Source organism: Nocardia callitridis, from assembly GCF_039543305.1.
GTDB lineage: Bacteria > Actinomycetota > Actinomycetes > Mycobacteriales > Mycobacteriaceae > Nocardia > Nocardia callitridis.
Window position 1 is genome coordinate 57,672 of sequence record NZ_BAABJM010000005.1, and the last position, 115,343, is coordinate 173,014.

Sequence of the window (115,343 nt, forward strand, 5' to 3'; positions counted from 1 at the left end):
CGTCACCGAGCTCGAATCAGTGCGGGAAAGCCGATACATCACCTCGTAATGCGCACTCGCCGCTTCGGATTCGACCGCGCGGCGCTCGGCCAGCACCGCGTCGGTGACGTCGCGGGAGTAGTCCGGCCGCGCGGGCGCCGCCCCCGCGCTGACCGCGACCAGTCCGTCCAGCAGGACGACAAGCCCTCGCGCGCCCGCGTCGACAACCCCCGCCGCGCGCAGCACCCCGAGCTGAGTGGGGGTCGCGGCCAACGCCGCGGCGGCACTGTCGGCGGCGACCAGCGCCACGTCGGCGAGCGTCGCGTCCCGGCACCCGGCGGCGCCGGTCGACGCCGCCTCCAGCACCGTGAGGATGGTGCCCTCGATCGGCACGCTCAGTCCCTCGCGCACCAGGGCCGCGGCCCGCGCCAGCGCGACACGCAGGGTGCGGGCCGTCAGCGGCCCGGTGTGCACGGCGTCGGCGATCCCGCGCAAGACCTGGGACAGGATGATGCCGGAATTTCCGCGCGCCCCCGCCGTCGCGCCCCGTGCCATGGCGGCCGCGATCGCATGCGTCGACACCGCACCGCGCACCGCCGACGGCTCCGACCGGCGACCCAAGGACTGGGTGCCGGAATTGGTCGGCCGCTGCCACGCTGCCACGAAGGAGCGGGAAGACTCGAAAGGTACCGACGAACTCGAAGACTCAGCCGGCCCAGCAGCCTCCGATGGCTCGAAAACCACCTCGCCCACGACGGTCTCGTCGTCGGCCGCCGCCTCGACCACCGCCTGTGCCGACGCTACGGCGGCACGCATCGTCGCGAGCAGGTTCGTGCCGGTATCGGCGTCCGGGATCGGAAAGACGTTGAGCGCGTTGATCTCCTCGCGCCGCTCGGCGAGCTCGTCGAGGCACACCCGCCCCCAGCGCAGCAACGCGGTGCCCTCGATCGCCTCGAGCGCATCTCGAACTTCGGGCACCGCCACCTCACTCTCCCATTCGCCACCCGCCCACCGACGCCAGCCAGGTTAGCCGTCCGCCCCGACAACCAGTTCAGGCCGTCGCGGCTCCACACAGCCGAATACCTGGCGCCGCGCGCCGCCAGAACCGATCGTCCTGTCCTCCGCGCCGGGCGATACCGATGACACTCGAATAGCCCACTCACAGCCAACACCGAAATGAACGAAGCCACCGATCGGAAAGCCGATATCCTCGCCCGGCCCGGCATCCTGGACCCTCGCCGTGTTCGGCGACGCAAGTCAGCCGTGAATCTCGAGACAACACATTCGCGGCACCCACGCCAAGAACTCGTGCCGCAGCACCCCGGACCACCGTGACCATGCGGAGTGCCCCCATGTAGGCACTCGATTATGCCCGCGGTCATCCCTCCTGCGCGGAACCTCGAACGCGCCGATACTGCCGACTCCGGGGGCATCGCACGCGATCGCCCGTCGGGCCCGAGTTCGTCCAGCCACAATGCTGAGAACCGATATCTCGTACTTGCCGAGTCGCTCGGCCGTACAGGGGCATGCGCGCGGAGCGCAGGGTAGTGATTGTCCGACAACAGAGTCCCCGCCCTCGCCGCCGGGCCGTATACCCACGCCGACCGCCCGGTTCTCCCATCGCCAGGCTCGGTACCCTGAGCTGCCGAATCATCCCGGCAACAGCGGTCGCCCGGGACCGGTTTGGAAGAACCGTTGCCCGCCCGCTACCCTTGCAGGGTTGCCTCGCCCGGCCTCCCCTGGCCGGTGCTGACCGACGCGAGTCGGTAGGCACATGACACTTGTTCCGGATTGTCGCACCTGGTGCCACGGTCCCCATCACATGAAGGAGTTCGCGACTATGGCTGCCGTCTGCGACGTCTGCGCCAAGGGCCCCGGCTTCGGGAAGTCGGTCTCGCACTCGCACCGGCGTACCAACCGTCGCTGGAACCCGAACATTCAGACCGTTCGCGCGCAGGTCGCGCCGGGTAACACCCGTCGGATGAATGTGTGCACCTCCTGCCTGAAGGCGGGCAAGGTCGTTCGCGGCTGATTCAGCCGCTCACCGACAACGACGCATACCCCGGACCGCCCACACAGGCGGTCCGGGGTTTCGTTGTCCCTCAGGTGGGTCGACCGTGACCCCGCCGACCTGGCAGATCACGCCGCTGCGCGCCGAGCACAGCCTCGGCGTCGCCCGATGCCATATAGCGTGCTGGCGTGAGGCCTACCCCGGCATCGTGCCCGCGCACGTGCTCGCGGCCTTCGACCCGCATCGGGCCGCCCAGCGCTGGGAGCGCCTCGCCATGACCGACCCCGGCAACACCAGGATCGCGACCATCGACACCGAGGTGATCGGGTTCGCCGAGGTCGGTGTGCCGCGCGAGCGGCACACACGCCCGCCGCGCGAGCTCCGCGCGATCTACGTGCGAGCCAGCCGGTACGGCTCGGGACTCGCCGATGAGCTGCTGGACGCGGTCCTGTCCCCGACCACCCCGTGCGCACTGTGGGTGTTCGAGGAAAACCACCGTGCGCGCGCCTTCTATCGCAGGCACGGCTTCGTCCCCGACGGTCGACGTCGGGTCGAAAGCTTTACCACCGCAACCGAAATCCGCATGGTCCGACACCCTTGACCGCCGATTCCCACCGACCGCCGCCACGGTCCGCGACCGAAATCGACGCGCTATGGTGCTCAGCATGACCTCCACCGAAGCCGAGTACGTATCGATCGTCGACGGCGTTCTCCAGATCATCATCGCCACCGCCGCGAACGGCACGTCCATGGACTTCGGCGGCATCACCGCCGGTAAAGCCGCACTCGACGCGCTGGATTCCTCGGTCGGCGCGATCCTGCTGACCGGTTCCGGCGCCAATTTCTGTGCGGGCGGCAACGTGCGTGGTTTCGCGGCGGCCGAGAACCGGGGTGCGCACGTGCGTGGCCTGGCCGACGACCTGCACGAATTCGTCCGCGCGCTCGACGCGGCGGCGATCCCCGTCGTCGCCGGGGTGCACGGCTGGGCAGCGGGGGCGGGCATGAGCCTGGTCTGCGCCGCCGATATCGCACTCGGCGGAGCGAGCACCAAGCTGCGGCCCGCCTACCCGGGTATCGGACTGAGCCCCGACGGCGGCATGTCGTGGACGCTGCCGAGGATCGTCGGTGCGGGCCGGGCGCGGGAGATCCTGCTGACCGACGCCGTCGTCGACGCCGAAGAGGCGGTGCGCCTCGGCCTGCTCAGTCGACTGGTTGCCGACAACGACGTGCGCACCGAGGCACTGGAGCTGGCCCGCACACTGGCCGCTGGGCCGCGCTCCACCTACGCGAGCATCAAAGCCCTACTCGCCCAGTCGGATTCCGCCACCCTCAGCGATCAACTCGACCGGGAACGCGACGCCATCGCGGCGGCCGCCGACTCGGCGACAGGCCACGAGGGCGTCAACGCGTTCGTGGAGAAGCGGCGGCCGAACTACTCCTGAGGCCTACTTCCTGGTCGACAGCACGAATTTCGCGACCACCTCGGTGAACGCGTCGTTGTCGTCACCGGCCGCGGTGTGCGCGGCACCGCCGAGCTCGATGAGCTGAGCGTGCGGGACCAACGCCTGGAATTCGGCCGCGGCCTGCGCACTCACCACATCCGAATGGGTGCCGCGCACGAGCAGCACGGGAACGGTCATGGCGCGGGCCGCGTCCTCCAGCCGTTCCACCACCGCGGTAGGGTCCTCGGCTTCGAAGCGCCGGTCCAAAATGGCTGGGTCCCAATGCCAATACCACCGGCCGTCGCGCAGACGCAGGTTGCGGCGCAAGCCGTCGGGGTTCTTCGGACGCGGTCGGTGCGGCAGGTATTCGGCGACCGCGTCCGCCGCCTGCTCCAGCGTGTCGAACCCGTCGCGGTGTTGGCCGAGAAACTCGACCACCCGCGCGGTTCCCGCGGGTTCGGGCCTGGTCACGATGTCGACGAGCACCAGGGCGCTGATCGCCTCGCCTGCCGCCGCGGTGGCGAGTAGGCCGGTGAGCCCACCCATGCTCGCACCGACCACCACCGCGGGCGCACCGATCTGCTCCAGTACCAGCAGCAGATCGTGCACCATGGATTCGCGACGATAGTCACCGTCGGCGGCCCACTGACTGTCGCCATGACCGCGACAGTCGAGGGTGACCACCCGCATGCCCGCCGCGGCCAGCTTCGCCCCGGTCTGTTTCCACGAATGACGGGTCTGTCCGCCACCGTGCAGGAAGACCACGAGCGGGCCGTCGTCAGGACCGAACTGGTCGGCCGCCAGTTCGATCCCACCCGAACCGCGCAATGTCAGCGGTGTCGGCTCGAGCTTATTGTTCGCATCACTCACTATCCGAGGATCGCACAGCGTGGATTCACCGCTGTGCGGCCCCGCACGCGAGGCGACTCAGCAGAGGAAGTTGCCGTTGAACAGCAGGCAGGCGATCTTGGCGTTCACGGTCGCGGAGATGGTGGAGGAACCCGTCGAGGTGTACTCCTCCGCGACCTGGGAGGAGTTGTCGGTGGCGGGCTCCAACCGCAGCGGCGCCGCACCCGCGGCGGCCGCCCCACCGGCGACGACGGCGCAGAACGCCAAAGACAAAGTAGCGCCGCGCAATGCGCCGCGAGCGGTGGTGTGGTGCATGTAGATGCTCCTAACTCGATTCGATCTCGATATTCAACACAGACGCCACCTCATGGCAGGCGCCAGTCCACCGGCTCCGCGCCCAATTCATCGAGCAATTCGTTCACTCGGGAGAACGGACGAGAACCGAAGAATCCCCGTGAGGCCGACAGTGGAGACGGGTGCGCCGACTCGATGTAGGGGACTTCGGCCTCGGTCAACAACGGTTTCAAACTGCCGGCGTCGCGACCCCAGAGGATCGCCACCAACGGCTCATCGCGCGCGACCAACGCGCGAATAGCCTGCTCGGTCACCGCCTCCCAGCCTTTACCCCGATGTGAGGCGGGCTGGCCGGGCGAGACCGTGAGCACTCGGTTCAACATGAGCACACCCTGATCCGACCAGGGGCTCAGGTCACCACAGGACGGGGTCCCGTGGCCGAGATCCTTACTGTATTCGGCGAAGATATTACCGAGGCTGCGCGGAACAGGCGAAACATCCGGCGCCACCGAAAAACTCAACCCCATCGCGTGGCCGGGCGTCGGATACGGGTCCTGACCGACAACGAGCACCCGCACCTCGTGGAACGGACGTTGGAATGCCCGGAGGACATTCTCACCGGCGGGTAGGTAACCGCGACCCGAGCTGTTCTCGACACGGAGAAACTCGCCCATGGCGGTAATACGATCCGCGACCGGCTCCAATGCCTTCGCCCATCCCGGATCGATGATCTGCGACAGTGGTTTCGCGCCCATGACCGCACAATTTAGCGTGCGTCCTCCGCATTTGCCGAGTCTGCCCCGAGGAATGATTCCCAGCCACCACTGCCTCGGCGCGATACGCCGTCGACGGTGACCCCGTGACCGGCGAAGACTCGCCCGATCGGGGTCCATCCCCGCGCGATCGCGTCGGTGCTCGACCAGGTCCCGACAAAGGCGTGATCCTCGCCACCGGTCAGAATCCATTGCGTCGCATCGGCATCCAGCAGTGCGGCGATCGCGTCCAACGCCGGGTCACCCAACGCACCGGAATCCAGGTCGATCCCGACGCCCGACGCGTCGGCGATATGTCCGAGGTCGGCGAGTAGACCATCGGAGATATCCGTCATCGCGGTCAGCCGTGCCACACCGTGGGTTGCGGGCTCCTCGGCGCGCGTGTGCGGCGTGTCGAGCATCTGCGCGTAGGGCGGCTGCGGAACACGGTGGGCGGCAAGCACTTCAGCGAAATCGGCGGCCTCGGACCCTAGGTGGCCCGCGCCGAGCACGGCGAGTCCAGCGCCCGACCACCCGAGTCTGCCGAGCACCGCGACGGTGTCGCCTTCGCGTGCGCCGCTTCTGGTGATCGGCGGGCGTCCGCGCAGATCCCCGAACGCGGTCACCGAGATGATCAGCTCCTCGCCGCGCACCAGATCGCCACCCGCGAGACCACCACCGGCGCGCGCCGCCTCCTCCCACATTCCGTCGGCCAATCCGTCGACCACCGCGACCGGGGTATCCCCGGGCAGACCGAGTCCGACCACGAATGCCGTCGGCACCGCGCCCATCGCCACCACATCGGCCGCGTTCTGCGCGATCGCCTTACGCCCGATATCGCGCGGGCTCGACCAGTCCAACCGGAAGTGCCGATTCTGCACCAGCATGTCGGTGGTGACGACGAATCGTCCGTCCGGCGCGGCCACCACCGCGGCGTCGTCGCCAGGCCCCAGGAAGACCGACGACGGCTGCACTCGGTGGCGGTTGATCCGCTCGATCAGCGCGAACTCGCCGAGTTCGCGCACGGTTGTCTCGCTGATGACGAGTCCTTTCCGAGGTGTCGGCGGCGGGAATCGGCACGACGGTACCCTTTCGCCAGGCATCGGCGTGGTATCGGCCGGTCCGGTTCGACACCGTGACCACGCGTCGGGACGAGGAGAAAGGGTAGGCGCATGGCGGCGCAATCGTCGGATTCCGCACGGGAGGACAGCTCCGCCGATGCGCGGCCCGGTCCCGATCCCGAGCAGCGTGCCGATACCGCCGATAGCGCGGAGCCCACATCGACCGTTCCCGAGGACCGCCCCGAGACCGCCGACTCCGCACCGAATTCCGGTGCCACCGTTTCGAAGGACCGAGTCTCGAACAGCGAGGTCCCGAAGAGCAACGGCGAAGCCCCGAAGAGCAAGGACCCCGAACCAACCGCGGCACGCGCGCAGCACTCCCCCGCGCTCATCGCCACCGCCGTCGCACTGCCGGTCGCGCTGGTCGTCGCCGTGCTGATCATCGCGATCTTCGCCGGCAGGATGGAGGTCGAACGCGAACCACTCGCGCTGGGCCCTGTCCCCGCACCGAACGCGGACGGCCCGGCGTGCGCGGCCCTGCTCCCGGCCCTGCCGATCGACCTCGGCGAGCTCACCAAGTCCACAATCGTCGAGCCGGCGCCTCCCGCCACCAGGGCATGGCAGCCGAAGGAGGGTGGCGACGCGGTCGTCCTGCGCTGCGGCCTCGACCGCCCACTCGAATTCGATCGCGCCTCGCCGCTGCAACTCGTCGACGGCGTGCAGTGGTTCGAGCTCCGCGACGACACCGCGAAGGTCAGCACCTGGGTGGCCGTCGACCGAGCGACCTACGTCGCCGTCACCATCCCTGACGGTTCCGGCCCCACCCCGCTGCAAACCGTCTCCGACGCCCTCGCCGCCGCATTACCCGCACAGCCCATCGATCCTGGCCCGCTACCGAATTGACCTGTCTCCGAGCCGGGTAGCTTCGACAACGGCGTCGCCACACGACCGACCGCGCGGTGTGTCAGTGCGAAGCGGGCACGGATGCCAAGAACAACAAGCCGCTGATCGATGCGCTCAACAGTGGCCTGGACGCGGTGAACGCCGGATGCGTACCGGGCCGGCCGGACCGGGCGATCGATCCGATCGATACACAGACGATCACGGAAGGGCGCGGAACCCAGTCGGTGGAGCCGGGGCAGTTGGAGGCGGCACGCGCGTTCGGGTTCGGTTACCGCCAGGCGATGACCCTGGTCACCCCCACCGCCAAAGGCAAGCCAGGCGGCTCACCCCACGACGTGAACGCCGTCGACCTGCTGACAGCGTCACCCCGGGGCCAACCACGGATCGCGTGAATTCAGCTCACACGCCAACGAGACAGCGTCACCACACGACCGGCCAAGGCGACGTCATCACGCAGACGCGCCGCCGCTACTCGAAGCCAACTGGACAACGTCGCGAAAGTCCCACCCAGCGCTTCCGTCGGCGCACCACAACAGCGTCAGCGCAAGCCCGTGCCCTTCGCGATCGCCGTGTCGATGAGAGTGGAGACCAACGTTCGGTAATCCACCCCGGTGGCCTCCCACATCCGTGGGTACATCGAAATCGCGGTGAACCCCGGCATGGTGTTGATCTCGTTGATCACCGGGCCCTGCGCGGTGATGAAGAAATCCACCCGCGACAGCCCCTGGCAATCCAGCGCCTTGAACGCCGACACCGCGAGCTCGCGCACCTGATCGGAGACCTCGTCGTCGAGCTTGGCCGGCACATCGAACTCGCACACATCATCGAGGTACTTGGTCTCGAAGTCGTAGAAGTCCTGATTCTCGGCGGCAGGGCCGTGCTCGGGCATCTTGATCTCCGCGGCAAGGCTCGCCTCGACCCGACCGTCCGGGAATTCCAGCACGCCGCACTCGATCTCGCGGCCGACGATGGCCGATTCGATGACCACCTTCGGATCGTGCGCGCGCGCCACCGCGATCGCGTCCTCCAGCCGATCCCACCCCGTGACCTTGGTGATCCCGATCGAGGAACCACCGCGCGCGGGCTTGACGAACACCGGAAGCCCCAACCGGTCGCGATCGGCGGCGCTCAATGTCGCCGTGCCCGGTCGGAGCACGACCTGGGTGCCCACCGGGAGCCCCTCGGCCGCCAACAGCTTCTTCGTGAACTCCTTGTCCATGCCCGCCGCGCTGGCCAGCACGCCGGGACCGACGTAGGGAATCCCGGCCAGCTCCAACATGCCCTGCAGGGTTCCGTCCTCCCCGAACGCGCCGTGCAGGGTCGGGAAGACGACGTCGACCGCGCCGAGCGCGGCACCCGCGTCGTCCAATGCGACCAACGCACCGGAGCGACTCGGGTCGGTGGACAGGGCCAGCGCGGTTCCGCTGCCGTCGACGGCGGGCAGCGCCTGATCGCGCAGCCCGAGGGCGGCCACGTCGGAATTTCCGAGCACCCAACTGCCCTCGGTGGTGATTCCGATCGGCACCGCCTCGTACCGATTCGGATCGAGGTTTCGTAGCACGCTCCCGGCCGACACGCACGACACCGCGTGCTCGTTGCTGCGTCCGCCGAACACCACAGCCACTCTGATCCGGTTCGTCATGTCCGAAACCGTACCCGTAACGGTGCGGGCCCAACCTCGATATATCCGCGCGCCACGACAACGGCCATCGAGGACCCGGCGCGCGCGCCGAGACCCGGCTACTCGGGCTTGATCCGCCGACCCAGTAGGTTCCCGACCGCTTCTCGCACCGAAAGACCCTCGTGACAGACCTGGTGCACCGCGTTCGTCAACGGCATCTCCACGTCGTGGCGTACCGCCAGCGCACGCACCGATGTGCACGACTTCACACCCTCGGCGACCTGCCCATGGGTCGCTTGCTGAGCGACCTCCATCGAGCCGCCCGCACCGAGCACGTGCCCGAACGACCGGTTGCGCGAGAGCGACGAATTGCAGGTCGCCACGAGGTCGCCGACTCCGGCCAGCCCGGCCAGTGTCGCCGGTTCGGCGCCGACCGCGACACCGAGCCGAATGATCTCGGCCAGCCCCCTGGTGATCAGGCTGGCAATCGAGTTGTCGCCCAACCCCATTCCCGACGCGATGCCACAGGCCAACGCGATGACGTTCTTGCAGGCGCCACCGATCTCACAGCCGATCACGTCGGTGTTGGTATACGGACGGAAGTATCCGGTGGCGATGGCGTGCTGCAACGCGACGCCACGCTCGTTGTCCGCACAGGCGATAACGGTCGCGGTGGGTTGACACGTCGCGACCTCCCTGGCCAGATTCGGCCCGGACAGCACCGCGATGCGCTCCGGCGCCGCGCCGGTGACCTCGCCGATGACCTCGCTCATCCGCAGCAGCGTCCCCGTCTCGACGCCCTTGATCAGGCTCACCAGCGTCGCCTCCGGCGCGATGAGTCCCTTCCACGCCGTCAGGTTCGTGCGCAACGACTGCGACGGCACGGCGAGCACAACGATGTCGGCGCCCGCGAGCGCGACGGCGGGGTCGTGCGTTGCCGCGATCGGCGGCAGCGGAATATCCGACAGGTAATCCGGATTGCGATGGTGCGTAGACAACGACTCCGCCACCTCGGGACGTCGCGCCCACATCGTGACGTCGGTTCCCGCGTCCGCCAACACCTTTGCGAACGCGGTCCCCCACGAACCCGCGCCCAGTACTGCCGCCGTCGTCATCCACTCAATATGCCATGGAAGGATTGGACGCATGCGCCCGCACGCCGTGCATGCCGTGATCGCGGTCAAGAGCCTCGATCGGGCCAAGAGCCGACTGACCGATCGGCTGCGCCCGGACCACCGGGCGCGGTTGGTGCTGGCCATGTTGACCGACACCGTCACCGCGGCCACCGCCGTCGCGGCGATCGGCTCCGTCACCATCGTCACCCCTGATCCCTCGGTCGCCGAGGTGGCGCGCGCGCTCGGCGCCGGGGTCGAACCCGAGCCACCCGAACCGGGATCCGATGGGCTGAACACCGCGTTGAACGCGGTCGCGCTGCGCCTGCGCCAGGAGCACGGACCCACCGAATTACTGGCGCTGCAAGCGGATCTGCCCGCGGTCCGGCCGGAAGAACTCGCCGGCATGCTGTCGAGCGCACCGCCAGGGCTGCGTTCGGTGGTCGTCGATCACACCGGCACCGGCAGCGCCGCCTTGGTGGTGCGTGACCCGTACGCGGCGCTGGATCCTCGCTTCGGCCCCGGCTCGGCGCACAACCATGTGCGCGCGGGTGCGGTCACGCTGTCGGGCGAATGGCCGGGCCTTCGCCTCGACGTCGATACCGCCGAGGACCTCGATCTCGCGACGGCACTGGGCGTCGGCGAGGCGACCGGTGCACTCCTGCGCGCCATCGGCTGGCCGGGTCGTGTTCACGAGCACGTTCCGCACGTGTGCTAGCAGATCGCTCGGTCGAGGTGACTCGCGCATCAATCCCGATGACGGGCTGCACACCGCGCGGTCGGTAAGGGATGATCGGTGGTGTGAGCGAAACGGAAACCGTCAAACAACAGGTGCTGCCCACCCCGCTACCCGCGGCAGCACCGTTGTCGACCGAGTCGAATGCCCAGCGGTTGCCGAGTGATCGCTACCTCAATCGAGAACTGAGCTGGCTCGACTTCAACGCGCGGGTGCTGGCGTTGGCCGAGGACTCGTCGCTCCCGTTGCTGGAGCGCGCCAAGTTCCTCGCCATCTTCGCGTCGAATCTCGACGAGTTCTACATGGTGCGCGTCGCCGGCCTCAAGCGTCGCGCCGAGACCGGCCTGTTGGTGCGCTCGGCCGACGGTCGTTCACCCGGCGAGCAATTGGAGCTGATCGCGGCGCGGGCGCAGGAAATCGCCGTGCACCACGCGCAGGTCTTTCTCGATGACGTACTGCCCGCGCTCACCGACGAAGGCATCGCGATCATCGACTGGGCCGCGCTCGATCAGGACGAGCGCAGGCGACTATCGGACTACTTCCACGACCAGGTGTTCCCGGTGCTCACTCCGCTCGCGGTGGATCCGGCGCACCCGTTCCCCTACATCAGTGGCCTGAGTCTCAACCTCGCGGTGACGGTGAAGGATTCCGCTACCGGCGGTGAGCATTTCGCGCGCGTCAAGGTGCCCGACAATGTCGACCGATTCGTTCGCGTTCGGCGCACCGAGCCCGTCTCCCCGGTCGCCGCGTTCCTCCCGATGGAAGAGCTCATCGCCGCGCACCTCGATCTGCTGTTTCCCGGAATGGAAGTGGTGGAACAGCATTCGTTCCGCATCACCCGCAACGCCGACTTCGAAGTGGACGAGGACCGCGACGAGGACCTGCTGCAAGCACTGGAGCGCGAATTGGCGCGCCGGCGCTTCGGCTCGCCGGTGCGCCTCGAGGTCTCCGACGACATGACCGAACACATGCTCGAACTGTTGCTGCGTGAACTGGATGTCGACCCCGGCGACGTGGTCCAGGTGCCCGGCCTGCTCGACCTCTCCTGCCTGTGGCAGGTCTACGGCGTCGACCGACCCAACCTCAAGGACGCGCCCTACGTCCCGGCGACGCCGCCCGCGTTCGGCGAACGAGAAACGCCCCGAAACGTTTTCGCGGCGCTGCGCGAGGGTGATGTCCTCGTGCATCACCCCTACGACTCGTTCTCCACGAGCGTCCAGCGCTTCATCGAACAGGCCGCCGCCGACCCGCAGGTGCTGGCGATCAAGCAGACCCTCTACCGCACCTCCGGTGATTCACCGATCGTCAACGCGCTCATCGATGCCGCGGAAGCGGGCAAGCAGGTGGTCGCGCTGGTGGAGATCAAGGCGCGCTTCGACGAACAGGCCAACATCAAATGGGCACGCGCGCTGGAGCAGGCGGGCGTGCACGTGGTGTACGGGCTGATCGGCCTCAAGACCCACTGCAAGACCTGCCTGGTGGTGCGCCGCGAGGGTGCGACCATTCGCCGCTACTGCCACATCGGCACCGGGAACTACAACCCGAAGACCGCCCGCATCTACGAAGATGTCGGATTACTCACCGCCGCACCGGAGATCGGCGCCGACCTGACCGACCTGTTCAACTCGCTCACCGGTTACTCGCGAAAAGAGAACTACCGCAACCTTCTTGTCGCACCGCACGGTGTGCGCGCGGGAATCATCCAACGCATCCAGCGCGAAACCGAACTGGCGACCCAGGGCAAGAACGCGCGAATCCGGGTGAAGGCCAACGCGATCGTCGACGAGGAGATCATCGACGCCCTCTATCGCGCCTCGCAGGCCGGTGTGCCGGTGCAGATCGTCGTGCGCGGCATCTGCGGGCTGCGCCCCGGCGTGCCTGGCATGAGCGACAACATCGAGGTGCGCTCGATTCTCGGCCGCTACCTCGAACATTCGCGCGTCGTGCAATTCCAGGCGCAGGACGAATGCTGGATCGGCAGCGCCGACATGATGCATCGCAACCTCGACCGTCGCGTGGAAGTCATGGCGCAAGTGAAGGATCCGCGCCTGACCGAACAATTGGGCGCGGTCTTCGATTCGGCGCTCAACCCCACCACGCGCTGCTGGGTGCTGCGCTCCGACGGCGGGTGGCACGCTTCGCCGGAGTATGTGGCAGGCGACGGCGCGAAAGTACGCGACCATCAGGAGCACCTCATGCGGCTGCGTCGCCCGGATCAGCAGTGAGCGTCACCGGCTACGAAATGGAAGGTGACCCCTTCCGGCCGTTTCGAGACCCCCGTGTGACCGCCAATATTCACGCCGCCGGTGCGGTGCTGTGGCGGCGTGACCCACGATCGGGTGCACTCGAGATCGCCCTGGTGCACCGCCCCAAATATCAGGACTGGTCACTGCCCAAGGGCAAGCTGGACCCCGGCGAGACACCGGTATTGGCCGCCGTCCGTGAGGTGGCCGAGGAAACCGGGATCAGCTGCGTGCTCGGGCGTTACCTCGGCCACGTCACCTATCCCGTTCCCGGCCACCGCAAGCTCAAGCGCGTCGATTACTGGGCCGCACAGGCCGACGGCGGCGATTTCGTCGCCAATGACGAGGTAGATGTCCTGACTTGGCATCCACTGGATCAGGTGATGGATCAGCTGTCGTACCCGATGGACCGTCAAGTGGTCCGCGCCTTCACCCGCTTACCTCCCGACACCAGAACACTGCTGTTGGTGCGGCATGCCAAGGCCGGGCACCGAGACCGCTTCGACGGCCCCGACGAGCTGCGCCCACTCGACGACCACGGGCACGCGCGCGCGCAGGCGCTGCCGCCGAACCTGTTGGCGTTCGGCGCATCCGAGGTGCACGCTGCCGATCCGCTGCGCTGTGTGCAAACGGTGGCGCCACTGGCCGAGCGGCTCGGCGTCGAGGTGGAGCTGGAGCCGCTGCTTTCCGAAAGTGGTTACGCCGCATCGCCGAACGAGGCACGCGACCGAGCGCGCGCCCTGATCCCGGACAAGGGTGTGCCGGTTATCTGTAGTCAGGGCAAGGTAATTCCGGATCTGCTGGCCTGGTGGACCGAACGCGACGGAATCCCGTTGCCCTCTGCACGCAACCGCAAAGGCAGTGTGTGGGTGTTGTCGTTCGCCGACCGCGAATTGGTGGCCGTCGACCATCTGGATCGTTCGTTGTCCACGGCATTCGCGCGGACCTGACGTAGCGGCCGTCACTGTCTGACGCGATATTCCCCTGCACGGCCCGCCCCCTACCCTCTCCCACCTGTCTTCGAAGGTCAATACCTGAGCGGACACGAACACACGAAACGGCCCCGAGGGGTCCTCGGGGCCGTTCGCTGGAGTAACCGCGGACGATCGGTGTTCGAAGACGAACGCCGATCGTCCCGCGCGCCAACCACTCTGGCGCGGTGGTTCAGCGTCCGCGGCGAGCCGCGGTCTTCTTGGCGGCGGTCTTCTTGGCCGGAGCCTTCTTCGCCGCGGTCTTCTTGGCGGCGGCCGTCTTCTTGGCGGCGGCCGTTGCCTTCGTTGCCGACTTCTTGGCGGCTACCTTCTTGGCGGCACTGGCCCTGGTGGCGGGAGCCTTCTTCGCGGCCGTCTTCGTGGCAGTCGTCTTGCGCGCGGTCGACTTCGCAGGAGCCTTGGTGGCTGCCTTGCGTGCGGTCGTCTTCGCCGGACCCTTGGTCGCGGTCGATTTCTTGGCAGCAGTCTTACGCGCTGTCGTCTTCTTCGCTGCCTTCTTGGCAGCCACCGGCGCATTCACACCGCGCTTCACGGCAGGACCGCTGGAGGCAAGTTTCTGCTTGCCCGCGATCACGGCCTTGAATTGAGCGCCCGGACGGAACGCGGGCACCGACGTCGGCTTCACCTTGACGGTTTCGCCGGTGCGCGGGTTCCTGGCAACTCGAGCCGCACGCTTACGCTGTTCGAACACACCGAATCCGGTGATTGTGACGCTCTGACCCTTGTGCACAGCACGCACGATGGTGTCGACCACATGCTCGACTGCCGCGGTGGCCGTGCGCCTGTCTGTACCCAACTTTTCGGTCAGAACGTCGATCAGTTCCGCCTTGTTCATTGAATCCTCCGCAGACTAATGGCCCGTCGTCGGACCGACTAGGTACCACGGTAAACCCACAATGGGCAAGAGTCTATGTGCCACGCCAAAATTCATGTGGTTTAGCACACGCTCAGCTACCGCCCAGTGGGGCGCACAGCTATCACAAAGGGCCGATTACGTGCACTAAATGCGCGCTGGCAGCGTTGTGGGTTTCCATGCTGGCCTTGTGTTTTCGAACCGGTCGATCGCGTCACTACGGCGCAAGGTGAGCCCGATGTCGTCCAATCCTTCCAACAGACGCCACCTCGTATAGTCATCAATATCGAACGGCAACACAGCGGTTCCAGCCGTCACCGTGCGCGCCTGGAGGTCCACAACCAATTCGAGACCAGGCTGTTCCTCGAGCAACTTCCAGAGCATTTCGACATCGTTCTGTGACATCTGTGCGGCCACCAGACCACCCTTACCCGCATTGCCGCGGAAGATGTCTGCGAAGCGCGACGAGATGACGACTCGAAAGCCGTAGTCCGACAGCGCCCACACCGCGTGCTCACGCGAGGAACCAGTACCGAAATCAGGACCGGCCACCAGCACAGTTCCCCGCTTGTAGGGCTCGGTGTTGAGAATGAAGTCGGGATCGGATCGCCATGCCGCGAACAGTCCGTCCTCGAATCCCGTTCGTGTGACTCGCTTCAGATAGACGGCGGGGATGATCTGGTCGGTATCGACATTCGACCGGCGGAACGGTACGCCGATCCCCTTGTGCTCAGTGAAGGCTTCCATATCGAATCTCCTGTAGTTGATAGCTGAATCAGATTTTCGGTGCGCTCAGTCCAGATCGGTCGGCGCCGACAACCGGCCCCTGACCGCCGTCGCGGCCGCCACCAGCGGGGAAACCAGGTGTGTCCGGCCGCCTTTGCCCTGCCTGCCCTCGAAGTTCCTGTTCGAGGTCGACGCGCAGCGCTGGCCCGGATCGAGCTGATCCGGATTCATTCCCAAGCACATTGAGCAGCCCGCCTGGCGCCATTCGGCACCCGCCGCATCGAAAATCTCGCCGAGTCCTTCTTTTTCCGCCTCGGCACGTACCCGCATCGAGCCCGGTACAACCAGCATTCGCACACCGTCGGCCACCTTGCGACCCTTCAAAATATCGGCTACAGCACGCAAATCCTCGATCCGGCCGTTGGTGCACGAACCGACGAATACGGTATCGACGGCAACATCACGCAACGGCATACCCGGCGTCAAATCCATGTACCGCAATGCTTTCTCCGCCGAGTCCCGCGCCGACTCGTCCGCGATCTGCGCCGGGTCGGGGACCGAAGAGCCCAGCGGTGCACCCTGTCCAGGGTTCGTACCCCAGGTGACGAAGGGGGTGAGCGCGGAGGCGTCGATATGCACCTCGGCGTCGAAAACCGCGTCGTCATCGGTCTTCAGCTGCTCCCACGCGGCCACTGCGGCATCCCAGTCGGCTCCCTGCGGCGCGTGTGGGCGCCCGCGCAGGAATTCGTAGGTGGTCTCGTCGGGGGCGATCATCCCGGCCCGTGCGCCCGCCTCGATGGACATGTTGCATACGGTCATTCGCGCCTCCATCGACATCGCGCGAATCGCCTCTCCCCGGTACTCGAGCACATATCCCTGACCGCCGCCCGTGCCGATCTCGGCGATCACGGCCAAAATCAGATCCTTGCTCGTGACACCGGGCGGCAGCGCGCCGTCCACGGTGATCGCCATCGTCTTGAACGGGCGCAGCGAGAGTGTCTGCGTGGCAAGCACATGCTCGACCTCGGAAGTACCGATCCCCATCGCCAACGCGCCGAAAGCGCCGTGGGTCGAGGTATGGCTGTCGCCGCACACCACGGTCGTGCCCGGCTGCGTCAACCCGAGCTGCGGACCCACGACGTGCACGATTCCCTGATCGAGGTCGCCCATCGGATGCAGCCGCACACCGAATTCCGCGCAATTACGCCGCAGTGTTTCCACCTGGGTTCGCGAAATCGGGTCGGCGATCGGCAGATCGATATCGACGGTGGGGACATTGTGGTCCTCGGTCGCGATGGTGAGGTCCGGCCTTCGCACCGGCCGGCCCGCCACCCGCAGGCCGTCGAACGCCTGCGGACTCGTCACCTCGTGCACCAGATGCAGATCGATGTAGATCAGATCCGGTTCACGTGCGGTGCCGTCACCTTCGCCACGGACAACGACGTGCTGCTCCCAAACTTTCTCGGCCAGGGTACGAGGTTCGGCCATTGTCGATCACCTTTCGCAACGAAGCACCCGTCCCGAGTTCCGGGAGTCCGGACGCGGAGGCGGCTGCGTGATTTTGTGCCGATTCGGCGCAGTCGGATCGAGGCGAGGCACCGGGCAACGGGGGCCGGCGGCGGCGATGGGCTGACAACGCTGCCGCACGGGTCCGAGCCGAAGTGCCTCGGAGCCGGGTTCCACGGTGTCGGGTATTCGCCGAGCACCGCGGGCTTCCGGGTCATTGGTATCCCAGAATCCGAGACGCTAATATCGTTCTATGAGACAGCATAGCGGCATCGGCGTACTCGACAAAGCTGTGGCGGTGCTCTATGCCGTCGCCGAACACCCCTGCGGTCTCACCGAGCTCTGCACCAGGACCGGGCTGCCGAGGGCTACCGCGCATCGCCTCGCGGTCGGCCTCGAAGTACACCGACTGCTCGACCGGGATGCCAACGGACTGTGGCGACCGGGCCCCGCCCTCGCCGAACTGGCCACCGGCGCCAATGACCCGCTACTCGACGCGGCCTCGACCATCCTGCCGCGCCTGCGTGAGATCACCGGGGAGAGCGTGCAACTCTATCGGCTCGACGGCAACGCACGCCTCTGCGTCGCGGCCCTCGAGCCGCCCGTCGGTCTGCGCGATACCGTCCCCGTCGGCGCCCGGCTGCCGCTCACGGCGGGCTCGGCGGCGAAGGTTCTCGTCGCGTGGGCCGACCAGGCGCTCCAGGACGACATCCTCGCCGAGGCCGCCTACGGCGAACGTGTGCTCGTCGAGGTACGCAAGCGCGGCTGGGCGCAGAGCGCCGCCGAACGCGCGGCGGGCGTTGCCAGTGTCTCGGCGCCGGTTCGCGATGCGGCAGGCACCGTCGTCGCGGCCATCTCGGTGTCGGGTCCGATCGATCGGATGGGCCGCAGGCCAGGGGCGCGCTGGGCCGCCGATCTCGTCGCCGCGGCCGAGGCACTACACAAACGGCTGTAACAGGTTTCAGATCCGAGTCATTACAGTTGGCACATGGGCGTCAACCAACGGGCGAAAATCATCATGTCCGACTCCGAGATCACCGAATTCCTCGAGCGCAGCCGCGTCATCACCCTCGCGAGCAACGGGCCGCAGGGGGCCCCGCATCTGACCGCGATGTGGTACGGCCTGATCGACGGCGAGATCTGGTTCGAGACCAAGGCGAAGTCGCAGAAGGCGGTGAACCTGCGCCGCGACCCCCGCGTCACCTGCATGGTCGAGGCGGGCGAGACCTACGACCAGCTGCGCGGTGTTTCCGTCGAGGGTCACGCGGAGATCGTGGAGGATCCGGAGCGGCTGTTCGCGGTCGGCGTCAGTGTGTGGGAACGCTATACCGGCCCCTACAGCGAGGAGCTGCGCCCGATGGTCGAAGGCATGCTGCACAAACGCATCGCCATCCGCGTGGTACCCGACCGCGTGCGCAGCTGGGACCACCGCAAGCTCGACCTGCCGGCCATGCCGGTCGGCGGATCCACCGCACCCGCGGCGAGCTGATCGTTCACCACGCCGAATATCCACCTGACACCGCCAGGACGGGCGGCTAACGTCATCCCTCCGACACGATTCGGCTCGGGCACCGCCACGCGAGGACGCGGCGCGCGACCGGTGAGCAGCGAGGAGCAGGGATGACGCAACCCGAAGGTCCCGAAACTACCGAACAGGGCGCCGACGAGGTGAAGCGCAAGTTCCGCGAGGCACTGGAGCGCAAGAAACAACAAACCACCACCGCCCGCGACCACCTGGACGGCCGCTCCAAGGCCTCCGGCGCCCACAGCAGCAACACCCATAAACGCGAGTTCCGCCGCAAGAGCGGCTAACTACCCCTCCCACCCCGAACGACCTTGTGCGCCACCCAGGCCACAAGGTCGTTCGGCGTTTACCGCCCTACCCCAGCCCGCGAACAAGCACGGCCTGCGATTCGAGCAACTCCCGTGCTGGTTGCACGGTCAGACACACACAAAACACCGCGCCACCACCAACTCACCCCTGGCCGACCTCGCACCCCTCGGCGAGCGAAGCCACGCCGACGGGGGTCCGGGGGCGAAGCCCTCCGGGCGGGGCTTGGGGGTTGCACCCCCAAAAAAACACGCGAAACCAGAAACGGCTCATGCTCTCCATGAGCATGAGCCGTGCATCTGGTGTAGCCCCGACGGGATTCGAACCCGCGCTACCGCCTTGAGAGGGCGGCGTCCTAGGCCGCTAGACGACGGGGCCAGGACTGCTCTCCGGTGAAGGAAAGCACCTTGGTTGATCTTTCGATCAGGAGGCTCGGCCAGCTTAACCGGCCGGAGCTCGGCGACCAAATCGCCGGATGCTGTGCTGATTTCGGTCGCGAACCGAAATCGACAAGCTATCTCCGCTGGGCTACCAGGACTCGAACCTAGAACGGCTGAACCAGAATCAGCTGTGTTGCCAATTACACCATAGCCCACTGACCAGGCCCGATAGTCTCGCGTCTGGCTTGATGCGCCGACCGGCTCCTGAACGAGGAGAAGAGTACCAAACAGCTACCCGCTTACTACAAATCGCCTGGTAGAAGCCATGATTTTGGGCCTGGGACGGGGTATCTCGCAGCGGTCAGGAGGTCGCTGCGGCAGGCGGTGTCCAGTCCACCGCAGAGCGCAGCCGCGCCAGCGCGGTTTCGCGCCCGAGCAACTCCAGCGATTCGAACAGTGGCGGGCTGATGTGCGAGCCGGTGACCGCGACCCGCACCGGCGCGAATGCCTTGCGCGGTTTGAGCCCCAGATTCTCGATCAGCGCGGTTTTCAGCGCCTCCTCGATAGTGGGGGTGGTCCAGTGCGCGAGCGGCTCCAGCGCGGCGATGGCCGCCCCGAGAACCGCGGCGGCGTCGGATCCGAGATTCTTCGCTCCCGCGGCGGGGTCGATCGCGAACTGCTCGGCGGGCACGAACAAGAATCGCAAGAGATCCCAAGCGTCGGACAACACGACAATCCGCGTCTGGACGAGTTCGGCCGCCGTCGCGAACTTCTTCTCATCGATTTCGGCACCGATGTGGCCGTGTTCGGTCAGATGTTCGCGAAGCCGCGAGGTGAAATCTCCCGGCTCCAGCAATCGGATGTGTTCGGCATTGATAGCGTCTGCCTTCTTCTGGTCGAAACGCGCCGGATTCGAATTAACTTTCGATATGTCGAACGCGTCGACCATCTCCGCCATCGTGAACACATCGTGGTCGTCGGCGATACCCCATCCGAGTAACGCGAGGTAATTCAGCAAACCCTCAGGGATGAATCCGCGACCGCGGTGAGCGAACAGATCCGACTCCGGGTCACGTTTGGACAACTTCTTGTTTCCCGGGCCCATCACAAAGGGCAGATGACCGAACTCGGGCGTGAACTCCGCGACCCCGATCCTGCGTAATGCGGCGTACAGCGCGAGCTGACGCGGGGTCGAGGAGAGCACGTCCTCACCGCGCAGCACGTGGGTGATCCGCATCAACGCGTCGTCGACCGGGTTGACCAGCGTGTACAGCGGCTCGCCTGTCCCTCGGGTGAGCGCGAAATCGGGGACGACGCCCGCTTTGAAAACGGTCTCGCCGCGCACGAGGTCCTGCCAGGAGATGTCCTCGTCGGGCATCCTGAGCCGCAGCACCGAGGGCCTGCCCGCATCGCGGTAGGCCTGAATCTGCTCGGCGGTGAGGTCGCGGTCGTAGTTGTCGTAACCGAGCTTCGGGTCGCGCCCCTCGGCGCGATGGCGCGCCTCCACCTCTTCCGGCGTGGAGAAGGATTCGTAGGCTTCCCCGGCCGCCAGCAAACGCCGCGCCACGTCCAAATGCAAGTCCCGACGCAATGATTGGCGGTAGGGCTCGTAAGGACCCCCCACCTCCGGCCCCTCATCCCATGTGAGGCCGAGCCAGCGCAGCGCGTCCAGCAGCGCACGGTAGGAATCCTCGGAATCCCGTGCGGCATCGGTATCTTCGATGCGGAACACGAATTTCCCACCATGGTGCCTGGCGTAGGCCCAATTGAACAACGCCGTACGGATCAAGCCGACATGCGGCGTTCCGGTGGGCGACGGGCAAAATCGGACCCGTACTTCAGTCATGGCTCTCTTTCGATCAGCGTTTGGCGGCAACGGGATTGGCGAGGGTACCGATACCCTCGACGGTGACGGACACCTGCTGACCCGACTGTATCGGGCCGACCCCTTCCGGGGTGCCGGTGAGTATCACGTCGCCGGGCAGCAGCGTCATCACCGAGGTGATCCATTCGATGATGGCCGGAATGTCGTGCAGCAGAAGCGAAGTACGACTGCGCTGGCGGACCTCGCCGTCGACCTCGGTGGTGATCTCCAGATCCGAGGGATCCAAGGAGGTTTCGATCCACGGGCCGAGCGGGCAGAAGGTGTCATAGCCCTTGCCTCTGGTCCACTGGCCGTCGTGGCGCTGGTGGTCACGGGCGGTGACGTCGTTGGCGGCGGTGTAACCGAGCACCACATCGAACGCGCGGGCGGCGGGCACGTCTTTGCACGGGCGGCCGATCACCACCGCGAGCTCGCCCTCGTAGTCGACCTGAGAGGAACTGGGCGGCAAGACGACCGAGGCGTTCGGGCCGACGATCGAGGTATTGGGCTTGAGGAAGATCACCGGGTCGGCGGGGGCTTCGCCGCCCATCTCGGCCGCATGCGCGGCGTAGTTCTTCCCGATGCAGACCACCTTGCTCGCCAGAATCGGCGCGAGCAATCGCACGTCGGCTACCGGCCAACTGCGACCGGTGAACGTCGGTGTACCGAACGGGTGCTCCGCGATCTCCTTCGCAGTACTTTCGCTCCCCTCCCCTTCGATGCTGACGAACGCGACACCATCGGGACTGGCTACTCGACCTAGACGCATGTTTCGCAGTGTATCTACCCGGCGCCACCTGCTGCGACGCGCCCGACCATGCGGTCGGATACCGGCGTGGCGCGCACCCTGTGAGGAGTCGAACAGCTCGGCTCGGCGCGCACGGGTTCCACCGGGTGTACCGTGAGCGACGTTACTCAACTAGTGAGAACTGTATCCCATATTTTGAGATTTCGAGGTGAGGTCGGTGGCAACGGCAGCGGGGATGAACGACGTTCGGCGCTGGTCGATGCTCGGTCTCGGGGTTTTCGCGCAGGCTTCGAGCGCGGTCTTCCAATACGGCGTCTCGTTCCTGCTTCCGGCGCTCACCGATCGCGGAATGCACTTGGCGACAGCCGGTTTGCTTGTGACCATGCCCACCGTCGGGCTGATGTGCACATTGATCGCATGGGGATACGTGGTCGACCGAATCGGCGAACGCAAGGTGCTCGTCCTCGGTCCAGCGATCATGCTCGTGGCAGGCTGCGCGGCGGCACTCACCACCAACACCATCGCCCTCGGCGCCACGCTGCTGATCGGTGGCATCGGGGCGGCGAGCACCAACGGCGCGAGCGGACGCGTCATTATCGGCTGGTTCCCACCGCACCGCCGTGGACTGGCGATGGGTATCCGACAGACCGCGCAGCCGCTCGGCGTCGGCATCGGCGCGCTGGCAGTGCCCGCGGTCGCGGCGGGACATGGTGTGCCGGTGGCGATTCTGGTGCCCGCGCTGATGGCGGGCGTCGCCGCGCTCGGCTGCTACTTCGGCATCGTCGATCCGCCTCGACCGAAAAGCACGGAACCGGTCTTGCGGGCCAACCCGTATCGCGGCGCGAGCACGCTGTGGCGCATTCACGCCGTCTCGGTGTTGTTGGTGGTGCCTCAGGGCATGGTGTGGACCTTCGCGCTGTTGTGGCTGCACCGCGATGTCGGCTGGTCGGTGACGGCGGCCGGAACCCTGGTCACCGCAACCCAATTCCTCGGCGCGCTCGGCCGGATCGGTGCCGGCGCGTGGTCGGATCGAGTCGGCAGCAGGATGCGACCGCTGCGCACCGTCGCGATCGCGGCGGTGATCTCGATGGGCGCGCTGGCGTTCACCGCGTGGACACAGTGGTGGTGGGCCGCGATCCCGTTGCTGGTCCTCGCCTCGGTAATCACGGTGTCCGACAACGGATTGGCCTTCACCTCGGTCGCGGAGATAGCAGGCCCCTATTGGAGTGGCCGCGGTCTAGGCATTCAGAACACGGGCCAGAATCTGACCATGGCCGCCATCCCGCCCGTGTTCGGCGCCTTCATCACCGCAGCCGGTTTCCCCGCCGCTTATTTGGTGGCCGCCGTACTCGCGGCGGCGGCGATCCCCGTTGTTCCGGTCGCGGTGGAACAGACGCGTCAGCGCGGACCCGAGGCCGCGACGTAATGCACAGCAAGGCAACCCGTCTCACCGAATCGTCATCAGGGCCACCACTCGGCCGACCTGCCTTCCACACACTCACCCACCCCGTGGCGACCGCCAGACATTCGGTCTCGCGAGCCGATTGATCGACGAACAGCATTACTGCGCACAATTTTCGAGGAGCAGACCCATGAAACGGGCGCTGCCGGACGAGGATTCGAGCGTGGAGGGAACCGGTCGACGCCGGTCGAAGGCGCCGGGCGCACCTCGCGACGACGACAAGTGTCCGGTCGTTACCCCAGCTGCCGCACCGAATCTCCCGCTCGGTCCCAGATTCCCGAGCCACCACAGGTTTCCAAGAAACACCGCCCGTCGGCACCGCGAAGCTCGCGAACGCCGCCGCGTACGCGGCGGCGATTCGGCGGGCCCGAGTTCACCGAACTCGTCGGGTCGGTGCACAAGTCCCGCGACGTACAGATCGCTACCTCGGGCAGCCGTCTGATCGAGATGATCGACGGACCTGGTGTCCTGACACACGCCGACGCCGACCCGCCACCCCTCCACCTCGATGGCGCCGGGTTTCGAGCCGACATCGAAGTAACGAGTCGCTGTGTCGCCGAGCGACATCGTCACCTAGACCACCTCGGCACCTGCGGCCGAAACGGCCGACACGCCGATACCTCACCCTCCGGCCTCGGTCTGTTCCGGCGGTACCGACCACCGCGACCGTGTTCGCCGCACGGCACGCATCGATCAGTGGAACAAGGCGCGTGTCGTCGACAGCCACGGCCGCGACATTCATGCCATACCGGGTCAGCGACACCTCGGGGAAGACAACGGGATCACTTGCCGCGCACCGCACTGCGGCCACGTGGGCGGCGACGTCGGCCGGTAGATCACCGAGCGTTGCCGTCGGCTGCGCGACCGCGACCGAAGCGCGGGAAGTCCACCAACCGCCGAGCCTGTTACGAAACTCGAACCATCGCATCGATGCCGCCGCGGCGGCACACGCGCTCAGACAGCGGCGGCGATGCGGTCGCCGATTTCGACCGTGGACGCGGCACCCGTGCGCGCGGCGAGGTCCTTCTCGACCGCGGCTTCGACGCGGGCCGCCGCCTCGGTGTTGCCGAGGTGGTTGAGCAGCAGCGAGACCGAGAGGATCGCGGCAGTGGGGTCGGCCTTGGACTGGCCCGCGATGTCGGGGGCGCTGCCGTGCACCGGCTCGAACATGCTCGGGTTGGTGCCGGAGGCGTCGATATTGCCGCTGGCCGCCAGACCGATGCCACCGCTGACCGCGGCGGCGAGGTCGGTGATGATGTCACCGAACAGGTTGTCGGTGACGATCACGTCGAAACGACCGGGATCGTTCACCATGTGGATGGTGGCGGCATCGATGTGCTGGTAAGCCGTTGTCACGTCGGGGAATTCGGTGGCGACCTCGTTCACGGTGCGCTGCCACAGTGATCCCGCGAAGGTGAGCACATTGTTCTTGTGCACCAACGTGAGGTGCCCACGCCGCGCCTGTGCCTTCGCGAACGCGTAGCGCACCACACGCTCGATCCCGAAGCGGGTGTTCGTACTGACCTCGGTCGCGACCTCGTGCGGAGTATCGACACGGATCGCACCGCCGGTACCGGTGTAGGGCCCTTCGGTCCCTTCCCGTACCACGACGAAATCGATCTCGGGATCACCGGCCAGCGGGCTCGTGACGCCGGGAAACAGCTTGGAGGGCCGCAGATTCACGTGGTGGTCGAGTTCGAACCTGGTGCGCAGCAACAGCCCGCGCTCCAGCACGCCGCTCGGCACCGAGGGGTCACCGATCGCGCCGAGCAGGATGGCGTCGTGCTGCTTCAGCTCCGGAAGTACCGAATCCGGCAGCACCTGTCCGGTCACGTTGTAGCGCTTGGCGCCGAGGTCATAGGTCGTCTTGTCGACTCCGGGCACGACAGCGTCGAGCACCTTCAGCGCCTCGGTGATGACCTCGGGACCGATTCCGTCGCCGGGGATGACCGCAAGCCTCATGACAACACTGCTCCATTCGATATCGCGACCGAGGGAACGACCCACGGCGAGCTGGACGCGCCGACACCTGGCCACCGCGAAAGCGTCCGTGCCGACCGCCGGTGGCGTGCGCCTTGCGGTCGACAAGCATCGTCACGGTACTAGGCGGGCGCTCGCGGACGAGCACCGGGAGCCGCCACCACACGGGTGGCGGACCGCACCGGGGAAGGTCAGAACAGGTCGACGGCAACGACCTTGGCGGCACCGACGGCCTCCGCGATCGCGGTCTGCACGTCGGCGGGCACCTCGCGGTTGACCCGCAGGATGACCGTGGCGCCTTCCTTGTCGACGTCCTGGCTCAGCTGCGCCGCCAGAATGTCGACGCCCGCCTCGCCGAGCTTGGTACCGACCTTGCCGAGCGCACCCGGGCGGTCCTCGTAGTTCAACACGGCCAGGTTGAGCCCTTCGGCCCGCATGTCGTAATTGCGGCCGTTGATGTTGACGATCTTGTGCACCTGCTGCGGTTCGGTCAGTGTGCCGGCGACATTCAGGGTGCGTCCGTCACCGAACACCGCGCGCAGGTCGACGACGCTGCGGTGAGTGGGGCTCTCGGCCGCGGTGGTGACCTCGGTGGTGATGCCGCGGTCCTTGGCAAGGGCGGGCGCGTTGACGAAGGTCACCTGGTCTTCGACCAGCGCCGAGAACACACCGCGCAGCGCGGCCAGCTCGAGCACCGCGACATCCTGGGCGGCCAGCTCGCCGCGCACCTGTACCTCGACGCTCACCGGAAGTTCGTTGGACACCGCGCCGAGCAGTGCGCCCTGCTTACGCACGATGTCCAGCCACGGCGCGACGTCCTCGCCGACGGCGCCACCGGTGACGTTCACCGCGCCGGGCACGAATTCACCCGCGAGCGCGAGCAATACCGACTTGGCGACATCGGTGCCCGCGCGGTCCTGCGCTTCGGAGGTGGAAGCACCGAGGTGCGGGGTCACCACGACTTGCGGCAGCTCGAACAGCGGGCTGTCGGTGCAGGGCTCGGTCTCGTAGACGTCGAGTCCGGCGGCGCGCACGTGCCCCGACTTGATGGCCTCGGCCAGCGCGGACTCGTCGACGAGCCCGCCGCGCGCGGCGTTCACGATGATGACGCCGGGCTTGGTCTTGGCGATGGCTTCCTTGCCGATGATGCCCTTGGTCTCCGGCGTTTTCGGCAGGTGTACCGAGATGAGGTCGGCGCGCTCGAGCAGCTCGTCCAGGCTGAGCAGTTCGATACCGAGTTGCGCGGCGCGCGCGGGCGAGACGTAGGGGTCGTAGGCGACGATCTTGGTCTCGAAGGCGGCGAGGCGCGCGGCGAACAGCTGACCGATCCTGCCGAGTCCGACGACACCCACGGTCTTGTCGAAGATCTCGACACCGTTGAACTTGCTGCGCTGCCAGGTGTGCTCACGCAGGGTCGCGTCGGCGGCCGGGATCTGCCGCGCCGCGGCGAGCAGCAACGTGACGGCGTGCTCGGCGGCGGTGTGGATGTTGGAGGTCGGCGCGTTCACGACCAGCACGCCACGCTCGGTGGCCGCGGGCACATCGACATTGTCGAGGCCGACGCCGGCGCGCGCGACGATCTTCAGCTTCTTGCCCGCTTCGAGTACTTCGGCGTCGACGGTGGTCGCCGAGCGAACCAGGATCGCGTCTGCCTCGGGCACCGCGGCCAGCAGGGCGGGGCGATCGGGACCGTCGACCCAGCGAACCTCGACGGCGTCTCCGAGCGCGTCGACGGTCGACTTGGCGAGCTTGTCGGCGATCAGAACTACGGGACGGCCTGCTTGGCTCACTGTGGGTTACTCCTGGGAGAAGAGGGTCGGCATTACCGAGGGTCAGCTTAGTAGGCACGATTTCCGGCGACCCGACCCCCTGGCTGGCGGCTGTCGTCAGTACGGGCGGCGAACGGGATGGAGAAATTATGCAGACCGGTCTACTCTTGACCCATGGGCACCAAGGGTTCGCAGACACGCGCCAAGCTGCTCGATGCCACCCGCGCGCTCATCGAGAAGCGGGGTTACTACGGCGCGGGCCTGAACCAGATCATCGAAACCAGTGGCGCGCCACGGGGATCGCTGTACTACCACTTCCCCTCGGGTAAAGACCAGATCGTCGCGGAGGCCGTCGCGCAGGCCGGTGCCGAAATCGCGGCGGCACTCTCGGCCACCGAGGACGGCGACTCCCCTACCGCACCCACCGAAGGCCGAGGCTCCGCCGACTTGGCGACGGATCTGCTCACCGTCCTCGGTAATCGACTGGAGGCGACGGGATGGGCAGCGGGCTGCCCGGTCGCGCAGGTCACCCTCGATATCGCGGCGACCAGCGATCAGATCCAAGCGAAATGCGCCGCCGCCTACGAGTCCTGGGAGCGCGCGATCCGTGATCGGCTCGCAGCCGAACAACGACCGGACGCCGAGGACCTGGCGACGAGCCTGTTGGCCATGGTCGAGGGCGGTTTGCTGCTGGCACGCGCCAAACGCAGTCGCGCGCCGTTGGAGCAAGTCGGTCGCGTCATCCGCAGCATGCTCTGATCCCGGCGGTGAATCTTCGCGGCGTTTGTCCTCGTCCAAAAATATGTAGACCGATCTAGAAGGAGTGACATGTCAGGAAGCATCGTGATCGGCGCGGCCGGATTCATCGGCCGCGCCATCGTCGCCCACCTCCTGCGGCAGGATCACCGGGTAGTCGCCGCCGTCCGCCCCGGCACCGACCGAAGGTTGACCACCTGGCTGGACGCACACGACATCGACCGGCGCGGACTCACCGTTGTTTCCTGCGACGTCACCGCACCCGACCTCGGACTACCGGAGCGGCTCGACCACAGCGATATTCGCGACGTCTACAACTGCGCCGCGCGCTTCGCGTTCGGACTCGAACACCAGGACGCGTACGCCGTGAACGTCACCGGCGCCCTCCATGCGCTCGAATGGGCGGGAAGGCTGCGCGACCTACGCCGCGTCGTGCACATCAGCGGTTACCGCGTAACAGCCGACAGCGCGGCCGAAAAGCACTCCGACAGCGGCGCTTACGAGTCGACCAAGGTCGAATCCGACCAGCTGCTGCGGCAGCGCGCCGAGGCGAAGAACATCCCGTTGACGATCGCCAACCCGAGCAGCGTCGTCGGAACGGGGCAATACATCGGACTGGCGAAGGTCATCGAAGACCTCTGGCGCGGAAAGCTTCCCGCGATCCCCGGCGGAAACGACACCTTCGTTCCGGTCGTCGATCTCGACTACTTCGTGGGCTTTCTGATCGCCCTGCCGAAGCTGCCCGATACCGCAGGGCACTCCTACACTGTCCTCGACCAGCGAACTCCCATGCTACCCAGCCTGATTCGGCTTGTCGCCGACCATCTCGGGGTGCGCGCGCCGCGGGCCATGATCCCGGCCGGGGTACTCGCGCGATTGCCTCGGGCGGTGACCGGTGCCGACCCGGAGACCCTCACGTTCCTCACCGAGGATCGCTACGACACCACCGCCGCCGAAGACATCGCACGCCGCGCCGGGCTCACCATGCCCCCGGTGGAAGATGTCCTGCGTCGGTGGGTCGAGCACCTGGTTGCCAGCCGGTTCGGTGCGGTCGACGCCGATCCGAGCGCCGGATTCCTCGACGGCGCATGGGTTGGTGGCGATCGACGCACACCGAAATATGTGCTCGCGCACGGACTGCCGCTCGACAGCGAGGAATGGGCAGGCGTGCGTGGCAGCCTCGACGGGACGAGCATGGTCATCGACCTTCCCGGCCTCGGCCGATCCGCGCCCGATTCGATCGACGACGGGCTGGCCCGCGCGCTGCGGTCGGTGGAAACGCGGCCGGTACTCGTCGGTCATTCGCTCGGTTGCGCTCCGGTACTTCGTTACGCCGCGGCGCATCCGGATCGCGTGTCCGGGATCGTCCTCGTCGCGCCAGCCTTCCTCCAAGAACGCACGCGAATCCCGCTTCGTTCGCCACTGACAACCATTGCCCTGCGCAGGGTTTCGGCGCGGCGGCTCGCGCAGCTGCTCGCGGTCCCCGAGAGCGAGGGCGTAGCCAGCGCGGCGGCGAATCTGCGCAGACCCGGCGTGGCCGCACGCGCCGTCGGCGCCCACCGCACGGCGGGAGCAGCGTCCACTCGCCGTGAACTTCGCGAACTACTCGACCGGGTAGCAACGCCGGTCCACCTCGTGGTCGGCGCCGACGATCCACTCACGGTGGCCAGCGCACACCCGACCACGGTCATCGAGTCGGCGGGACACTTCGCGCCACTCACCCACCCCGATCAGATCGCGGCCGCGCTGACCGAGAACACGAAAAGCCGGTCCCGCGCATAAGCAGGACCGGCTCGAGTGGGGACGCCTTCAGTGAACTCAGCCGCCGAAAGATCCCGTCCACAGGGTGTTGAGCACTCCGTGCAGAGCGGCGCCGACGGTGCTGAACAGGGCGTCCGCAGCCGCACTACCGGTGTCGATGATAACGGGGATCATGGAATTACCTCTTCGTCGAAAGTTCGCTCCAGTTCTTACTGGCTGACACAAGAAACATCGACGCCCGGGCAGCGTGAGTTACGGGAATTCAGCAATTGTGATGCACGACACGTTTAACTCTAATTAGTGACTCAAGTCACATAGGACACGCGATCTACCTGCTCTTCTAGTCAACTGTCCAGATGGATTCGCATCTCTCCCACCGGCGCAAACCTGGGCTATCGAATTAGTTCCTGAGTAATTACTGAGCCGAAGCATGCGCGGTTCCAATACAAATAGGGGCACCGAAAACAATGGCGAGACCCCTTACCGAACGCCGGTCCCGTCGGAATATGAAAAGCACAATTCGGGCCCGCTGACAGGAACCCCGTGCTGCGCGGCGAACCGCCAGGCACATACCGCGGTCGCGCCAATCGACGCAGCCGCGCTCGCACGATCGACGACACACGAGCCCGAGACGAGAACGCGCGCCACCGGGCATCGAACCCAGTCACGTTGTCGCACCACTGAGATCACCGAGGCCATCTCGCCCCCGAGCCCACCCCACCATGCGGAGAGGCCCCACACCGTGTGGTGTGGGGCCTCTCCGGAAGTCTAGGTCGTGATCAGAGGACGCGGACGTCCTGGGCCTGCGGGCCCTTCTGACCCTGGCCGATCTCGAACTCCACGCGCTGGCCCTCGTCGAGCGACCGGAAACCCGAGCCGCTGACAGCCGAGTAATGCACGAAGACGTCGGGGCCTCCGCCGTCTTGCGCGATGAAGCCGAAGCCCTTCTCGCTGTTGAACCACTTCACAACACCCTGAGCCATTTCATACTTTCCTGTAGACGAGCCAGATTCTGGCAAATAGGAATGCCCTGGTCTCGGCATCAACGATGCCACGCCCACTCAGATTTGGCCACAAAGAACTCCCCGCACTGTGAGCAACCCAACCCCGGCCTCATATTATTACCCCCATCTCACACTGGCCCGACGCAGCACCCCCGTTACGCTCGCGGCCGGTTCGGGACCCACCTCAGCCCGACATCGAAACCGCCACCGCCGGAAGGTTATTCGCTTCAACGCCACCTGCCGTGACCAGGGGCCTCCGAGCAGGGTGGTGCGTATCGGGCAACACACGAGCGAGCCTGGCAAGCCGAGGTAAGACCGATGTCGCGCTGGCCGCACCGCCGTCGTGCGTGCCCGGCGACGCATTGGGGGACAACCCCTAATACCTCGGGCTGATATTTCCGTGAATCCGACGGCAACCGGTGTTCTTTCGGCGAAAGTGCGCGAAAGTGGAGGCATGTGGTCGCCGTCACCACGGTAGTCAGAACCACGACCACACTGCAACATTCATCCCGCCGTGACAGGCGCGGAGCGTCACCGCACGGGCAAGGGACGGTGAACGAGTCGTTCACCAGGAACGAAAGGATTCACGTTGTCTACCTCGCGCAAGTTCACCACATCGCGCCGGGCATTGGCCCGCGTCGCAGTCGCCGGTGCACTGGTCGCGGTTCCGTTGTCCGCGTTGGCCGTTCCCGCCTCCGCCGAAACCTCTCAGTCGCCGAGCGTCACCGAGGTCAGCCATCCCCGCTACGACAGGAACTGTGGCTTCGGCCCCTTCGACAACTGGCGCTGCGACAACGGACCGTTCGACCAATGGAACAATCGCGGACCGTTCGACCAGTGGAATCATCATCGTGGCTACGACCAGGGCGTGCCATGGTGGTGGCTGTTCCAGCAGAACCAGCCTCGGGGGCTGTTCGGCAGCAGCTGACACCTTCTACCAGCGCGAAGGCGCCCGCGGACTCGTGGTCCTCGGGCGCCTTCGCGTTGTCGAGACGACGTTACGCGGTCTCGGTGATCGGGCGATCGACCCAGCTCATCAGGCCGCGCAGCTTGGCGCCGGTGACCTCGATCGGGTGCTCGGCGTTCTGCTTGCGCAGGCCCTCGAGCTCCTTGTTGCCACCCTCGACGTTCGCGACGAGGCGCTTCACGAAGCTGCCGTCCTGGATGTCGCGCAGGATGTCCTGCATGCGCTTCTTGGTGTCGGCGTCGATGACCCGGGGGCCCGACACATACCCACCGAATTCGGCGGTGTCGGAGACCGAGTAGTTCATCCGCGCGATGCCACCCTCGTACATGAGGTCGACGATGAGCTTGAGCTCGTGCAGCACCTCGAAGTACGCCATCTCGGGGGCGTAGCCCGCCTCGACCATCACCTCGAAGCCGGTCTTGACCAGCTCTTCGGTGCCACCACAGAGCACAGCCTGCTCACCGAAGAGGTCGGTCTCGGTCTCTTCCTTGAAGGTGGTCTTGATGACACCGGCGCGCGCGCCACCGATGCCCTTGGCGTAGGACAGCGCCAGCGCCTGACCCTCGCCCTTCGGGTCCTGCTCGACCGCGATGAGCGCGGGCACACCCTTGCCGTCGACGAACTGACGACGCACCAGGTGGCCGGGGCCCTTCGGGGCGACCATCGCGACGGTGATGTTGGCCGCGGGCTTGATCAGGCCGAAGTGGATGTTGAGGCCGTGGCCGAAGAACAGCGCGTCGCCGTCCTTCAGGTTGGGCTCGATGTCGTTGGTGAAGATCGCCGCCTGCGCGGTGTCGGGCGCGAGCAGCATGATGACGTCGGCCCACTCCGAAACCTCGGCGGGGGTGCCGACGGCAAGACCGGCCTCTTCGGCCTTGGCCCGCGACTTGGAGCCTTCCTTGAGGCCGATGCGGACCTCGACGCCGGAGTCGCGCAGGCTCAACGAGTGCGCGTGGCCCTGGCTGCCGTAGCCGATGACAGCGACCTTGCGGCCCTGGATGATCGACAGGTCGGCATCATCGTCGTAGAACAGTTCGACTGCCACTGTTGGGTTCCCTTCGAATCGGATGGTCCCCGCGTACACGGGGATTCGGTGCGCATGTGTTGCGCACGTTGACAATTGGGCAGCACCGAGATCCACGGGTTCGTGACGACGTGGCGGCGCGTGCGGTGATCGACGAAAACCCCTGCGTACCAGGGTTTGCCGACCGCCGATCAGCGTCCACCCTAGCGGGTGGCCGTGATCGATTTCGGACCGCGGCCGACGGCGACGACACCGGACTGAACGATCTCCCGGATGCCGTAGGGCTCCATCATGCGCAGCAATGCGTCGAGCTTGGACCGGGTCCCGGTCGCCTCGACGGTGAGCGAATCCGGCGACACGTCGATCACCTTGGCGCGGAACAGATTCACCGACTCGATCACCTGCGTGCGCACACTGGCGTCGGCGCGCACCTTCACCAGGATCAACTCGCGGGCCACCGAACTGTCGGCGTCTTGCTCGACGATCTTGATGACGTTCACCAGCTTGTTGAGCTGCTTGGTGACCTGCTCGAGCGGCAGGTCCTCGACGGTGACGACGATGGTCATCCGCGAGATGTCCTGGATCTCGGTCCCGCCGACCGCGAGCGATTCGATATTGAATCCGCGACGGGAGAACAAGGCGGCGACCCGCGCCAGCACGCCCGGTTTGTCCTCGACCAGGACGCTGAGGGTGTGGGTCGTGCTCATCCTTCGTCCACCTTGTTCTCGTCGGGCTTGTCGGTCGCGGTCTGCTCGGCCGGCACCGCCTGGTCGTTGGTCAGTGCCGCGTGGATGACGGCGGGCTCGGCGACCTGCTCGTCCTCGTCGAACAGCGGGCGGATGCCGCGCGCGGCCATGATCTCGTCATTGCCGGTGCCCGCGGCGACCATCGGCCACACCTGGGCATCCTTACCCACGATGAAATCGATCACCACGGGACGGTCGGTGATCGACTGCGCCTCGCGGATCGCGGCCTCGACGTCCTCTTCCCGCTCGACCCGGATGCCGTGGCAGCCGAGCGCTTCGGCGAGCTTGACGAAATCGGGGATGCGCAGCGTGTGGGTGCCGAGGTCGGTGTTGGAGTAACGCTCCTGGTAGAACAGCGTCTGCCACTGTCGGACCATGCCGAGGTTGCCGTTGTTGATCAGCGCCACCTTGATCGGCACGTTCTCGACGGCGCAGGTGGCCAGTTCCTGGTTGGTCATCTGGAAGCAGCCGTCACCGTCGACCGCCCACACCTCTTTGTCGGGGACGCCCATCTTCGCGCCCATCGCGGCAGGCACGGCGTAACCCATCGTGCCGAGACCACCGGAGTTCAACCAGGTGCGCGGGTTCTCGTACTTGATGAACTGGGCGGCCCACATCTGGTGCTGCCCGACACCGGCGCAGTACACCGCGTCGGGTCCGGCGAGTCGACCGAGTGCGTCGATGACGAATTCCGGGGAGAGCGAACCGTCACTGGGCGCGGCCCAACCCAACGGGTAGCTGGTGCGGACGCCCTCGAGATATTTCCACCATTCGGTGAGGTCCAGTGGGCCCGACGACGCGGAAGGGTCGGCCTTCAGCGTTTCGATCAGCTCGGTGATCACCTCGCGGCAGTCGCCGACGATCGGCACATGCGCGTGTCGATTCTTGCCGATCTCCGCGGGGTCGATGTCGGCGTGGATCACCTTCGCGTCGGGTGCGAAGGAGTCGAGCTGACCGGTGACCCGGTCGTCGAATCGGGCGCCGAGGGTGATCAGCAGGTCCGACTTCTGTAGTGCCGCAACCGCGCCCACCGTGCCGTGCATGCCGGGCATACCCATGTTCAGCGGGTGACTGTCGGGGAAGGCGCCGCGGGCCATCAGCGTCGTGACCACCGGGATGCCGGTGAGTTCGGCCAGCTCGCGCAGCTCGGGCGAGGCATCGGCCTTGATCACACCACCACCGACATAGAGCACCGGGGCCTTGGCCTCGGCGATCATCCTGGCGGCCTCGCGCACCTGCTTGCCGTGCGGCTTGGTGACCGGGCGGTAGCCGGGCAGGCGCAGTTCCGGCGGCCAGCTGAAGGTGGTCTGAGCTTGCAGCACGTCCTTGGGGATATCGACGAGCACCGCGCCGGGCCGACCACTCGACGACAGATAGAAGGCCTCGGCCAGGATGCGTGGGATGTCGATGGCCTCGGTGATGAGGAAGTTGTGCTTGGTGACCGGCATGGTGATGCCGGAGATGTCGGCTTCCTGGAAGGCGTCGGTGCCGATCAGGCCGCGCGCGACCTGGCCGGTGATCGCGACGATCGGGACGGAATCCATCTGGGCGTCGGCGATCGGGGTGACGAGGTTCGTCGCGCCGGGGCCCGAGGTCGCCATGCAGACGCCGACCTTGCCGGTGGCCTGCGCGTAACCGGTGGCCGCGTGGCCCGCGCCCTGCTCGTGACGCACCAGCACGTGCCGCACCCTGGTCGAATCGAACAGCGGGTCGTACACCGGGAGAACCGCACCGCCGGGAATGCCGAATACGGTGTCGACGCCGAGCTCCTCGAGCGAACGGACTACCGACTGCGCGCCGGTGACCCGCTCGGGCGGGACCTGGCGGCGGTTGGCCGCCGAGCTCGTCGATGTTGGCTGTTGATTCGCCGAAGGCGCAGGCTTGCGGGCCGATGGCCCTGGCCGTGCGGTTGGTGCACTCACCGTCTTCGTTCCTAACTGCTTGTCGTTCCGACCCCGAATTGTTCCTGACATGCGGTGTCTTGCGATCTGCCGACTGAGCCGAGATCCGAGGGATTTGGGCGATTCCTCCGGATCATGGCCCGAACAACAAAAAACCCCCGACAGCCCATGGCTGATCGAGGGTGGCGCGTCGCAACGCGAGCTGACGTATTCGACTCAGGTAGTCAGGCTCAACGCTGGACGCGCCGGCCGATTACGAGCAACTCGTTTCGATTCACGCGCACGACGTTAAGCGGACGTGAACCGATGAGTCAAACAGATGACTCAGTGCGTCCCATTATGTGGGACAGTGCGGCTGCTAGGTTCCATTCACCAGGATGCGAGGATGGTGGTGTGTCATCACCGCATCAGTCCGTGCCACCGGCTAAATCGTCCCACACTCCCGACGCGGGAGCGGATACGGGTGGCAGCTCGAAGCCCACGGTGATCCGCATCCCCCGGTTGGCGTTTCTCGGCGTGTTCATCCTGCTGATGTGCGCGTTCTTCGCGTTCGTCGGTTGGCCGATCGCCCTGTGGTGGCTGCTGTTGATCCCGGTCGGCGTGGGGGTATGGGTGCAACGAACCCAGACCACGGTCTCCGCCGAAGGGCTCGATCTGCGGACGGTGCTCGGGAAGCGGCACCTGGATTGGTCGCAGCTGAAAGGGGTGCGCATCCCGAAGCGGGGGTACGTGCGCGCCGATCTCGTCGACGGCGGCGAGGTGAAGTTGCCCGCGGTGAGCTACGACCGGGTTCGCGAATTGGCGAACGCTTCGGGCGGGCGTATCCCCGACCCGTTCGCACAGCCTTCCGCGAGCTCGACGGCCAAGGCCACCGGATCGGAGAAGGCGGACGCGACGACAGCCGACGCGAACGATTCGGCCGAAGAGGCCGGGACCGGCGCGACGACCACACCGAACAGCGCGGGCACGGCAAACGGCACGAGCGGTACCGATACGACCGCAGCGTCTGCCGTCGATGCCGAGAAAACCGACCCGCCCGCACGCGACGAATAACCGGGCGCGAACACCTAACTCGCAGTAGGTACACCGGGAGACACGACGAATCCGTGCGCGACACCGACATCCGTGACGCGCGCCCGGTGCTGGCTCCGTACCGAACGCATCCCCGGCCCTGATCGACACCGCCGATGGACCGGCATCGTCATCCACACCCGGTCGTGCCAGTGCTCTCGCCGGTGCTGGGTCCCGACCTGATCAGCTTCGAAAACGCAAGTACCGCAGCAACGATCACGTCGTGTACTCGACCGGCGACCGGCGGCGCACGTGAAAATCGGAACAAACCGGGGCGGCGCGACGTTAGGCTCGTAGTGACGCGGGCACCGCACCCGGCGAATCCGCCGAGTCCTGTGCGCGCACCCGGACGGTCCGGCACCCCGGTGATCCGTCAGCGCCATCGGTGCTCTACGCCGACCTTGGGACGGCCGAGCACGGCGCGCCACTTCCGAACCGACGATCGGCACCGCCGAGACCGACCGCCTCGAGCGAGCCCCATCGAGCAGGCGCCAACCGAGCGCGCCGACCAGCACGCGAACCCACGACCGCGCGGGAGTAGCGTGAAAGTGCCGCGAGCACGCTCGCGCAGTCGCACGATTCAGCCCCGCGACCAGACCGAGGATCATTCAATGCCACCGCTTCGTTCCAGAACCACCACCGTCGGCCGCAATGCCGCGGGTGCCCGCGCGCTCTGGCGCGCCACCGGTATGACCGACTCCGACTTCGGTAAGCCGATCGTCGCCATCGCGAACTCCTACACCCAGTTCGTTCCCGGTCACGTGCATCTGAAGAACGTCGGCGAGATCGTGGCCGACGCGGTCCGCGCCGCGGGTGGCGTACCGCGCGAGTTCCACACGATCGCCGTGGACGACGGCATCGCGATGGGTCACGGCGGCATGCTGTACTCGCTGCCTTCGCGCGAGATCATCGCCGACTCGGTCGAATACATGGTGAACGCGCACACCGCCGACGCGCTGGTGTGCATCTCCAACTGCGACAAGATCACCCCCGGCATGCTCAATGCCGCCATGCGACTGAATGTTCCGACGGTGTTCGTCTCCGGTGGGCCGATGGAGGCCGGTAAGGCCGTGGTCGTCGCCGGTGTCGCGCAGGCACCGACCGACCTGATCACCGCGATCTCGGCCAGCGCCAACAGCAGCATCTCCGACGACGGTCTGAGCGAGGTCGAGCGTTCCGCCTGCCCGACCTGCGGCTCCTGTTCGGGCATGTTCACCGCGAACTCGATGAACTGCCTCACCGAGGCGCTCGGACTCGCCCTGCCCGGCAACGGTTCCACGCTGGCCACCCACGCCGCGCGCCACGCGCTGTTCGAGCGTGCGGGCACCGTGGTCGTCGACATCGCCAACAAGTGGTACCGCGAGGACGACGCGTCGGTGCTGCCGCGCAATGTGGCCAACGCCAACGCTTTCCGCAACGCCATGGCGCTGGACGTGGCGATGGGCGGGTCCACCAACACGGTGCTGCACACCCTCGCCGCCGCACAGGAGGGCGAGATCGACTTCGATCTGCACACCATCGAGCAGACCAGTCGCCGAGTGCCGACCCTGTCGAAGGTCGCACCGAACTCCGATTACCACATGGAAGACGTGCACCGCGCCGGCGGCATCCCCGCGATCCTCGGCGAACTGCACCGCGCCGGACTGCTGGAGACCGACGTGACGACCGTCCACTCGGCCTCGGTCGACGAGTGGATCGACACCTGGGACATCCGCTCCGGCAAGGCATCCGACGAGGCGATCGAACTGTTCCACGCCGCGCCGGGCGGAGTGCGCACCACCGAGCCGTTCTCCACCGAAAACCGTTGGTCCTCCTTGGATACCGACGCCGAGGGCGGCTGCATCCGCGATATCGAACACGCCTACACCAAGGAAGGCGGCCTCGTGGTGTTGCGCGGCAATATCGCCGTCGACGGTGCCGTGCTCAAGACCGCGGGCATCGATGAGGAGCTGTTCAGCTTCCAAGGTCCCGCCGTGGTGGTCGAGTCGCAGGAGGAGGCGGTCTCGGCGATCCTCGGCAAGAAGATCAAGCCCGGTGATGTGATCGTGATCCGCTACGAGGGCCCCGCGGGCGGCCCCGGCATGCAGGAGATGTTGCACCCCACCGCGTTCCTGAAGGGTGCAGGACTCGGCAAGAAGTGCGCGCTGATCACCGACGGCCGCTTCTCCGGCGGCACCTCGGGATTGTCCATCGGACACATCTCCCCCGAAGCGGCCAGTGGCGGCGTGATCGGCCTCGTCGAAAACGGCGACCAGATCCGCATCGATGTGAGTACCCGGGCTTTGGAGCTCCTGGTGGACGACGCCGTGCTCGCCGAACGCCGCGCGAAAATGGAAGCAACGGAACGCCCATGGCAGCCGGTGAACCGAGAACGCTCGGTCACCACCGCCCTGCGCGCCTACGCGGCGCTGGCGACCTCCGCCGACAAGGGTGCTGTCCGCTACGTGCCGTAACACACGAAAAAGCGGCGCCACGAAGACATTTCGTGGCGCCGCTTTCTTGTGCGAGGGTGCGCGAACGACGAGCCGACCGAAACCCACTTCGGAACCGGACCCTTCGCCCGCTCCGACGACGCCGAGCGGAGAGAACCGCTCCTTGGTCCGACTCGGTAGCCCGATCCGCAACGCTCGATCGAGACGTGCGCGGTCCGGCGCGCTGACGGCGGATCATGCGCTGACGGCACACCATTCGCCCCGCGACAACCGCCGACCGAGCCGCCGTCAGTCGAAGGGTTTGACGCCGACCAGTGGATTGCCGCCGTGGAGGAACCAGTACGCGGCGACCGCCGCCGCGATGGCCAGGAGTAGGACCACGAAGGAGCCGATGCCGGGGCGGGTCGCCCACTTGCGGTTGCGGTCGAAGGACCAGCGGCCGGGGCCGGTGAGAATGACCACCGCGGCGATGCCCGCGAGGACCGATTCCGATTCCACGGCGCTGTCACCGGCCTTGTATTGGAAGCCCGGGATCATGCCCTGCTTCCATGCCCACGCGTCCAGGATGACCGCGAGTACGGCGCCAGCGGCCAGCGGTGTTGCCAGGCCGAGGATCAGCAGCACGCCTCCACCGACCTCACCCGCGGTGACCAGCAGCGCGGACTGCGAGGGGTGATCCCAGCCGCCGCCGGCCATCATGTCGCGGGTCCCGTCGAGCCCGGGGCCGTGAAACCAGCCCGCGAGCTTCTGCAAGCCGTGGTACAGGAATGTCGCTCCGACGATCAGGCGCAGCAGGAAGAGGCCGAAATCCAGGGTGCCTCGGCGCTCGTCGCCGTTCCTGCGGCGCAACCTGCCGGTGTCGTTCGGCGGGTTGGCGGCGGGCGGGATGCTCGCGTAGGAGTAGGAGCCCTGCCCGCCCGAGGCGGCTTGAGCTGTGGTCGGAACATCGGGGCCGATGCCGAGTTCGTCGTCGGTCCGTGGCACGTCTTTCGCCTCCAAATCCACCCGGGGGAACTGCCCCGTCGGTGCATCATAAGGGCTGCCGACGCCGCGGCCGGTGGAAACCGGGGCCAGCTCCGCCGTGGCATCCGATCCTCGCGCCTGCCACGGCGTGGGATCGGTGTTGTCGTTCGACTTCTCGGTCACGGCCCATACTTTATGTCGCCGTGTGCACGTCTGCGGCGGCAATGACGGCGGCGTGTCAATCACCGGGAATACAGGGTTGTCGCGGTAGGTCGCGACGCGTCCGGACACGCGAGACCCGCGCGAGACCCCGCAGCGGCATGCTCGACAGTATTTCCGTAACGTCTGAGCTATGAGTTTGGTTGTCGTGGGCCGTATCGCGGTGAGTTCGGCACTCGCCTGCGCGCTGCTGTCGGGCTGCGCCCGGTTCGATGATTCGGCGTCGAGCCCCTTCACACCGGAACCCACGCTGCACGGCGCCGACATCGGCCCGTCCAAGCCGAACCAAGCGCCGCCTTCCACCACCAGGCCGAGTGGGCCGTGCATCGACCCCGATCCCGCCGTCGTCGCCACCTGCCTCGATACCACCGGCGGGTTGGTCACCATCGCCGACGGCGCACTGGTCGCCGAGCGCAAGACCGGACGCATCCTCAAGGTCGCCCCCGACCAGCCGCCCACGGAGATCGCGCAGATCGACGTGGACAGTTCTGGCGACGGCGGCCTCAGTGACCTTTCGCTCTCGCCCACCTATCAGGAGGACGGGCTGCTCTACGCCTACATCACCACCGGCAGCGACAATCGTGTGGTCAGGATCGCTCAGGGCGGCGCACCGAAGGACATCGTCACCGGAATCCCGAAGGGCGCCAACGGAAACCACGGTGCGATCGACTTCAGCGGCAAGGAGATGCTGGTACTCACCGGCGACGCGGGCGACCCGACCTCGGCCGCGGCGCCGTCGTCGCTGGCGGGCAAGTTGCTGCGCGTGAAGTCGCCGAGTTCGGGTGGTTCCGACACCGAGGTCGCCGCGTCCGGCATCGGCACCGCGGGCGACGTGTGCCGCGACAGCACCGACAGCATCTGGATCACCGACCGCACCCCCGCCGAGGACCGGTTGCAGCGACTCGGCGCGGACGGCGCATTGACCACCGCGTGGACCTGGCCCGATCGCCCCGGCGTCGGCGGATGCGCGGCCGCCGCCGACGGTGTAGCGGTGTCGCTGGCCCAGGGGCAGGCGCTGGCACTGGCGGCCACCGATCCGAACACCCACGCGGTCACCGCCCCACCCGCCCTGCTCGCGCAGAACAAGTACGGTCGGCTCGGCGGCGCGTCCCTCGGCGCCGACGGCAACATCTGGGTCAGCACCGTCAACAAAACCGACGGCCAACCCGGCCCCTTCGACGACCGCGTCGTCCGCATCCCACCGACCGGCGGCGAAGGCACCGGCCCGGACTGAACGGCCACGCGAGATCACCGGGACGCACCCGCGCGCCACACACCGCACCCGCGTCTCGGTGATCTCGAAGACCCGCACCGCGGCTGCCCGATAAAACCCCACCACCCCAACAAAACCCGACCAAACACTGATGGTCGGGGGCAGCGATGTCGTCGGCGAACTCTGCGCCGACCCTGACCGGGGGAGTGTGGCAAGCCGACGGCTCTCACACCAGGGCGTCGACCAGGACGGTTCAGGTCGATCTCGACCACGTCGCCGCGAGGACCTTCTCGGTCTGCGCCGGCAGGTATTGCGCGGGTTCACGTTCGAGCGCTCGAGGAACACGCCCTCGATAGTGATCTCCGCCGGGCGCCTGCCGGTCAGCCGAACACAAGCACCGCCAATCGCCACCGGGCAACTCGCGCCGTGCCTGGACAGGCGGACCACGCGCACGTCATGGCGTGGCGCACCGACCGGCCCCTGCGATCTTGGTCAGCCTTGAACGCAGGCCTCGAGGACCAACTCTCGAACGCGAGCGGCATCCGCCTGTCCTCGCGTAGCTTTCATCACGTCGCCGACGATCTTGCCCGCGGCCTGCACCTTGCCCGAGCGGATCTTCTCGGCGATGTCAGGGTTGGCGGCCAGTGCCTTGTCCACCTCGGTGCGCAAGGCGCCGTCGTCGCTGACCATGCCGAGGCCCTTGGCCTCGACGATCGCGCCCGGTTCGCCTTCACCCGCGAGCACGAAGTCGACGACCTGCTTGGCGACCTTGTTGTTCACCGTCTTCGCCTCGACGAGGGCGATCACCTCGGCGACCTGCGCCGGGGTGATCGGCAGGTCCGCCAACTCCACCTCGGTTTCCTTGGCCTTCTCGGTGAGGTAGGCGACCCACCACGACCGCGCCTCGTTGGCGGGGGCGCCGGCGTCGGCGGTGGCGATGATGAGGTCGAGCGCGCCCGCGTTCACCAGGTCACGCATCACCTCGTCGGAGATCCCCCAGTCGGCCTGGATGCGACCACGACGCAGCCACGGGTACTCCGGCACGGTGGCACGCAGCTGCTCCACCCATTCCGGCTCGGGCGCAACGGGTTCCAGGTCGGGCTCGGGGAAGTAGCGGTAATCCTCCGCGGTCTCCTTGATGCGTCCGGCGGAGGTGCTGCCGTCGGCCTCGTGGAAATGCCTGGTCTCCTGCACGATGGTGCCACCACCGGCGAGTACCGCGGCGTGGCGGCGCATCTCGTACCGGACCGCGACCTCGACGCTCCTGAGCGAGTTCACGTTCTTCGTTTCGGTGCGGGTGCCGAATTCCGTTGCGCCGACCGGCATCAGCGAGACGTTGGCATCGCAGCGCACCGAACCCTGCTCCATCTTCACATCGGAGACGCCGAGCGATTTCACCACTTCGCGCAGCGCCGTCACGTAGGCGCGCGCCACCTCGGGTGCGCGCTCCCCCGCACCGGTGATCGGCTTGGTGACGATCTCGATCAGCGGAACACCCGCGCGGTTGTAGTCGAGCAGCGAATGGCTCGCACCGTGGATGCGTCCGGTCGCGCCGCCGACGTGCAGGGACTTGCCGGTGTCCTCCTCCATGTGGGCGCGCTCGATCTCGACACGGAAGGTGCTGCCGTCATCCAGCGGCACGTCCAGGTAGCCGTTGGTGGCGATCGGCTCGTCGTACTGGCTGATCTGGTAGTTCTTCGGCTGATCGGGGTAGAAGTAGTTCTTGCGCGCGAACCGACCCCACGGCGTGATCGCACAGTTCAGGGCGAGCCCGATGCGGATGGCACCCTCGACGCCCTGCTTGTTCACCACCGGCAACGAGCCGGGCAGGCCCAGGCACACCGGGCACACCTGGGTGTTCGGCTCGGCGCCGAACTCGGTGGGGCAACCACAGAACATCTTGGTCGCCGTGGACAGTTCGACGTGCACCTCGAGTCCGAGCACCGGCTCGAACCGGGCGAGAACATCCGAATAATCCATCAGGTCGGCCGTGGGTGCGCTCATGTCGAACAGTTTAGGCAAACGGTGGCGCCGCCCTACTTCCGCATCCGCCGGTTCACCCGGCCTGCGACGAAGACAAATATCGCCGATGCCGCAGTCGACGCGTCGGTGCTGCCCGCATGGCCGCGCGGACAGCACCGCGGCGCGCACACGGCTACGGGTCTCTATGGGTCTACTTCCGCGTCCGCTGGTCGAGCCAGTCGGTGACGTAGGTCAGTACCTCCGGCGCCACGGTGGTCTCGATCCCCGCGTACTCGCTGGGGTTACCGGTCGGCGCGGGCTGCATGAGGTGGTTGAGGCCGGGGAACACGTGCACGGTGGCGTCGGGATCGGCGGCGAGATGCTCGCGCATCGGCTGTTCGCTCTGCGCGGCGGGCACCTGCAGGTCGTGACCGCCGTAGAACGCGAACACCGGGACACGCAGCGCCGAGAGCGCGGGCGCGGGGTCGTAGTTCACCAGGGCGGCGAGGATGGGGTTGATCCCCGCGGTGAGTTGTTCATCGGAGACGCGCTGATCCTCGGGCAGTTCCGCGTTCTGTCGGCGGACGAGATCCTGCGCACCTTCGATGTCGTTACGCTTCAAGACATCCACCAGTTCGGTGGTTTGGCGCACCCTGGTATCCACTTCCTCCGGCGGGGTGCCGGTCGCGGCGCCGATCAGTCGGTTCTGTTCGATCAACACCTCCGAGCCCGGCACGGCGGGACCCGCCATCAGGACGACGAACGCGACACCACTGTCGGGCCGCGCGGCCACCAGCGGTGCCAGGTACCCACCTTCGCTGTGCCCGAACAGTCCGATCCTGGTCGGGTCGATCTCGGAGCGACCGCGCAGGAAGCCGACACCGGCGGCCGCATCACCGGACAGGTCGGTGTAATTCGACTCCTCCAGGTCTCCCCCGGTGCCACCGACGCCGCGGTCGTCGGCGCGCAGCACGGCGTAGCCCGCGCGGGTGAGGGTGTCGGCGATCAGCAGGAAAGGCTTGTGCCCCACGATCTGTTCGTCGCGGTCCTGCGGGCCGCTGCCGGTGATCAACAGGACGGCGGGGAACGGGCCCGCACCTTCGGGCGCGGTCAGGGTGCCGGCGATGGTGATATCGCCACTGCGGTAGGTGACGTCCTCGGACTTGTACGGGAACGGCGGCTTCGGTTCCTGCGGGCGCGCGGGCTCTTCGACCTTGCCGCGTGCCAAGCGCAGCGGAAACGACTGGCCGCTCTGGGTGAAATCGCCGACGATGGTCTCGGTCTCGGCGTCGAAGCGTCCGCGGAATCGTGGGTCGCCGGGGATTGCGGCGATGGCGAACTCCACCGCCTCGGGATCGGTGCGCACCTCTTTCAAGGGCGCGCCCGAAAGCCCTTGCGCCGGTATGTCGATGGTGGCGCTGCTCGCGTCGGTGAAATTCACCCCCAGCGCCAAGGGGTGGTCGGGAATCTCGATCTGCCCGTGCCATTCACCGAGAGTCGGCGCGGACTGCTCCGTGTCGGAATCCGACGATCCCGACGAGCAACCCACCACCGTCGCCGCGACCGCAAACAGGACAAACGTAACCAAACGACCGGAGCGCATGCCTACACGGTACCGTCGCACGGCCGCGCCCTGTGGATCTACGCACCACTGGATCTACGCACCGCCACCTTGCGCACTCCACCGAATCAGGCGTCGCACCAACGCAAACCGGGTGAACCGGTCACCGAGTACGAGAGACGCCCAAAGCGACGTGATCCAATCACCCGGCAGCGGCAGGTGCGGCGATTCCCGCCGGCACCTTCCTGAACCTCGCGGCGGTGCTCACTTCCACCCTCGTCGAAGTCTTCGTCGATCCCGCCGAATCAGCGGCAATCCGCGCTCTCGCAGCGCACCCATGCTCTAGAGGATTCGGCCATGAGCACTGACCGATTGCCCGCGGCAATGCGGGGTTTCTCCATGCCATCAACAACCGTGACGCCGAAGGTGCCGGGCAGATATTTCACCGACGGCATCTCCTCGCACCCGCTCATGCCGCATCCGGCGATCGATCGAAGCCCGCCTTCCGGTCACTCGCCGCGCACGTACCGCATCGACGCCGCCACCGCATCCATGTCGATGTCCAGGCTCGGGTCGCGCTCCTGCGCTTCCCGCAGTTCGAGCATCGCGTCCTCGACGGTGCTGCGCCTGGCCAGCCGCACCAATTGTTGCCGAACATAGTCACACAGCGGCGAACCCACCGCGCGTGCCCTCGCACCGAAGGTGTCGAGCACATCCGCGGTCAGTTCATAGGTCTCGACCAGCGCCGCCACCTCCCGATCCCACTCCGGCCGCAGGTCGCGCCCCTGCTCCCGGAGGAAATCGACGATCGTGTCGTCTGCCGACCGATCGCGGGCAAGCTCGGCCAAGGCCTGACTCACATACCGCTCACGCGAGAGTCCGCGGGCACGGGCCCTGCGGTCGAGCACGGCGACCTGACCATCCGACAAATCCTGAGCGAGGGACTCGACCATGGACTCAGGGTAACGCGACCGGCGCGGCGCAGCCGAGGAACAACTCAGCCGAAGAACGCCTCTGCCTCGCGGTAACGCTCTTCGGGGACTCGTTTGAGCTGCTTGGTGGCCTCGGCGAGCGGAACAAGGCCGATCGAAGTGCCGTGCAAGGCAACCATTTGACCGAAATTCCCCGCGTGTACGGCCTCGGCGGCATGCAGGCCGAAACGAGTGGCCAACACCCGGTCATACGGTGTGGGGCTGCCACCACGCTGCACGTGACCGAGGACGGTGGTGCGGACCTCTTTGCCGATTCGGCGTTCGATCTCCGCACCGAGTTGCTGTGCGACACCGGTGAACCGTTCGTGGCCGAACTCGTCGATTCCGCCCTCGCGCAGGGCGAAGCCGGAATCGGGCAGTGGGTGCGAGCCCTCGGCGACGACACAGATGAAGTGCTTGTCGCCGCGCTGGAAGCGACGCTTGATCATCGCGCACACCTCACGCACGTCGAACGGCACCTCGGGTACCAGGGTCAGGTGCGCGCCGGCGGCGATACCGGCATTGACCGCGATCCACCCGGCGTGTCTGCCCATCACCTCGATCAGCATCACCCTTTGATGCGATTCCGCGGTGGTGTGCAGTCGATCGACGGCCTCGCTGGCAATACTCAACGCGGTGTCGTGGCCGAAAGTAGCGTCGGTGCAATCGATGTCGTTGTCGATGGTCTTCGGGACACCAACCACCGGCACGCCCTCGTCGGCCAGCCAGCTCGCCGCGGTGAGCGTGCCCTCGCCACCGATCGGGATCAGCGCCTCGATGCCGTTGTCGTCCAGGGTCTGCTCGATCCGGCCGAGCCCGGCACGCAGCACGTCGGGGTTGGTGCGTGCGGTGCCGAGGATGGTGCCACCCTTGGCGAGCAATCGATCGGTACGGTCGTCGTTCTGGATCTGGATCTTGCGATCCTCCAATAGGCCGCGCCAACCGTCCTCGAACCCGACGATCGCGTCACCGTAGCGCCCGTTCGCGGTACGTACGATCGCACGAATCACGGCATTCAGCCCAGGACAGTCGCCGCCTCCGGTCAAGACTCCGATGCGCATGACCGATATCTTGCCTTGTCGCCGCGCTCGTGGGACCCCGCCCCCGTGAAGCTTGGGTTACCTCGACCCGCGCGGTCAGGCCGGGCAGGACCCGCCGGTCAACTCGCCGATGTGCTCGGCCACCACGTCCGCGAGCTTGTCCAGCATGTTCATGCCGTCGGCGAAGGTTCCCGAATCCGGTTGCGCGGCCATGGCGATCGCGATCTGCCCGGTGTCGGTGGAGACGAGGCCGAATTGCCGAACCAGGTACTGGCCCTGCGCATCGGGACCCCACCCGCCTTTGAACTCCGCGCTGGTGAAAGTGCCAAGACCCCAGCGTTGACTGGAGATGATCTTGCTCATCAGCGTGATCACCTGCTCGGATTGCGGCAAGCACGGCAGCTGCGAGGCGAAGCGGACCTGATCGGCCAGCGCCCAGTCCGACTGTCCGAACGCCGAGGCGTCCGACCTGGTCGTCGTGTCGGGAACGGTGGTGGCGGTGTCGCCCCCTTCGCGCAACACCTGCTCCACCGCCTGCGCCGCTTCCTTGCCTGTGCCGAGCGACTGCCACAGCGTGTCGGCGGCGGAATTGTCCGAGGCGGTAATCGCCGAGGACGCCGCCGAGGTGTAGCTGCCGGGGCTGTTACGCGCCGCCGCGATCACCAACGGCACCTTCATCGTCGACCAGGCGGGCCCGGTCCTCCAGTCACCGAAGGTCGCGGCACGTTGGCCGCCGACCGGCATGATCGCCATGCCGAGGCCGCCGCGCACAGTGCCCTGCAATTCGACGACGCTCGCGGCGAGCGTCCCCGGAATCGTGACCAGCAGGCTCTCGCCCGTGTCGCCACCGGTGGCACCGCCGGTCACCGAACTCGCGGCCCCCGCTTCCTCGGGGTTCGCGTCGGCACCGGATCCACACCCGCACAACAGCAGGAGGACGGCGAATGTCGTTGCGCCCATGGCTTTCAGCGGGATGACGCCGCCGCTGCTTCGACCTGCGCCACGCGCAGCCTTGCCTGTTCGCACCTCGACCCTTACACCTCGGGAAACCGATCAGTAGACGTACACGATCGCGTTATCGCCTCCGTTGCAGGTAACAACCTGCTTCTCGGTCTCGCATTTCATCGTGTAGGTGCGACCGGTCACCGGACTGGTGGCGACGACGCTTCGCGGCGCGTCACGGGAGATGCTATCTGCCGTACCGACTTCCGCGTAACGCTTGCGTACCTCTTCGGCGAATTCGCAACTGGTGACCGAACTACCCGAAGCCACGTTGACGAAGGTGCCGGTGGTTTGCCCTCCGGATTCGGGCTCGCATTCCTTGGCGCCCGCCGGCAGGGTCGGTGGCTTCGACTTCGTCGTGGTCGCACCGGTCGGCGGGGCCGAGGAGGCTGGTCCCGGTGCCGCGGGTTCCTGCGGGGCGGGTTCCTCGGTGCCAGCGCCGGCGGTATTGCTCGACGTATCCAGCGAGCCGAACATCTGCCAACCGACTACACCGGCCACCGCGATCACCACCATGGTGAGTACCGCGACCAGCACGGGCAACACCACGGAATGGGTCTTGGCCGACGAATCGTCGGTGCCGCGGCGAGGAGCCGGGCCGTCGTCCTCGTCCTGGTCGTAGGCGATCGGATCGCGGTAATCGCCCACCGGAATGAATTCGGTGGGTGCGGCGGGGTCGTCGTCCGCGTAGTCGGCATACTCGTCGTCCAGGGCCGAATATGCCTGTGGGGTCGAGTATTCGGAGTAGGCCATCGGCGTCGCGTTCGACTCGCCCTCCGGTGGTGCACCGGGGGGCGAATGATCGGCGACGAAGGCCTCGGGGCCGGTGACGTAAGGACGGTTCGACTCTTCGTCGTGCTCGTCCACCGCCGAGTACGCCCGGACGCCGGGGTATTTCCTGGTCTTCGGTTCGTCGAACTCATCGAGCACCGGGGAGCCCGAGGCCGATCCGATCTGCGAGTAACCGCCCGCACGCGAGTAGGCGCGCTCCTCGCTGCGAACCCGTTCGTCGGCCTTCGGCAGGAATTCGGTGATTCCCCCGGTGCTCTCGGGTGCCGGCGCATAATCCGCGACACCCGAGTAATCCGAGACCTGCCGATAGGCGCGCTGCTCGGCCTCGGCCTCATCCGGTGAGAACCTTTGCACCCGTGGGTATTCCGTCGGGTCCGGGTAACCGTTCACCGACGATTCGCGCACCGAGGAATCCGGCGCTCCCGCGTCGAAATCCACTTCACTGGCGGCGCTTTCGGCAGCGTCGTCCGCCGCACCGACATAATCAGCACCCTCGGCGTATGCCGCGGCGGCGGGATAATCCGAGACCTGCCGGTAGGCGCGTTGTTCCGCCTCCGCCTCGTCCGGCGAAAAGCGCTGCACCCTGGGAGGTTGTTCGGGCTCCGGGTAGCGCGCGGGGGCCGAGTAATCCGAAACCTGACGGTAAGCCCGTTGCTCGACCTCGGCTTCCTCGACGGAAAAGCGCTGCACCCCGGAGTATTCCAGCGAATCCGCCGAGCGGTGAGTTGCTTCGGCTCGATGCTCCATCACCGAATCCACGTGCCCGGAGACAGGATTCGCCGCGTCGGCGGGGTCGAAATACGCTGTCGCGTCGGAATAGTCCGACACCTCACGGTATGCCTGCTGTTCGACTTCCGCTTCCTCCGGCGAAAACCTCGAAACCTGTGGATAGTGTGCCTTGTCCTGCGCCTGCTCGAACAGGTGCGCATCCGGAAAAGGCCGCATCGTCGGCATCGCGCCGGTCGACGGGTTCGCGGGCGGTACGGGTTTCGGGATCGCCGGCTGTTCGGCCGTCGGGGGGAACTGGAAATCGGTCAACCGGACCACGGTCGGCCCCGCGGGATTGACCACCGAATTCAGCGACGTCTCCCCCGGCGTCGGCGCGGCGACCACGCCGGGTGCCGTCGTCCGCTGCGCGGGGGCGCGCACCACCAAGGTCGGCTGCGCCGGAGGCTGCGGGGTCACGGCGCCGCCGATCGCGACCCGTGCGGCCTGCGCCAATTCGGTGGCACTCGCGTACCGATCCGCCGGGTTCTTCGCCATCCCCTTGGCGATCACCTCGTCCAGCGCGGGCGCCACCCCGTCGCGCTGCACACTCGGACGCGGCGGCGGATCGGAAAGATGCGACTTGATCAGCACATTCATGCTGGCGGCGGGAAAAGGCGTTGCCCCGGTGAGCGATTCGTGCAGGACACAGGCCAGCGAGTAGATGTCCGCGCGGCCGGTCACCGTCCCGGCGTCGAAGCGTTCCGGCGCCATATAGATGTAGGAGCCGACGGCCATCCCCACCATCGTCACCGCGCTGTCGCCCTCGGTGTGCGCGATACCGAAATCGGCGAGATAGGCGTAGTCGTCCTCGGTCACCAGGATATTGCCAGGCTTCACGTCGCGGTGGATCAATCCACCCGCGTGCGCGGCATCCAACGCCGACGCGACCTGCTCGATGATGCCAACGGCGCGTGTGGGACTCAACGCGCCATCACCGCGCAAAATGCCGCGCAGATCCGTCCCGCGCACCAGCTGCATGTCGATGAACAGCGCGCCGTCGATCACCCCCCAGTCATTGATCGGGATGACATGCGAGTTGGCCAGCCGAGCGGTCGCCTGCGATTCGCGCCGGAATCGCAGTTGGTATGTCGGGTCTTTCGCGAGTTGGGCGGCCAACAGTTTGACCGCGACCAGCCGATCCCTCCCGGTGTCATAGGCCTCGTAGACCTCGCCCATGCCACCTTTGCCCAGCAGGGCACGCAATTCGTACGGCCCGAATCGCGTTCCTGTCCTCGCTCCAGGTGTGTCCACCCCGTCATCCTCCACATCCCGAGCGGTAGGTCGCACATCGGCGCCTTCTCGCAGTTGCGCGAGGCGGAACCCGCCCGTCAAACCGACGATTCTCCTGGTGTCACCACGCCGTGGTCAAACGCAAAGACGATCGCGGCGGCTCGATCGCGCAGCCCGAGCTTACCGAAGATATGTCCGACATGACTTTTCACGGTGACCTCGGAGATACCCAGCTCGCGTGCGATCTCCGTGTTCACCCGCCCCCGCCCGATCAGCTCGAGCACCTCGTACTCCCGCGCGGTGAGCTCCGACAACAGCGCGTCGTCGCGCACGGGCACCGGATTCACCATCCGGTAGGCCGACAGCACGCGGCCGGTGACCGACGGGTCGAGCCAGGCGCCGCCGTCGGCGACCGTGCGCACCGCGCGGATCAAGTCCTCGGCCGGTGAATCCTTGAGGATGAAGCCCGCGGCACCGGCCCGCAGCGCACCGGAGAGCAACTGGTCGTCGTCGAAGGTAGTCAGTACCAACACCGGCGGCGCGGCGCGGCGCGTACGCACGACGCGGGTAGCTTCGATGCCACCGACCCTGCGCATCCGCAGATCCATCAGCACGACATCGGGTGTCGCGGACGCGAGTGCGGCGGGCACCTCGTCCCCGTCGGCACATTCGCTGACGACGAAACCGTCACGGCGCCGCAGGATTCGACGCAGCCCGCCGCGCACCAGTTCCTGGTCGTCGACGACCAGGACGCTGACCTCGTTGTGCGTGGTTGCCGTCACGTGCTCTCCTCGACGATCGGATCTGGTTGCGCCGCAATGGACAGCGCGGAGGGAGCGCGGCCCGGCGCGAGCGGGATACAGACTCGAACCGACCAACCGTCGGCGTACGGACCCACCGTCATCCGTCCGCCGAGCAGCTCCGCGCGCTGGCGCATCCCCGACATTCCCATCCCGGAGCCCCGGTGCTCGGACCGGCCCTCGGGCAGCGTGCTGTCGACCGTCAACAGCGCCGCCGCAGGGTCGACGCTCAACCGCACCTCGGCGCTCGCACCGGGGGCGTGCTTGACCACATTGGCCAAGGACTCCTGCCCTATCCGGTACAGCGCGAGCCCCACTGCGGGCGAGACCGCGGTGAGGTCGTCGGTACCGGTGTAGCGCACTCGCAGTCCCGCACGGACGAAGTCGTCGATCAGGTCGGGCAGGTCGTGCACGCTCGGCTCCGGCGCGCGCGTGCCTGGCCGCGCGTCCAACATGCCGACCGTGCGCCGGATATCGGCCATCGCCTGACGTCCGAGCCGCTCGGCGTCGGTGAGGGCCTCCACCGCCTCGTCCACGGCACGGTCGGTTTCCAACGCGTGCCGCGCGCCGGTGAGGTGCAGCAGCGTGATGCTCAGCGAGTGCGCGATCACATCGTGCACCTCGCGCGCGATCCTCCTGCGTTCCTCGTCGGCGGCCTGCGCGGCCCTGATCTCCTGGTAGTCGCGCTCCTGATACAGAAAGCGACGCTGATACTGCAACATCAGCCCGGCCATCCAGCCGAAGGCCACGCCCACCGAATAGACCAGCATGCCTTCGGACAGATGCCCGATCGAGTCGAAGACCACCAGCTCGAGCATCATCGCGCTGGTGACCGGAATGCTCACCCGCTTCGGCGCGATGGCCGCGATCTCACCGGCCGTGGCGACCAGGATGAACGGCGCGAAATCCCCGGTCACCGGCTGCGCGAGAAACAACGCTTCCGCGGCCATCGCGAATACGCCGAGCATCAGCGGCCGAGGAAGCACACCGAGGAACGCGTACAACGGGCCGAACGCGTAGGTCAGGATCACCGCGAGGATCGGGAGGGCGGTCGGGAAGTAGTTGTGCCGCTGGACCGAGGCGGCGATCGCCACCGCCAGCACCGCGAGGTCGACTGCGATGATCACCGACGGCGGATAGTCGAACGGCAACTGCTCGACATTGCGGCGGATCGCGGCTACCGGGTGGCTGACGAACTCAGCGGTGCGCTCCCGCGTTCGTCGTGCCGCGCCCCACGCCCATTCGATGACGGCCCGACCCCGCCGGCGCACTCGGTCCGGCCGCATCCGATCGGGCGCAGCTCGATCGGACACAGCTCGATCAGGCACGCTGGTCACACCCATTACGCCAGGTTAGTCGCCGGTCACACCCCTGTGCATCGTCCCGAGAGCGGTGCACCGCCTCCTACCGTGGGTGGAGGCGGTGGCGCGAAGCACCGTGACGCACTACAGCGGCACGGTGGTGAACCAACTCTTGAACTCCGCGGGGGTGATCCCGATCCGGTAGCTGTCGTCCTCGTCTATCCGAGCCGAGGCGAACAGCAGGTAGCTGGCACGCGCGGGTTCGTCAGCGAAGTCCGCGACCAGGTAGGCGTCCGGGTAGCTGCTCTTGTTCTCCTGCCACCGGTAGGTGGTGTGCGAGGTGGCGCCGTTGGTTTCGGTGCCCTTGGTGTTGGTGGGCAATGCGGCGGTGGCCGCCTGCGCCTCCTGCGGCGAATTGAACCCGACGACGAGGTAGTCCGGATTGTGGCCGGCCCCGCCGAAGCAGTCCCAGGCCGTGACCCAATTCGCGAACGTCGGCACCTCGTGCACGGAGGTCAGCTTCTTGTCCGTCTTGTTCTCCGACACCGACATGAAGCACGACTTGCCGTCGAAGCCGTCGCCACTGCCGTAGCCGTAGGACAGGTCCGCGGTCTGCGGAAGCAGCCGGGGGAACGCCTTGGTCAAGGTCTCGGGGTCGGACGGGTTCTGCACCGCCTGGGTCTCGGTTCCCTGTCCACCGCTCGAGTCGTCGCCGGTCAGCTTGACGATGGCGAAGACGCCACCGGCGATGACGAGGACCGCGACGAGGATCAGCGAGACGATCAGCGCCGTATTGGAGTTGCCTCGTCGCGGCGGTGGTGCGCCGTAGCCGGGCCCGAAATTCGACGGATAGCCCGGCTGTTGCGCGAACTGTTGCTGTGCGACGTGCTGATTGGGTTGGCCGTAGCCCGTCGACGGGTACGGCTGCCCCTGGGAGAACTGTTGCGGCTGCGCGGTATTGAACTGCTGCTGCGAATACTGCTGCTGCGGTGACGAGTACTGCGAGGGGGCGAACTGCTGCTGCGGTGTGAACTGCTGCTGCGGTGCCGGCGTGAACTGCTGCTGGGCGAACCCCGAATCAGGTGCGGTCCCGTACCCGCCGCCTGACAGCTGCGCCGCACCGGTCGATTGCGCGCCACCCTGCGTCGATCCCGGCGCGATCATCGTTGGCGCCGCCTGCGACGAGTATGCCGGGGGCGGCGGGGCAGGCGCGGTGAGCGCTTGCCGTGCGGCAGCGGCGAATTCGACACAGGAGGCGAAGCGGTCGTCGGGTCGCTTGGCCATCGCCTTCGCCAACACCGGGTCCATCGCGGGCGAGAGTCCCTGGCGGCGCGCCGACACCGACGGCGGCGGCAATTGCAGATGCCCGCGAATGATGTCCGACGGCGCGGGAGCGTCGAACGGGCCGACACCGGTCAACAACCAATACAGCGAGCAGGCCAGCGAGTACTGATCGGAGCGGTGATCGAGGTGCGCGCCGGTCATCTGCTCCGGCGAGGCATAGGCCAGGGTGGCGGTGAACATGCCGGTCTGCGTCAGATGCGTGGAATCCTCACGCAGCCTGGCGATTCCGAAGTCGGTGAGGAACACGCGCTCGCCGAGTCCGCCACCGGCACGCGCGAGCATGAAGTTGGCAGGCTTCACGTCGCGGTGCAGCACACCCATGCCGTGGGCGTAGTCCAATGCCGAGGCGACCCCCTCGATGATCTGCACCGCACGCTCGGTGGGCAGGCTCAACGGCTGCACCGCCGACGCGTCCTCACCCTCCACGAATTGCAGTGAGATCCACAGCTGGTCGTCTTCGGTGCCTCGGTCGTACACCGCGACGATGCTCGGGTGGTCCAGCTGTGCCGCGAGATCGGCTTCCCGCTCGAACCGCGCGCGAACCTCGTTGTCGGTGAACAAATCCCGGTTCAACAGCTTCAACGCCGTCTGCCGAGGCAACCTCGGGTGCCGAGCCAGATACACCGATCCCATGCCACCCTGACCGAGCAACCGTTCGATGGTGAATCCGGCGAACACCGCACCGTTGTTGAGCACTACTTCCCCTTCGGCGACCCATACCGCAGCGGGATCAATCGATCCGCACGATCCAATTCTTGATTCTCGGACCCTACCCGGTGGGTTCGACCACTTCGTTTCGAATAATCCGCCGCGATCGGCGAGACTGTAGGAGAGAGACCGTCCTCGCGGCACCCGCCAACGGTGGGCGAGCGGCCCCTCGCCCCGGCCGACCGGCCGGAAAGTGTGACGAGCTCTGAGTTTTTGCACCGCCGACGTACCCGCTATAGCGAGCATTTGGGCTGGTGGGGAGGACGCGGTTGTGTGGTCGACGCGAACACGTCGAAATGCTGGTTTCGTGCTGCGCGCGGTCACGATCCTCGGGTTACTTGCCGCGAGTTCCTGTGCGGCGCTGCCCGACGGCGACACCAACGCGGTGCCGCCCGCCGAGGTGGTGATCGACCCGGCCGGATCGATCCGACCACAGGTCGAAGTGGCACTGCCGGATTCGCTTGCCGTCGATTTCACCCAGTTGCAGCCGGAACTGCCCGGCCAGGTCGGCTTGGCCGTCATGCCGGTGTTCGGCGATCGGATGACGGTGTTCGGCGACTGGACCTCGGGCATCGCCTGGTCGACCATGAAGGTCCCGCTGACGATCGCCGCACTGCGCCACGACTCCGGCCCCGCCATGACCGAACTCGCCGAGTCCGCCATCACCGTCTCCGACAACTGGGCGGCCGAGGCACTGTGGGAATCCCTCGGTGACAGCCACGCGGCCGCGCACGCCGTGCAGGACGTGATCGACGAAGCGGGCAACGACGTTGTCGCGTCCGCGCCGCGCACCGAACTGGATTTCCGATCCTTCGGCGGCACCGAGTGGTCGTTGACCAACCAGTTGCGTTTCGCCTCGCGGCTGCCCTGCCTGCCCGATTCCGACCGGGTGCTGCCACTGATGTCCTCGATCACTCCCGATCAACGCTGGGGACTCGGGGTACTGCCAGGATCGGCGTTCAAGGGCGGCTGGGGCCCCGACGACGAGACCGGGATCTACACCGTTCGACAACTGGGCCTGGTGCCGACGGCGAGCGGCCTGCTCGCGGTCACCCTTGCCGCACAAGCGGATTCAGGGAGTTTCGACGATTCCACCGCCATCCTCACCCGGATGGCGGAGATGCTCGGCGGGCACCTGGATGAACTGCCGGGCGGAGGGTGTCCGCCCCCGGTGTTGCCGATAGCTCCCCCGGCGCCAGCGCCACCGCTGCCGCCGCTTGCGGCACCTCAGCCGGGAACAACCAGTCCCGACTCGTAGGCGAGGACCACCGCCTGCGCGCGATCACGCAGGTTCAGCTTCGCGAACACCTTGGACACATGGGTTTTCACGGTTTGCTCGGCGACGAACAACGATTCCGCGATCTCCGTGTTGGACATCCCTTTGGCGATCAGTTCCAAGACTTCGCGTTCGCGCGGAGTCAGCGCGTCGAGCGCGGGCGTCGGCTTGGCTCGTGACGCACCGCGGCGGCGCGTGACGTCCGCGATCAGTCGCCGAGTGACCGTCGGCGCGAGCAACGCCTGACCGTCGGCCACCACGCGCACCGCGCGCACCAACTCCTCGGCGGGCGCGTCCTTCAGCAGAAAACCGCTGGCGCCCAGGCTCAAAGCCTCGTACACGTAATCATCGATGTCGAAGGTGGTGAGCATCAGCACCCGCACCGGCGGATCGAACCCCGCGGCGAGAATGGCACGCGTGGCGTCGAGGCCGTTCATCTTCGGCATGCGCACGTCCATCAGCACCACATCCGGGCGCAGCCGCTTGGCCTCGGTCACCGCGGCCTGACCGTCCGCCGCGTCACCCACCACGCTGATATCGGTCTGTGCGGCGAGCAGCGCGCCGAATCCTTGGCGCACCATCGCCTGATCGTCGGCGATCAACACGGTTATCGACACCCGCTCACCTTAATGGCGTTCGCGCACGGGGGGATTGTCCGATCCCGTCGTCCTGCCGCAGGAGCGGGTACCCGCCGCCGGTATGACCGACCTCACCGGCGGGGCCCGGCACGCATCACAGGGACGGGCGCGCCTGCGTCCGCGCACGGCGTCAACTACCGTAGCGGCGATGACAAGGGCAAGCGATGCGGCACGTGTGCTGCCCTTCGTCGGCCGAAGCAGCCCGTCGGCGAGCTCCGATTCACCCACGATTGCTCGCGTCCGCGCAGGTCGATCAGTTGTCGACAGTCGAAGTGTCGGCGGTGGACGATTCGATGGGTGCGTAATCCTCGGCACCGGGTTTCGCGAACACCGACCCGACTGGCAACCACGCCTCGACTTCGAATCCACCGTCCGCACGTGGTCCCGCCTCGAGCGTTCCCGCGACCGCGAGCGCTCGCGCGCGCATTCCCGCGATGCCGTGACCGCCGTTGCCCACCGGCGCGGCGGCCGTCACCGCGGCGGTATTGCCGACCACGAGACGCACCTGCTCACCCACGGTGATTCGCACATCCACCGCGGTGTCCGGCGCGTGCCGCGACGCGTTCGACAGCGACTCCTGCACGATGCGGTACAGCGCGAGACCCGTCGTCTCCTGCACCGCCGTCAGCGGCCCCTCGATGGTCCAGGTAATCCGCACGCCCGCGCGTCGTGCGTTTTCGAACAGCTCGACCACGTCATCGGCCTTCGGTTGCGGCGCGTGGTCGGCTACCTGACCATCGCTGCGCAGCACCCCGAGCATCCCTCGGATCTCGTTGAGCGCGGAACGAGCGGTGGCGCCGATCGATTCGAACTCCGCGCGCGCCTCGGGGGTGACCCCTTCCACGCGGTAGGCGGCGGTCTGCGCCTGCACAACCACCAACGACATGTGGTGGGCGATCACATCGTGCAGATCGCGCGCGATCCGCGCCTTTTCCTCGAGAATGGCGCGGCGGGCTCGCTCGACTTCGGTTTCCTCCGCCTGGCGCTCGAGCTTGCGCCGCGACAACACCAGCCAGCGGATCAGCAGCGCGAACAGGACCATCGCGGCGAGGCCGATCGGCCAGCCCCACGCGGTGTCGGTGACGTTGTCACCTTTGCCTGGCATCGTCGTCGCGAACAGCAGCGCGGTGGCCGCCAGCGCGATGGCGGCAACCTGGCCGGGCGAATGCAGCGCGACCGCGAACAGCAGTGCGATCAGACACATCGCGTGCACGACCTGGAACGGCATATCGTTGCCCGGCTGATGGGGAATCGCCAGGGTGATCAGCAGCGCCGAACCCGCCGAGATCGCCCATCCCAACGCGGGGTTGATCCGCACGAGCAGCAGCGGGAACGCGGCGAGCGCCGCGATGAACGGCTGTGTCGCCGCGGGCACCACGTGCGTCAGATGCAGTGTCGGCCACGCGATCGAGTAGAGGATGAGCGCGACCGTCACCGTCGAGGCGTCGAACCAAGTCCGCGCGGACAACCGCCGGGCGCGACGGATACTGTGCTCCATCTCTACGACATTAGGAACTCTCGGCTCGACATGGCCTCATACCCACGGGTGATTTCCACTCCAGTACCCCGGTGCGACCGCGCCGTGCCGTTGCCCCGTCGGGGTGTGCGCACGAGGGCTCCGCAGCGTGAGGCCATGCGGTGAAGCGTCACCGTAGCGTCACCGACATGAGCGCTTCGACCGTGGTGTCCGCACCCAGTAGATCCCCCCATGCCGCCGCCGCGACACCTTCCGGGGCAACACTTTTCGGAGTTTCCGGCCACGTCGTCAGCGCCAAGATCCGCCGCTGCGCCGCGCAGACGGGCGTCGCGGTGACCACGATGGCGGCGACGATGCTGCTCGGACCGGCACCGCAGGCCAGCGCCGCCGACGCACCGGCGATCACCGCGCCCGAGAACGCGGCGGCAAGCATCGCGGTCACCGACCTCACCTCGGGCGGGCCGGGATCGGTGCGCGCCATGCCCGCCGATTTCGGCGCCACCTCGGGCTATCAGCCGGTCCTCGCCGACGGGATGGTGCTCAACCCCGGCGGTGACTGCTCCTCGCCCGTCACCTTGCCCACCGAATTCGATGCCGCGTGCAAAGCCCACGACCTGGGCTACGACCTGCTGCGTTACGCGCAGAAGCGCGGCGAGCCGCTGGGCCCGTGGGCCAGGCAGGCCATCGACGCCACCCTCGATCGGCATATGCACCAGGCCTGCGAAACCCGCGCCGACTCGTTCTCGCGCACTCGTTGCGAGGCCATGGCCGACATCGCCAACACCGCCGTCGACCTGAATTCGCGCCGCCAGGACTACGGCGCCCCGGTACGCGAGGAGTTCCTCGACAACGCCGATGCCGCCGCCACCAACGAATGGTGGCAGTTCGCCATGGTTGTTCCCGGCGTGCTCGGGCTCGGCGCGGTCTTCACCGTCCGCACGCGCCGCAGGCTCGCCGCGACCGCTGCGGCGCGTCGCGTCGATCCGGTGGACACGCTGGCGATTCCGTAACGCACGGGTGGCGCTGACAGTCGCCCCGCCCGGGTCACGGACTCCATCGCGGGCAATATTCGCGCCGCACCGGTCCTCGCCGACGCACCGGGTGAATAGATCACCCCGCATCTGGGTAACCGGTCCTCGCGGGAGCTAGCTGGCCGTTCCCGCACGAGCACTGTCGCAGGCCGGGTCACGAGAGCCATGTCCCTGAGATCTGTATTTCCCCCGGCAACCATGAGAAGCGTTGTGCGGGAACGAACATCCGAACGTGGCGGAGTGGTCACGATCCCACCCGGCGTGCCCGGCCGATCCCCCGCGCGGCATAATTCTCTTGTGGCACGAATCATGTTGTCGCGCAAAGATATCGCCGCGCGCTACCGAATGGCGTTGACACTGTTCGTGCAACGCACCCCGTGGCCGAGACTCGGAACCACGCTCGCCATCGGGATCGGCACACTCACCTCACTCGCCCCCGGGCTACTGCCGCGCACGGCCTCGGCCCAAGCCGTCCTCACCGGATTACTCGCCGCGTGTGCACTCGCCGTCGCGGGATTCGTCCGCTTCGTCTTCGCGCACCAAGACTTCGACAACCACCCCGCCTTCCGCCGCCTACGCCCACCGCTGACCTTGGCGACCGCCGTCTTGGTCTTGGCGGCGGCAATCCAGGCGGGTCAGTGGCAGAACCGCCTGCGCGTCGACATGGGCACCCCACCCATCGGCGCCGCCTACTGGACCCACTCCGCCTTCGGCGCCGCCGTGATCCTGGCCCTGCTCCTCGGCTCCGCCCGCTCGCTCGCCTGGCTGTTGCGCAGACTACGCACCGCGATTCGCCGCGCTACCACACCCTCGACGGCCTACCTTCGACCCGCGCTGCCGCCACAGCCGTAGCGCGAGTCAACACTTGCCCCTACGTAGAACTTGTTCTAGTTTCTCCGCATGTCCTTTGTCATCGACGCGAATGTCGAGATCGCCGCACCTGCGGAGCTGGTGTGGGAGGTGATCACCGATTTCGCACGGTACGGCGAGTGGAACAGCTTCGTGCCCGAGTGCTCGAGCAGCTTGCGCCCCGGCGATCCGATCGACATGCGGGTGCGCCTGGCCGGTGGGGTGCGCCGCCAACGCGAGTTCGTGCGCGCGCACGAGCCGGGCACCCGATTCAGCTACTCGATGAAGCCGGTACCGCTGGGCACGCTGCACAGCCTGCGCGAGCACACCGTCACCTCGATCGACGCCGGGCACGCCCGCTACACCTCACATTTCGAGATCGCGGGATGGTTGAACCCCGTGGTCTCAGCGCTACTGGGTTCGTCGCTGCGACGTGGCTTCGGCGCGATGACCGAGGACATCAAGCGACGCGCGGAAACCCTGCACGCGTCCTGATCCCTTCGCCCCGAAACGATTTCGCGCCGCCCACGAATGGACGGCGCGAAACCTCGTGCGGGAAAACGAATCAGGCGATCGGACCGCGCGCCGCCTCGTAGGCCGCGCCCACCCGGTAGAGCCGATCGTCGGCCATCGCGGGTGCCATGATCTGGAAGCCGACCGGCAGACCGTCGTCGGCGCTCAGCCCCGACGGCACCGACATCGCGGGGTGACCCGCCAGGTTGGTCGGCAGCGTGCACAGGTCCGACAGGTACATCGCCAGCGGGTCGTCGACCTTCTCGCCCAGCTTCCACGGGGTGAACGGACTCGTCGGCGACACGAGCACGTCGACCGTACGGTAAGCCTCGTCGAAGTCGCGGGAGATCAGGGTACGCACCTTGAGCGCCTGACCGTAGTACTCGTCGTAATAGCCAGCCGAGAGCGCGTAGGTGCCGATCATGATGCGGCGCTTGACCTCAGGGCCGAATCCGGCCGCACGCGTCGCCGACATCACCTGATCGGCGCTGTGCTTGCCGTCGTCGTCGACGCGCAGGCCGTAGCGCATCGCGTCGAAGCGCGCGAGGTTGGACGACACCTCGCTGGGCAGAATCAGATAATAGGCCGCCAGCGCGTGTTCGAAGTGCGGACACGACACCTCCACCACCTCCGCGCCGAGCTCCTTCAGCACCGCGACAGCGGCGTCGAAGGAGGCGAGCACACCGGGTTGGTAGCTGTCGGAATGCAATTCACGCACCACACCGACCCGCACACCGCGCAGGTCGCCACCGACGCCCGCGCGGGCCGCCGCAACCACCGAGGGCACCGGCGCCTCGCGCGAGGTGGAGTCGCGTGGGTCGTGACCGGCGATCACCTCGTGCAGCAACGCGGTGTCGAGCACCGTCCGACCACACGGACCGCCCTGGTCCAGCGACGACGCGCAGGCGACGAGGCCGTAGCGCGAGACCGTGCCGTAGGTGGGCTTGGTGCCGACGGTCGCCGTCACCGCGGCGGGCTGGCGGATCGAGCCGCCGGTGTCGGTGCCGATCGCGAGCGGGGCCTGGTTCGAGGCGAGCGCCGCCGCGGAACCGCCACCGGAACCGCCGGGAATCCTGCTGGTGTCCCACGGGTTTCGGGTGGGGCCGTAGGCCGAGTTCTCGGTGGAGGAGCCCATCGCGAACTCATCGAGGTTGGTCTTGCCGAGGATCGGGATGCCCGCCGCGCGCAAACGCGCGGTCAAGGTGGCGTCATACGGCGCGACCCACCCCTCCAACATCTTCGACCCGCAGGTCGTCGGCATGTCGGTGGTGGTGAAAACGTCCTTGAGCGCCAAGGGAACTCCGGCCAGCGGTGAGGCCGGCTGCTGACCGGATTCGAGCGCGGAATCCACCGCGGCGGCGGCTTCCAGCGCCTGATCGGCCGAAACATGCAGGAAGGCATGGTATTCGCCGTCGGCCTGCGCGATCCGATCCAGGTGCGCGCGGGTGACCTCCACCGAGGTCACCTCACGGGTGTGGATCTTGGTAGCGAGTTCGGCCGCCGTCAGCGCGGTCAGTTCGCTCATTCGCCCTCTCCCAGGATCTGCGGAACCTTGAATCGCTGCTCTTCGGCCGCGGGTGCGCCCGAGAGCGCCTGCTCGGGCGTGAGGCAGGGACGCACCTCGTCGGCGCGGAACACGTTGTTCGCCGGATTCGGCGCCGCGGTGGCGGGAACGTCGACGGCGGCGACCTCGGCGATCGACTTCACGTGGCTCAGGATCGAATCGAGCTGACCGGCGAACTGATCCAGTTCGGCATCGGACAGCGCGAGCCGGGACAACCGGGCGAGGTGTGCGACCTCGTCGCGGGAGATGGCGGGCACCGCGGAACCCCTTTCGGCTCAGAATTTCGGTACTGGACTCAGTACCCAGCGCACCTAGCCTAGCCACCGCCGAGACCCGGCTCCCACGCCACCCGCACCAGCCACGATGTCCCCGATCTGTCGCCCGCGCACGAGCGCTGTCACAAGTTCGACTCGATAACCGGCGCGTTGGGGTGTAAGTATGTGCTGACACGGGTATCCGTTCAGAGCCTCGGCCCCTTTCGGCCGCCCACAGGGAAAGGAATGCGCGTGTCTTACCTGCTCCGCGTGCAACTTCCGGATCGTCCGGGAAGCCTCGGTGCACTCGCACTCGCACTCGGTTCCGTCGGCGCCGACATCCTTTCCCTGGATGTGGTCGAGCGTGGTGCCGGTTACGCGGTCGACGATCTCGTCGTCGAAGTTCCGCCGGGCGCACTACCTGACACGCTCATCACCGCGGCGGAGTCCATGGGTGATGTGCGCGTCGATTCCATCCGCCCGTACTCCGGCGTGCTCGACACCCACCGCGAACTCGAGCTGATCGACCAGGTCGCCGGTGCCCGCGACGACCGAATGCAAGTGCTCGTCGACGGCGTTCCCCGCGTACTGCGCGTCGGCTGGAGCACCATCCTCGATACCGGCGATCAGGGCGCCTACCGGGTTGTCGGCAGCCAGAGCGCCCCCGAAACGCAGGCCTCCTCGGCCCCGTGGATGCCGTTGGACAAGCCGACCGTGCTCGACCCCGACGCGGAATGGGTGCCACAGATCTGGCGGGACATGGACACCAAACTCGCGGCGGCACCGCTGGGCGCACCGGAGAAGGTGTTGATGCTCGGTCGTCCCGGTGGACCCGAATTCCGCCCCTCGGAGGTCGCCAGGCTCGGTTACCTCGCGGGCATCGTCGCCACCGTCCTCGGCTAGTCGGCGCCTCGGAAACCCGCCCGCCGCAAAGCTATTGCTCGGAGTGCGGGGGGTCCTGCGGCAGCACCGGCTGCCAACGCTCCGGCTTGCCCGCCGGATAGACGACCGTGAAGGTGTCACCGATCGCGGGCCACACGCTGCCCGACCACACCATCCGTCCGTAGACCACGGTGCCGGGAACCGTCGGGCCGTTGAGGTTCCCGGTCACCGTCACGAACTGTTCGCCGAACGCCTCCGGCCGCGGACTCACCCCGGTGAGCGTCAACAACCCGGTCTCCGCATTCGCGGGAACCCCGCCGCCTCGGCTACGCAGGAAGCGGATCCCCATCGCGGCTACGGCGACGAGCATGATCAGCAGGAATCCGAACATCAGCATGCCGACCATGCTATTGGCGACGCGAGATCACCGCCGCCACGGCGCCCGCGCGCGGCATACGAGCGACAACGCACCGCGACCACACGCCCCGGTGTCGGCTCGACTTCACACAGCGCTCCCCGAGCATCACACGGCCCCCGCCGTAGCAATCGAGGCCGTCGCCGCCGCGCTCGGGGTGCAGCCGTCGTAGCGCGGGGCGTGCCAGTCGACGACCGACCGGCATCTGCCGCGAGCGCACGCCCTTCGTATCCCAGACCCGCCGATCGCGCACGTCACAGCCGCCGCGACAAGGTGCCCATGGTGTACGGCCAGCCTGTGTCGAGAACACGAGCGCGTGAGATCGGCGTGGATCAGCGCGCGGGCGCCACCCCGGACCACACTGTCAGGTATCACTGACCGCGCGCCGAGACCGAACTCGTTCACGGTCGCCGAAGTCGCGCCCTTGACCGATGCTCTTGTGGCGTTGCCCGAGCGTTCGGAGGGTTGTGGCCGGACCCCGCCGGGACGAGACGAGTGCTGGGGCGACTGCCGCTGCGATCACCCATCAGAGGGGGAACCACCGCACGACCGCTCACGCCGGTCCGAGTTCGCTACTGCCGCTTTCGGTCCTGCTGACTTGCCACAACACGTGGTGGGAACGTCGTGCGCGCGCGGCACGTTCCGCCAGCCCGCGGTCGCTCGACGTGTACACCAGCTGTGCCCCACGGGAATTCGTGTCCGGATTCTGGAAGAGCTGGATCAAACGATCGGTCTCCTCGGCGGGCAGCTGCGCGCCGAGATCATCGACGGCGAGCACCCGTCCGGTGTCCAATGCGTCCAACAGCGTCGGGAGCAGCCGCAACAACGACACCGCTGCCGTGGATTCGTCGGCAAGGCCGAACGGCGCGTCCACCCCGTCGTGCAGCAGGCCGAGGCCGACGCCGCTTCGCGCGACCATCCGGGCGTACAGCGCGTCCCGGGCGGAGGTCATATTGGTCAGCTCGCGTTCCAGCAGCAACGGCGTCATGCCGTGCTCGTCACGCAATCGGGCGGCGTGCTCGGGCGAGGTCGTGCACAGTTCGAGCTGAGTGCCGATCCCGGCGATGTCGGCGTCGAGTTCACGCAGATAGTCCGCGTACCTCGGATCAGGTTCGCGGACAAGCAGATCGGTAATGCCGAGTTCGGCCGAGCGCAACAGGGTGAGTAGGCGCGCGGCGTGTTCGGACGATCGAGACAGATGACTGCCCAGCCGGTACTCGACCGTCTGCGGGTCGGTCGGCCCGTGTTGCACCTCCAGCATCGAATCGAACCAGCGGTACGCGGGCACCAGCGCCTCCGCGTACATCTGCCCCGCGAGGCCGAGCAGCAACGCGTTCGGCCGCACCAACGGCACCAACGCGGTGATCCCGTAGCGCACCGCCTCGAACGCGGGACCGACCTTGACCTGGTCGCCGCGGCGTTCGAACACGATCCGCTTGCGTGCGCGCGGATGCGTATGCAACCACTCCGCGCTCACGTCGGCATTGTCGAGCCGGAAACCGTAGGTGTAGGGCACCCCTTCGGCGACGAAGCCCGCCACGAATTCCGAAGGGCGGTCCCCGAACCCGAGATGCGGGCTGCGCACCGGTCCGGCGTAGGGGTCCCACCCCGTCACCGAGTGCAGTACCGCCTCCCGCATCTGCGCGAGCGCGTCGAGCACACTCGACTTGCCCGCCGCGGGAGCGCCGTAGATCGCGGTCACCGGCACCGCCACCGGACCGCTTCCCTTGGTCAGGCGCAACTCCTGTGTCTCGGCCAACGATTTGTGGTTGGTCACCTGAAAACTGCGCAGCATCCCGACATCCTGTCTGCCCGCCGCACACCGAGCGCGGGCAGGTCCCCGCTGCCACGACGACAGCACCCGGTCGGCGTTCACCGGGTCCTTTCCCGGCACCCCGGGTAACATGCTCGGCCATACGGGTTCCTGCACGAGCTCGACTCCACCTGCTGTCCAGCTGAAACGGATGTGGCTACCGATGAGCCTGCCCCTGCCTCGACTGCTGCTGCGCGCCGCGATCGCCGCCACCATGACACTGGGCCCCCTGTTAGTCCTCTCCCCCACCGCCGCCGCGGCGGGATGCGAGGAGGGTGCCGCACGAGTGTTCTTCTCCAACAGCACCAACACCTGTCTCGGGCCGGGGACCACCAGCTACAACGGGTCGCCTGCCGTCTCGAAGGTCTGCTCCGCCCCCGGTGTCAGCGTCCAGGCCGAGGCGACCTTCAAGAAGTCACGCACCAAGACCTTCACCCGCGCACTGGATCTGGCCAGCGGCCGCTGCGGCCGATTCGACATCACCGGCCAACTCGACGCCACCCTCACCGTCAGCTGATCGGGCCGCCCGAGCTGATCTCGGGAATCAAGCCGGCACCCTGAGCACTCGCCGTCACTCGGTGTGATTCGCCGAGCCCGAGTGCGGCGCGGCAGCGTCGACGCGGACCACCCCATCGCGTGCGGGACGCACTCCAGAAAACACCACGAGCCCGCGAACACTCCGCAACTCGTACCAGGGCGAAATTGTCATCACCCCTGTGCCATCGGTGTGCGCCGCCGGATCGTTCCAGCCCGGTGCTGACGACCTGCCCCGGTGGATTCGGGCAGCACAACAGCTCCTCCTCGACCGCCGCGCTCGCGGCCCGCCACCCTCGAAGCCGAACCGTGGCGGCCGAGGGGCGAGGGTCATCGCGTCCTGCCCCCGAGGTGGGTGGCGAGGAAGCGTTCCATCGCGGCGTGCAGGTCGAGCTGATTCTCCGGGTTCACGAAACCGTGTCCCTCGTCCTCCTTCAACACGTATTCGACCTCGACACCCCGCGCCCGCAACGCCGCGACCAGGTTGTCCGACTCGGCACGCACGACCCGAACATCGTTGGCGCCCTGGGCCACCAACAACGGCGTGCGGATCTGATCCACCTTGGTGATCGGTGAGCGGGCCAACATATCGGCCTCCTGCTCCGGGTCGTCGGGGTTGCCGACGAACAGATGCCAGTTGTTGGCGAGGTGCGGTTTGGTGAACTCGGGGATAGTGCGCAGAAAGTTCGCCAGATTCGAGATTCCGACGTAATCGATTGCCGCGGCGAAGACATCCGGTGTGAAGGTGACCCCGACCAGCGTGGCGTAACCACCGTAGGAACCGCCGTAGATCGCGACGCGACCACGGTCGGCGTAGCCCTGCGCGACCGCCCAGTCCACGGCATCGATGAGATCGTCGTGCATCGCGGCGGCGAACTGCTTGATAGCCGCCTTCGTGTGGGCCTTGCCGTAACCGGTCGACCCGCGAAAGTTGACCTGGAGCACGGCGTAACCACGGTTGGCCAAGTGCTGCACCGTCGGATCGAACGACCAACTGTCCCGGTACCACGGGCCGCCATGCAACACGAGCACCAGCGGCAACCCGACCGGATCGATGCCGACCGGCAGCGTGAGATACGAAGGGAGGGTGCGGCCGTCGCGCGCGGGGACCCGCACCGGGTGCATCGGGGCCAGTGCCGCCGGATCCAAATGTGGCAGCGGACGAAACAGCAGTCGGCTCTCGCCGGTGCCGTGATCGTAGAAGTACGTCAGGCCGGGCTCACGATCGTGGGTGAAACTCACCACCCAGCGTTGCTCGCTCTCGTCGGACGAAATGGCCGCGATATCGCCGTCCGACAGCGCGGTCAGCCGCGCGAGCACGTCGGCGAAACGCGGGTCGAGTGCATGAATCACCTGTCGCTCACCGAGGTAACGCACGCCGAGCAGTTCACCGGTTCGCCTGCTGCGGATCAACGGCGAGGGCAGGCTGGTGGCGACAAGACCGCGGGTATCGACGTCGAACACCGGGTGGCTGTCGACCTCGGTCTCCTGCCCGGTGCTGAGGTCGACGCGGGCCAGACGGGTGCGGTCGGTGCCCCGATTGGAACCGACCCACAGCCCGGTACCGTCCGGCGTGAGTACCGAAGGGAAAATACCCATGGGGTAGTCGGCGCCCTCGAATTCCGCGATCGGGTGCAATGTTTCGGTGTCGGTGTCCCAACGCGCCAGCTCGATATCGCCGTTGCTGTTCAGGCTGCGTCCGAGGATCTGTCCGGTGCCACCGAAGATCCAGGAGAAGATGTGCCCCGGGTTCTTCGCCAACACCGTGAGTTCCCCGGTGACGATGTCGATCTCGCAGAGATCGAACGCCAGGGGCTCCCTGATATTCAGGTGCACCACCGCCTTGCCCGGCCGCGCGGCGGACAGTTCGAAGGCGATCATCGTCGCCCCCGGATACGGGGTGAGGTTCACCGCTGACGCGTCCGGGTCGTCCAGATCCACCCGGAAGAGCTGCCAGTTCTCGTCGCCGTCGTTGTCCTGGGTGTAGAGCAGCCACCGGGGATCGTCGGTCCAGTGATAGTCGTGCACGCTGCGGCGCTCGTCGGCGGTCACGCAGCGCGCGTCGGCATCCGAGTCGATACCGGACACCCACACGTTCATCCGGTTCTTCCACGGTGCGAGGTAGGCGAGCCTGGTGCCGTCCGGCGAGATCGTCGCACCGGAACGGACCGGAGGGCGGTAGAAGTCTTCGACGGAGAGGTATTCCGGGAGGGCCATGGCGATCCTTCGGGTCGGTGGGCGGGTAGTCCGACACGAGCTGGTCGAGTGCGGAAGACTCGGGTGTGTCCTCGTGTCCATCCTCAGGACACACCCGGCCGCAGCGGCACAGTCAACGGCACAGTGATGTGACGCACAGCACATATGATTACGGCCGGGACCGGGCAGACACGCTGCGACTCAGCGGCACGTATACCGACCTCGCAGCCCCCGCGGACCCACGCCACCGACCGGACACCGATGCTGTGCGGACATTCCCGAACCCCGTTCCAGCACCGGGGAACCGAACATGACGCGCCGATCAGCCGAGCCCCGTCTGGACACCGCGGCAACCACACCGAGCAACGACGAAGATCCGATCAAAGCTCCGCCGGTTCGACTATGACTGTCGCACAGCTTCTTCGGTCCACGACCTCGTCGAAATCCGGCACGCGACGCCGCTGACCGGTCAGGTCTACCAAAGGTCCGCTGCCGCACCGATTTCGAGGCTCTGCGGCCAGAGCTGATATTTGCGCGCGCGAGGACATCGAGAAGCACCGTATGTGCCCGGACGACGGTGCCTGTTGCGATCCGCCGCCGTCCTCGGTCTCGGTGGGATCGGGATTGCGCGACTCGAGCTGGCGCGCGCCGGGCGAATTACGCACCGCGAGACGGTGGCGCGGCGAGCGCCGCAAACGGCCGAGATGCCCGCTCCGGCAACCAACCGCACCGAGCACGAGGTGCCCGCCGACACCGTCCTTGCGCTGTTCGAGCGGCAGGTGCGGCGCCGACCAACCGACACCGGCGACTGCACCGCCACGCGGACTACCGCGTCTGCGCGGGCAGCTGTCTCGACACTATCGCGCCGCACCGCGTTCGGCCCGGACCCGAGCAGCGCTACGACTCGCCGAACAAACCGAGCACTTCACAGCGACCACTCCTCGCAGTGGTCCTGACATCGACGCCAGAAAGGACTCGAGTATCGCTGTCGCACAGCCTATTCCGTGGCAGGATCCGCGGTAGCCGGGTCCGACTCCTGGCGCACCGCTTCGGGGCCCGAGTCGAGCAGCAGGCGGAATGCGTCCTCATCCAAGATCTGCACGCCGAGTTCCTCGGCCTTCGCCGCTTTAGTACCCGGCGCCTCGCCGATCACCACGAACGCCGTCTTCTTCGACACCGAGCTCGCCGCCTTACCGCCGCGGCGCAGGATCGCTTCCTTCGCGCCGTCGCGGGTGAACTCTTGCAGCGAGCCGGTAACCACGATCGACAGGCCCTCGAGGTTGCGTTCGATCGACTCGTCGCGCTCGTCTTCCATGCGCACCCCCGCCGCACGCCACTTCTCGACAACCGCGCGATGCCAATCGACGCCGAACCACTCCACCACGGCCGCGGCGATGGTCGGCCCGACACCGTCGGCGTCGGACAGCTCTTCCACCGACGCCTGCTCGATCCGCTCCAGGCTGCCGAACTCCGCCGCTAACGCGCGCGCGGCCGTCGGACCCACATGCCTGACCGACAAGCCGACGAGCACCCGCCACAGCGGACGGTCCTTCGCCGTGGCGAGGTTGTCCAGTAGCCGTCGTCCGTTCTGCGAGAGACCACCCTTCTTGTTCTTGTACAGCGAGGTGGTCAGCAACCGCTGCTCGTCGAGGTCGAACAGATCGCCCTCGTCGGTGATCGCACCCGACTTCAGCAGATCGGTCGCCGCCTCGTACCCCAACGCCTCGATATCGAACGCGCCGCGCCCCGCGACATGAAACACGCGCTCGCGCAACTGGGCAGGACAGAACCGCTGGTTGGGACAGCGAATATCGACGTCGGCTTCCTTGGCGGCCTTCAACTCGGTGCCGCACTCGGGGCAGTGCGTCGGCATCACGAACGCGCGCTCCTCGCCGGTACGCGCGTCTACCACGGGACCGAGCACCTCGGGGATCACGTCGCCCGCCTTACGAATGGTGACGGTATCGCCGATCAGCACACCCTTGCGCACGACCTCCGACCCGTTGTGCAAGGTCGCCATCGCGACGGTCGACCCCGCGATCGATACCGGCTCCATCACCGCGAACGGGGTAACCCGGCCGGTGCGGCCGACATTCACCTCGATATTCAGCAGCTTCGTCGTCGCCTGCTCCGGGGGGTATTTGTAGGCGATCGCCCAGCGCGGCGCGCGCGAGGTCGACCCGAGCCTGCGCTGCAACGCGCGCTCGTCGACCTTGATCACCTGGCCGTCGATCTCGTGCTCGATGTCGTGGCGGTGCTCGCCCCAGTAGGCCACCCGGTCGATCACCGCGTCGATGCCCTGCACCCTGCGGGTGTGCTCGGACACCGGCAGACCCCATGCCGCCAACGCGCGATACGCCTCGTGCTGCGAGGCGGGGGTGAAGCCCTCGATCCTGCCGAAGCCATGGCAGATCATCCGCAGCCTGCGCCGGGCAGTGACCGCCGGATCCTTCTGCCGCAGCGAGCCGGCCGCGGTATTGCGCGGGTTCGCGTACGGCGGCTTACCCGCGGCCACCATCTCGGCGTTGAGGGTCTCGAAATCGGCCAGCCGGAAGTACACCTCGCCGCGTACCTCGAGCAGTCCAGGGACGGGGAACTCGTCGGTGGCACGCAGTTCGGTGGGGATGTCCTCGATCGTGCGGGCGTTGAGCGTGACGTCCTCGCCGGTCCGGCCGTCGCCTCGGGTGGCACCTCGAACGAGCTTGCCGTTCTCGTACACCAGGTTCAGCGCGACCCCGTCGATCTTGACCTCGCACAGATAGTGCAGTTCGGAGCCGGTTTCGGCTTCCACGCGGCTGGCCCACACGCGCAACTCGTCGAAGTCGAACACATTGTCCAGTGAGAGCATGCGTTCCAGGTGGTCGACCGCGGTGAAATCGGTCGCGAAGCCACCGCCGACCAACTGGGTCGGCGAATCGGGGGTGCGCAGGTCGGGATGCGCCTGCTCCAGTTCTTCCAATCGCCGCAGCAACACGTCGAACTCGCCGTCGGAGATGATCGGCGCGTCGCGCACGTAGTAGCGGAACTGGTGCTCGCGCACCTCGTCGGCAAGTGTCTGCCATCGAACCCGCTCATCCGCCGTCGCACTGTCGACTACAGGCTCGCCGGTCGCACTCTCGGTGTCACTCACGCCACGCACATTAGCGGAGGCCACCGACATTTCCGCCGTCGTGTTCGCCCCGCACGTCGCTTCGCGAAAACAGCCGGCGGCGCGCCACACAGCCGTCGATGAGACGAGCCGCGCGCTCGACGCTTCCCCGGTTTCGTGACCGGTCAACGGGTGCGGAACCGAGGCCGCAACACCGATCGCTGTGCCGGATTGCGCACCTGGCAAATGCGGCGCGCGGGCAAATGCGGCGCGCGGATGCGATCGGCAGAGCGCGGCCCCCGCTCCCGATGACTCAGGAGAAGTCCAGTTCGCCAGGCTCCTCGGCGAAGGCGCGCGCGATCTCGGCGCAGAGCCGCAGGCTCCGCCGCGCCCACTCCAGCGACGCGTCGCCGACCCCACACGCCGGGCTCACCGAGACACGCTCGGACAGGGTGCTCCTGGGGAATCCGAGGCGATCGATCAGCCGCACACCCGGCTCGGCGAGTTCGCGCCAGGTCACCGGCAGCTCGGGCGGCGTCGTCGGGACCAGGCCGAGAACGAGGTGCTTACCCGCGTCCAACGCCTCACCGATGCTGTCGAGTTGGTCGACGCCGACTGTCGCGAGATCGAAACCCACTGCCGCGGCGGCACTGTCCCGTAAGAACGCGATCGCGGGTGGTTCACCGCAGCTGTGCACCAGCACCGGGCCCGTCTGGGCGTCGATCACCCGGTCCAGCAGCGCACGCGACTCCGGTTCCGGTTGGGCGCGCACCGAATCCAAAACGCTGACCCCGCGCAACGAGCCCTCGAGCACCGCGGTCAACGACGGCTCGTCCAACTGCACCATCACTTCGGCGCCGAGGCGCCCGCGTACCTCCGCCGCATGGCGGGCGAGTCCTTCGGTGAGCGAATCCGAAAGGTCGCGCAGCGCGCCGGAATCGGTGAGGACGCGATGACCACCCGGCAACTCCACCTGCGCGGCGAGGGTGAGCGGGCCGGTCGCCTGAATCTTGACCTTCCGTCCCGAACCGGCGAAACCCGCTGTTTCCCAGGCTTCCTCGAGTGCGTCCAGGTCCGAGCGCAGCAGATCACGGGCACGCCGCGATACCGCACCTCGCCGGGTGGCCAACCGATATCCGCGCGGCGTTGTGTCGAAGCGCAGGTCGACGAGCAGGGCCGAGACCCGACCTATCATGTCCGCGCCGACGCCTCGCCTCGGCAATTCCACCAAGTGCGGTAGGTCCGGCAGTTCGCCGATGACGGTCGCCGCGGCCTCGCGCGGATCGGTCCCCGGCCACGAGCCGACAGCCGTAGCGCCACACGGCACCACCCACTCACTCGTCCCCGCACCGGCTACCACGACTTGTCCACCATCCGCATCCTCTCGGCCGAATCACCTTCATGCACAACCGATCAGCAGCGACAGGTCAGTCGCGGGGGCGAGCAGACCACGAGCGGCCAGCGCTCATCGCGTGCGACCGGCGTTCGCCTCGCTACCGACCCGCGAAGCCTCGACTTGCCCTGTCCCGGAAATGGTCCCGCTGCCGATCACCTCGTCGCCGAGGGGGTCCGCGCGGTACAACACCACGGCTTGGCCACGCGCGACACCGGTCAGCGGCTCCCGCAGTCGCACGACGAGACCGCCGTCCACCGCCTCCGCGACGGCGGCTGCGGTGCCACCGTGCGCCCGCACCTGCGCGACACACTCGATCGGCCCGTCCGGCGCCGAACCCGAGGTCCAGATCGCCCGCTCGGCGTCGATGGTCCACACCCGCAGGTCCTCAGCCGAGCCGACCCGCACGGTCCCGGAATCGGGATCGATCCCCGTGACGTACCTCGGCTTACCGTCGGCGGCGGGCCCGGCGAGACCGAGTCCCTTGCGCTGGCCGATGGTGAACCCGTGCACCCCGTCGTGGTCGGCCAGCTTCTTACCGTCGGTGTCCACGACCGCGCCGGGTCGGACGCCGATCTTCGCACCGAGAAAGGCGCGAGTATCGCCGGAGGGAATGAAGCAGATGTCGTGGCTGTCGGGCTTGTTCGCCACCGCGAGTCCGCGCTCGGCGGCCTCGTCCCTGATCCGCGGCTTCGGGGTATCGCCGATCGGGAACATCGCCCGCGACAGCTGCCCGGCGGTCAGTACCGCGAGCACGTAGGACTGGTCCTTGTCGGCGTCGACAGCCCTGCGCAGCACACCGTCGGACAGTTGGGCGTAGTGCCCGGTGACCACGGCGTCGAAGCCCAGCGCCTGCGCGCGATCGGCGAGCGCCGAGAACTTGATCTTCTCGTTGCAGCGCAAACACGGATTCGGGGTCTCCCCCGCCGCGTAGGCGGCGACGAAATCGTCGATCACGTCCTCTTTGAATCGATCGGCGAAATCCCAGACGTAGAACGGGATTCCGAGCACATCGGCGGCACGTCGCGCGTCACCGGCGTCTTCTTTGGAGCAGCACCCGCGCGCACCGGTGCGCAGCGTGCCCGGCGTCGCCGACAGTGCCAGGTGTACGCCGATCACCTCGTGACCCGCTTCGACGGCACGCGCCGCCGCCACCGCCGAATCGACGCCACCGCTCATCGCGGCAAGTACCCGCATCACACTCCTCCCTTAGCACCGGCCATGCCCGCGGCCGTGGCCCGCTCGACCACCTGCGGCAGCGCGTCGAGCAATGTGTCGATGTCGGCGCGGGTCGAGGTGTGACCGAGCGAGAATCGCAGCGACCCGCGCGCCTGTCGGGCGAGAACGCCCATCGCAATCAGAACATGACTCGGTGCGGCGACACCGGCGGTGCACGCCGAACCGGTCGAGCATTCGATGCCCGCCGCGTCGAGCAGCATCAGCAAGGAATCGCCTTCGCAGTCGGGAAAGGTGAAGTGCGCGTTGCCAGGTAGTCGCCGCGCGCCTTCCGGTCCGTTCAGCACGGCGCCGGGAAACGCCGCGCGCACACCGTCGATCATGGCATCCCGCAGTGCGGTCAATTCTTTGGTGCGCGTGTCCATTTCCGTCGCGGTGACGTGCAGCGCGGTGGCGAGCCCGACCGCGGCGGCAGGGTCGGACGTGCCCGAACGCAGGTCGCGCTCGTGCCCGCCACCGTGCAGCAGCGACACGCATGGCACCTGCCGACCGAGCAAGAGCACCCCGACGCCGTGCGGCCCACCGACCTTGTGTCCGGCGAAGCTCGCCGCCGAGAGTCCGCTCGCGGCGAAGTCGATCGGCAGTTGCGCCGCGGCCTGCACCGCGTCACTGTGGATCGGGATGCCGAATTCCTGTGCTATCGCAGCCAATTCGGCGATCGGCTGAATGGTGCCGACCTCGTTGTTCGCCCACATGACGGTGATGAGCGCGACATCGTCGGGGTTCGTGGCCAATGCCGCGCGCAGTGCGCGCGGGGAGATCGCGCCCTCGGCATCCACCGGCAGCCAGGTCACCTCGGCGCCTTCGTGCCGTTCGAGCCATTCGACGGTGTCGAGCACGGCGTGATGCTCGATCGCGCTCGCGATGATTCTGCGTCGGCGTTGATCGCCGTCGCGCCGGGCCCAGTAGATCCCCTTGATGGCGAGGTTGTCGCTCTCGGTGCCACCGGAAGTGAAGATGACTTCCGAGGGTCGCGCGCCGAGGTCAGCGGCGATCGACTCGCGCGCTTCCTCGAGCGTGCGCCTGGCCGCGCGCCCGGAACCGTGCAGCGAGGACGCGTTACCCGTCCGCGCCAAGACGGCCGTCATCGCCTCGACAGCCTCGGGCAACATCGGTGTTGTTGCCGCATGATCGAGGTACACCGCGGCACCCACCGCACCGTTGACCGAACCCGTAAAACCCGACTTCATGACCGACAAAGCCTATCCCACTGTTGACCTGCGATTCTGTTGGGCTCACTCCCACGTCACACGGCCTACGCGTGGCCGACCAGGATTCACCCACGAACGCCAACCCCTCGCCCACTCGCGATATTCCCGTCGCCCGTCACAGGGTCAATTCAATCCATGGTTGAACGTGCCGTTATTTAGCGGTACATTAGAAAACGTACTGATATCGGACTCCGGCAACCTCGGTCGATACCCCGGCCGACCAGACCCAGCACCCGGTCTTCGATCGCTGATCCCATCAAGTGAGGAAGTTCCCGATGATCCGAGAATCCCACCGCGGACGCACCCGGCGCACCATCGCCCGCGTCGCCGTCGCGGCCGCACTCGTCATCACCCCGGTCGCCGCCGTCGCCGCGCCCGCGTTCGCCGAACCGGTCACGCTCGATCAGGTCGAGCCAGCCCACGGACGTCCCTTCGGACACGGTGGCTGGAACCACGGCCGACACAACCACGGCTGGCACAACCAGGGCTGGAATCAGGGCTGGAACCACGGTGGCTACGGCAACTGGAACCAGGGCGGTTACGGCAGCTGGCATCGCGGCGGTCACGGCGGCTGGCGAGGCTATGTCCCGCTGCCCTCGACGGGAAGCGCGTTCTGACCCGACGCCGTCACCGCCCCGATCCCAGCGCTCAGACCCCGGTAGGCGCCGACACCCGCTCGGCCGCGAGCTCATTCCACGCCCCCAGCACCGCGGCCAACTGCTCAGGGAAATGCCTGCCGAGGCCACATTCGGTGGACACCCCGAATTCGGGGAGGAAACGCGCGGCCAGTGCCGCGCGTTTCCGAGCACCGTCGGCACCGTCCTCGGCGTGCAGCAACCCGAGGAACACCTCGGTGGTCGGCTCCAAGGCCAGCGTCGAGAGTGGTTGCCAATGCGCGTATTTCGTCCAGGTGGCCACCGTCGCCGCATGGATCGCGTCGATACGACGGGTGACATGGCGCGACAACCCGTTGGCCACCGCGACGATGGCACCGGTGTCCTTGGGCAGGATGTGCCTGCCGCCACGGGCAGCCGCCGCGGCATCGGGTGGATCACCCATGAACGGGGAGGCGCCGAACTTGGAATCCCCGTAGCAGAGGTGGAAGGTCAGCTCCACGTCGTCATCGATCCACCCGGCCAGCCGCGCGGTCGCCGCGTAGATCGCCTCCGGTCCCGGATACGGGTTCGGGAACCACCCCTCGACGGTGGCGAGCTCGGTCGGCAGGTCCCACTGGATCGCCAGATCGTTCGCCGGGATCGCCTGCGTAATCGCGGCGACACTGCGTTCGAGCTGCTGCTCGTAGGCCAGCGCCACCGCCACCCTCGAATCGAACTCGACGAAAGAATTCACCGCGTTGAACGGGGTGGGAATCGACACAAGGAAACGCGAATCCGCCGCGAGCACACCGCGATCGCGGGCCTCGGCGAATCGACCGTAGGAGTCGGCGGCGAACGTGTGGTAGTCGAACGAGGGAAACGCCACCGCCGTCCCAGCGCGCGTTCGCGCGACGCCCTCGACCACGTCGAGCGTCGGATTGCGCAGGAAATGGTCGGCCTGGGTGAGTACCCAGTTGGCACGATTGCCCGGTTCGCCGTCCGGGACCCTGCGCACGCCGGGTTGCAGTCGGGAACCGACGAGGTCGAACGCGTCTTCGACGGTGTCGACGGCCATGCTTCCTGTCAGATAGAAGCCGCTCACGGTTACTCCCCCCGCGCTCAGAGCAGCACGCCGAGACGCGGCGGATTCGTGCCGCGCAGCGTGTGGTTGCCCAGGTGCACGTACTTCCACCGCGCGGGATCGTGCAGCGAGTGCACCCGAACATTGCGCCAGTGCCGGTCGAGCGCGTACTTCTGATCCGTAGCCGAAGCGCCGGTGAGTTCCAGTACACCGGAAGCGATCTCGACCGCGAACTCCTGCGCGAGCGCCTTCGCCGCGGCGACCGTGAGCGACGCGTGCGCCGCGGCCTGCCTGGTCAGTTCGTCCTCGGCCAGCGCGCGGTCGACAGCTTCGGCTCCGCGCGCCAGCAACGCCTCCAAGGCGAAGAGGCGTCCGGTGAGCTCGCCGATCCTGCGCACGACGTGTGGTTCGTCGGCCGCGTTGTCCACCCCCGCCTCGAACCACGGGCGACTCTTGGTCCTGAGGAACTCCGCGCCCTCCTCCAGAGCCGCGCGCGCGATACCCACGTCTATCGCGGTGTGCAGTGCCTGATCGAACGCGCCGTGTACCGAAGGTGGCGCCGTCGCGGGATCGACGGCGGGTCCTTCGTCGATGACCAACGCGTCCTCGACGACGACCTGGTCGAGAACGACCTCGCCACTGGCCGTACCCCGCTGGCCGAACGACGACCACTTGTCCAGACGCAGAGCGACACCCGCATCGGTGGGTCGAACGAATGCCGTTGCCGCATTATCGGTTTCGTCGATCCGCGCGGCCACGGCGATCCATCCGGCGCCGAGCGTACCCGTGGCGTAGTACTTCTTGCCATCGAGCAGCCACCCACCTTCGGGGCGACGACGCAGGGTGGTCAACCGCTCGACCGAGGTCTTGGTGCCCCGCTCGACGGAGGCGTTGCCGAGTTGAACGCCCGCGAGAATGTCGGCGAACAGCCGAGGCGCGGGATCGGCCGTACCGAGGCCGATGATGCCCTGATTCAGGACGAAGTGCGACAGCAACAACTGGCCGACGGCCGAATCCGCGACCGACAACAGTCGCAGCACCTCGACCACCACCGTGCGCGGCAGATCGGGCCCACCGAACTGGCTGGGGACGGCTATGCCGAGCAGTCCGGAGCGGGCGATCGCACGCAGCTGCTCCTCGGGCAACACCCCGTCGAGCTCGCGACGCACCGCACCGGCGGCGATCTCGGTGGCGAGCTCGGCGGCGACGGCGAGTACGTCCTCGGCGCTGGTCAGCACTGGTACGGCGACGGTATCGGCAGTAGTCATCTGGTTCCTCAGACGTTGCGGTCCGCACGGACTTGGGCGGACTTGGGTGGACTTGGGCGCGAGATCGCCGTCGGCGGCGATCCACGCATCGGACGCTATGGGCGCAGGGCCGTCAGTGGGTCAGGGGTTCACCGATCCTGCGAGCGTGTGCGGTGCTGCTGTAGGCCCTGCCACGATGCGCCGGATTCGAGGCCATCCGAACGCCCACACCGTGCACAAGGCCGACAAGACCGGCCAGCGCGCTCGCCCGCACAGGACGAGACGCCGTCGCCAGCGCGATGCGGCGGACCGGCGCGGGACCGTCGACGCGGCGCACCACCACGTCGGCGCGTGCGTCGGCCGCTGCCAACGACGGCACCAGCGAAACGCCGACCCCCGCCGCCACCAGGCCTTGCACGGTCGAATAGTCCTCGGATCGGAAGGTCACCTCAGGGACGAATCCCGCACGGGTGCACGCGGCACGGAAAACGCGGGTGTCGGGGCAAGTGCCGGTCGCCGTACTGACCACCCACTTCTCCTTCGCCAACGCGGCCAGCGCAACGGCGGCGGCGCCCGCGAGACGGTGCTGCGCTGGCAGCACCACGAAGAACTCGTCGTCGAAGATCGGCACGGTGTGCAGGTGCGGGAACTCCTGCGGTTCACCGGGCACTTCGGTGATCACCGCCACCTCGGCCCCGCCACCGTCGAGCAACGCGACCGCCTCCACCGGGTCGGCGGTGATGAGCTGAATCCCGCTGCGCGGGAAGGCGCTTCGGAACTCGGCCACGGCGGCGGGAAGTATCGCCGCCGCCGCGCTCGCGAACGAGGCCACCCGCACCACGTCGTGGTCGGCAGAACTCAGCCGCGCGAGATCACGCTCGGCGGTGGCGATCGCGTCGAAGATGCCAGCGGCGTTGTCGAGCAGACTTCGACCGGCCCGGGTCGGCCGCGTGCCGGAGGGGCCACGGACGACGAGAATGGCACCAACATCCCGCTCCAGAGCGGTAATCTGCTGCGAAATCGCGGACGTGGTGTAGCTCAACACGGTCGCGGCGGCCGTGAGCGAGCCGGATCGCACCACCGCTTCCAGCACCGCCAGCCTGCGCACATCGAACACCAGCCCAACGTAGAACGCGGTCGGGGCGGTGACCACGGTTGCGCTCACCGCGAGCGCATCGGTTCAGTAGGCGCTCGCCGGACCCTTCGGTGTGATGCCGTGGTGCAGTTCGGCGACGTCGGGGTGCGCGCGAGTGCGCGATTTCCACGCGTTCGCGCCGTAGGTGTCGAAGATCGGGTTGTCCGGGTCCGCGTCGACCCCGCGCGAGTGCGCCGCCAGGTCCGGCGGCAGTGTGATGATCGGTATCGTCGCGTCCAGTGCGGGATTGAGGAAATACGGGATCGACACCCGGTCGGTGCCAGGACGCGGCGCGAGCACTCGGTGCCGGGTCGCGCGCAGATAGCCGCCGGTGGCGACCTCGAGCAGCTCACCGATATTGACGATGAACGCGCCGGGAACGGGATCGGCGTCGACCCATTCACCGTCGGCCAGTTCGACCTGCAAACCGTGCGAATCCGGCTCGACGAGCAACAACGTGAGCACACCCGAATCCTTGTGCGCCCCAACGCCCTGCGTGGTGTCCGCGCTGCCCGGATACCGAACCACCTTGATCAGCGTCGCGGGCAGCGCGGCGAAGGCGGGATCGAAGGTGCTCGCCTCCGCGCCGAGCGCTGCCGCCCAGTGCCGCAGCAGGCGAAGGCCGACAGCGGACAGGTCGGTGCTCCACGCCTCCATCGCCGCGCGCAGCTGCGGCAGCGCCGAGGGCCACAGATTGGGTCCCTGCAATCGCCAGTAGCCCTGCGCGTCGGCGATCACCTCCCGTTCGGGGCCGATATCGATCTGTTCACGCCAGTCGACCGCGCCATTGGTGAGCTCGCCACCCAGCCGCGAGTAGCCGCGAAACTGCGGACTCTTCAGCTGACTGATCTCGTCCTTCGCCTCGGGTGGCAGCGCGAAGAAACGCCGAGCGAGCCCGAGCACCTCGGTGAACCGACCAGGGTCGATGCCGTGGCCGGTGAGGTAGAAGAAGCCTTGTTCGTGCGCTGCGGCGAGCAGGGCGGTGCGAAACCGGTCCGGTTCGCGTTCGGCTTCTGCGAGATCGAGAACGGGAAGCATGACTCCACTCTGACCGACATCGCCGGCCGGTGCGCGGTGGCTCGCGCGTTGCTATGACCGTATGAAGCAAGTGTGCACGCCCGCGGTCGATCGCGAATCGGCTGCGGGCGGGCGCACTCGGCGTACGCAGCGCGCCGTCAGGCGGCCTGCGTTCGGTGTCCTCGGCCACGCAACAGCGGACGACGCCGTGGCCGCCGCACCGGGTCGGCCGCATCCGCGCCGACCGACGGGTCCTGCACCCTGGTGCTGCCCGCCTCGATCCACTCGGTGCTTTCGCGTGCGTCGTGACCCGACGGCGTCGCGCCGCGCACGGCGGCCTCGCAGCGCCGCGCCAGCGCACGCCGGTCGGTGCCTGGCTCTTGCACCCGCTCCAACACCACTTCGGCGACCATGCCGCGCGAACGGAGCACGCGACCAGCCGACGACGCGAAGGTGTCGGCCCCGACGAAGGCGGGCACGGTGCACTGCGCACCGTTTCGGTCCAGATACCGCAGCCGCACCGGCTGCACCGGCGTTCCGGTATCGACGGCCGCCTGGAACAACGCGGGCCGCATGTAGCCGTAGGCGCGGCCACACCACGTGGTGCCCTCGGGGAAGACACCGACCCGGTCACCGGCCACCAGCCGTTGACCGAGCTGATCCACCACGCCGGGCAGCTCGCGCAGGTGCTCACGTTCGATCGGGATGACCCGCATCAGCTTGGCGAGGCCGCCGAGCACCGGCCAATCCACCATGTCCGCGCGGGCGACGAAACCGAGCGGCTGCACCGAGGCCATGGCGACGATGTCGGTCCAGCCGATATGTCCCGCCACCACAAGCACACCACCGCCGGTGCCGTAACCGACGGGAGCGCTCGTGCCCCGGTTGTCAACGATACGCAAGCGAATTCCGAGGCAGCGCAACAACATTCCCGCGTACCGGCGTTGCAGGCTCTCCCGCTTGCCGCGCGGTGTGACGACGTGCAGCAACGGAAAGCTGAACAGCAAGCCCAGCACAGCGAACAGGCGGCCGATCACCAGGACGGTGCCGACTCGATCGGCCTGCTCGATGCAGCCGGACCCACACGGGCTAGACGGCATCCACGCGTGCGCGGTCGTGGTGGCGGGCGGTGCGTCGAAGACCATCGCCCTCACCGCCCGCCGTCGAGCGAGGCCGCGGCATCGCGTAAACGGTTGAGGTAGCGCGTGTTCATGGTCTCGATGCCGAGCAGGCAGACGAAGTCGGCGACCGCGAAATCGGGATCGTGCGCGGGTTCGCCACAGATCTCGGCGTTGAGCCGCAGGTAGCCGCGCAGCAGCGGCGGAACCTTCGCCCGCGCGGGCGGCGCGATCTCCTCGAGCGTCTTACCCTCGACCACCACCGGGTTGTACGGGCGCACCCGCCGCTGCGGATCGTTGCCGTGCTTGGCCAACACGAAGTCGCGCACACCGCGCACATTGGCGCCGGGCTGGTCGTCGGGGTTCTCGCGCATCGGCACCGACACACAGCCCATCACCCAGTCGTATCCGGTGAGTTGGATGTAGTGCAGGATGCCCGCCCACATCAGCGTCAGCACCGAACCGTTGCGGTGCTCGGGAACCACACAGGCGCGGCCCATTTCGACGATTCGGTGGCCGACCGGATCCAGCGGCGCGAGGTCGAACTCGGTGGCGGTGTAGTACCCGCCGGTCGCGGCAAGCCGGTCCGGCGGCAGCATCCGATAGCAGCCGACGAACTGCTCGGTGCTCTCGTCGCGGACGAGGAGGTGATCGCAGTGCTCATCGAAACGGTCCGCGTCCATTCCGGTGCCGTCGTCGGGGATCTGGAATCCCGGCTCACCGGAGAACACGTTGTAGCGCAAGCGCTGCGCCGCCGCGCGGTGCTCCGCGTCCGAGGCGACAACCAGCGAATATCCTGAGCGTTGGGCGCCGGCGTCCGTCGATCGCGCCGGGGCTGACAACACGGACGAAATAGTCATATCCGTGATGAAGCCAGTCGGATGCTGCGTCGGGGCAACCTCGAAGTGTCCCCGCGATGCCCGTTCGGTGAACGAGACGGCGGTCACACCCGGGGTTCACCGATTGGTCGCGTCACGTTCGCACTCGCCGGGGCGGTACCCACTCCGACGGACCGTCAACCAGCGAATTTCCTTGTCGCCGCGCCGCGCTCGTCCACGCCGGAACGAACTACATTGCCACACACCGTAGCCACCAACCTAGTCGGGCCGGTCGGGCGAACCGCCTCGATGTCGCGCCGCGGCTCGACCGGCCGGCTCCGGCTCGGCACCACCGTGGTCGGCGTTCGCGCCGCAGGCGGAACAACCCGTGGTCAGGCCGTACCCGCGCGGCCCGAACCTCGAATCGCAGGGCCATCGCACCGGGTGCCCGTCCGATCCCCTGTGACGGTTCGGGTGCGCCGTTTCCAGGCAGGGAGGCGACGCCGAGCGCGCTCAAGCTGCGGTGTACTCCGGCACCTTCGGCGCCTTCTTCGCTGCCCGACGGACCTCGGCGAAGCCGGGGCGCCCTCGGCCGATGAACGCCACCAACCAGGACACCACCGCTGCGAACCGGTTACGGAAGCCGACCAGGTAGAACAGGTGCACCGCGAGCCACATGAACCAGGCGATCACGCCGCGGAAGGTGATGCGCTCGTTCAGCTTCGTCACCGCGCTGAACCGGCTGATCACCGCCATGCTGCCCTTGTCGACATAGCGGAACGCGGTGCCGGGCAACGTCTTGCGCCGGATGATGTCGGCGGCGTGCCTGCCCTCCTGCATCGCGACCGGCGACTGGCCGGGGTAACGGTTGAGCGAGGTCATGTCGCCGATCGCGTAGATGTCGGCGTAGCCGCCGACGGTCAGGTCGGGGTTGATCAGCAGGCGCCCAGCCCGATCGGTCTCGACGCCGGTCGCCTCGGCCAGGGTCGCGGCGAACCCGCCGACCTGCACACCGGCCGACCACACGACGGTCTCGGCCGTGATCGCGCGTTCGGTACCCGCCTTGTCCTTCACCGTCACCGAGCCCTCCTCGATGTCGGTAACGAAGGTCCCCAACTGCACGTCGACGCCGCTGCGGGTGAGCGACTTCTTCGCGTACTCCGACAGCCCACCGCCGAACGGGGGAAGTACCTCACCGGCGCCCTCGACCAGCGTGACCGAAACTTCCTGGTGGAAGTACCGTTTCGCCAGTTCCGTCAGCTGTCCGGCGACCTCGACGCCGGTCGCGCCCGCACCGACCACCACGAAGCTCAGCAGCCTGCGCCGCGTTTCCGCGTCGGCGTGTTCGGCCTCGGCGAAGACGCGCTGAATCTGCGCGCGCAGCAATTTCGCGTCGTCGACGGTCTTGAGCGAGTAGGTCTTGTCCGCGAAATCGTCGCGCCCGAAATAGGACTGGCTCGCACCCGTGGCCGCGATCAGCGAGCCGTACCTGATCCGACGGCGCTCGCCGTCGTTCTCATAGGTGAGCACGGCGCGATCGGGGTCGACCGCGACCACCTTGCCGAGGCGCACGTCGGCCTCACGATGACGGCGCAGAATGCCCGCGATCGGCGGGGCGATCTCCTCCGACGCGAGAACACCTGTCGCGACCTGGTACAACAGCGGTTGGAAAAGATGCTCCGGCGTGCTGGAGATCAGCACGAAGTCGACCCCCGACTTGGCGAGTTGTTTGGCGGCGGCCAGGCCACCGAACCCCGACCCGACAATGACGACTCCCGCGGTTTCGATTCCCGCTTCAACGAACTGCATGACAGCCTCCTTCTCTCATGATGAACCGTCATCGGGAACGCAGATATTTCACGAGTTAGGGCGCATACTTTAGATGACTCTTATCTCGATACGTAATCAATAGGAGGTGCCGTGGAACTTCGGCAGCTCACCTACTTCGTCGCCGTCTGCGAGGAGCTCAGCTTCAGCGGCGCGGCGGCACGGTGCTTTATCTCACAGTCGGCGATCAGCCATCAGATCTCGCGCCTCGAGCGCGACCTCGGCGTGCAATTGTTCGAGCGCTCGACGCGCTCGGTGGTGCCCACCGACGCCACCGCGCGCGTGCTCCCGCTGGCGAAGCAGATGCTCAGCCTCGAATCCGCGATCCGCGCGGCGGTGCGCACCGTGGGCCCGCGCATCCGGCTCGCCGCCAACATGTCGTTCGCGACCCGCTCGCTGTCGGCCATCGCGGGTGCGCGTGCCGCGCATTCCGAGGCCGAGATCGAGTTCGTGATCAAGCCGTTCCGCCAACGGATCACCGCGGTGGTCGACGGCGATTGCGATCTGGCACTGATCCGAGGCAGCGTCGAGCAACCGGGACTCACCGTCGAACAGCTCTGGATCGAGGACCTGGTGATCGCCACCTCGAGCGCGCATCCCTTGGCCGGACGCGAGCGAGTGACCCTCACGGACCTGAGCCCCTACCCCCTCTTGCTTCCACCCGAACAAGAACAGGTGTTACTGCACAACGTGATTCGGGCCGCGTTCGCCGAATTGGCCACGGGCCCGACCTTCGGCCCGCCCATCCCACCGGACCACACGGCGAGCCTGGAACTGATCAACCGTCCCGAAGCGTGGACGGTGCTCTACGCCGAGAGTTCGACCGAAGGCCTTGTCGTGCTCGAACTCTCCGAGCACAAACTTCGCATCCCGGTCTCGGCGGTCCTGCGCGCCGACGCCAGGCGCTCCCCGATCCTCACCACCTTGCTCAACGCGCTGCACCGGCCATAGGCGGCGAGTACGTATTCGAGCGGCCTACGCCACGAACCGAATTCGTGCGACAGCTACCTTCACGGCGACCGGCCGAGACCGCTGCAATCCCAACGCATCGGCTCATTGCCGCGCCAGCGACCCGGCTGGTCGTCTGTGCCCACGCGGGGCACCCACGGCCACCGACACACCGGTACAAAGGTCGCACGCCCCGGCCGAATCGATCCTGCGACTCCGAATCACGGGCCTCGCTCGTCCGACGAGGAGCGCACCAGGTGTCCACCCGTTGAGCACCGGCCCCGCGCCGACCTATCGATAAACAGACGCGGTCGCCGCAACCTCTCGAATCGAGAGTGTTGCGACGACCGCGTGCACCCGAGGTGCGTCGGGACATTCTGTGCCCGAGCGACGAACCGGCGAACCGGTCCGCGTCAACTCAGCCCTTGTGCGACTTGACCGCCTCGGTCAGCTGCGGGGCGACATTGAACAGGTCGCCGACGATGCCGTAGTCGGCGATCTCGAAGATCGGCGCCTCTTCGTCCTTGTTGACCGCGACGATGGTCTTCGAGGTCTGCATTCCGGCGCGGTGCTGGATGGCACCGGAGATGCCGAGGGCGACATACAGCTGCGGCGAGACCGTCTTACCGGTCTGACCGACCTGGAACTGACCGGGGTAGTAACCCGAGTCGACCGCGGCACGCGAGGCACCGACGGCCGCGCCGAGCGAATCGGCCAACTCCTCGACCACGGTGAACTTGTCGGCCGAACCGACACCGCGACCACCCGACACGACGATGGTCGCCTCGGTGAGTTCCGGACGGTCGCCGCCGACGATCGGCTCACGCGCGGTCACCTTCGTGACGCCGTCTTCCTGCGCGGGCACCTCGACGGTGACCTTCTCGCCCGCACCCGCCTGCGGTGCGGCATCGACCGCACCGGGACGCACCGAGAACACCGGCACATCGCCGCTGGCCTTGGCGTCGACGGTGAACGCGCCACCGAAGATGGAGTGCACCGCGCTGCCGTCGGACTTGACGTCGATGACGTCCACCAGCAGGCCGGAGCCGATGCGGGCGGCGAGGCGGCCCGACACCTCCTTGCCTTCGGCGGAGGCCGCGACCAGAACCGCGGCGGGCGAGGCCTGCTCGGTCAGTCCGGCGAGCACGTCGACCTTCGGGGTGACCAGGAAGCCGTCCACGTCGTCGGATTCGGCGACGTAGATCTTCTCGGCACCGGCGGCGGCGAGCGCGTCGGCGAGCTTCTCACCGGTGCCTGCCGCGCCGAGCACGACGGCGGCCGGTTCACCGAGCGCGCGAGCTGCGGTGAGCAATTCGGTGCTGACCTTCTTGATCGCACCTTCGGCGTGCTCGATGAGCACGAGTACTTCTGCCATGTGTGTTCTCTCCTAAGAAGTCGGTCCGCGAGACAGTGTCGCGATCAGATGACCTTCTGGCCGACGAGGTACTGGGCGATCTTGGTGCCGCCGTCGCCTTCGTCGGCGAACTTCTCGCCCGCGGTGCGCGGCGGCTTCGGGGTGGCGGCGCTGACCGAGGTGCCCGAGTTCGCGACACCCACCGTCGAGGCGTCGACGCCGAGGTCGGCGAGCGTGAAGGTCTGAACTTCCTTCTTCTTCGCGGCCATGATGCCCTTGAAGGACGGGAATCGCGGCTCGTTGATCTTCTCGGTGACGCTGACGATCGCGGGAAGCGTGGCCTCCAGCTTGAAGACGCCGTCGTCGGTCTCGCGCTCGCCGGTGATCTTGTCGCCGTCGATGACCAGCTTGCGCAGGTGCGTCAGCTGCGGCAGGCCGAGGTACTCGGCGATGATAGCGGGCACGGCACCGGCGCGACCGTCGGTTGCCTCGTTACCGGCGATGACCAACTCGACGCCCTCGACCTGACCGAGCGCGCTGGCGAGCACCCACGCGGTCTGCACGGCGTCGGAGCCGTGGATCGCCGGGTCGTTGATGTGGATGGCCTTGTCCGCGCCCATCGAGAGCGCCTTGCGGATGGCCTCGGTGGCGCGGTCGGGACCGGCGGCGAGCACGGTGACCTCGCCACCCTGAGCCTCTTTGAGCAACAGGGCCTCTTCGACGGCCCGCTCGTTGATCTCGTCGAGCACGGCGTCGGCGGCTTCGCGATCGAGGGTGAAGTCACCATCGGTCAGCTTGCGCTCGGACCAGGTGTCGGGAACCTGCTTGATGAGTACGACGATGTTCGGCATCGGTCTTCGTCGACCTCCTGTTCTGGGTTACACGTGAATGGTGGTCGCACGAGCTGCGCCGTACGTCCGTGTGAATAGCTCAGAGCGAGACATTACCCTACCTTAAGTTACCCGCCGGTAACTTAGTGCCGATGCCCACACAAGACAGGTGCGGACGATCAGCACCGCCGTCCCTACCAGTAACGTCGGAACGATGAGCGACGCTGTGATTCCCGCCGCAACGGGCCGGACGACCGGTGTGACCGATACCGCATCCGCCGGGCCCGACACATCGACGAATACTGTCGACCCGCTGCCGCTCACCGGCGAGCGCACCGTGCCGGGCATCGCCGAGGAGAACTACTGGTTTCGCCGCCATGAGATCGCCTACACCGAACTGCTCGACCGCTGCGCGGGAAAGACCGTGCTGGAGGCCGGATCCGGCGAAGGGTACGGCGCGAACATGATCGCCGACGTCGCGACGAAGGTGATCGGCGTCGATTACGACGCGAGCGCGGTCGAGCACGTACGCGCGCGTTACCCGCACGTCGAGATGCGCCAAGGCAATCTCGCGGAACTCCCGCTGACCGACGAATCGGTCGACGTCGTGGTGAATTTCCAAGTGATCGAACACCTTTGGGACCAGTCCCAGTTCCTGCGCGAGTGCCTGCGGGTCCTGCGCCCCGGCGGCGAACTGCTGATCAGCACACCCAACCGCATCACCTTCTCCCCGGGTCGAGACACACCGCTCAATCCGTTTCACACCAGGGAACTGAACGCCGCCGAGCTGACCGAACTGCTCATCGACGCCGGATTCGAGATCACGCTGACGGCGGGCATCCACCACGGCCCCGCACTGAAAGCGTTGGACGCCAAGCACGGCGGGTCGTTCATCGACGCACAGATCGAGCGCGCGCTCGCCGGACAGCCGTGGCCCGCCGACCTCACCGCGGACGTCGCGTCGGTGACGACCGATGATTTCGTCCTCATCGCGCAAGAAGCCCCCCAAGCACGCGAATCCATCGACGCGAGCCTCGATCTCGTCGCGATCGCGGTCAAGCCACAGTGACCGGCTCCGTACCCGGACAGTTCACGCTGGTCCTGCACTCCCATCTGCCATGGCTGGCCAACCACGGACGCTGGCCGGTCGGCGAGGAATGGCTTTACCAGTCCTGGGCCTCGTCCTACATTCCCCTGGTCAGGGTATTGAAAACCCTTGCCGCAGAAGGTAGATCACACCTCTTGAGCCTCGGGATCACTCCCGTGCTCGCGGCACAACTCGACGACCCGCACTGTTCGGCGGGCATGCACCACTGGCTGGGCAACTGGCAGTTGCGCGCCGACGAAGCATCGATGGCCGGCAATCGCGCGCTCGGCAGGCACGAGCATCGACTCGCCGCCGAAGCGCTCGCCGATTTCGAACGCTACTGGCGTCACGGCGCCGCACCGGTGTGGCGCGAACTCATCGACGCCGACGCCATCGAACTACTCGGCGGGCCGCTCGCCCACCCCTTCCAGCCGCTGCTCGACCCGAGGCTGCGCCGATTCCAACTCGCCGAAGGTCTGGTCGACGCCCGGCTGCGCTGGGGCAGGACACCCGAGGGAATCTGGGCGCCGGAATGTGGATACACGCCGGGCATGGAAACCGAGTACCAGTCGGCGGGCCTCACCCACTTCATGGTCGACGGACCCGCGCTGCGCGGCGACACCTCGTTGGGTCGGCCGGTGCACGACTCCGATGTGCTCGCCTTCGGCCGCGATCTCCAAGTCAGCTACCGGGTGTGGTCCCCCAAGTCGGGCTATCCGGGACACAGCGCCTATCGTGACTTTCATCACTACGACCACGCGACCGGACTCAAGCCGTCCCGTGTCACCGGAAAAACGGTGGACGGGCCGGACAAGGCACCGTACGACCCCGAACTGGCGACCACTCAGGTGAGCAGGGACGTCGAGGATTTCGTGCGCACCGTGCGCGAGCGACTGATCGCCGAATCCGAACGAATCGGGCGACCCGCGCTGGTCGTCGCCGCATTCGATACCGAACTGTTCGGCCACTGGTGGCACGAGGGCCCGCAATGGCTGGCCGAGGTCTTGCGCGCGCTGCCGGAGGCGGGCATCACCGTCGGCACACTCGCGGACGCGCGCGACCGAGGATTCGTCGGCAGCCCTTTCCCCCTCGCCGATTCGTCGTGGGGCTCCGGCAAAGACTGGCGAGTGTGGGCCGGTGACCAGGTCAACGACCTGGTCGAGCTGAACGACGACATCGTGCGCCTCGCCCTCGACACCGTCGACAAGACGCGCGACACCACCACCCTCGCGCTGCGCGATCACCTCGCGGACCAATTGCTGCGCGAAGCCATCCTGACCGTCTCCAGCGACTGGGCCTTCATGGTCAGCAAGGACTCCGCGGCAGGGTACGCACGCGAGCGCGCACACCTGCACGCACATGCCGTGCGCGAAATCGCCGGTGCCCTCGGCGCGGACCAAGTCGGCAAAGCACGGCAATTGGCGGCAGGATGGGGGGCGGCTGACGGACTTTTCCCCGGTCTGGACGCGCGGCGACTCGATGCCACCGCGCCGCAGGACATCACGCGCCCCGCCGCAGCGGGCAACAACCCCACTGCGACGAACCGAGGCGACGGTGGTCAGGTCGAATCGGTATCAGCCGGGCCAGCCGCCGAAAGACGTGTCGCAGAAGGACATACATGAAGATCTTGATGGTGTCGTGGGAGTACCCACCGGTCGTCGTCGGCGGGCTCGGCAGGCATGTGCACCACCTCGCGGTCAGCCTGGCCGAAGCGGGCCACGAGGTGGTCGTGCTCGCGCGCCGTCCCTCGGGCACCGACTCCTCGACCCATCCGACCCATTCGTTCATCGCCGAGGGCGTGCTCGTCGTCGCGGTCGCCGAGGACCCGCCGTGCTTCGACTTCGGCGAGGACATGCTGGCGTGGACGCTGGCGATGGGGCACGCGATGGTGCGCGCCGGCGTCGCACTCGGCCAGCCGGGCATCGGCGACGGCTGGGCACCCGATGTGGTGCACGCGCACGACTGGTTGGTGGCCCACCCCGGCATCGCGCTGGCCGAATACTTCGACGTGCCGTTGGTGTCGACCATTCACGCCACCGAGGCCGGGCGGCACAGCGGCTGGGTCGCGGGCCGGGTGAATCGCCAGGTGCACTCGGTGGAATGGTGGCTGGCCAACGAGTCCGACGCGTTGATCACCTGCTCCACCTCGATGCAGGACGAAGTCGAACGACTCTACGGCCCAGAGCGTGTGCCGATGACGGTGATCAGGAACGGAATCGACGTTCGCGCATGGACTTTCCGCGCCCGCGCGCCGCGCACCGGCCCGCCCCGGCTGCTCTATGTCGGCCGTCTCGAATACGAGAAGGGCGTGCAGGACGCCATCGCGGCTTTGCCACGCATCCGCCGCGCGCACCCCGGCACCACCCTCACCATCGCGGGCGTTGGCACCCAATTCGACTGGCTGCGCGAACGCGCACGCGTGCACCGGGTAGCCCGCGCGGTCACCTTCGTCGGCCAACTCGGCCACGCCGAGCTACTCGGCTGGCTGCACGGCGCCGACGCGATCGTGCTGCCCAGCCGCTACGAGCCGTTCGGCATCGTGGCGTTGGAAGCCGCGGCCGCTGGCACGCCACTGATCACCTCCACCGCAGGTGGACTCGGCGAGGCCGTGATCGACGGCATCACCGGTGCCTCGTTCGAGCCCGCCGATGTCGATGGTCTGGTCGAGGCCACCCTGGCCACCCTCGACGACCCGCTCGCGACACAGCGGCGCGCCGACACCGCGCGGGAACGCCTCACCGCCGACTTCGCCTGGGATGTCGTCGCGACCGAGACCGCCCAGGTGTACCGGGCGGCGAAGCGTCGGGTGCGTAATCCGCTCGGCCGTCCCGTCATCGTGGAACGTCCACTGCCCGAACGTGATCCGAAGTAAGGGCCGTCAGGATTCCATCTTCTTGACGATCCGCTGCACCGTGAGCCAGGTGCGCGTCGTGATGTTCTTGCCGTAGGTGCGTTCCAGCCACGCCATGAAGTTCGGCGTCTTACCTTCCTCGCTGTTGTCGACGATCGCGAGAAACGCGCGCGCCGCTTCGTCGTAGCCGACCACACGCGTCCTCGGATCCTCGACCTCGGGTTCGCGCACGGTGACACCCGCGCTGTCCTTGACAAATGTCGCGATCAGGTACGTGCCGCGACCGTGTGTAAGGCCGGGGAACGGATCGGAGTCCAGCAGTGCGCGCAGTTCCCCGTGGCTGCGCACGATGGTCCCGCCCGGAATGCCGAGTTCGCGGTTCAGCGCGGCTTGGATGCGGCTTTCCAGCTCATCGATCTCGCCGTCGGGCGCACGGAAGACAATGTTCCCACTCGCCACTACCGACGCGACACCCTCGAACCCCAGGCCCTCGAACACCCCGCGCACCTTCGCGTTGCTCATACTGGGATTGCTGGGCGCGATGCCACGCAACAGGGCGGCGTACCGGTTCATTCCGGTGAACCTACCCGCGCCCACCGACGAACTCGTGCGGACACGAAATTCCCCGCACCGCACGCGCCCAGAAATTCGGCCGGATCGTGCTTGCCCGGGATCTACCGACGCGCAGGTGGGGATGGCGACCGCTCACACCGATTGCGAGGCGCCGTGCTTCTTTCGCTCGATATCCGCCAGCGCCGCACGGTGTCTGGCCCGTTCCTCGGCAGCGGCCTCCCACGCGGCCTTGCGGTTCTTGACCACCTTCGCTGGGGCGCCCACCGCGATACCGAAGTCCGGAATCTCGCCCTTCACCACCGCGTGCGCGCCGAGAACGCAGCCGCGCCCCACGCGCGTCTCACGTAATACGGTGACTTTCGCGGCGATCCAGGTGTCCGGCCCGATGCGAACCGGGCTCTTCAGGATGCCCTGGTCCTTGATCGGCATGGTGATGTCGTCCATCTTGTGGTCGAAATCGCAGATGTAGCACCAGTCGGCCACCAACGTCGACTCCCCGATCTCGATGTCGAGATAGGTGTTGACCACATTGTCCTTGCCGAAGACGACCTTGTCGCCGATCCGCAACGAACCCTCGTGACACCGAATGGCGTTGCCGTCACCGATGTGCACCCAGCGGCCGATCTCCATGCGCGACAAGCCCGGCGTGGCGTGCACCTCGACGCGGCGACCGAAAAACACCATGCCGCGCAACACGATATGCGGATTGAGCAGTCGAAACTTCAACAGCCGGTAGTAACGCACCAGATACCACGGTGTGTAGGCCCGATTGGCGAGCACCCAGCGCAACGACGCCACGGTCACGAACCGCGCCTGGCGCGGATCCTTACGACGCGAACCGCGCCACCGCGAGCGCACCGGTGCGCCCCACATGCTCGTCACGGACGTTCTCCTGTCATGGTGTTTGCTACGGTCGCCACGACCGAGGGCGGCGCACTCCGCCTACGCGGGCGGGCCGACCACCACGGCGACACCAAGAGCTTATCCGCTGAGATCGCACCAGGTGACGGCCACCCGCATCGGCAACGACACCGACCCGTACACTCGCGCGCGGCGCTCGGGCGTACAGTGACTCGTGCGCTGCGGACGCCGACGGAAACCTCACGCGGACACCCGAACCGAACCACCGCTACGGTGACCGATCGGGAAGCGAAATCGCGACCTTTCCGGTCGGGGCGGGGTGGCAATGACGACAGGAGTTCAGCAGGTGCGAAGCGGCGGCGTACTGGCCACGTCCACTTGGCGAGCGTCACGGGGACGGGCGGCGGGGTCGCTGGTGTCGCTGGTCGCCCTCGGTGCACTGGTGTTGACCAGCTGCGGCACCGATTACGACGATCTCACCGTCGCCCCGCAGGACGGCTGGCAGGCGCCGCACGGCGACGCGCGCAACTCCGCGACCAGCCCGGTCACCGGCGGCCGTCAGGTAGCGCTGAGCTGGTCCCGTCCGGTGGGCGGCCCGATCGCCGAACCGGTCACGGTGGGTCGCGACGGCCAGATGTTCGTATCCGCGCAGACCGCCAATTGCGCAATCGCCTCTTTCCAGATGGCGACCGGCCGCAAACGCTTCTGCAATCCGATCGGCCCGACCGCGCTGTGGTCGCCGACCCTGGTCGACGGACAGTCCAATGTCTACCTCGGCGACGACAGCGCGGTGAACTCGTTCAACTACCTCGGTCAGCCACGCTGGCGGGTGCCCGTCGCGGGAACGCCGGTGTCCCAACAGTTCACCGACGACGGAAACCTGTTGACCATCACGCAATCCGGTCAGCTCGATGTGTTGGCACGCAATACCGGCGAACGCGTGCTGGCGTCCATGCAGCTGCTCGGCCAGCCCGATTTTCTCAGCCATCCCGACCTCGACTGGCCCGCCGCCGACGTCGGTCTCGACGACTGTGCCGAGGGTGGTCCGCACTGCGCGGTCGCGAACGTCTCGGCGATGGGCGCGGACGGGCGGGTGTATCTCACACTGTGGCGGCCGGGACACGCCACCGCCGACCTGGTCGCGCTTCGCTACGCCGACAAGCAGATTCAGCAGGAATGGAGCGTGCCGATCCTGCGGGGCGGCAGCGCGACCAGCCCGGTGCTGTCGGCCGACGGCAGCACGCTCTACGTCGGCGACAACGACAAGCGCTTGATCGCCCTCGACACGACCGACGGTCGACAGAAGTGGACACAGCCGCTGCCATGGGCGCCACGCGGCCTCTCGGTCTCCGACGAGGGACTCATCATCCCCTCCGGCGACGAGGGCCACCTGCTCGCGATCCGTGATTCCGGGGACGCCGCCGAGATCGCCTGGGAACGCAAAGACCTCGATCTGCGCGGAACGCCTGCGCAGACCGCTGGCGACACCGGCTACATCGTCGCGGCGATCGGTGACGGCCTCAACCTGATCACCTTCGACACCACCACCGGAGCCACCCTCGACTCCGATGAGCTGCCCGGCGCACAGGGCAGCACCACCGGTACCGCGATCGGCCCCGAGGGTGAAGTGGTGACCGCGACCCGCATCGGCGAAATCTTCGCGTTCAAGCCCGAATAACGGTCGAGTTCGGGTTCTTTCAGTCCAGCGCGGCTTCCCGACCCGCCGCTCGCGCGGCGGTCGCTGTGCACAGGAAGACCGTCGGTGTTCGACCGATCCTCGTGATGATCAACGTGTACGGCTGGGTGCCTTGCGGTTTCATTCTGCGCCGCAGGCTGTCCGGATCGAGGTCGACACCGCGCGTCATGATCTCCAGCGCCCCGCAGTCGTGTTTGCGTAGCTGGGCGCGCACCGTCTTCTCGCGCAGCTCGAAACGATCGAGCACACGGAATCCGCGCATCCCGGCGGGCACATGGTCACCGGTGAGGTAGGCAATGCGCGGATCGAGTTGCCACAGGCCGTGTTTGGCGGCGAAGTGTCGAACGAGGCCGGCACGAACCACCGCGCCGTCCGGGTCGAGGATCCACTCCCCCGGCGCACGCTCCGCAATCTCGTCGGGTTCGGCGTCGGTGATCACCGCTTCGGACCCGTTCGAACGCAGCACGGTGGCGCGACGGGTGACCGTGGGATCTGCCAAACCGCTCGACCACAGGCACGCCTCGCGCACCGAACCGTCCAGCGACACCACCTCCACCTCGCCCGCCCAACCCAGTCGGTCGAAATCCAGTCCGGGCGCGCACTTCACCACCAGGTCGCGACCAGGGTAGGCCGCGATCAAATCCGGCAGCGGCGGTTGGAGTTTCGCGGGGTCGTGCGTGCGCCGCCCGTCGGCACGCCGCGCGGGATCCGCGAGCACCACCGTGTCGGTACTCACAGGAGCGAGGGCATCCGCCCTGGCCAACAGCACATTTCGCGATCCCGCGAGATTGTGGGCGGCCATCGACAGCCGCACGTCGTCCAGATCGCTGCCGAGCACCCTGGGACATATCGCAGCCAACTCGGCGATCTCGGCACCGATCGAACACGTCACGTCGTGGACAGCCCGACCCGCCAGCCGCATGGCGCGACGGCGCGCCACCAGTGTCGGTGTCGCCTGTTGGAGTGCGTCGTCGGTGAACAACCAGTGCGCGGCGTCGAGCAGCTTCACGCCCGCTTTGCGCCGCAGCCGCACCGTCTCCACCAATGCCGCCGCCGACGCACCGAACGCACGCCGCACCGACTCCAGATCACGCAGATGCGTCGCGGTCGTCAACTCCAGCCGGTCGACCCGAGCCAGCGCGGCAGCACCCGCCGCACCGGACAGGAACGCGACATCGGCGCGACTGAAGCCGTATCCCACCTACTCGGTGGTCGCGCCCGGCTTCACGCCGGTGATCATGGCGTTGTAGAAGAACTGCCGAGGCACAATGCGCCGCAGGATGTTCTCGTCCAGCCAGCTCAACCGCAGCCACGCGCGGTACATCGTCAGTCGGTAGCGCATGCCGAGCTTCTCCTCGGGCACCGCGGCCTCGAAGGTACGCACCGGCCAGCCCCACAGCGCCGCCGCGAACTCCTCGGTCGTCGCCTTGACCTCGACCGCGCCCGCCGAACGGCTCAGCGCCTCCAGCTCACTCGGGTCGAAGGTGTGCAGGTCGACCACGGCCTCCAGCGCGGCCGCGCGCGAGGACTCGTCGAGTTCCTGTTGCGGACGCCGCCACCCGGCCAGCGTGGGCAACTTGGTGACGGTGGTGGTGGCCTTCCAGGTGATCCGGCCCAGCCAACGCGCGTAGAAATTGCCCACGGTGGTGGGCTCACCGGCGAACACGAAGCGCCCGCCCGGCTTGAGTACACGCAGGCATTCCTTCAGGGACAATTCGACGTCGGGGATGTGGTGCAGCACGGCGTGCCCGACCACCAGGTCGAAGGTGTTGTCCTCGTACGGGATGGTCTCCGCGTCGGCGACCCTGCCGTCGACATCGAGCCCGAGGTGCTGCGCGTTGCGCAAGGCGACCTTCACCATGCCCGGCGACAGGTCGGTGACCGAACCCGACTTCGCAATGCCACCCTGCATCAGGTTCAGCAGGAAAAACCCGGTGCCACAGCCCAATTCGAGCGCACGCCCATAGGGCAGCGGTGCAGGGCCGACCGCGCCGTCGAAGCGACCGCGCGCATAGTCGATGCAACGCTGGTCATAGGAGATAGACCATTTGTCGTCGTAGGTCTCGGCTTCCCAGTCGTGGTAAAGCACCTGGGCGAGCTTCGTATCCTTCCGCGCTGCCTCCACCTGCGCCTCGGTGGCGTGCGGATTCGGCGCCGGGTCGTTCGGCGCCGGATCATTCCAAGCTGGCGCTGCGTCGTTCAACGCTGTGGCATTCGGCGCGGGGTCGTCGGGACGTACCGTCATGGTAGGCAAGCCTACATAAATCCCCAGATGGGACCCGCAATCGGGGGCTTCGATCGCGGCGAGCGGACCGGCCCCTGAGACAAGAACCGGTTCCGATCAGGGCATCTTCGTCGCGCTACCGCCCGACGAAGGCGGCAGCGCCTGGACCGTCGGCGCGATAGGACCGCGTCCCGATCGCGCGGTCCTCGGTCCCGAACAGACGCGACCATTGCGCCCGACCGCCCGCCCGCGTGCCCGCCTCGGACGCCGACTGCGCCTCGAAGACCGCCTTCGCCGCGGCCAGCGCGACCGCGGGGCCGCCGGTGAACTGCCGTGCCCACGCCACCGCCGCGGTGTAGACGTCATCGGGGGCGACGACCTCGTCGACCAGACCCAACGCCTCGGCCTCGTCCGCCTCGACAAACCGGCCGGTGTAAACCAAATCTTTCGCCGCACCGGGCCCGATCAAGGACACGAGCCGTGGTATCCCGGACAGCGGGATCAGTCCGGCCAGAATCTGCGGCATCCCCAGCTTCACATTGTCGCCGATGATCCGACGATCGGCGCCGAGCGCGAGTTCCAAGCCGCCACCGAGGCAGTACCCGCTGATCGCGGCGACCGTCGGCTGCGGAAGCCGCGCAAGGCAATCCAGGCCCAGCCGCAAATCCTCGGCGATCGCCTCGGCCTGGGCCGCACCGAGCTCGGCGAGTTCGGTCATCTCGTCACCGGCCGAGAACACCCGCTCGTCGCCGTAGAGCACCACGGCCGCGACCTCCGAGTTCGCGGCGAGCGCCTCGGCCGCATCGGCCAATTCCCGAACGACCTGCGCGGTCACCAGGTTCATCGGCGGGCGGGACAACCGCAGGACGGCGACGCGACGAACCGCGTCGTCCACGTCGTCGGTCAGCAACTCCGTGGTCACGAATTCGGCCATGGCAGGCAACGCTACCCGGTGGGCGTGCGCCTACCGTCGCCCCGACGAGTCTGTCGCCGGGGCGGACCCACGCAGCCGACTCGACTCGGGGTGATCGGCGAAATATCGCCGGTTGTCCGGGAATTGCAGCAATTGCTTGCCGTCCAGGTCGGCCAACACCGGCATGATCGGATCGATCTCCCGGTCGGCGGCGAAAATCTCGGCGGTGGAAGCGAACTCGCCGAGCGCGACCAGCTGCGCCCAGGTCGGCGGCAACAGCACATCGGCACCGCCGCGCCAGGCGTCGAGCGCCTGAGCGGGCGTACGCCAGTGCACTTCCCGCGCTTCGGAGGTCGCACCGTCGGCCAACTGCCCGTCCGGCAGCACCGCGACGAAAAATCGCGTGTCATACCGGCGCGGCTCGATGACCGGCGTGATCCAGTTCGCCCACGGCCGCAGCAGGTCGGCGCGTAGCACCAAGCCTCGGTCGGCGAGAAAACCCGCGAGCGAGAGCTCGCGACGCTCCAATTCGCGGCGCGCGACGCGGTATTCGGTGGTGTCGGACACCACGCTGTCGGCCGTCGGGCCCGCGAGCAGCACCCCGCATTCCTCGAACGTCTCGCGCACCGCAGCACACACCAGCGCCTGCGCCTGTGGCTCGGTGGTGTCGAATCGACGTGCCCACCACGCGGGTTCCGGTCCGGCCCACGCGATCTCAGCGGTCGCGTCGGAGGGGTCGACCCCGCCACCGGGAAAGACCGTCATCCCCGCGGCGAAGGCCATCGCATCGACCCTGCGCTGCAGGAAGACCTCGGGACCTGCCGCCCCGTCACGCACCAGCATCACCGTCGAGGCATCGCGCAACGGCGCCGCCTCCGCTCGAGAGTTCACCGGCGCGTTTGTCTCACTCATCCCTGCACCATAACGCTGTCGATGAAGGGCAACTGTCCAGCACCCTGGGGTGACAGGCGCTCAGCGCGTGCGGTGCCTACCCGCTCGACGTGCGCGCCGGGCGAAGTAGCGGCCGTCCACGTTGCTCAGCGCGATCGACTGACGAAATGCCTCGCTGAGGTTCTCCGAGGTCAGCACGTCGGCGAGCAGACCCTGCGCGACGACCTCGCCCTCGTTCAACAGCAAACCATGCGTGAAACCCGGCGGGATCTCCTCGACGTGGTGGGTCACCAACACGATGGCGGGGGAATCCGGGTCGGAGGCCAGGTCACCGAGGCGCTCCACCAGCTCTTCCCTGCCACCGAGGTCCAGACCGGCACCCGGCTCGTCCAACAACAGCAGTTCGGGGTCGGTCATCAACGCGCGAGCGATCAACACCCGCTTACGCTCCCCCTCCGACAAGGTGCCGTAGGTGCGATCCGAAAGATGCTCGGCGCCAAGGCTTTCCAGCATATTGACGGCGCGGTCGGTATCCACGTCGTCGTATTTCTCCCGCCACCGCCCGATCACCGCGTAGCCCGCGGAAACCACCAGGTCGCTGACCTTCTCGTCGAGCGGCACCCGGCCGGCTACCGCAGCCGACGCCAAGCCGATTCTCGGGCGTAGCTCGGTGATGTCGGTCTTGCCGAGCACCTCACCGAGCAGATGCGCGGTGCCCGAGGTCGGGTGAGTCTCAGCGGCCGCCATCCGCAACAGCGAGGTCTTGCCAGCACCGTTGGGGCCGAGCACCACCCAGCGTTCGTCGAGCTCGACCTGCCAGGTGATCGGGCCGACGAGCGTATTGCCCGACCGTCGAACGGTCACATCGGTGAAATCAATGAGCAGGTCGGAATCCGGTTGCGCCACGAGCTCCATCTTGTCGCACTCCTGGGGGATGTCGCCAACGCTGGCGAGTCGTTCGAGAAAGTTTCTGTTCACCGTGCGGCTGGCCACACCGCTATCACCGTGATCGACCCCGGCGCCACCTCCGTGAATCCGGCGTCACGCACCGCGACTCCCACACCTCGGTCCGCCTGCTCGGCGAGCGCCCGCCATCGTCGAGGATCGGCCTCGCGCACCGAGCACCGAAACCCGTCCTCGGCCCAACGCACCACCGCTTCCCCCGATAACGCGCCCGCCAGCAACATGCTGGCGTGGCCAACCTGAGCCGCCGCCTTGCCCACGGTCATGCCGAGGCTCGAATTCACCCACAACACAGGCAGATTCGGTGCGGGCGAGCCGGGATCGTCGTGCTCGAGATCGGTGCCACCGATCTGCAACCGCTTGACCCTCGGATCGACCGCCCCCACCGGGCCGGGCACCAACGCACGCGCCTGCGCGCCGTCGATCTGCGCGGTGACGCCATCGACCTCCCCGACCGCCGACCAATGCCCACCACGCGCACGCCGAGCCAGTTTCCTGATCCGCGCGCCCTTCCAGTCCAGGTACGGCTGCTCCCATTCGCCGCCCGGCCCCACTCGCTCGTCCAAGCACAACCGCACCGTCGCGACGGCCGCCGCGGCGAGCAGCGCACTGCGTCGGGGCGGATCGGTCTTGGGTAGATGCAGAACCAACGGCATCGCCAACACCAACGCCGGATCGTCGGGGTCGTCCTGACCGCCGTAACCCGCGGCCAACTCGGCATGCCGGACCAGCAGCCCCGCGGTGTCCAGCTCAGCGTGCGGCCGCGATTCGAGATCGTGGCCGCGCGGGTGGCCGTCGGGCGCTGTCTCGACGGCGCCGGAATCGACGGCATCAACCCCGCCCTGCTCCGTCATCGCCGCGCCCCCGGACAACCCACGGTCACCGGCCCACCAACGGCACCCGCCGCAACACTCCGTCCCGCGCGTCCGCAGCCTCCACCTCGTGCCGGGTCACGCCGAGAATGAACAAGACGGCGTCCAGATACGGGTGCGACAACGCGGCATCCGCGACCGCGCGCAACGCGGGCTTGCCATTGAACGCCACACCGAGACCGGCGGCGTTGAGCATATCGATATCGTTCGCCCCGTCACCCACCGCGACGGTCTGTTCCATCGGAATCCCGGCCTCGGCGGCGAACTTTCGCAAGGCCGCCGCCTTGGCCGGTCGATCGACGATGTCTCCGAGCACGCGCCCCGTCAGCTTGCCCGCCACCACCTCCAGGGTGTTGGCCTGCACGAAATCCAACTCCAACTCGTGCGCGAGCGGCTCGATCACCTGCCGGAAACCACCCGAGACCACCCCGCACCGGTACCCGATCCTGCGCAAGGTGCGAATGGTGGTGCGTGCGCCGGGCGTCAATTCGATCCGGTCGGCGACCGCGTCGATCACCGACTCGTCCAACCCCGCCAGTGTCGCGACGCGCTGACGCAGCGACTCCGCGAAATCGATCTCCCCGCGCATGGCGGCCTCGGTGACCCGGCGCACCTCGTCGGCGACGCCCGCGTGTTCGGCGAGCATCTCGATCACCTCACCCTGAATGAGCGTCGAATCGACGTCGAACACGATGAGTCGCTTGGCCCTGCGTGCCAAGCCCGCGCGTTCCACCGCGATGTCGACTTCTTCGGCCACCGCGATCTCGGCCAGCGCGGTGCGCAGTCGCGAATCGGCGTCAGCGCCGGTATCGGTCGCGGTGAGCAGCAACTCCATTCCGGTGACCGGATAGTCGGCGATGCCACGGATGGTGTCGATGTTCGCACCGAGCGTCGCCAGTTGTCGTGACACCTCGCTGAACGCGCGCGCGGTGACCGGGCTCCCGAGAATCACCACCGCGTGCGTCGACATCTGCCGCCGACCGATCGCGGCGTCGACCTCCACGTCGACATGCATGCCGACGGTGTTCATCGCCTCTTCCACCTCGTCCTGCAACGCCTCGGGGTCGTGCGGGCAGGTCACCAGGACGCCGAGGGTCAACCTGCCCCTGATCACGACCTGCTCCACGTCCAGCAGGCTCACCTGGTGTCGCGACATCGCCGCGAGCAGCACGGACGTCACCCCGGGCCGGTCGGGTCCGGTCACGGTGACGAGAACTGTGGTGTCGGCCAACTGATGCGCTCCAGGTTCGGGGTCCGGTGTGTTCGGTTCCGGGTGGTGGTACTGGACCTCGTTGTCCGATGTGCTCACACTCGAATACTCGCACTCGCGGCAAACGAGTGTGCACCCGCCGATGGATCAGCGGGTGCACACTCGTCGCACAATTGTTCTACTTCGCGGCCACGGCCGCTTCGTCGGCTTCGGTCGCGTGCTTGGCCGAACCCCAACCGACGTGCGCTTCGGCGCGCATCCGATCGACCATGTGCGGGTAGTGCAACTCGAACGCGGGCCGCTCCGAACGGATCCTCGGCAGCTCGTAGAAGTTGTGCCGAGGCGGCGGACACGTCGTCGCCCACTCCAACGAGTTGCCGTAACCCCACGGGTCGTCCACCGTGACGACCTCGCCGTAACGGAAGCTCTTGAACACGTTCCAGATGAACGGCAGCATCGAGGCGCCGAGCACGAACGCGCCGATCGTGGAGACCGTGTTGAGCGCGGTGAATCCGTCACTGGGCAGGTAGTCGGCGTAGCGACGCGGCATGCCCTCGTTACCAAGCCAGTGCTGCACGAGGAAGGTGGTGTGGAAGCCGATGAAGGTGGTCCAGAAGTGCCACTTGCCCAGCCGCTCGTCCATCATCCGACCGGTGATCTTCGGGAACCAGAAGTAGATGCCCGCGTAGGTGGCGAACACGATGGTGCCGAAGAGCACGTAGTGGAAGTGCGCGACCACGAAGTAGGTGTCGGTGACGTGGAAGTCCAGCGGCGGGCTGGCCAGGATGACGCCGGAGAGACCACCGAAGAGAAAGGTCACCAGGAAGCCGAGGGAGAACAGCATCGGTGTCTCGAAGGTCAACTGTCCGCGCCACATCGTGCCGATCCAGTTGAAGAACTTGACACCCGTCGGCACCGCGATCAAGAAGGTCATGAACGAGAAGTACGGCAGCAGGACGGCGCCGGTGGCGTACATGTGGTGTGCCCACACCGCGACCGACAGCGCCGCGATCCCCAGGGTGGCGTAGACCAGCGTCGTGTAACCGAAGATCGGCTTGCGGCTGAACACCGGGAAGATCTCGGAGACGATCCCGAAGAACGGCAACGCGATGATGTACACCTCGGGGTGGCCGAAGAACCAGAACAGGTGCTGATAGAGCAGGATGCCGCCGGTCGCCGGGTCGTAGATGTGGCCACCGAGGTGGCGGTCGTAGGCGAGGCCGAACAACGCCGCGGTCAGCAGCGGGAACGCGAGCAGGATCAGCACGCTGGTGACGGCGATGTTCCAGGTGAAGATCGGCATGCGGAACATGGTCATGCCGGGTGCGCGCAAGCAGACGACAGTGGTCAGCATGTTCACGCCGCCGAGGATGGTGCCGAGACCGGAGACGGCCAGGCCCAGAATCCACAGGTCGGTACCGACGCCTGGCGAGTGCAGGATGTCGGTGAGCGGCACGTACGCCGTCCAGCCGAAGTCCGCGGCGCCACCGGGGGTGATGAAGCCAGCGGTCGCCATGGTGCCGCCGAAGGCGTACAGCCAGTAGCTGAAGGCGTTGAGTCGGGGGAACGCCACGTCGGGTGCGCCGATCTGCAACGGCAGCACGATGTTGGCGAAGCCGAACACGATCGCGGTCGCGTAGAACAGCAGCATGATCGTGCCGTGCATGGTGAACAGCTGGTTGAACTGTTCAGGTGAAAGGAATTGCAGCCCTGGACGCGCCAGCTCGCCGCGCATCATCAGCGCCATGAGACCGCCGACAAGGAAGAACGCCATCGAGGTCACCAGGTACATGGTGCCGAGCACCTTGGGGTCCGTGGTGGTGACCGCCTTGAGGATGAACGAACCCTTCGGGCCGGTCCTGGCCGGATACGGCCGCGTCGCTTCCAACTGAGGGACTGGCTTGGGCTCTAGGGCAGTCACTGATCCTCCTGAAGGTGCCAACGTCGCTGCGCAGACACCGCTTCTCGCGTCCATCCCCGGCGGGCGAAAACAGACAACAGTTGCTTGCGCTCATGGAATCGTAAACCGAGCTTCTCGGCGGCGCCCGAACGGGTCCTACTCTCTGTCGTATTTCGAGTTGTCGTGTCCCGTTGTGCAGCGCCGATGATTTCGATGATGTGGCACGGCCGCGTGTCGGGCCAGGCAGCTACACAACCTCCGCCAGCGACGTCGGTCGCACGATGTACCCTCACGGCATGCCGCTGAGCGCCTTGGTTCGCCCTCGAAACCGCACGGCTGCCGGGGAATCCGGCACCGAGATCATCCACCGCCACCGTATCGGACGCGTGGGCATGGTCGGTGTGGCGGTCGCGGCAGTGTGCGCCACCGTGTTCACCGCGGGCTGCTCCTCGACCGAGGGCGAGGACGCCGTCGTGCGGACCACCACCAATATCGCGGGAGCGGGCGTCGTCGGGCTGGAACGCGACACCACACGCTCCTGCGCACTGCCCAGCGCGCCTGACCCCGCCGAGAGCGATACGCGCGATGTCACCCACGCCAACGGCGTCTCCGAGGTGCCCGCCGATCCGCAGCGCATCGTTGTGCTCACCACCTCCGCACTGGACGCGGTGTGCGCGGTAGGACTGTGGGAGCGCGTCGTCGGGACGACCACCTTGGACGGACCCGATCCGCAACCCGGTTATCTGGGTTACGGCGTGATCGACATTCCCGGCGTCGGCACCGCCGCGCAACCGGATCCGGCGAAGATCGCCGACCTGCACCCCGACCTCATCCTCGGCGACACTCCCACCGGTTCCGCCGACTACGACGCCTTGCGCGCGATCGCACCCACCGTCCTGGTCGGCGCGAACAACAGTTGGCAGGCGGAATTCAGCGCGTTCGCCGCCGGTCTCGGCCGCACCCGTGCCGCGCAGTCGGCGTTGGCCGACTATCGGACCGCCGCCCAAGACACGGGCAAAGCCCTGTCCGCCAACCAGACCCAAGCTTCGGTCGTGCGCTTCACCGACGACGCGATCCGGGTACAGGGTACCGACAGCTTCGCGGGCCAGGTGCTGGCCGACGCCGGGGTACAACGTCCGACCGCGCAACGCGGCACCTCGTTCGACGTGCACGAAGGCGAGTACGCCGACAAGCTCGAGGGCGACCTGATCTATGTCGACCTCGCGGGCGAGGCAGGCAAGGAACACGGCACAGCGGTCATGCACAGCGACGAGTTCGAGGAACTGAGCGCCGCCAGCGACAAACGCGTCTTCGCCGTCGACGACACAATCTGGCACGGCAACGGCCTCACCGCCGCCCGCGCCCTGCTCACCGACCTGAACAGCAGCCTCAACGGCTACGTCACCGACTGACCGATGACCGTTCGCCCCATCCTCATCGCCGGCGATCCTCGACTGAGCACCCCCGCCGTCCCCGTCACGGTGTTCGACGAGGAGTTCGCCGCTTTCGTCGAGGATCTGTTCGCCACCAATACCGCCGCCGACGGCGCTGGCCTCGCCGCGAATCAGGTCGGCGATCCCAGGGCAGTATTCATCTACGACCTTCGCGACGCGGATGGTCGGCAGCGTGGGTGTGTCGTCAATCCGGTCCTCGAGACCTCGGAACGTCCGGAGACCATGCCGGACCCGGAGGACGATCTCGAAGGGTGTCTTTCGGTGCCAGGCGAGTGGTTTCCCACCGGGCGCGCGCACTGGGCGAGAGTCACCGGAGTCGACGCGACCGGCGCACCGGTTTCGGTCGAGGGCACCGACTATCTCGCGCGCTGCCTCCAGCACGAAACCGATCATCTCGCAGGGCATCTCTACCTTGAGCGCCTCATCGGCCGTCATCGCCGCGAGGCCCGCAGGATGATCAAGGACCGCGGCTGGACGGTGCCCGGCGACCAATGGACGCCGGGTACCAGTTCCGATCCTCGGTAAGCCCGCGTGCACATCGGTCACGCACATTCATCACGAATGCCGCTGTGGCACAACATATTCAAGTGTCAGATTTTCACATAGCGAATTGCTATGTGAGTTGGATTCGGCGCGCGCGATCGCTATGCTCATTCCCGTTACCAAACCGTTACCCAATAGGGGGAGGGCTCAACTGATGATGGGAAGTTGGAAGTCATTGGAGCAACGAGTACACAGCCTCGAAGTGTGGCGCGATCTCCAGATCACGAGGGATACTCAGACCGTGACCGAGATCCACGAGCAGCTGACGAGCCTGAACACGAAAGTCGATGCCGTGCAAAACAGCATCGGCGATCTAGACGGCCGGTCGGTGGCCTCGCGCTTGATCTCGATGAGCGTCGATATCGGCGAACTCCGGCATGAACAACAAACCTTCGCCACCCGACAAGACGCCATGAGCGTCAGCATCGACGAACTCCGGCACCAACAACAAACCTTCGCCACCCGACAAGACGCCATGAGCGTCAACATCGACGAACTCCGGCACCAACAACAAACCTTCGCCACCCGACAAGACGCCATGAGCGTCAACATCGACGAACTCCGGCATGGGCAGCAAGCCATGGACACTCGGCTCGACACCATGGACAGTCGCCTCGACGCCATGGATGGTCGCCTCGACGCCATGGACACTCGGTTCGACGCCATGGATACTCGGTTCGACGCGATGGACGCCCGCATGGACTCGATGGATCGGCGTCTGATCAACGTGGAATCGGGCATCGGCACCATCAAGACCGATGTCGGTCAGATCCTGCGTATTCTTCAGGCCCCCACCAACTAGGTTCACGTACGAGCCTTCTCGCGCCCGTCCTTACGCACACAGGCGGACAAAGGGCGCGAGAAGGCGTCGTGTCAGCCACCTACCTCCGCCTCGGCGCGACACAAGGTGTTGTGTTGAATCGACATGTCCAACACAAGGAGTAGTGTTCGGACGAGAGGCGTAGGCGAACCAGCAAATACTCGGGGCAGGGTGCCCGAGAAAGGGTGTGGAGGCAGAATGAAGTTGATCGATCGGGTGTCGGCCATCAACTGGAATCGGGTGCCCGATGAGAAGGATGCCGAGGTCTGGGACCGGCTGACCGGCAATTTCTGGCTGCCGGAGAAGGTGCCGGTCTCCAATGACATTCCCTCGTGGGGCACCCTCACCGAGGATGAAAAGCAGCTGACCATGCGGGTTTTCACCGGCCTGACGCTGCTGGACACCATCCAGGGCACCGTCGGCGCGGTGAGCCTGATTCCGGACGCGCTCACACCGCACGAGGAAGCGGTGATGACCAACATCGCGTTCATGGAGTCGGTGCACGCGAAGAGCTACAGCTCGATCTTCTCCACCCTGTGCTCGACCCGCGAGATCGACGATGCCTTCCGCTGGTCGGAGGAGAACCGTAATCTCCAGCGCAAGGCCGAGATCGTGCTCGGCTACTACAACGGCGACGACCCGCTCAAGCGCAAGGTCGCCTCGACGCTGCTCGAGAGCTTCCTGTTCTACTCCGGCTTCTACCTGCCGATGTACTGGTCGTCGCGAGCGAAGCTCACCAACACCGCTGATCTGATCCGGCTGATCATTCGCGACGAGGCCGTGCACGGCTACTACATCGGTTACAAGTATCAGAAGGGCTTGGAGCTGGTCGGGCAGGCCGAACGCGAGGAACTCAAGGACTACACCTTCGAGTTGCTGTTCGAGCTCTACGACAACGAGGTCGAATACACCCAGGACCTCTACGACGAAGTCGGCCTCACCGAGGACGTCAAGAAGTTCCTGCGCTACAACGCGAACAAGGCACTGATGAACCTCGGCTACGAGGGCCTGTTCCCGAAGGACGAAACCGAAGTGAACCCGGCCATCCTCTCGGCCCTCTCCCCCAACGCCGACGAAAACCACGACTTCTTCTCCGGCTCCGGCTCGAGCTACGTCATCGGCAAGGCGGTCAACACCGAAGACGAAGACTGGGAGTTCTGAGCCCCAACAATTACCTCGAACGGCGGCGGATCCTTCCGCCGCCGTTTTTGTTGCCGCAGGGTGGCACGAACTAGCTGACCGGAAAAACCTTGGTGATCGGTGCGGTGGACGGCGGTAGTGTTCGAGGTGTGGCTGAAGAGCGAAACAACGTGACAGAGCGTCCCTTTCGGTTCGGTGTCGGGGTCGTTGGCGGGGCGTCGAGGGCCGAGTGGCGGGAGAAAGCGCGGCGGGCTGAGGGGTTGGGGTTCGACGTGCTTCAGTACGCCGATCATCTGGGGTTGACTTCGCCGTTTCCCGCGCTGGTCACGATGGCCGAGGCGACCGAGCGGGTGCGGGTGGGGACGATGGTGTTGAACGCGGGGTTTTATCGGCCCGCCTTGTTGGCGCGTGATGTGGCGAGCGTGGATCTGCTCACCGACGGACGCTTCGAGTTCGGGCTCGGCGCGGGACCGGACTTCGCGGAACCGGAGTTCGAGGCGGCGGGGCTGCCGTTTCCGAGCCCTCGCCAGCGCATCGACCACCTTCGCGAGACCATCGGCGAGATCAGGTCCTTGTTCGCGGGGGAGCACGAGCCACCGGTGACACGGCGAATTCCCCTGCTGGTGGCTGGTTCCGGGAACCGGCTCGTGCGGACCGCGGCCGAGTTCGCCGATATCGTCTCGCTGGCGGGGGTACCGACCGACAGCATCGATTCCGAGCAAGCGGGGATCAACGCACTCGGCGAACGCGTCGAATTCGTGCGGACCGCCGCGGGCCAGCGGTTCGCCGAGATCGAAGTGAGCCTGATGGTGCAGGCGTTGGAGATGCCGGGACTCGAGACACCGGGGCTCGCCATGGCGCGCATGTTCAACCCGGACCGGTCGGATGAGCAACTGCGCCAACTGCCCGGGGTACTGCGCGGCTCCGCGCGCGAGATCGCCGACACCCTGCGGCATTACCGCGACAGCCATTCGGTCAGCTATTTCACCGTCACCGAAGACAACATGGTCGCCTTCGCGAAGGTCATCGAAGAGCTTCGGTAAACGCGCCGTGTGGGGCGTGCCCGACAGCACGCCACCCAACGGTGCGGCAGGGGTGATGACCAGTCCGATCGCGCGCCGTCAGGATCAGGTCCGTTCGGCGATCGCTGTCGCCGAACAAGCCCATGCGTGCGATGCCATCGATGCCGCGTCCCGCGAGTTCGCGGTTGCGCCAGTGGATTATTCGCAGGGTCGATGGTGGCTTCGCGACCCAACGCGAACGACCGCATCGACCGCGGCAAGCAGGTCGAGCCGGGCGACTCATCGCGCCCGGCGGGACCTGACCTAGATGCCCAGTACGACTTTCGCCGTGGTGAAGTAGATGATCAAGCCGGTGGCGTCGACGAGCGTGGTGACCATCGGCGCGGAAACCACCGCGGGGTCGATCCGTAACTTCTTGGCCAGCAACGGCATCGTGCCACCGATGGTCGCGGCCCAACCGCAGATCAACACCAGTGTGACGGCGACAACCGCCGCCACGGCCGGGCCGACAAACAACGCGCCGATAACCAGACCCGCGCTCGCGAGCATGGCGCCGAGCACAAGACCGACGCGACATTCGCGCCAGATCACCTTGAACAGGTCCGAGACCCGCACCTCACCGACGGCGAGGGCGCGCACACACGCCGTCGCCGCCTGCGCGCCCGCGTTTCCGCCGGCACCGATGAGCAAGGGAATGAACAGCGCGAGTTGGCCCGCCTGTTCGAGGGTGCCCTCGAACATTCCCGTGACGCTGACGGTGAGCGTCGCCGCGAACAGCAGCAGCAACAACCACAGCGCGCGGTAGCGCGCGAGCTGAATGACGCCCGCGGCCATGTAGTGGCCTTCCCACGGCGCCGAACCTGCTTGCCGCGCAACATCTTCGCTGTCGGCGGCTTCGATCACCTCGACCGCGTCGTCGATGGTGAGCAAGCCGACGAGGCGATCCTCACTGTCGACGACGGGCAGGTTGATGTCGTTGGTCTCGCGCATCAAACGGGCCGCCTTCTCCGCGGAGTCGGTGGCGCGAGCGAACGCGGGCTCGGTGACGACCAGGTCCGAGACCATGGTCTCGGGTCCGCTGAGCACGAGTTCACGCAGCTCGACAATGCCGCTCAGGCGCCTGCCCTTGTCCACGACCGGCAGGGTGTAAACCGTCTCGGCGTCGGACCCCTTCGCACGAACCACCGAAAGCGCCTCGGCGACAGTAAGATTGCCCGGCAACGCGACCAACGCCGGAGTCATGAACTGGCCGGCGGAACCTTCGGGGTAGCCCAGCAGCGCGGCCGTCCTACGCCGTTCGCGCGAACTGAGCCCGGCGAGCACCTTCTTGGCCACCTTCGCGGGTGCTTCGCGCAGCATGCGCGCCCGGTCATCGGGTGCCATGCCTTCGACGAGATCGCGGAAGCTCTGATCCCGCAGACCTTGCAGAATCTGTTGCTGGTCAACCGGTTCGAGCTCTTCGAAGACGGCGAGCGCCTGGTCTTTGTCGAGCAGCCGGAACGCGATTCCGGCCTGCACAGCGTCCATGCGGGCGAGCTGGTCGGCGATCACGTGCGGCGGATGATTATCGAGCCAGTCGAGGGTGGCTTCGACGTGGAATCCGTCTACGACGCGCTCCAGCGACTCCGAAAGGGTCGGGCGCGTAACGGTCGGTTCGGTGTGCTGGGTGTCATCGGGGCGTGCGTCGACAACTTCGGTCTGCGACATGGGGCGTCCTCAGAACGTGCGTGAGTGAATGGTGAACCGAATTCACACCGCGGGCGCCGATCCCGAAATCAGAACTGACCTGCCACGAACTACCTGTCGCGAGTTGCCCAGGAGCGGGAGGGGACGGCGCCGCGCGGCGTTCGACTAGGAGGTTCGCTGCGCATGACAACCCCACCTCCTCCACGCCGATGCCGCATATCGTCGCGCCATCCGAGACCATTGATTCGGACGCGATCGCGCCCGTTGGGAAGGTTACACCTAGTCCGAGGGAGATTTCATCTCGAGATAGTGAGATCACACCGACGCGCGCGACGACCGCGGGCCACCGCCGAACCACCCGGCCCGCGCACGGCGCCCTGCAACGCAGCTGCGGGCCGGTCAACGCACGCGAGGCGCGCCCGCTCAGCCCTCGAGTAGATGCGGCAGACCGGCACGGAACCGTTCGCGGTCCAACTGTTTCAGCGGATCGAAAGCGGGTGGGGCGAACATGGGGAAGATCGCCGCGCGCGGGCCGGGGTCGTCCGCGGCGTCGAGAATCGCGTTGGTGACCGACCGGCCGGATTCGTTGGCGCCCTCCATGGTGGCGAGATCGATATTGTTGCGGACATGGTCTCCGCCGAAGAAGAGGTTGGGAATCGCGCAACGCGCGGTGGGTCGGTGGTCGTAGGAGCCGATGGTGTTGACCAGCAACGGTGTTTCGTTGTAGGTGGTTGCGCCGGACCGGGTGATGCCGGGGTCGAGGTGCCAGGAATGGATGTCCTCGTCACGTAGCCAGCCGGTCGAGGTATTGAGCCAGGCTTTCATCTGCGCCCAGCACTCCTGTGCCACTTCTTCGGCAGTGCAGTTTTTCGCCGTCTTGCCGAAGAGAATGCCCGGTGCGTCCCAATCGGAGATGTCGATCGAGAAACACTCCCGCACGGTGCCGTCTCCGTAGGTCGCCGCGAAATCACCCGGCCACATCGGGGCCTGCCGCAGGCCGGTGAGCGCCCACGGGGTGCCGAGCGCCGCGACATGTCCTTCCGGGATATCGGTGTCGCGGGTGAGGAAGAATTGGATGCCGACCATCCAGTCCAGGAGAAGTTCCCGCATTCCCGCCAGGCTCGCGTCCACCGCCAGAATGCCGTTGCTCAACAGCGGCAACACCTTGTCTACGGGCATCGCGCAGACATACCAATCGGCGCTCACCTCGGTGGCGGCACCGTTTCCTTCGGTCATCGTGGCGCCGACGATCACACCGCCGCGTAGCTCCAGACGCGCCGCGCCAGCTCCGAGCACGAAACGCACACCGCGAGAACGCAAGTACGTCACCCACGGGTCGATCCACACCTCGTTCGTCGGCCCGTTGAGGATCCGGTCGGTCCCACCCTGATACGCGGGCACCAGGCCGGTGCCCGCGAGCAGCAACCCTTCACCGATCGTGCCGATGGTGCGCGCCGAACTCAGATGCGGTTTCGCCGCGACCGTGATCCTGGTCAGCGCACTCACCAGGTAATCGCGATACGCGGGCGATTTTCCCTCGGCGTGCAGCATGTCCTCCCAGGAGAGGTATTCGAACTGGCCGAACCGGCGCTCGGTGCACGCGGTGAACCACATGGCCATCTGTTTGCCGAAGAAGGCGAGCTCGGCGGCGGGCAACTGCGGGATGAACGCGAACGCGGACACGATGCTCGACTGGATCAATTCCGGGGTCAGTTCCCCGAGGCCACCGAGCTCAACGGGTGCGAACACCGGTGACTGATCCCGGAATCCCACCACCGCGCCCTCGACCCGAACCAGATTGTCTCGCACCCCATTGGCATTGCCGGGGAAGGGAATTCGACTCATCGTGTCCGGCACGTGTTGGTAGCAACCGGGAAAGAACCGGAATCCGTGCTCACCGGGCAAATCACGACGACCGTCGAATCCCGTGCCCGGCACACTCATACTGCGCGCCTTGCCGCCCAGATACGCGGGTTCGTACACGGTGACCTGATACCCGCGTTCGATGAGCTCGTGCGCCGCGGACAGCCCCGCCATCCCGCCGCCGAAGATCGCCACGTCGCGGCCTTTCGTCACCGGGCCCGGCGTTCGGCGCACGGACGGTGCGGCCTGTGCGAAGGACTCGTTGGCCGCCAGCGCGGCGACCGCACCGGCCGCGGCCACGCCTCGGAGCGCTCGACGCCGATTCATCCGCACCGGTATCCGACGACTATCCATGAGCTTCTCCTTGTGGCAGAACGTTTTCGGCGGGACGCGACGGCTCGGCCCCCGGCGCGGAGGATGCGTGGGGCGGGATCTCGGGTAGCGGTCGTTTGCGCGCGAGAACCCGTTCGATTCCTTCGACGACGGCGAGACGGGCATTGTCGGCGATGTCGGCGGCCACCGTGCCCCGACCGCCGTACCCCCGCAGCATCGCGCCGATGGCCAGCCCTGGTAGTCGCGCCGGCCCGAGGAGACGACTCGGTTCGACGACACGCGAGAAAACACCGAGCAGATCGGTGGTGAGGTCGTCGTCACCGGCCGCCGAACGATACAGCTCGATTTCCATCGGCCGCAGCGCCGTGCCCCGCGCGAGCCCGTTGGTCCATTGGTAGACGCCGAGGCAATCGCGTTCGCGGCGGCGCTCCCATGCGAGAACCGCGGCATCGAGCAGGACCGGGTCACCCAGGCGGGTGGCGACCGACTCCCCCAGCAGTCGCCCGTAGCGCATCGCGTCCCGCATACCCTGTGCCGTGACCGGATCTTTGAAATGGCCCGCGTCACCGGGCAGCGCCCAGCCGGGGCCGGATGACCGACGAAAGTACGACGAAAGGCCCGTCGCCGATCGGACCCTGCCGACCATGTCGCAGCCGCTGAGCCGATCCACCAATTCCGGTATCCGCGAGACGGAATCGCGGTAGATCTCCTCGGCGGGACCTGGGCGTCCTCCCGCATCGGGCGGTTGCACGAGGCTGAGCACCAAACCGCCGTCGCACGGAAAGGCGGTGCCGAGCAACGCTTCCGCACGCCACTGCGCCGCAACCGAGCGCCATTCGGGTTTGTTGTCCCGCCAATACGCGAAGTAGCAGGCACGCCCGCTCGGCATGGCCCGGTAGGGCTGTGTCGCGCCGACCAGCCGCGCGACCGTGCTGCGCCGGCCGTCGGCGCCGATAACCAAGGGCGCCAGCAGTTCTCGATCGGCACCGGCGTCATCGCGGTAGCGCACACCCGTGACGCGACCGTGGTCCCAGACGAGATCCGTGACGCGACAACGCTCCCTGACCTCGGCTCCGGTCTGTCGGGCGGTGGCGACCAGCGCCGCGTCGAGCCCCGTCCTGCGTACGCACAGCGCGAAGTCGATGGTGTCCACCGCGGGAAACCGCCCGCTGACAGTGAATCCCGCGCCGCTGGCCGAGCCGGTGCGCAATCTCGGAGCTCCGAACGCGAGAACGCGTTCCAGCGCACCCAATTCCGCGAGTTCGGCGACCCCCGACGGCCACAACAGATGGGTGGACAGTGTGTCCGAGGGAAAGCGGGCCGCGTCGAGGACGACCACCGCGCACCCCCCGCGCGCCAGCGCGATGGCGGCGGCACTTCCGGCGCATCTGGCCCCGACCACGATCACATCGGTGCGTTCGACAGCCATTCCAAACCTCGAGTCACAGTGCCTCGGACAGAGTGTCCGATTATCATGACGCGCTGTTGTCAAGGAGTCAATAGGCAGGTCATCGCTGGGTACCGCACCGGACACCGCGCCGGCGGGCACAATGACGGAATGAGCAAGACGAGCGCAGGCACCGTATGGCGTCGCTGACGAGAGTCGCGAGAACCCGCAAGCCCAACCTCGACGACCGCAGGGACGAGTTCGAACGCACCGTGCTGTCCGCGTTGGAGCAGCTGTTGTCCGACGGCACCCCGTTCACCGAGCTCGCGGTGCAACGGATCGCGAAAGCCTCGGGCGTCGCGCGTTCGACCTTCTACCGATATTTTCCCGACAAGAGCCAATTACTCATCCGCATGGCCGATCTCGCGACCGAGGACCTCTTCGGCACCGCGGAACGATGGTGGTTGGCCGACCACACCGACGCGCGTGACAGCGTGATCACCGCGATGCGCGACATGCTCGACGGCTTCCGCAACCACCGGGTGGTCCTGCTCGCCCTCTACGAAGTGTCCGCCTACGACCGCGATGTCGGCCGCTACTGGAGCGCACGTGTGCGCGCGTTCACCGGTGTCGTGCGGACTCGCTTACACGAAGAGCAGCGAGCGGGTCAGGTATCGGCCGAGGTCGACGTGGACGCGACAGCCATCGTTCTCACCTCGATGGTCGAACGCGTCATCACCGTCGCCTGCGCACACGCATCCACAGCCGGTGACGAGCAGATCGCGCAGGCACTCGGCCGCGCGATCTGGCTGATCCTGTACGGCGACCGCGCGTAGCGGCGAATTCCGCACCGCGCTACCCGCGAGCGGGTTATACGCAGACAGCGTCGAACTGTTGATCCGCCGTTGGTCAGGCGGGACAGTGTGCAGTGGTCCGACAACCCGGCGTCGGTCGGCCGCCTTGCCCCTACTGCCCTCGGGAGTGTCGAAGTGTTGATCCGCCCGCTGGTTCGTCGCCGCGCGATCGATCTGATGCGTACCCCGAGCGGGACCTGTCGCCACTGAGCGGCACCCGGCTCACCACTGCCCTCCCGCGGCCAGCGCATTCGCCGAAACGAGCGTCGACGGCCGCCCGCGCATCGCTGTCATACGTCCGACATCTGTTGTGTCGCAGCGCTTCTCGAAGGAAAGATCGATGCCCTTCCGTTCCCGACGACGACGCTTCCCACGGGGAAACGGCCTACGCGTGCTTCCCCTGGCCGTCGCCTTGGCGGCCTGCCTCTCCTTGGTCGCCGGCTGCGTGGCCTCGGAGCCGACCAGGACTGCCGACGGCAAGTACGTGATCCGATACCAGGGCACGACCGGCCAGGTCACGCCGTTCGAATTGGCCGACGACCTCGGGTATTTCAGCAAGTTGGCACTGCGATGGGAGGGCGACACCACCAGCGGGCCCGCCAATATCCAGGCGGCGGCGACCAAACAGGTCGAGGTGGGGGGCGCGTTCAACGGTGCGGTGGCGAAACTGATCGGCGGCGGCGCGAAGATGACCTCGGTGATCAGCTATTACGGCGCCGACTCGGAGAACTTCACCGGGTATTACGTCCGTGACGATTCGAACATCCGCTCGGCGCGCGACCTGATCGGCAAGAAGGTCGCGATGAATACCCTCGGCGCGCACCACGAGTTCGTCACCAGGGAATGGCTGCATCAACAGGGCCTGACCGACGACGAGATCAGCCAGGTCCAACTCATCGTGCTACCACCGGCAAGCACGGAGGACGCGCTGCGTAAGGGGCAGATCGACGCGGCCGCGATGGGCAATGTCTACCGTGACACCGCGCTCGAGCGTGGCGGCATCCACCCGCTGTACACCGACAAGGCGCTTTTCGGCGAATTCGATTACGGCACTTACCTTTTCCGCAACGACTACATCGCGAAGAATCGGGAGGCGGTGGCGGACTTCGTGCAGGGCACCGCGCGGGCGATCCGCTGGATGCAGGTCACGCCGCGCGAGCAGGTGCGGGCGCGATTCGACGCGATCATCGCCGAGCGCGGCCGCAACGA

100 protein-coding genes, 2 tRNA genes and 1 pseudogene (2 of these 103 cut by a window edge) are annotated in these 115,343 nt (G+C 67.1%); 37 read left to right on the forward strand and 66 right to left on the reverse strand.

The genetic code is table 11. The features are described from left to right. Positions 1-957, reverse strand: the 5' portion of a protein-coding gene (locus ABEA50_RS22815) for a DAK2 domain-containing protein (RefSeq protein ID WP_345497794.1). The gene continues 1,197 nt to the left of window position 1, outside the view; the window shows 957 of its 2,154 coding nt (coding positions 1-957); it begins with the start codon at positions 955-957; the stop codon falls past the left edge of the window. An 862-nt stretch (positions 958-1,819) separates the two neighbouring features. On the opposite strand from ABEA50_RS22815, the gene rpmB reads away from it, so the two are divergent. The 3 genes from rpmB (at position 1,820) to ABEA50_RS22830 (ending at position 3,432) form a co-directional block, all read left to right on the forward strand. Then, entirely contained in the window at positions 1,820-2,011 is a 192-nt protein-coding gene (rpmB, locus tag ABEA50_RS22820; RefSeq protein ID WP_011210730.1) for a 50S ribosomal protein L28, read from the forward strand. A gap of 85 nt (positions 2,012-2,096) precedes the next feature. Then, positions 2,097-2,591 (forward strand): GNAT family N-acetyltransferase, encoded by a 495-nt coding sequence (locus ABEA50_RS22825; protein ID WP_345497796.1) that lies wholly within the window; start codon positions 2,097-2,099, stop codon positions 2,589-2,591. Between the two features lie 64 nt (positions 2,592-2,655). Then, positions 2,656-3,432: an enoyl-CoA hydratase/isomerase family protein gene (locus tag ABEA50_RS22830; RefSeq protein WP_345497798.1), complete on the forward strand. Its 777-nt coding sequence runs from the start codon at positions 2,656-2,658 to the stop codon at positions 3,430-3,432. A gap of 3 nt (positions 3,433-3,435) precedes the next feature. Here the strand turns inward: ABEA50_RS22830 and ABEA50_RS22835 are convergent, their stop codons facing one another. From ABEA50_RS22835 to ABEA50_RS22850, 4 genes are read right to left on the reverse strand one after another with little or no spacing between them, the layout of a single operon-like run. Further along, positions 3,436-4,302, reverse strand: a complete 867-nt coding sequence (locus tag ABEA50_RS22835; protein WP_345497799.1) for an alpha/beta fold hydrolase — start codon at positions 4,300-4,302, stop codon at positions 3,436-3,438. A 57-nt stretch (positions 4,303-4,359) separates the two neighbouring features. Next, positions 4,360-4,596: a hypothetical protein gene (locus ABEA50_RS22840; protein WP_345497800.1), complete on the reverse strand. Its 237-nt coding sequence runs from the start codon at positions 4,594-4,596 to the stop codon at positions 4,360-4,362. 50 nt (positions 4,597-4,646) lie between these two features. Further along, on the reverse strand, positions 4,647-5,330 hold the full coding sequence (locus ABEA50_RS22845) for a uracil-DNA glycosylase (protein ID WP_345497801.1): 684 nt from the start codon (positions 5,328-5,330) through the stop codon (positions 4,647-4,649). An 11-nt stretch (positions 5,331-5,341) separates the two neighbouring features. Next, the gene (locus ABEA50_RS22850) at positions 5,342-6,352 is read right to left on the reverse strand and encodes a thiamine-phosphate kinase (protein WP_345497802.1); all 1,011 of its coding nucleotides are present in this window, start codon (positions 6,350-6,352) and stop codon (positions 5,342-5,344) included. Positions 6,353-6,499: 147 nt separating this feature from the next. Between ABEA50_RS22850 and ABEA50_RS22855 the strand changes: the two genes are divergently transcribed. Both ABEA50_RS22855 and ABEA50_RS22860 read left to right on the forward strand, forming a co-directional pair. Further along, complete coding sequence (locus tag ABEA50_RS22855) at positions 6,500-7,291, forward strand: DUF3515 domain-containing protein (RefSeq protein WP_345497803.1); 792 nt, start codon at positions 6,500-6,502, stop codon at positions 7,289-7,291. Between the two features lie 56 nt (positions 7,292-7,347). Further along, positions 7,348-7,683 (forward strand): hypothetical protein, encoded by a 336-nt coding sequence (locus tag ABEA50_RS22860; RefSeq protein WP_345497804.1) that lies wholly within the window; start codon positions 7,348-7,350, stop codon positions 7,681-7,683. 146 nt (positions 7,684-7,829) lie between these two features. Here ABEA50_RS22860 and ABEA50_RS22865 read toward each other — a convergent pair whose 3' ends face one another. Together ABEA50_RS22865 and ABEA50_RS22870 are read right to left on the reverse strand one after the other, a co-directional pair. Next, positions 7,830-8,933 (reverse strand): D-alanine--D-alanine ligase family protein, encoded by a 1,104-nt coding sequence (locus tag ABEA50_RS22865; RefSeq protein ID WP_345497806.1) that lies wholly within the window; start codon positions 8,931-8,933, stop codon positions 7,830-7,832. A gap of 98 nt (positions 8,934-9,031) precedes the next feature. Beyond that, the gene (locus tag ABEA50_RS22870; protein ID WP_345497807.1) at positions 9,032-10,027 is read right to left on the reverse strand and encodes an NAD(P)H-dependent glycerol-3-phosphate dehydrogenase; all 996 of its coding nucleotides are present in this window, start codon (positions 10,025-10,027) and stop codon (positions 9,032-9,034) included. Between the two features lie 31 nt (positions 10,028-10,058). Between ABEA50_RS22870 and cofC the strand changes: the two genes are divergently transcribed. From cofC to ABEA50_RS22885, 3 genes are all read left to right on the forward strand, one after another. Next, positions 10,059-10,742, forward strand: a complete 684-nt coding sequence (gene cofC / locus ABEA50_RS22875) for a 2-phospho-L-lactate guanylyltransferase (protein ID WP_345497809.1) — start codon at positions 10,059-10,061, stop codon at positions 10,740-10,742. A 71-nt stretch (positions 10,743-10,813) separates the two neighbouring features. Beyond that, on the forward strand, positions 10,814-12,985 hold the full coding sequence (locus tag ABEA50_RS22880) for an RNA degradosome polyphosphate kinase (RefSeq protein ID WP_345497810.1): 2,172 nt from the start codon (positions 10,814-10,816) through the stop codon (positions 12,983-12,985). Positions 12,986-13,002: 17 nt separating this feature from the next. Continuing rightward, positions 13,003-13,953, forward strand: a complete 951-nt coding sequence (locus tag ABEA50_RS22885; RefSeq protein WP_345498202.1) for an NUDIX hydrolase — start codon at positions 13,003-13,005, stop codon at positions 13,951-13,953. A gap of 214 nt (positions 13,954-14,167) precedes the next feature. Here ABEA50_RS22885 and ABEA50_RS22890 read toward each other — a convergent pair whose 3' ends face one another. The 3 genes from ABEA50_RS22890 to leuC all read right to left on the reverse strand — a co-directional run bounded on the left by ABEA50_RS22890 (position 14,168) and on the right by leuC (position 17,062). Further along, positions 14,168-14,830: an HU family DNA-binding protein gene (locus ABEA50_RS22890; RefSeq protein ID WP_345497811.1), complete on the reverse strand. Its 663-nt coding sequence runs from the start codon at positions 14,828-14,830 to the stop codon at positions 14,168-14,170. A 165-nt stretch (positions 14,831-14,995) separates the two neighbouring features. Further along, positions 14,996-15,595, reverse strand: coding sequence for a 3-isopropylmalate dehydratase small subunit (gene leuD / locus ABEA50_RS22895; RefSeq protein WP_345497812.1), 600 nt, complete (start codon positions 15,593-15,595; stop codon positions 14,996-14,998). A gap of 45 nt (positions 15,596-15,640) precedes the next feature. Continuing rightward, positions 15,641-17,062 carry a 3-isopropylmalate dehydratase large subunit gene (gene leuC / locus ABEA50_RS22900; RefSeq protein WP_345497813.1) on the reverse strand — a complete coding sequence of 474 codons (1,422 nt, stop codon included), beginning with the start codon at positions 17,060-17,062 and terminating at the stop codon, positions 15,641-15,643. 271 nt (positions 17,063-17,333) lie between these two features. Here leuC and ABEA50_RS22905 point away from each other — a divergent pair, with 271 nt between their 5' ends. The 3 genes from ABEA50_RS22905 to ABEA50_RS22915 all read left to right on the forward strand — a co-directional run bounded on the left by ABEA50_RS22905 (position 17,334) and on the right by ABEA50_RS22915 (position 18,892). Then, positions 17,334-18,035 carry an IclR family transcriptional regulator gene (locus ABEA50_RS22905; protein ID WP_345497814.1) on the forward strand — a complete coding sequence of 234 codons (702 nt, stop codon included), beginning with the start codon at positions 17,334-17,336 and terminating at the stop codon, positions 18,033-18,035. A gap of 33 nt (positions 18,036-18,068) precedes the next feature. Then, positions 18,069-18,569: a pyridoxamine 5'-phosphate oxidase family protein gene (locus ABEA50_RS22910; protein ID WP_345497815.1), complete on the forward strand. Its 501-nt coding sequence runs from the start codon at positions 18,069-18,071 to the stop codon at positions 18,567-18,569. Between the two features lie 131 nt (positions 18,570-18,700). Beyond that, the gene (locus tag ABEA50_RS22915) at positions 18,701-18,892 is read left to right on the forward strand and encodes a DUF5302 domain-containing protein (RefSeq protein WP_345497817.1); all 192 of its coding nucleotides are present in this window, start codon (positions 18,701-18,703) and stop codon (positions 18,890-18,892) included. 324 nt (positions 18,893-19,216) lie between these two features. Here ABEA50_RS22915 and ABEA50_RS22920 read toward each other — a convergent pair. From ABEA50_RS22920 to ABEA50_RS22935, 4 genes are all read right to left on the reverse strand, one after another. Then, positions 19,217-19,289 (reverse strand) — tRNA-Glu (locus tag ABEA50_RS22920). Between the two features lie 145 nt (positions 19,290-19,434). Next, positions 19,435-19,506, reverse strand: a tRNA-Gln gene (locus tag ABEA50_RS22925). 146 nt (positions 19,507-19,652) lie between these two features. Beyond that, positions 19,653-21,137 (reverse strand): glutamate--tRNA ligase, encoded by a 1,485-nt coding sequence (gltX, locus tag ABEA50_RS22930; protein ID WP_345497819.1) that lies wholly within the window; start codon positions 21,135-21,137, stop codon positions 19,653-19,655. Between the two features lie 13 nt (positions 21,138-21,150). Beyond that, on the reverse strand, positions 21,151-21,924 hold the full coding sequence (locus tag ABEA50_RS22935; RefSeq protein WP_345497821.1) for a fumarylacetoacetate hydrolase family protein: 774 nt from the start codon (positions 21,922-21,924) through the stop codon (positions 21,151-21,153). Positions 21,925-22,138: 214 nt separating this feature from the next. Between ABEA50_RS22935 and ABEA50_RS22940 the strand changes: the two genes are divergently transcribed. After that, positions 22,139-23,329 carry an MFS transporter gene (locus tag ABEA50_RS22940; RefSeq protein ID WP_345498204.1) on the forward strand — a complete coding sequence of 397 codons (1,191 nt, stop codon included), beginning with the start codon at positions 22,139-22,141 and terminating at the stop codon, positions 23,327-23,329. Positions 23,330-24,319: 990 nt separating this feature from the next. Here the strand turns inward: ABEA50_RS22940 and ABEA50_RS22945 are convergent. Together ABEA50_RS22945 and serA are read right to left on the reverse strand one after the other, a co-directional pair. Further along, positions 24,320-25,327, reverse strand: coding sequence for a 3-isopropylmalate dehydrogenase (locus ABEA50_RS22945; protein ID WP_345497823.1), 1,008 nt, complete (start codon positions 25,325-25,327; stop codon positions 24,320-24,322). 209 nt (positions 25,328-25,536) lie between these two features. After that, positions 25,537-27,135, reverse strand: a complete 1,599-nt coding sequence (serA, locus tag ABEA50_RS22950; protein ID WP_345497825.1) for a phosphoglycerate dehydrogenase — start codon at positions 27,133-27,135, stop codon at positions 25,537-25,539. Between the two features lie 153 nt (positions 27,136-27,288). On the opposite strand from serA, the gene ABEA50_RS22955 reads away from it, so the two are divergent. Both ABEA50_RS22955 and ABEA50_RS22960 read left to right on the forward strand, forming a co-directional pair. Beyond that, entirely contained in the window at positions 27,289-27,873 is a 585-nt protein-coding gene (locus ABEA50_RS22955; protein ID WP_345497827.1) for a TetR/AcrR family transcriptional regulator, read from the forward strand. A 69-nt stretch (positions 27,874-27,942) separates the two neighbouring features. Then, positions 27,943-29,652, forward strand: coding sequence for an alpha/beta fold hydrolase (locus ABEA50_RS22960; RefSeq protein ID WP_345497828.1), 1,710 nt, complete (start codon positions 27,943-27,945; stop codon positions 29,650-29,652). Positions 29,653-30,410: 758 nt separating this feature from the next. Here ABEA50_RS22960 and ABEA50_RS22965 read toward each other — a convergent pair. Next, complete coding sequence (locus tag ABEA50_RS22965) at positions 30,411-30,614, reverse strand: cold-shock protein (RefSeq protein ID WP_040708909.1); 204 nt, start codon at positions 30,612-30,614, stop codon at positions 30,411-30,413. A 610-nt stretch (positions 30,615-31,224) separates the two neighbouring features. On the opposite strand from ABEA50_RS22965, the gene ABEA50_RS22970 reads away from it, so the two are divergent. Continuing rightward, a complete protein-coding gene (locus ABEA50_RS22970) occupies positions 31,225-31,563 on the forward strand; it encodes a hypothetical protein (RefSeq protein WP_345497830.1) in 339 nt (112 codons plus the stop codon). A 70-nt stretch (positions 31,564-31,633) separates the two neighbouring features. Here the strand turns inward: ABEA50_RS22970 and ilvC are convergent, their stop codons facing one another. From ilvC to ABEA50_RS22985, 3 genes are all read right to left on the reverse strand, one after another. Next, positions 31,634-32,647, reverse strand: coding sequence for a ketol-acid reductoisomerase (gene ilvC / locus ABEA50_RS22975; RefSeq protein ID WP_345497831.1), 1,014 nt, complete (start codon positions 32,645-32,647; stop codon positions 31,634-31,636). A gap of 182 nt (positions 32,648-32,829) precedes the next feature. Further along, complete coding sequence (gene ilvN, locus ABEA50_RS22980; RefSeq protein ID WP_345497832.1) at positions 32,830-33,333, reverse strand: acetolactate synthase small subunit; 504 nt, start codon at positions 33,331-33,333, stop codon at positions 32,830-32,832. Then, the gene (locus ABEA50_RS22985; RefSeq protein ID WP_345497833.1) at positions 33,330-35,294 is read right to left on the reverse strand and encodes an acetolactate synthase large subunit; all 1,965 of its coding nucleotides are present in this window, start codon (positions 35,292-35,294) and stop codon (positions 33,330-33,332) included. Before ABEA50_RS22985 ends, ilvN begins: the two co-directional genes overlap by 4 nt. Before the next feature lie 372 nt (positions 35,295-35,666). Here ABEA50_RS22985 and ABEA50_RS22990 point away from each other — a divergent pair, with 372 nt between their 5' ends. Further along, a complete protein-coding gene (locus tag ABEA50_RS22990) occupies positions 35,667-36,326 on the forward strand; it encodes a PH domain-containing protein (protein ID WP_345497834.1) in 660 nt (219 codons plus the stop codon). 629 nt (positions 36,327-36,955) lie between these two features. Next, positions 36,956-38,797 carry a dihydroxy-acid dehydratase gene (ilvD, locus tag ABEA50_RS22995; protein ID WP_345497835.1) on the forward strand — a complete coding sequence of 614 codons (1,842 nt, stop codon included), beginning with the start codon at positions 36,956-36,958 and terminating at the stop codon, positions 38,795-38,797. A 267-nt stretch (positions 38,798-39,064) separates the two neighbouring features. On the opposite strand, the gene ABEA50_RS23000 is transcribed toward ilvD, so the two are convergent. Further along, positions 39,065-39,922 (reverse strand): DoxX family protein, encoded by an 858-nt coding sequence (locus ABEA50_RS23000; RefSeq protein ID WP_345497836.1) that lies wholly within the window; start codon positions 39,920-39,922, stop codon positions 39,065-39,067. 169 nt (positions 39,923-40,091) lie between these two features. On the opposite strand from ABEA50_RS23000, the gene ABEA50_RS23005 reads away from it, so the two are divergent. Continuing rightward, on the forward strand, positions 40,092-41,192 hold the full coding sequence (locus ABEA50_RS23005) for a PQQ-dependent sugar dehydrogenase (RefSeq protein WP_345497838.1): 1,101 nt from the start codon (positions 40,092-40,094) through the stop codon (positions 41,190-41,192). Positions 41,193-41,416: 224 nt separating this feature from the next. Here ABEA50_RS23005 and ABEA50_RS31015 read toward each other — a convergent pair. From ABEA50_RS31015 to ABEA50_RS23055, 11 genes and pseudogenes are all read right to left on the reverse strand, one after another. After that, positions 41,417-41,630: pseudogene (locus ABEA50_RS31015) on the reverse strand (fumarate hydratase); the annotation flags it as partial. Between the two features lie 33 nt (positions 41,631-41,663). Next, positions 41,664-43,175 (reverse strand): Asp-tRNA(Asn)/Glu-tRNA(Gln) amidotransferase subunit GatB, encoded by a 1,512-nt coding sequence (gatB, locus tag ABEA50_RS23010; protein WP_345497839.1) that lies wholly within the window; start codon positions 43,173-43,175, stop codon positions 41,664-41,666. Positions 43,176-43,344: 169 nt separating this feature from the next. Continuing rightward, positions 43,345-44,736: an alpha/beta hydrolase family protein gene (locus tag ABEA50_RS23015; RefSeq protein ID WP_345497840.1), complete on the reverse strand. Its 1,392-nt coding sequence runs from the start codon at positions 44,734-44,736 to the stop codon at positions 43,345-43,347. Positions 44,737-44,999: 263 nt separating this feature from the next. Beyond that, positions 45,000-45,167, reverse strand: coding sequence for a hypothetical protein (locus tag ABEA50_RS23020; protein ID WP_345497841.1), 168 nt, complete (start codon positions 45,165-45,167; stop codon positions 45,000-45,002). A gap of 36 nt (positions 45,168-45,203) precedes the next feature. Beyond that, on the reverse strand, positions 45,204-45,647 hold the full coding sequence (locus ABEA50_RS23025) for a hypothetical protein (protein WP_345497843.1): 444 nt from the start codon (positions 45,645-45,647) through the stop codon (positions 45,204-45,206). Between the two features lie 44 nt (positions 45,648-45,691). After that, positions 45,692-46,726, reverse strand: a complete 1,035-nt coding sequence (locus ABEA50_RS23030; RefSeq protein WP_345497845.1) for an ATP-dependent 6-phosphofructokinase — start codon at positions 46,724-46,726, stop codon at positions 45,692-45,694. Positions 46,727-46,801: 75 nt separating this feature from the next. Beyond that, complete coding sequence (locus ABEA50_RS23035) at positions 46,802-47,731, reverse strand: hypothetical protein (protein WP_345497847.1); 930 nt, start codon at positions 47,729-47,731, stop codon at positions 46,802-46,804. A gap of 27 nt (positions 47,732-47,758) precedes the next feature. Continuing rightward, positions 47,759-50,518, reverse strand: a complete 2,760-nt coding sequence (locus ABEA50_RS23040) for a serine/threonine-protein kinase (protein WP_345497849.1) — start codon at positions 50,516-50,518, stop codon at positions 47,759-47,761. A gap of 77 nt (positions 50,519-50,595) precedes the next feature. After that, complete coding sequence (locus tag ABEA50_RS23045) at positions 50,596-51,279, reverse strand: response regulator transcription factor (protein WP_345497850.1); 684 nt, start codon at positions 51,277-51,279, stop codon at positions 50,596-50,598. Then, the gene (locus ABEA50_RS23050; protein ID WP_345497852.1) at positions 51,276-52,610 is read right to left on the reverse strand and encodes a sensor histidine kinase; all 1,335 of its coding nucleotides are present in this window, start codon (positions 52,608-52,610) and stop codon (positions 51,276-51,278) included. The genes ABEA50_RS23045 and ABEA50_RS23050 overlap by 4 nt, the downstream gene beginning before the upstream one ends. Before the next feature lie 132 nt (positions 52,611-52,742). After that, entirely contained in the window at positions 52,743-54,638 is a 1,896-nt protein-coding gene (locus ABEA50_RS23055; RefSeq protein WP_345497853.1) for a serine/threonine-protein kinase, read from the reverse strand. Positions 54,639-54,957: 319 nt separating this feature from the next. Here ABEA50_RS23055 and ABEA50_RS23060 point away from each other — a divergent pair, with 319 nt between their 5' ends. Further along, a complete protein-coding gene (locus ABEA50_RS23060) occupies positions 54,958-55,908 on the forward strand; it encodes a serine hydrolase (RefSeq protein WP_345497854.1) in 951 nt (316 codons plus the stop codon). Here ABEA50_RS23060 and ABEA50_RS23065 read toward each other — a convergent pair. Then, on the reverse strand, positions 55,878-56,543 hold the full coding sequence (locus ABEA50_RS23065) for a response regulator transcription factor (RefSeq protein ID WP_345497855.1): 666 nt from the start codon (positions 56,541-56,543) through the stop codon (positions 55,878-55,880). The genes ABEA50_RS23060 and ABEA50_RS23065 overlap by 31 nt on opposite strands. A gap of 274 nt (positions 56,544-56,817) precedes the next feature. After that, positions 56,818-58,062, reverse strand: a complete 1,245-nt coding sequence (locus ABEA50_RS23070) for a sensor histidine kinase (protein WP_345497856.1) — start codon at positions 58,060-58,062, stop codon at positions 56,818-56,820. Between the two features lie 167 nt (positions 58,063-58,229). Between ABEA50_RS23070 and ABEA50_RS23075 the strand changes: the two genes are divergently transcribed. The 3 genes from ABEA50_RS23075 (at position 58,230) to ABEA50_RS23085 (ending at position 60,416) form a co-directional block, all read left to right on the forward strand. Continuing rightward, a complete protein-coding gene (locus ABEA50_RS23075; RefSeq protein WP_425577695.1) occupies positions 58,230-59,051 on the forward strand; it encodes a hypothetical protein in 822 nt (273 codons plus the stop codon). 318 nt (positions 59,052-59,369) lie between these two features. Continuing rightward, positions 59,370-59,924 (forward strand): alpha/beta-hydrolase N-terminal domain-containing protein, encoded by a 555-nt coding sequence (locus ABEA50_RS23080; protein ID WP_345497858.1) that lies wholly within the window; start codon positions 59,370-59,372, stop codon positions 59,922-59,924. 48 nt (positions 59,925-59,972) lie between these two features. Further along, positions 59,973-60,416, forward strand: coding sequence for an SRPBCC domain-containing protein (locus ABEA50_RS23085; protein WP_345497860.1), 444 nt, complete (start codon positions 59,973-59,975; stop codon positions 60,414-60,416). A gap of 70 nt (positions 60,417-60,486) precedes the next feature. Here the strand turns inward: ABEA50_RS23085 and gatA are convergent, their stop codons facing one another. Beyond that, positions 60,487-61,959: an Asp-tRNA(Asn)/Glu-tRNA(Gln) amidotransferase subunit GatA gene (gene gatA / locus ABEA50_RS23090; RefSeq protein ID WP_345497862.1), complete on the reverse strand. Its 1,473-nt coding sequence runs from the start codon at positions 61,957-61,959 to the stop codon at positions 60,487-60,489. Beyond that, complete coding sequence (gatC, locus tag ABEA50_RS23095; RefSeq protein WP_345497864.1) at positions 61,956-62,255, reverse strand: Asp-tRNA(Asn)/Glu-tRNA(Gln) amidotransferase subunit GatC; 300 nt, start codon at positions 62,253-62,255, stop codon at positions 61,956-61,958. The genes gatA and gatC overlap by 4 nt, the downstream gene beginning before the upstream one ends. A gap of 249 nt (positions 62,256-62,504) precedes the next feature. Here gatC and ABEA50_RS23100 point away from each other — a divergent pair, with 249 nt between their 5' ends. Beyond that, on the forward strand, positions 62,505-63,155 hold the full coding sequence (locus ABEA50_RS23100; RefSeq protein ID WP_345497866.1) for an ACT domain-containing protein: 651 nt from the start codon (positions 62,505-62,507) through the stop codon (positions 63,153-63,155). Positions 63,156-63,186: 31 nt separating this feature from the next. Here ABEA50_RS23100 and ABEA50_RS23105 read toward each other — a convergent pair whose 3' ends face one another. Together ABEA50_RS23105 and ABEA50_RS23110 are read right to left on the reverse strand one after the other, a co-directional pair. Continuing rightward, positions 63,187-63,531 (reverse strand): hypothetical protein, encoded by a 345-nt coding sequence (locus tag ABEA50_RS23105; RefSeq protein WP_345497867.1) that lies wholly within the window; start codon positions 63,529-63,531, stop codon positions 63,187-63,189. A gap of 571 nt (positions 63,532-64,102) precedes the next feature. Further along, positions 64,103-65,479, reverse strand: coding sequence for an AAA family ATPase (locus ABEA50_RS23110; protein WP_345497868.1), 1,377 nt, complete (start codon positions 65,477-65,479; stop codon positions 64,103-64,105). 46 nt (positions 65,480-65,525) lie between these two features. Between ABEA50_RS23110 and ABEA50_RS23115 the strand changes: the two genes are divergently transcribed. Next, the gene (locus tag ABEA50_RS23115) at positions 65,526-65,879 is read left to right on the forward strand and encodes a hypothetical protein (RefSeq protein WP_345497869.1); all 354 of its coding nucleotides are present in this window, start codon (positions 65,526-65,528) and stop codon (positions 65,877-65,879) included. Here the strand turns inward: ABEA50_RS23115 and ABEA50_RS31020 are convergent. From ABEA50_RS31020 to ABEA50_RS23140, 6 genes are all read right to left on the reverse strand, one after another. Further along, complete coding sequence (locus ABEA50_RS31020) at positions 65,872-66,294, reverse strand: HalD/BesD family halogenase (protein ID WP_425577702.1); 423 nt, start codon at positions 66,292-66,294, stop codon at positions 65,872-65,874. The two genes, ABEA50_RS23115 and ABEA50_RS31020, sit on opposite strands and share 8 nt — an antisense overlap. After that, on the reverse strand, positions 66,227-68,113 hold the full coding sequence (locus ABEA50_RS23120) for a S9 family peptidase (protein ID WP_345497870.1): 1,887 nt from the start codon (positions 68,111-68,113) through the stop codon (positions 66,227-66,229). The genes ABEA50_RS31020 and ABEA50_RS23120 overlap by 68 nt, the downstream gene beginning before the upstream one ends. Positions 68,114-69,089: 976 nt before the next feature. Then, positions 69,090-71,252, reverse strand: coding sequence for an NAD-dependent DNA ligase LigA (gene ligA / locus ABEA50_RS23125; protein ID WP_425577696.1), 2,163 nt, complete (start codon positions 71,250-71,252; stop codon positions 69,090-69,092). 241 nt (positions 71,253-71,493) lie between these two features. Further along, the gene (locus ABEA50_RS23130; protein WP_345497873.1) at positions 71,494-72,540 is read right to left on the reverse strand and encodes a methionine synthase; all 1,047 of its coding nucleotides are present in this window, start codon (positions 72,538-72,540) and stop codon (positions 71,494-71,496) included. Positions 72,541-72,645: 105 nt separating this feature from the next. After that, positions 72,646-73,770 carry a tRNA 2-thiouridine(34) synthase MnmA gene (gene mnmA, locus ABEA50_RS23135; RefSeq protein ID WP_345497875.1) on the reverse strand — a complete coding sequence of 375 codons (1,125 nt, stop codon included), beginning with the start codon at positions 73,768-73,770 and terminating at the stop codon, positions 72,646-72,648. Beyond that, the gene (locus ABEA50_RS23140) at positions 73,770-74,999 is read right to left on the reverse strand and encodes a cysteine desulfurase family protein (RefSeq protein ID WP_345497877.1); all 1,230 of its coding nucleotides are present in this window, start codon (positions 74,997-74,999) and stop codon (positions 73,770-73,772) included. Before ABEA50_RS23140 ends, mnmA begins: the two co-directional genes overlap by 1 nt. Before the next feature lie 296 nt (positions 75,000-75,295). Here ABEA50_RS23140 and ABEA50_RS23145 point away from each other — a divergent pair, with 296 nt between their 5' ends. Next, positions 75,296-75,637, forward strand: a complete 342-nt coding sequence (locus tag ABEA50_RS23145; RefSeq protein WP_345497879.1) for a hypothetical protein — start codon at positions 75,296-75,298, stop codon at positions 75,635-75,637. Positions 75,638-75,668: 31 nt separating this feature from the next. Here ABEA50_RS23145 and ABEA50_RS23150 read toward each other — a convergent pair whose 3' ends face one another. The 7 genes from ABEA50_RS23150 to ABEA50_RS23180 form a co-directional block, all read right to left on the reverse strand. Then, positions 75,669-76,718 carry a hypothetical protein gene (locus tag ABEA50_RS23150; RefSeq protein WP_345497881.1) on the reverse strand — a complete coding sequence of 350 codons (1,050 nt, stop codon included), beginning with the start codon at positions 76,716-76,718 and terminating at the stop codon, positions 75,669-75,671. Positions 76,719-76,735: 17 nt separating this feature from the next. After that, positions 76,736-77,965 carry an acyl-CoA dehydrogenase family protein gene (locus ABEA50_RS23155; protein ID WP_345497882.1) on the reverse strand — a complete coding sequence of 410 codons (1,230 nt, stop codon included), beginning with the start codon at positions 77,963-77,965 and terminating at the stop codon, positions 76,736-76,738. A gap of 112 nt (positions 77,966-78,077) precedes the next feature. After that, positions 78,078-79,109 (reverse strand): LysR family transcriptional regulator, encoded by a 1,032-nt coding sequence (locus ABEA50_RS23160; protein WP_345497883.1) that lies wholly within the window; start codon positions 79,107-79,109, stop codon positions 78,078-78,080. 15 nt (positions 79,110-79,124) lie between these two features. Continuing rightward, positions 79,125-80,117 carry an isopenicillin N synthase family dioxygenase gene (locus ABEA50_RS23165; protein WP_345497884.1) on the reverse strand — a complete coding sequence of 331 codons (993 nt, stop codon included), beginning with the start codon at positions 80,115-80,117 and terminating at the stop codon, positions 79,125-79,127. Between the two features lie 137 nt (positions 80,118-80,254). Continuing rightward, positions 80,255-81,241 (reverse strand): lysophospholipid acyltransferase family protein, encoded by a 987-nt coding sequence (locus tag ABEA50_RS23170; RefSeq protein WP_345497885.1) that lies wholly within the window; start codon positions 81,239-81,241, stop codon positions 80,255-80,257. Positions 81,242-81,246: 5 nt separating this feature from the next. Then, positions 81,247-82,074 (reverse strand): GNAT family N-acetyltransferase, encoded by an 828-nt coding sequence (locus tag ABEA50_RS23175; protein ID WP_345497886.1) that lies wholly within the window; start codon positions 82,072-82,074, stop codon positions 81,247-81,249. A 471-nt stretch (positions 82,075-82,545) separates the two neighbouring features. Beyond that, positions 82,546-83,841, reverse strand: a complete 1,296-nt coding sequence (locus tag ABEA50_RS23180) for an NAD(P)/FAD-dependent oxidoreductase (protein WP_345497887.1) — start codon at positions 83,839-83,841, stop codon at positions 82,546-82,548. A gap of 111 nt (positions 83,842-83,952) precedes the next feature. Here ABEA50_RS23180 and ABEA50_RS23185 point away from each other — a divergent pair, with 111 nt between their 5' ends. Beyond that, the gene (locus ABEA50_RS23185; protein ID WP_345497888.1) at positions 83,953-84,810 is read left to right on the forward strand and encodes a LysR family transcriptional regulator; all 858 of its coding nucleotides are present in this window, start codon (positions 83,953-83,955) and stop codon (positions 84,808-84,810) included. A 415-nt stretch (positions 84,811-85,225) separates the two neighbouring features. Here the strand turns inward: ABEA50_RS23185 and ABEA50_RS23190 are convergent, their stop codons facing one another. Beyond that, a complete protein-coding gene (locus ABEA50_RS23190; RefSeq protein WP_345497890.1) occupies positions 85,226-86,182 on the reverse strand; it encodes an electron transfer flavoprotein subunit alpha/FixB family protein in 957 nt (318 codons plus the stop codon). 44 nt (positions 86,183-86,226) lie between these two features. Then, complete coding sequence (locus tag ABEA50_RS23195) at positions 86,227-87,012, reverse strand: electron transfer flavoprotein subunit beta/FixA family protein (RefSeq protein WP_345497891.1); 786 nt, start codon at positions 87,010-87,012, stop codon at positions 86,227-86,229. A gap of 193 nt (positions 87,013-87,205) precedes the next feature. Between ABEA50_RS23195 and ABEA50_RS23200 the strand changes: the two genes are divergently transcribed. The 3 genes from ABEA50_RS23200 to ABEA50_RS23210 are packed head-to-tail and all read left to right on the forward strand — an operon-like array spanning position 87,206 to position 90,950. Further along, the gene (locus ABEA50_RS23200; protein ID WP_345497892.1) at positions 87,206-88,060 is read left to right on the forward strand and encodes a class I SAM-dependent methyltransferase; all 855 of its coding nucleotides are present in this window, start codon (positions 87,206-87,208) and stop codon (positions 88,058-88,060) included. Next, the gene (locus ABEA50_RS23205; RefSeq protein ID WP_345497894.1) at positions 88,057-89,700 is read left to right on the forward strand and encodes a glycoside hydrolase family 57 protein; all 1,644 of its coding nucleotides are present in this window, start codon (positions 88,057-88,059) and stop codon (positions 89,698-89,700) included. The genes ABEA50_RS23200 and ABEA50_RS23205 overlap by 4 nt, the downstream gene beginning before the upstream one ends. Then, positions 89,697-90,950 (forward strand): glycosyltransferase family 4 protein, encoded by a 1,254-nt coding sequence (locus ABEA50_RS23210; protein ID WP_345497895.1) that lies wholly within the window; start codon positions 89,697-89,699, stop codon positions 90,948-90,950. The genes ABEA50_RS23205 and ABEA50_RS23210 overlap by 4 nt, the downstream gene beginning before the upstream one ends. 6 nt (positions 90,951-90,956) lie before the next feature. On the opposite strand, the gene ABEA50_RS23215 is transcribed toward ABEA50_RS23210, so the two are convergent. Both ABEA50_RS23215 and ABEA50_RS23220 read right to left on the reverse strand, forming a co-directional pair. Then, positions 90,957-91,502, reverse strand: coding sequence for a DUF1697 domain-containing protein (locus ABEA50_RS23215; protein ID WP_345497897.1), 546 nt, complete (start codon positions 91,500-91,502; stop codon positions 90,957-90,959). Between the two features lie 132 nt (positions 91,503-91,634). Next, a complete protein-coding gene (locus tag ABEA50_RS23220) occupies positions 91,635-92,375 on the reverse strand; it encodes an acyltransferase (RefSeq protein ID WP_345498207.1) in 741 nt (246 codons plus the stop codon). Positions 92,376-92,688: 313 nt separating this feature from the next. Here ABEA50_RS23220 and ABEA50_RS23225 point away from each other — a divergent pair, with 313 nt between their 5' ends. After that, on the forward strand, positions 92,689-94,041 hold the full coding sequence (locus ABEA50_RS23225) for an outer membrane protein assembly factor BamB family protein (RefSeq protein ID WP_345497898.1): 1,353 nt from the start codon (positions 92,689-92,691) through the stop codon (positions 94,039-94,041). A gap of 19 nt (positions 94,042-94,060) precedes the next feature. Here the strand turns inward: ABEA50_RS23225 and ABEA50_RS23230 are convergent, their stop codons facing one another. From ABEA50_RS23230 to ctaD, 8 genes are all read right to left on the reverse strand, one after another. Next, entirely contained in the window at positions 94,061-95,260 is a 1,200-nt protein-coding gene (locus ABEA50_RS23230) for a THUMP-like domain-containing protein (protein ID WP_345497899.1), read from the reverse strand. Then, positions 95,261-96,304 carry a class I SAM-dependent methyltransferase gene (locus tag ABEA50_RS23235; RefSeq protein ID WP_345497900.1) on the reverse strand — a complete coding sequence of 348 codons (1,044 nt, stop codon included), beginning with the start codon at positions 96,302-96,304 and terminating at the stop codon, positions 95,261-95,263. Between the two features lie 115 nt (positions 96,305-96,419). Next, complete coding sequence (locus ABEA50_RS23240; protein ID WP_345497902.1) at positions 96,420-97,217, reverse strand: enoyl-CoA hydratase-related protein; 798 nt, start codon at positions 97,215-97,217, stop codon at positions 96,420-96,422. A 30-nt stretch (positions 97,218-97,247) separates the two neighbouring features. Beyond that, a complete protein-coding gene (locus tag ABEA50_RS23245; RefSeq protein ID WP_345497903.1) occupies positions 97,248-98,108 on the reverse strand; it encodes an NUDIX hydrolase in 861 nt (286 codons plus the stop codon). A gap of 60 nt (positions 98,109-98,168) precedes the next feature. Continuing rightward, entirely contained in the window at positions 98,169-99,002 is an 834-nt protein-coding gene (locus ABEA50_RS23250) for an ABC transporter ATP-binding protein (protein WP_345498208.1), read from the reverse strand. 59 nt (positions 99,003-99,061) lie between these two features. Beyond that, a complete protein-coding gene (locus tag ABEA50_RS23255; protein WP_345497904.1) occupies positions 99,062-99,904 on the reverse strand; it encodes a peptidyl-tRNA hydrolase in 843 nt (280 codons plus the stop codon). A gap of 25 nt (positions 99,905-99,929) precedes the next feature. After that, positions 99,930-101,153, reverse strand: a complete 1,224-nt coding sequence (serB, locus tag ABEA50_RS23260) for a phosphoserine phosphatase SerB (protein WP_345498209.1) — start codon at positions 101,151-101,153, stop codon at positions 99,930-99,932. 157 nt (positions 101,154-101,310) lie between these two features. Continuing rightward, positions 101,311-103,053, reverse strand: coding sequence for an aa3-type cytochrome oxidase subunit I (ctaD, locus tag ABEA50_RS23265; protein ID WP_345497905.1), 1,743 nt, complete (start codon positions 103,051-103,053; stop codon positions 101,311-101,313). A gap of 371 nt (positions 103,054-103,424) precedes the next feature. Here ctaD and ABEA50_RS23270 point away from each other — a divergent pair, with 371 nt between their 5' ends. The 5 genes from ABEA50_RS23270 (at position 103,425) to ABEA50_RS23290 (ending at position 108,032) form a co-directional block, all read left to right on the forward strand. Beyond that, positions 103,425-104,444 (forward strand): iron-siderophore ABC transporter substrate-binding protein, encoded by a 1,020-nt coding sequence (locus tag ABEA50_RS23270; protein WP_345498210.1) that lies wholly within the window; start codon positions 103,425-103,427, stop codon positions 104,442-104,444. Positions 104,445-104,447: 3 nt separating this feature from the next. After that, entirely contained in the window at positions 104,448-105,011 is a 564-nt protein-coding gene (locus ABEA50_RS23275; RefSeq protein WP_345497906.1) for a peptide deformylase, read from the forward strand. Between the two features lie 97 nt (positions 105,012-105,108). Continuing rightward, a complete protein-coding gene (locus ABEA50_RS23280) occupies positions 105,109-105,831 on the forward strand; it encodes a hypothetical protein (protein ID WP_345497907.1) in 723 nt (240 codons plus the stop codon). Positions 105,832-106,047: 216 nt separating this feature from the next. Then, positions 106,048-107,010, forward strand: coding sequence for a class 1b ribonucleoside-diphosphate reductase subunit beta (gene nrdF / locus ABEA50_RS23285; protein ID WP_345497908.1), 963 nt, complete (start codon positions 106,048-106,050; stop codon positions 107,008-107,010). Positions 107,011-107,138: 128 nt separating this feature from the next. Beyond that, a complete protein-coding gene (locus tag ABEA50_RS23290) occupies positions 107,139-108,032 on the forward strand; it encodes a TIGR03621 family F420-dependent LLM class oxidoreductase (RefSeq protein WP_345497909.1) in 894 nt (297 codons plus the stop codon). Positions 108,033-108,314: 282 nt separating this feature from the next. Here the strand turns inward: ABEA50_RS23290 and mgtE are convergent, their stop codons facing one another. The 3 genes from mgtE to ABEA50_RS23305 all read right to left on the reverse strand — a co-directional run bounded on the left by mgtE (position 108,315) and on the right by ABEA50_RS23305 (position 113,322). Beyond that, the gene (gene mgtE, locus ABEA50_RS23295; RefSeq protein ID WP_345497910.1) at positions 108,315-109,718 is read right to left on the reverse strand and encodes a magnesium transporter; all 1,404 of its coding nucleotides are present in this window, start codon (positions 109,716-109,718) and stop codon (positions 108,315-108,317) included. 402 nt (positions 109,719-110,120) lie between these two features. Continuing rightward, positions 110,121-111,914 carry a hydroxysqualene dehydroxylase gene (locus ABEA50_RS23300; protein ID WP_345497911.1) on the reverse strand — a complete coding sequence of 598 codons (1,794 nt, stop codon included), beginning with the start codon at positions 111,912-111,914 and terminating at the stop codon, positions 110,121-110,123. After that, complete coding sequence (locus tag ABEA50_RS23305; RefSeq protein WP_345497913.1) at positions 111,907-113,322, reverse strand: NAD(P)/FAD-dependent oxidoreductase; 1,416 nt, start codon at positions 113,320-113,322, stop codon at positions 111,907-111,909. The genes ABEA50_RS23300 and ABEA50_RS23305 overlap by 8 nt, the downstream gene beginning before the upstream one ends. Before the next feature lie 155 nt (positions 113,323-113,477). Between ABEA50_RS23305 and ABEA50_RS23310 the strand changes: the two genes are divergently transcribed. Continuing rightward, positions 113,478-114,116 (forward strand): TetR/AcrR family transcriptional regulator, encoded by a 639-nt coding sequence (locus ABEA50_RS23310; RefSeq protein ID WP_345497914.1) that lies wholly within the window; start codon positions 113,478-113,480, stop codon positions 114,114-114,116. A gap of 358 nt (positions 114,117-114,474) precedes the next feature. After that, positions 114,475-115,343, forward strand: the 5' portion of a protein-coding gene (locus ABEA50_RS23315; protein ID WP_345497916.1) for an ABC transporter substrate-binding protein. 229 nt of this gene lie beyond the right edge of the window; 869 of the gene's 1,098 nt are visible here — the first part of the coding sequence; its start codon is at positions 114,475-114,477; the stop codon falls past the right edge of the window.

Bases quoted from the DNA above. Each gene is read 5' to 3' on its own strand.
- ABEA50_RS22915 (WP_345497817.1), top strand. From the start codon at position 18,701: ATGACGCAACCCGAAGGTCCCGAAACTACCGAACAGGGCGCCGACGAG.
- ABEA50_RS23215 (WP_345497897.1), bottom strand. From the start codon at position 91,502: ATGAACCGGTACGCCGCCCTGTTGCGTGGCATCGCGCCCAGCAATCCC.
- ABEA50_RS23030 (WP_345497845.1), bottom strand. From the start codon at position 46,726: ATGCGCATCGGAGTCTTGACCGGAGGCGGCGACTGTCCTGGGCTGAAT.
- ABEA50_RS23310 (WP_345497914.1), top strand. From the start codon at position 113,478: ATGGCGTCGCTGACGAGAGTCGCGAGAACCCGCAAGCCCAACCTCGAC.
- ABEA50_RS23180 (WP_345497887.1), bottom strand. From the start codon at position 83,841: ATGCAGTTCGTTGAAGCGGGAATCGAAACCGCGGGAGTCGTCATTGTC.
- ABEA50_RS22940 (WP_345498204.1), top strand. From the start codon at position 22,139: ATGAACGACGTTCGGCGCTGGTCGATGCTCGGTCTCGGGGTTTTCGCG.
- ABEA50_RS23155 (WP_345497882.1), bottom strand. From the start codon at position 77,965: ATGACTACTGCCGATACCGTCGCCGTACCAGTGCTGACCAGCGCCGAG.
- ilvN (WP_345497832.1), bottom strand. From the start codon at position 33,333: ATGAGCACGACCCACACCCTCAGCGTCCTGGTCGAGGACAAACCGGGC.
- ABEA50_RS23070 (WP_345497856.1), bottom strand. From the start codon at position 58,062: ATGGAGCACAGTATCCGTCGCGCCCGGCGGTTGTCCGCGCGGACTTGG.
- mnmA (WP_345497875.1), bottom strand. From the start codon at position 73,770: ATGCGGGTACTTGCCGCGATGAGCGGTGGCGTCGATTCGGCGGTGGCG.
- ABEA50_RS23255 (WP_345497904.1), bottom strand. From the start codon at position 99,904: ATGACGGAGCAGGGCGGGGTTGATGCCGTCGATTCCGGCGCCGTCGAG.
- ABEA50_RS22845 (WP_345497801.1), bottom strand. From the start codon at position 5,330: ATGGGCGCGAAACCACTGTCGCAGATCATCGATCCGGGATGGGCGAAG.
- ABEA50_RS23235 (WP_345497900.1), bottom strand. From the start codon at position 96,304: ATGACGGTACGTCCCGACGACCCCGCGCCGAATGCCACAGCGTTGAAC.
- rpmB (WP_011210730.1), top strand. From the start codon at position 1,820: ATGGCTGCCGTCTGCGACGTCTGCGCCAAGGGCCCCGGCTTCGGGAAG.
- leuC (WP_345497813.1), bottom strand. From the start codon at position 17,062: ATGGCCGAACCTCGTACCCTGGCCGAGAAAGTTTGGGAGCAGCACGTC.
- ABEA50_RS23240 (WP_345497902.1), bottom strand. From the start codon at position 97,217: ATGGCCGAATTCGTGACCACGGAGTTGCTGACCGACGACGTGGACGAC.
- ABEA50_RS22870 (WP_345497807.1), bottom strand. From the start codon at position 10,027: ATGACGACGGCGGCAGTACTGGGCGCGGGTTCGTGGGGGACCGCGTTC.
- ABEA50_RS22855 (WP_345497803.1), top strand. From the start codon at position 6,500: ATGGCGGCGCAATCGTCGGATTCCGCACGGGAGGACAGCTCCGCCGAT.
- ABEA50_RS23245 (WP_345497903.1), bottom strand. From the start codon at position 98,108: ATGAGTGAGACAAACGCGCCGGTGAACTCTCGAGCGGAGGCGGCGCCG.
- ABEA50_RS23005 (WP_345497838.1), top strand. From the start codon at position 40,092: ATGAGTTTGGTTGTCGTGGGCCGTATCGCGGTGAGTTCGGCACTCGCC.
- ABEA50_RS23015 (WP_345497840.1), bottom strand. From the start codon at position 44,736: ATGCGCTCCGGTCGTTTGGTTACGTTTGTCCTGTTTGCGGTCGCGGCG.
- ABEA50_RS22830 (WP_345497798.1), top strand. From the start codon at position 2,656: ATGACCTCCACCGAAGCCGAGTACGTATCGATCGTCGACGGCGTTCTC.
- ABEA50_RS23075 (WP_425577695.1), top strand. From the start codon at position 58,230: ATGAGCGCTTCGACCGTGGTGTCCGCACCCAGTAGATCCCCCCATGCC.
- ABEA50_RS23210 (WP_345497895.1), top strand. From the start codon at position 89,697: ATGAAGATCTTGATGGTGTCGTGGGAGTACCCACCGGTCGTCGTCGGC.
- ABEA50_RS23165 (WP_345497884.1), bottom strand. From the start codon at position 80,117: ATGCTTCCCGTTCTCGATCTCGCAGAAGCCGAACGCGAACCGGACCGG.
- ABEA50_RS23190 (WP_345497890.1), bottom strand. From the start codon at position 86,182: ATGGCAGAAGTACTCGTGCTCATCGAGCACGCCGAAGGTGCGATCAAG.
- ABEA50_RS23120 (WP_345497870.1), bottom strand. From the start codon at position 68,113: ATGGCCCTCCCGGAATACCTCTCCGTCGAAGACTTCTACCGCCCTCCG.
- ABEA50_RS23305 (WP_345497913.1), bottom strand. From the start codon at position 113,322: ATGGCTGTCGAACGCACCGATGTGATCGTGGTCGGGGCCAGATGCGCC.
- ABEA50_RS23270 (WP_345498210.1), top strand. From the start codon at position 103,425: ATGGTCGGTGTGGCGGTCGCGGCAGTGTGCGCCACCGTGTTCACCGCG.
- ABEA50_RS23145 (WP_345497879.1), top strand. From the start codon at position 75,296: ATGATCCGAGAATCCCACCGCGGACGCACCCGGCGCACCATCGCCCGC.
- leuD (WP_345497812.1), bottom strand. From the start codon at position 15,595: ATGGAAGCCTTCACTGAGCACAAGGGGATCGGCGTACCGTTCCGCCGG.
- ABEA50_RS23200 (WP_345497892.1), top strand. From the start codon at position 87,206: ATGAGCGACGCTGTGATTCCCGCCGCAACGGGCCGGACGACCGGTGTG.
- ABEA50_RS22885 (WP_345498202.1), top strand. From the start codon at position 13,003: ATGGAAGGTGACCCCTTCCGGCCGTTTCGAGACCCCCGTGTGACCGCC.
- ABEA50_RS23170 (WP_345497885.1), bottom strand. From the start codon at position 81,241: ATGGTCTTCGACGCACCGCCCGCCACCACGACCGCGCACGCGTGGATG.
- ABEA50_RS23250 (WP_345498208.1), bottom strand. From the start codon at position 99,002: ATGGAGCTCGTGGCGCAACCGGATTCCGACCTGCTCATTGATTTCACC.
- cofC (WP_345497809.1), top strand. From the start codon at position 10,059: ATGCGCCCGCACGCCGTGCATGCCGTGATCGCGGTCAAGAGCCTCGAT.
- ABEA50_RS23275 (WP_345497906.1), top strand. From the start codon at position 104,448: ATGACCGTTCGCCCCATCCTCATCGCCGGCGATCCTCGACTGAGCACC.
- ABEA50_RS23025 (WP_345497843.1), bottom strand. From the start codon at position 45,647: ATGGTCGAGTCCCTCGCTCAGGATTTGTCGGATGGTCAGGTCGCCGTG.
- ABEA50_RS23225 (WP_345497898.1), top strand. From the start codon at position 92,689: ATGACGACAGGAGTTCAGCAGGTGCGAAGCGGCGGCGTACTGGCCACG.
- ligA (WP_425577696.1), bottom strand. From the start codon at position 71,252: ATGTCGGTGGCCTCCGCTAATGTGCGTGGCGTGAGTGACACCGAGAGT.
- ABEA50_RS23085 (WP_345497860.1), top strand. From the start codon at position 59,973: ATGTCCTTTGTCATCGACGCGAATGTCGAGATCGCCGCACCTGCGGAG.
- ABEA50_RS23140 (WP_345497877.1), bottom strand. From the start codon at position 74,999: ATGAAGTCGGGTTTTACGGGTTCGGTCAACGGTGCGGTGGGTGCCGCG.
- ABEA50_RS22880 (WP_345497810.1), top strand. From the start codon at position 10,814: ATGATCGGTGGTGTGAGCGAAACGGAAACCGTCAAACAACAGGTGCTG.
- ABEA50_RS23175 (WP_345497886.1), bottom strand. From the start codon at position 82,074: ATGACTATTTCGTCCGTGTTGTCAGCCCCGGCGCGATCGACGGACGCC.
- ABEA50_RS22840 (WP_345497800.1), bottom strand. From the start codon at position 4,596: ATGCACCACACCACCGCTCGCGGCGCATTGCGCGGCGCTACTTTGTCT.
- ABEA50_RS23020 (WP_345497841.1), bottom strand. From the start codon at position 45,167: ATGAGCGGGTGCGAGGAGATGCCGTCGGTGAAATATCTGCCCGGCACC.
- gatA (WP_345497862.1), bottom strand. From the start codon at position 61,959: ATGAGCGAACTGACCGCGCTGACGGCGGCCGAACTCGCTACCAAGATC.
- ABEA50_RS22910 (WP_345497815.1), top strand. From the start codon at position 18,069: ATGGGCGTCAACCAACGGGCGAAAATCATCATGTCCGACTCCGAGATC.
- ABEA50_RS23300 (WP_345497911.1), bottom strand. From the start codon at position 111,914: ATGGATAGTCGTCGGATACCGGTGCGGATGAATCGGCGTCGAGCGCTC.
- gltX (WP_345497819.1), bottom strand. From the start codon at position 21,137: ATGACTGAAGTACGGGTCCGATTTTGCCCGTCGCCCACCGGAACGCCG.
- gatB (WP_345497839.1), bottom strand. From the start codon at position 43,175: ATGAGCGCACCCACGGCCGACCTGATGGATTATTCGGATGTTCTCGCC.
- ABEA50_RS22935 (WP_345497821.1), bottom strand. From the start codon at position 21,924: ATGCGTCTAGGTCGAGTAGCCAGTCCCGATGGTGTCGCGTTCGTCAGC.
- ABEA50_RS22965 (WP_040708909.1), bottom strand. From the start codon at position 30,614: ATGGCTCAGGGTGTTGTGAAGTGGTTCAACAGCGAGAAGGGCTTCGGC.
- ABEA50_RS22945 (WP_345497823.1), bottom strand. From the start codon at position 25,327: ATGAGGCTTGCGGTCATCCCCGGCGACGGAATCGGTCCCGAGGTCATC.
- ABEA50_RS23195 (WP_345497891.1), bottom strand. From the start codon at position 87,012: ATGCCGAACATCGTCGTACTCATCAAGCAGGTTCCCGACACCTGGTCC.
- ilvD (WP_345497835.1), top strand. From the start codon at position 36,956: ATGCCACCGCTTCGTTCCAGAACCACCACCGTCGGCCGCAATGCCGCG.
- ABEA50_RS22960 (WP_345497828.1), top strand. From the start codon at position 27,943: ATGTCAGGAAGCATCGTGATCGGCGCGGCCGGATTCATCGGCCGCGCC.
- ABEA50_RS23115 (WP_345497869.1), top strand. From the start codon at position 65,526: ATGAGCCTGCCCCTGCCTCGACTGCTGCTGCGCGCCGCGATCGCCGCC.
- ABEA50_RS22865 (WP_345497806.1), bottom strand. From the start codon at position 8,933: ATGACGAACCGGATCAGAGTGGCTGTGGTGTTCGGCGGACGCAGCAAC.
- ABEA50_RS22955 (WP_345497827.1), top strand. From the start codon at position 27,289: ATGGGCACCAAGGGTTCGCAGACACGCGCCAAGCTGCTCGATGCCACC.
- ABEA50_RS23105 (WP_345497867.1), bottom strand. From the start codon at position 63,531: ATGCTGATGTTCGGATTCCTGCTGATCATGCTCGTCGCCGTAGCCGCG.
- mgtE (WP_345497910.1), bottom strand. From the start codon at position 109,718: ATGTCGCAGACCGAAGTTGTCGACGCACGCCCCGATGACACCCAGCAC.
- ABEA50_RS22905 (WP_345497814.1), top strand. From the start codon at position 17,334: ATGAGACAGCATAGCGGCATCGGCGTACTCGACAAAGCTGTGGCGGTG.
- ABEA50_RS23220 (WP_345498207.1), bottom strand. From the start codon at position 92,375: ATGTGGGGCGCACCGGTGCGCTCGCGGTGGCGCGGTTCGCGTCGTAAG.
- nrdF (WP_345497908.1), top strand. From the start codon at position 106,048: ATGAAGTTGATCGATCGGGTGTCGGCCATCAACTGGAATCGGGTGCCC.
- ABEA50_RS22890 (WP_345497811.1), bottom strand. From the start codon at position 14,830: ATGAACAAGGCGGAACTGATCGACGTTCTGACCGAAAAGTTGGGTACA.